The sequence below is a fragment of the Streptomyces sp. AC550_RSS872 genome, assembly GCF_019049285.1.
GTDB lineage: Bacteria > Actinomycetota > Actinomycetes > Streptomycetales > Streptomycetaceae > Streptomyces.
On record NZ_JAGMUL010000062.1, the window covers coordinates 178,551 to 277,979 of the forward strand.

Sequence of the window (99,429 nt, forward strand, 5' to 3'; positions counted from 1 at the left end):
CGCCAGCTCGGCGGTCGCCTTGTCGAGGTCCGCGTCACCGGTGAGGCGGTAGCCGACGAAGTCCCGCAGGACCTGGTCGATGCCGCCGCAGTGCAGGTCGATGTAGACGTCGGCGCCGTCGACCAGGTTCGCGAAGAGCCAGGCGGCCAGCCGCTCGGTGGGGCCGCCGGCCGGGTCGCCGGGGAAGACGCGGTTGAGGTTCACGCCGTCGACCGGGGAGATGTTGAGCCGACCCTGATACACGGCGGGAGGGTTGGCGACCGGACAGATGATCACCTGTCCGTGCACCTCACCGGGTTCCAGCCCGTCCGCCAGTCGTACGACGGCGTCGATGGGCGGGAACTCACCGCCGTGCACACCCGCGGTGATGACCACTCGGGGGCCGGGGCGGGAGCCGTTGACCAGGATCAGCGGAATGTCGACGGAGAGGGTGCCGAGGTCGGCCCGGACGCTGCCGCGCGCCTTGGTACCGGGCCGGGCCTCCAGAGAGCCGACGGAGAGGGTGGTGTCGCTCATGGTCACGCCTCCGTGCGGCCGACGGTGGAGATGAAGTCGATGGGCTGGGGCGAGGTGCCGTGCAGCGCCAGGTCGGCGGCGATGTCGCCGAAGGCGGGCGAGAGCTTGAATCCGTGACCGGAGAATCCCGCGAGCAGGATGACGTTCTCGGCGCCGGGCAGCGGACCGACCAGCGGGCGGGAACTTTCGGTGTAGCCCTCCATGTAGGCGGAGAGACGGGTCGGGTCCGGGTGCAGGTCGGGCATGTAACGGCCGATCAACTCGCTGAAGATCTCGAGCTCTTCCGGCTGCACAGTCCGCTCCAGCCGGTTCGGGTCGCCGACGACCCGGTGCAGCACGCGGTTCAGGCCGAGCTTGACCGAGATGCCGTCCGGGGAGGGCAGGCCGTAGCAGTGGGTGGGTGCCGTGCGGATGAACGCCGGGCGCTCCTCGCCGAACCAGGCGTCGGGGGCGGTGGGCACGTACCAGGCGCTGATGACGCGGCGGACTTCCACCTCCCACGGCAGGTCGGGCAGCAGGTCGTTGACCCAGGGGCCGGGCGTGACGACGGCGGTGTCGAAGCGCTCGCTGCCGGAGTCGGTGCGGATCTCGACGCCGCCCGCGACGGGGACGATCTCGCGGACCGTGCTGTAGCGGTGAATGACGGCGCCCAGCTGCTCGGCGCGGCGGGCGGCCGTCTGGATCGTCAGCTCTGGGCGGATGAACCCGGCACGGCGGTCGAGTACGGCCGCGTCGCCTTCCTCGATGCGGTACTGCGGGAAGCGCTTGGCCAGGGCTTCGACGTCCAGCACCTCGTGGTCGAGGTCGTGCTCCGCGATGGACTGGAGCACCGTGGCCATCTGCTGGTGGTCGGTCGGCCCCATGAGCAGGCATCCGGTCAGGCGGCGCAGCTCGCGGCCGGTCTCCTGCTGGAGCTGCTCCCAGAGGGCGTCGGCGTGCTTGAGCAGCGGGACGTACCGGGAGTCCTCGAAATGGGCGCTGCGGAAGATCCGGGACTCACCGCCCGCGGCACTGCGGTCGTGGCCGGGTGCGTAGCGGTCGTAGCCGACGACCTCGGCACCGCGGGCCGCCAGCCGCCAGGCGGCCTGGCTGCCCATCGTTCCCACGCCGACGACGGCGACGCGCTTCCTCGCAGCTGACACAGGACTTTCCTTTCGTATCGCCGAGGCGCATGCTGAGCCCTCGACGCGAGACTGTTCGATTCGGGGTGGTTGGGGCGTGAGCCGGGCTTTTTGAGGGGCCCGCGGCTCACAGCCGCACGCTCTCTGTGAGCTCCGGCTCTGGAACCCGGTACGGCGGGGTACTCGGCTGCGGTTTTCGAAGGGCCGGGACGGTCAGACAAGTTCCAGCAGCTTCTCGGTGAACTCGTCGGTCGTCGCCGTGCCGCCCAGGTCGCGGGTTCGCACATCCGACTTGGCCAGGACGGCGGTGATGGCGTTGTCGATGTCCCCGGCGGCCTCGGGGTGGCCGAGGTGGTCGAGCATCATGGCCGCGGACCAGATCGCGCCCAGGGGGTTGGCGATGCCCTGGCCCGCGATGTCAGGGGCGGAGCCGTGCACCGGCTCGAACATCGAGGGGAAGTCCCGCTCGGGGTTGAGGTTGGCCGCCGGGGCGATGCCGATGGATCCGGCGACCGCGGCCGCGAGGTCGCTGAGGATGTCGCCGAAGAGGTTGGAAGCGACGACCACGTCGAAGCGGGCGGGATCGAGGACGAACTTCGCGGCCAGCGCGTCGATGTGCTCCTGGTCCCAGGTGACGCCGGGGTGCTCGGCGGCCCGCTCTGCGATCAGCTCGTCCCAGAACGGCATGGTGTGGATGATGCCGTTGGACTTGGTGGCGGAGGTGAGCTTCCCCCGGCGGCGGGCGGCGAGGGAGAACGCGTAGTCGGCGATCCGGGTGACGCCGGCCCGGGTGAACACCGCTTCCTGGACGGCCAGTTCCTCCGGCGTGCCCTGGTTCAGCCGTCCGCCGATCTCGCTGTACTCGCCCTCGACGTTCTCCCGGACGACGACGAGATCGACCTCGCCCGCCGCGGCGCTGCGCAGCGGGCTGTCCACGCCCTCGAAGACCCGGATCGGCCGCAGGTTGACGTACTGGCGGAAGGTGCGGCGGATGGGGATCAGCAGCCCCCACAGCGAGACGTGGTCCGGCACGCCCGGGTAGCCGACGGCGCCCAGCAGGATCGCGTCCGCCTCGCGCAGCCGGTCCAGGCCGTCCTCGGGCATCATCGAGCCCTCGCGCACGTAGCGCTCGCAGGACCAGTCGTAGGAGGTGTAGGAAAAGCCGATTCCGTGGTGGCGGCCGACGGCGTCCAGGACTCGCCGGGCGGACGGCAGGACTTCGGTCCCGATGCCGTCACCGGGTATGAGGGCGATGCGGTGGCTCTGGTGCGTCATACGTCCGATTGCAGCAGCGGGCCGGGCAGCGCGTCCAAGACATGATCCCGATCTGCCTTATAAGGTTGACTTATAAGGCAGCCTTATCGCGCTTTCGTCGGCGCTCCGTCCAGGAAGGTCAGCGCCGCCGGGACAGCGGCCGCGGCGGCTGATCAGCGCGATACGCAGCTCGCCGTTCGCTTCCAGGTCGAGCACCAGGGCGTGCGCCCGCTCCACCGTCCGCCGCCCGGGTCGGTTACCGCTGCCGGCCCCACCCCCTCCAGCACCATCGGCTGATCAGCCAGTGCCCGGCCGTCTCTTCGCGAGCCACCGTCCTGCCCGGAGGGAACGGCCGTCGGACGGCGTCAGCGACACTTGACGCCCTGGGCGTCTGCACGGCGGACGATGAGCCGAGGAACTGTCTCTGACCTGGGCTTTGCCGTGGCCCGTTCAGGCCGACACCTTTCCGATGACTCATCACGTGGAGAGCGTCGCCGTCCTTGAACCTGCCGCAAAGGGCTTTTGACCTACGGTTTTGTGTGCGCAGCCGACGGGCATGGGCACGTTCTGCCATGCCTCCCACGGGATTGCGCTGCCCACACCGGGCCCGGGGGTGCGGCCGGTCGCGCGACTGGGCGTGAGCTTCGCGGTCAAGGCGGGCCTGTTGGACGTGGGTGTCGAGGCGCCGTCGGGTGCAGGGCCGGTCGGCTACGGAGGGGTTGCTCGTCCGAGTGCCACCGCGTGCCCCGGCCGAACCCGCAAGGGGAGTTCGGCCGGGTCATGAGCTGGAGGGCCTGGACGCGGACTGCCGGAGCGGAACCCGCGTGGACAAGGCTCCGGGTGTGTGACGCGCTCGATCGCGCCGTGCGGTCGATGAGCTTTCCCGGGCCCGGGCCGGACGGATCAGCGCAGTCCGGCGAAGAGATCGTTCTCGGGTACGGGCGCGCCGGTGGCGTCCTGGACCCGTACGAAGGTCTCCATGCCCATCAACTCGGCGAACCTTTCCTTGCCCATCTTGAGGAAGAAGATGTTCTCGCCCTGACTGGCGTGCGCGGCCAGCGCGTCGAACTTCTGACCGCTGAACGCGGTGGTGTCCACCCACGTGGTGATCTCGTCGTCGGGGAGGCCGATCTCGGCCATCGCGGCGGCCTCGGCAGGATCCGGCTCCGGCATGTCCTCACCGAACTCGCGCATGATCTCGCCGAACCGCTGCATCCCCGAGCGGGGCATCGTGGTCCAGTACACCTTCGGTGTCAGCGCGGTCATCTCCAGCGCCGCCATCGTGATGCGGTGGGCCTGGATGTGGTCGGGATGGCCGTAGAAGCCGTTCTCGTCGTAGGTGACGACCACATCAGGTCGGTAGTGCCGCATGAGTGCCGCGAGTCGGGCCGCGCCTTCTTCCACGGGGGTCTGCCAGAAGGATCCGGGGGCGTCGTTGCCCGGCCAGCCCATCATCCCGGAATCGGCATAGTCCAGCGTCTCCAGATCGCTGACCTTCAGGACGTCACAACTCGCCTCGAGTTCTTGACGGCGCATCAGGGCGACCGCCGCCGGATCGTGCCCGGGATCGCCCGGCTTGACACCCCCCGGTCCGTCACCGCAACCGCCGTCGGTACACGTCACGAGAACCGTGCGGATGCCTTCCGCCGCGTACCGCGCGAGGACCCCTCCGGTTCCGGTGGCCTCGTCGTCGGGGTGGGCGTGTACTGCCATGAGCGTCAAGGGCCGGTCAGTCATGAAACAGTCCTCCTACAGAAATACGTCTTGGTCCGAGTGCGCGGCGGGCGTACCGCGATCCTGGGGCCCGGATCCTGCTGGGGCGGACGACCTTTTGGTCTCCGCGTTCCCCGCCCGTGCAGTGCCGGTTCCCTCGCTCGATGCAACCGCGCCGACCGGCCCGACTGTTCCCGGCGCGCACGGCCGCCGCCCGCAGCAGCGATGCTCCGCCGCGTGCCGCCTCGTAGGCGCATGCCTGGACTTCGCACAAGGCGCGTTCCAGCCCGTGGACGGGCAGAGAGGGCAGAGAGGGCAGAGAGGGCAGAGCGGGCAGAGACGGGCGATCTCGCCCACCACGTCCCCCTGTTCGGCGAGGGCCAGGTCCAGCCCGCCGAACCGCCCGGGCACCGCCATACGGAACACGCCCGCCCGGTCCAGCAGCCTGAGCGTCTCCCGCGGAACCTGTCCTCGCTCCTCCGCCTCCGCGCCGTGCGCCCGGATCACCGGAGCCACCGCGGACACGGCCTCCAGCACGGTGGCCGGTCCCTGACGAATGGTCACGCATTCCTCCGGACGGGATGTGCCCGTCGCGGACACCGGTGTTCGCCCGGAAGCTGGCAAGTGGTACCCATTGAGCGGTCATCGCCGGGTAATTGGCCGGTCATTCGCCCGTCATTCTCAGGGAATGCGCTGGATGTACGGCGGGAATGCCGCGGTCAGGACGCCTCCGTCTGGTCCGCCATCCGGCGGTCGTACCCAGTCCGGGCGGCCGACGGGGCCGACGGGGCCCCACGGCGATCTCGCTCTGGTGCCCCTCGGTCTCGCGGCAGCCGATTCGGCGGACGCCGCACCGGACTTGCTGCGCAGCCCGGCTCCCAGGTGCGGCTCACCGTCGCCACCCTCCTCCTGGACTGCGCCGCCCGCCGCCCGCCGCCTGCCCGACGTCCCGCCCCGCGGCCCGCCCCCCCGGTCCCTGGGCCGCGCGGCCCGCGGCGCCGGACGGAACGTACCGGAACGCCCCGCGCCCTGACTGATCCGAAACGACTGCTGTTCCCGGCCGTTGAGCCGGAGCCGGAGCCGGAGCCGGAGCCGGAGCCGGAGCCGGAGCCGGAGCCGGAGCCGGAGCCAGAACCGGAGCCAGAACCGGAACCGGAACCGGAACCGAAACCGCACCGGCAGCCGTCTCCTGAGCGATCAAGCTTTGAGGGAGTGCACACAGTGCGGATCTACATCAGCGCGGACATGGAAGGCGTCACAGGTCTCGTCGACGCCGCCGACGTCCAGCCCGGCGGCCGGGACTACGAGCGTGGACGGTTGATGATGGCGGAGGACGTCAACGCAGCCGTCCGCGGTGCCGTCGCGGCCGGCGCCACGGACATCACCGTCAACGACGCTCACGGCCCCATGCGCAACATCCTCCCGGAGGCGCTGCATCCGGCAGCCCGCCTCATCCGCGGGAAGCCGAAGCACATGGGCATGCTCGAAGGCCTCGACCCCGGGCACGACGCCGTGCTCTGCGTCGGCTACCACTCCCGGGCCGGCGAACTCGGGGTGCTGAGTCACAGCTTCATGGGGCACGAGATCGAGGACATCTGGCTGGACGGCCGGCCCGTGGGCGAGATCGGCCTGGCCCACGCGACCGCGGCGGCCATCGGGGTCCCGGTGGCCGTCCTCACCGGTGACGACCGCGCCTGCGGGGAGATGGCGGACTGGGACGCCTCCGTCACCACCGTGGCCGTGAAGCACGCGAAGGACCGGTTCGCGGCGGAGCTGCGCCCGGCCGGCGAGGCGCGCACGGCGATCGAGGAGGCGGTCGCCGCCGCCCTCGCCGTACGGCGGACGCCTCCCGCGGCGCCTTCGGAGGTGTCCACCCTCACCGTCCGCTGGCAGTCGGCCTCAGTGGCCTCCACCCTGCTGGGAATCCCCGGGGTGACCGCGGCGGACCCACGGACCGTCCAGGCCCGAGGCGCCCTGCCCGGTCTCTACCGGCAGTTCGGCGTGTGGATGCGGGTGGCCGCCTCCCTGACCAACCAGCCACCGTACTGCTGACCGTTCCTGAATACCGAGCATGATCCGACACGGGATCGTGCCAGGGCCAACGGAACGGCCACAGGCGGTTGCGGCTGCCGCTGTGACCGGTGATGCTCTCCGTGTCGCACTGACTGAGGCGGACCGACCATCCGCCCGACGCCGGAAGCCGACACCCATCCACGCGCACACGCCGGGCCGGCGGCCACCGGAACCGCTCGTACAATCCTGACGACCACATCGGGGGAACAGCCGGCATGGAAACGATCATCGTTCAGCCGCCCGGTCCGTCGGCACCGGACGCCGACGGACCCGGCAGGCCCGCACTGCTGCACATGGGACCGGGCGACGTGGCCGAGTTCGGGCGCGGAACGCCCGGCGGCCGGGAGGTGCCCATCCTGCTGCCCGACCCCGGGATCTCCCGGCGGGCGGGGCGGCTGGAGGCGGCCGAGGACTACTGGCGGCTGTCCAACTTCAGCCGGGACACCGCGTACGTCGTCGAGAACCTGGAGGGGGCCGGCGAGTACATCACCGTCGCGCCCCGGCGGCTCGGCGCGCCGGTGCCCTTCGAGTTCTCCCGGGTCGTGCTGCCCGCGCTGAACGGCACCGCCGAGTTCAAGGTGTTCGCCCCGCAGCACGCCTACCTGGACGAGCGGTCGGTGCCCGGTGCCGGTGAGCAGACCGTGCACCCCTACGCGCTCGACGTGACCGCCAAGTACTTCCTGGTCCTGGTCGCGTTGTGCGAGCCGCGGCTGCGCGAGCTGGCGGACAGCGCGCTGCCGGGAGCCGGGGACATCGCGGAGCGGCTGCGCCCGCTGGACAGCTGCCGCGGGCTGACCCGGTCCGCAGTGAACTACCACATCGACTACCTGGCGTCGGCGAAACTGCGCCTGGACCTCGGCGACGAGTTCGGCGCCGACGGCACCGCCCGCACCGGCGCCAAACGCGCCCGACTGGCCTCCCTCGCCCTGCGCTTCGGCCTGGTGCGCGAGGAGCACCTCGCCCTGCTGCCGTCCCGCCGCCGGCCCGCCCCGCAGGAGGCCCCCGCGTGAACGTGCCCGGCGCCGAGGAGGGCGCCCTCGAAACACCGCGCCTGCCCGTCGGGTTCCGCATCGACGGCTGGGAAGTGGGCGCGGTCATCGGCTCGGGCGGCTGGGGCACCGTCTACGAGGCCCGCGCGGTCGCCGACGGCACGATGGCCGCGGTGAAGGTGCTGCCGACCGGCGCCCTGGGCCCCGGTCAGCGCGCCGCGCTCGGCGAACTCGTCGCCCGCGAGGTGCGGTTCAGCGCCGAGGCCGACCACCCGCACCTCGTACGGACCCGCGCCGTGTGTACCGTCCACGCACCCGGACTGCCCATGCTGGACGGCGCGATCGGGCTCGTCATGGACCGCGCCGAGGCCAGCCTGCGCCAGCTCCTGGACTCCGCCGTCACCGGCGGCCCGGTCCCGGACGCCGTACGGATCCTGCGCGGCGTCGCCGCCGGGCTCGCCCATATGCACGACGCCGGCTGGGTGCACGGCGACCTCAAACCCGCCAACGTGCTGCTGGGCGCGGACGGCGAGGTCTGGCTCGCCGACTTCGGCCTCGCCACCGAACTCGACGGCACCCACGCCCACCTGCCGCCGCTCGGCACGCTCGACCATCTGCCGCCCGAGTGGTGGTCCCAGCGCACCGGAGCGGACGGGGCGGTGGTGCGGCCGACCGCCGACGTCTGGGCCTTCGGCATCCTCGCCCACCAGGTACTCACCGGCGGCCTCCACCCCTTCCCCGGCGCCACCGCCCGAGCCCGCTCCCTCGCCGCCCAGGCCTACGCCCGCGGCACCGCGCCACTGCGCCTCGACGCCGGACTCGACGACCACTGGCGCCGGCTCGTCGCGGACTGTCTGGCCCCGGACCACGCGGCCCGCCTCCGCCACACCGCCGCCGGCCTCGCCGCCCGGGTCGAGGAACTCTCCGGTACCCCCCGCCGACGCCGGCTGTGGCCGCTCGCCGCGGTCGCGCTCGCCGGGGTCACGGCCGCCGCCGTCGCCGGGACGGCGCTGCTCGGGGGCGGCGACGCCGGTGACAGCACTGACGACGACGGCCGCGACGTACCCGCCGTGGTCACCGGTGCCCGCAGTCCGGCCGCCGCCGGGGAGCTCCCGGAGAACTCCGACGTACCCAAGGCCCTGCGCCCGGTCATCGTGGCCGCCGCCCGGCGCTGCACCGACACGGAGGTCACGCCCGCCCTGCTCGCCGCCATGATCAAGACGGAGAGCGGCTTCGACGCGAACGCCTCCCGCCCAGAGGCCGAGGAGTACGGCATCGCCATGTGGACGCCGTCGGTCTTCCGGGCCTGGGCGGTGGACGGCGACGGAGACGGCGACAAGGACTACATGTCGGCACCGGACGCGATCCACACGATGAGCCTGTACGTGTGCTGGCTCGACCAGCGTTTCAAGCAGGCCGGGCTGCCCGCCGCGGACCTTCCCGCGCTGATCGCGGCCGGCTACCGCACGAGCGACCGCACCGTCATCGTGGAACGCGGCGTTCCCGAACGCGTACGGCCGCACGTCGAGGAGGTGCTCCGCAACCTCGCCGCGTACGAGCGGTGAGGCAGCGGTCCCCCGCACCGCTGCCTCACCCGTTCAGCAGTCCTCGACGTCCGGCAGCCGGTTGTCGGGCGAACTGATGTAGATGTTGGAGATCCAGCCGCCGTACTGGGGCAGATAGGCCCACCAGTCGTTGGTGTAGGGCGGCACCGAGACCTCCTCCCCCCGCTTCTGGCAGCCCACCAACACCTCGGCCCCTGCCGGGAGTTGGGTGATCGGCGCGTTCGAGGTGGACGGGTCCCGGCGGACGTTCACATGGTCGTTCCAGGTGCCGTACCACCACCCCGCGGGCCGTGCCGCCCCCGGCACGTTCAGCGAACGGGTCAGCCGGCCGATGTCCGTGTACGCCTTCCCGTACGACGTCCCCACCGGGTGCAGGGTGAACACGGCCACGATGAACCGGTCCCCGGCACCCACCGTCCCCGTGCTGTGCAGCGCGGGCCGGGTCAGGTCGACGTCAGCGGCAGCGGCAGCGACCGGGGCCCGGGCCGGGGCCGTAGCCGGGGCCGTGGCCGTGGCTTTGCCACAGGTGCCCTCCTCGTACGACGATCCCGACCAGCCCTGCTTCACCGCCCATGGTTTCTCGAACGCCCCGGCGATGCCGAAGTGCTGGTCGAAGTGGTCCGAGGCGCAGCGCGTGGACTGGCGCAGGTTGCCCATCACGAAGTCGCGCACCGGGCCGGGCGCCGAGTCCAGGAGGTAGCGGTAGATCGTCACGGTGTCCCGGGCCGAGAGCGAGGTGTAGCCCCAGTAGCCCTCGTAGCCCGTGGGCGGCGGTGCCGTGTCCTTCAGACCGAGCCGCCCGGCCATGCGGGTGATGATCGCGGCCTTGCCGTTCTCCACCCAGTAGTGGTCGGCCGCGTCGTCGTAACTGCTGCGCAGCATCGGCTCCAGCAGGGCCCGGTCGGCGGCGGGCACCGTGTAGTCGGGGCCCCGGTTCCACAGGAAGTCCAGCGCCAGCAGCAGTTTGACGACGGAAGCCGACCGGAAACGGGTGCTCGTGTTGAGCTGCTCGGTGAAGGCGCCGGTCTGCCGGTCGAACACTGCGGCCCCGGCGGTGACGCCGCTCGGCACCTGGACGGCCGCCGGCGCGGCCTGCGGGGGCCGTGCCAGCGGGGCGTCGGCGGCGGCGGACCCCGCCACGCCGCCGACGAGCAGCAGCGTGGCTGCGGTCGCGAGAAGCCGGCGCCTCACAGGCAGTGCTCCCTGAGGTGGAGCGAGTTGACCCCGTACGAGTAGAGGATGTGGCTCGCGTGCGGGCTGTTGGCGGGCGTCACGTTCTGGGGGTGGATACGGACGGCGCCGCGGAGGAGTCTGCGCATGGTCGTACCTTTCGCGGAGAGCGGTGAGGAATGCCGGACGTGCGGAAGGGGAGCGGGCCGGGGCCTGTCACCAGTCCGAGCAACGGACCTCGCCGTCCACGGCCCGTGAGCCGCAGACCCGGAAGTTGTACTGCGGGTCGGTCGGTGCTGGTACGCCGGAACGGCGTGGTCAGGCTCTGCCCGTCGGACCGGACGGTGAAGAGGCCGCACTGGAGCCAGGCCGACACGGCGTTGTCGTGGTCCCAGCCGTCCGCCCGCCAGTCCATCCAGACGTTGTCGCCGGGCCGGGTCTGTCCGCTGATCTTGCCGAAGGCGATCTGCCGGCCGACGTACGCGCCCTTCTCGAGCGTGAAGTGGACGTCGCCGAGGTCGAAGTCCGCGGCTTGTCGGTGTCGCCCTCGGCGTTGTCGGGGTGATCACGGAAACCCCGTGCCCCGCCCTCACAGTCGGCGGCCGAGCCGCCGCGGGCTGGGCGGGCTGACGAGGACGACGCCGGTGGCGACCGCGCACAGAGCGGCGGCCGTGGCGGGTGAGGAGCGAAGCAGGCGCATGAAGCGGTCTCTTCCCGATGGTGGAGGGCGCCCCGTGCGTGGGGCTGGAAGACGACTCGAACACTAGGCAGGAGGCGGCGTCTGCGGTCCCTGACGAATGTCAGGGTGACCATCGCCGAAAGCGTGTCCAGAGCGACTGCTCACGGGGATGGCCGACGAAGGCGGTCTTGACTTCTCCGATAACATGATCGAACTAGTGATCGCCTGGAAAGCCCATACTCACCCATACTTAACAAATTGACTAAATAATTGAAAACCAAAGAAGCGCGGGTATTTTCGCGAACAAGCAGCAACACGGTCGCAGCGTGGCATCGACCGCAGGTCATCCTCTGGGCCGCGGTGGCTGTCGTGGCCCTCGGGTTCCTCGTCGCGCTGGAGGTCGCGGCGCGCCACTATGGCCTGCCGGGTCCGGTCACCACTCAGGTGCGAGAGGTGATATTCCCGCCGAAATCGGGATTCCTGCTGTACGCCAGCATGGCGTTGATGATGGTGGTGCTCACCTGGCGGCAGCGGATGGCCGCGTTGGGCACCGCGATCGGTATCGACCTCGTCATCCTGCTGGCGCGATGGACTCTCGACATCAAGGTCACCGACGGCCACCCCTTCGGCAACGGCGCGCTGTTGGTGATGCTGGGGTGCGCGGTGATCGCCGTCACGCGCCGCACCGGCCGCGAACGGACCCTGCTGCTGAAGGGAGTCGGTCTCGGCCTGCTGCTGGTGGCCGGTCGCAAGACGGGCGACGCCTGGCTGCTGATCACCTCGAAGACCCGCCCGGCGGTGCTGGACCAGTACCCGGCGATCGCCGATCACGCGCTGGGCAACCCGTCCTGGCTGGTCGGCCGGATCGTCAGGGCCACCGGCCCGGTCGGCGCCCACGTTCTCGACTACGTCTACGTCCAACTCGCGGTGGCCGCGGTCGTCGTCGCGCTCTACCAGCTGCGCCACGTGGCGGCCGAGCGCCGGTTCCCGGCCCACCACCTGGTGCGCACCTTTCTGGTGATAGGCCTCCTCGGGCCGGGCATCTACATGATCTTCCCGGTGGTCGGACCGGTCTTCGCCTACGGCGCCGACGGAGGGCAGTGGGCGGTGGCCAACCTCTGGCCGGAGACGGCGCCGCCGGTCGGCGTCCCGCACCCGATGCCGTTCGACGAGATCACCCCGCGCAACTGCATGCCCAGCCTGCACACGGCGTGGGCCACCACGATCTTCGTCCACTCCCGCAGGGGCCCGTTGACCCTGCGGTTCGCGGGCACGTTCTGGCTGGTTGCCACGCTCGGCGCGACGCTGGGATTCGGCTACCACTACGGCGTGGACCTCGTGGCCGGCGTGGTGTTCGCGCTCACGATCGAGGCGGCGCTGCGTTCCCAGGCACGTGGCTGGGAACGGTCGGGAGTCCTGCTGGTCGCCTACGGCACCACGGTCTTCGTGACGCTCCTCGTCTCGTATCGCTATCTGCCGCTGGAGATGGCGGAACGTCCTTGGGTGTTCGGGCCGCTTCTCATCCTGGCGATGGCCTCGGTGATCCTCGGTTTCGTACGGACCGTCAGGCTCTGGGAGCCGAAGACCCCCCTCGCACCGCACCCGGAGCCGCAACCCGAACTGGTGTGACGGCACGTCAGTTCCCGGCGACTCTGTGTGATTTGGACGCCTGCTTCTTCTGTGCTGGATCAGCGCTGTACGGACGCTAACCGCTGTTTCGAAACAGTGGCACCACCCGCCCCACCAGGGGAAACAGCAGAAGGGAAGCGTGCCATGGGCAGTGTCCTGCAACCGCAGCGCCGAGCCGTACTCACCGGAGGGCTCGTGGCGACAGCGGCCGTGATCACGGGCTGTTCGGCGAAGACGGACAGCGTCTCGGCGTCGAAGGCGTCGCCCGTGGCGGCGGCGTCTTCCTCGTCGCCCGCCGGCGCGCCCCCCGAGACGCCTTCCGCGGCCCTCGCGCGGCTGCTGGACGGCAACAAGCGCTGGGTGAACGGGACGCTCCAGCGCCCCAACCAGAGTCTCGACCGGCGTAAGGCCGTCGCCGCGGAGCAGGACCCGTACAGCGTCATCGTCTCCTGCATCGACTCCCGGGTGGACCCGGAGCTGTCCTTCGACACCGGGATCGGCGACCTGTTCGTGATACGCACCGGCGGTCAGGTGGTCGCCCCGGTGGTCACCGGCTCCGTCGAGTACGGCCCCCTGACCTCGGGCACCCCGCTGATCGTCGTGCTCGGGCACCAGCGCTGCGGTGCGGTCAAGGCGTCGTACAAGGCCCTGAAGGAGCGCAAGCCGCTGCCGGGCAACCTCCAGTCGATCGCCGAGGCCGTCCGCCCGGCGTACGACGCCGTCTCCAAGGCGAAGCACGCCGACCCGGTCGACGCCATGATCCGCGTGCATGCCCAGCAGACGGCAGCGGGCCTGCGCACCAACCCGGCCCTCGCCCCGCTCGTGAAGAAGGGCTCCTTGGCCGTGGTCAGCGCCTACTACTCCCTCGACACCGGCCGCGTGGAGGTCATCGACGGGGCACCCGCCGCCTGAACAGCGGCATCCCACAGGGGCGGAGGACGGTAGCGAACGAGAGCACGAGCCGCCCTGGCCGGGCTCTCGTCCGCCGCCCCGCTCCCGGTCAGCCGCGCCGCCCCCGAATCCTCCGGACCGCCGTCCGGACCGCCCCCGCGACCGCCCCGCCCACGACCACCCCCGCCCAAGCCGACGCCAGAGCCCGCGCCCGGCGCCCCGGAGGTGTCGGCCGGGCGCCCGGAGCGACCCCGTACGCGACTCCCGCCACCTCGGACACGGGCAGTGCCGACGCCAGCAGTTCGGCCAGATGGACACCCTCGTGGCCGCCGCTGTCGAACTCGTGGATCTGGGTGCGGCAGCTGAAGCCGTCCGCGAGGACGACCGTGTCGGCGGCTTCCTCCCGCAGGCGCGGCAGCAGGACGCGTTCCGCGCAGGCGCGGCTGACGTCCACGTGGCCTTGTTCGAAGCCGAAGTTGCCGGCCAGACCGCAGCAGCCGGAGTCCAGGCGCTCGGCGTCGACCCCGGCCCGGCGCAGCAGCTTCTCGTCGGCCTCCCAGCCCAGTACGGCGTGCTGGTGGCAGTGGACCTGGGCCACTGCGCGGGCGGTGCGGGCGGGGACCTGCGGGGGCTCGTATCCGGGGGTGTGCCCGGTGAGCAGCTCCGAGAGCGTCACCGTCTGGTCCGCCAGTCGCCGTACGTCCCGGTCGCCGGGGAACAGCTCGCCCGCGTCCGAGCGGAACACGGCCGTACAGCTCGGCTCCAGGCCGACCACCAGGCCACCGTCGCGCAGATGACCGGCCAGGTGGCGGACCGTGCGGGTCAGGACGCGTTCGGCGATACCCAGTTGACCGGTGGAGATCCACGTCAGCCCGCAGCACAGCGGCTCGGTGGGCATGGTCACCCGCCAGCCCGCGTGCTCCAGCAGCTCCACCGCGGCCTGCCCGACGTGCGGATGGAAGAAGCTGGTGAACGTGTCCGGCCAGAGCAGCACCGTGCCGCGCTCGCCGGAACCGGAGGGAGCCTGCGACGCACGGCGGGCGAACCAGCTATGCAGCGACTCCCGTGCGAACAGCGGCACTTCCCGGTCCGCCACCCCGGCCAGCGCGACCGCAGCCCGGGACAGCGGCGGAGTGTGGGTGAGGGTGTTGACCACCGGGCCGAGCCCGCTGCGCCCCACGGCGTGGGCGACGACCGGCAGCCAGCCCATCGACAGATCGGAGCGGGGCCGCATCCAGGGCCGCCCGGCGTAGTGGTGGGACAGGAACTCCGCCTTGTAGGTCGCCATGTCGACATCGGCCGGACAGTCGCTCTTGCACCCCTTGCAGGCCAGGCACAGATCGAGCGCGTCCTTGACCGCCCGCGAACGCCAGCCGTCGCGGATCGCGCTGTCACCGTGCCCGTCGAGCATCTCGAACAGCAGCCGCGCCCGGCCCCGGGTGGAGTGCTCCTCCTCCAAGGTGACCTGGTACGACGGGCACATCACCGTGCCGCCCTCGGTGTCGAGACGACGGCATTTGCCCACACCCACACACCGGTTGGCGGCCTCGGCGAAGGACCCGCCGTCGTGCGGGAAACGGAAGTGGAGGTCGCGGGGGTCGTAGGGGGCCCAGTCACCGCCGAGACGCAGGTTCTCGTCGAGCCGGTACGGCGCCACGACCTTCCCGGGGTTCATCCGGTCGGCCGGGTCGAAGATGCCCTTGAGCCGCCCGAACGCCTCCACCAGCTCCTCCCCGAACATCCTGGGCAGCAGCTCGCCCCGGCTCTGCCCGTCCCCGTGCTCCCCGGAGAAGGACCCGCCGAACTCGACCACCAGATCGGCCGCCCGCTCCATGAAGCGCCGGTAGACCGCCACCCCGTCCGCGCTGTACAGGTCGAAGGGGATCCGGGTGTGCACACACCCCTGCCCGAAGTGGCCGTACAGGCTGGGTCCGGTGTCGCTCTGGTACCCGAACTCCTCGAACAGGCCGCGCAGCCGCCGCAGATACTCGCCGAGCCGCTCCGGCGGCACCGCCGAGTCCTCCCAGCCCTCCCAGGTGTCCGGCCGGTGGGGGATGTGGGCGGTGGCGCCGAGACCCGCCTCGCGGACCTGCCAGAGCTGCTCCTCGTGGCCCGGGTCGTCCAGGAAGGCGACCTCCGCGTCGTGCTCGGACTCGTGCAGCGCGTCCAGCATCCGGTGTGCGTGCTCGTCGGCCTCCTCGACGGTGTCGCCGCCGAACTGCACCATCAAGAAGGCGTTCCCCTCGGGCATCTGCTCGATGGCCTGCTCATTGAGGTGCTTGAGGCGCTCGTCGTGGACCAGATGACGGTCGACGCCCTCCAGCGCCATCGGCTCGTACGGCAGGATCCCCGGTACGGCGTCCCCGGCGAGCGCGATATCGGGGAACCCCAGCACCACCAGCGTGCGTTCCTTGACCACCGGCACCAGCTTCAGCTCCGCCCGCAGGACGGTGACCAGCGTCGACTCACTGCCGACCAGCAGTCCGGCGATGTCGAAGCCGTGCTCGGGCAGGAGCGAGTCGAGGTTGTAGCCGGAGACCCGGCGGGGGATGCGCGGGAAGCGGCGGCGGATCTCGTCGGCGTGGGTGTCACGCAGGGCGCGCAGCCTCCGGTGGACGGACGCCCGCAGGTCGCCGTGCCGCTCGATCCCGGCGTACTCCTCGTCGCTGGTCGGCCCGCACCAGAAGCGGGTGCCGTCGTAGAGCAGCACCTCCAGGCGGGCGATGTTGTCGACGACCTTGCCGTTCGCCTGCGCGGTGGCGCCGCAGGAGTTGTTGCCGATCATGCCGCCGATCGTGCAGTTGGCGTGCGTGGCCGGCTCGGGGCCGAAGCGCAGCCCGGTCGGGGCGAGCCGGCGGTTGAGCTCGTCGAGGACGATCCCCGGCTGGACGACACACCTGCGGGCGTCGACGTCGACCGACTCCAGTTCCGTGCAGTACTTCGACCAGTCGATGACGACGGCCGTGTTGGTGCACTGCCCGGCCAGCGACGTCCCGCCGCCCCGCGACAGCACGGGCGCGTCGTGCTCCCGTGCGACGGCCACCGCCTCCGCGGCCGCCTCGGGGGTGTGCGGGACGACCACGCCGATCGGAGTCTGGCGGAAGTTCGAGGCATCGGTGGAGTACGCGGCCCGGCTCCCGGCGTCGAACCGGACCTCCCCGTCGACGCGCAGCCGCAGCGCGCTCTCCAGGGCGTCCGGGTCGGGCGGGGGCGCCGTTTCGTGCCGTACGACGGGAGCGGGCAGGTCCGAGATGCCCATCAACCCCTCCTCGGTGTCGGTGCGGGCCCCGCCCGGGTACCCGCAACCGCACCGACGACTACTCCGGTGTCGCCTCCGCGGCGAAGTCCGGCATCAGCGCGCACATCGCCTCGCGCTGGGCGGGGCCCATGAACCGCGCCAGCGCCGCCTTGACCGTCTCGGCGAGGACTGCGGAAGCCTCCTCGAGCAGCCCCCGCGCCTTCTCCGTGAGGGCGACCTCGACGCCCCGCTTGTCGCCGCAGACCGAGGTCCGGGTGACCAGGCCGGCGTGCTGGAGGCAGGCGATCTGGTAGGTGAGCCGGGTCTTGGGGCGGCCGAGGAGCTCCGCGATCCGGGTCATGCGCAGGGCCTGCCCGGGGTCCGCGGCGAGCAGGCACAGGACCAGGAACTCGTCGTGCGAGATGTCCAGCCGTTCCTTGACGACGGTGCGCAGCTCCTGCTCCACGGCCCCCGTCGCGGCCAGCATCAGCATCCAGGCGTGCAGCTCTGCGGGCAGGAGTCCGTCGCCGGAGGCGGAGGGGCATGCGGGGATGTCGGCCATGAACTCGAGTGTAGCTGTTGTTCAAATTTGGAGTATCGGCTAGCGTGCATGATGTCATCCAAATTTGGACCACCAAGGGTCGTCCTCCGCGTCCCGTTGATCAGGAGTGAGAGATCATGACCGTCGCCGTCGAAACCGGAACCTGGCAGCTCGACCCCGCCACCTCCACCGTCGCCCTCCGACACAAGACGTTCTGGGGCCTGATGACCGTCAAGGGCACCTTCGCCGCCGTCACCGGCGACGGCGAGGTCCGGCCCGACGGCTCCGCCGTGGGCACCATCACCCTGGACGTCGCCTCCCTGGACACCGGCAACGCCAAGCGCGACGAGCACCTGCGCGCCGCCGACTTCTTCGACGCCGCCCACCACCCCGAGATCACCTTCTCGGCCCGCAGCGCCGAACTGCGCGACGGTGACACCGTGCACGTCGTCGGTCAGCTCACCGTCCGCGGCATCAGCCGCCCCAAGACCTTCACCGCCCGCCTCGTCGGCGCGGACGCCGAGTCCCTCACCCTGGACGCCGGGTTCACCGTGGACCGCGAGCAGTTCGGCATGGGCTGGAACCAGCTCGGCATGATCCGCGGCCTGACCACGGTCGCCGGCACACTCCGCTTCACCCGGAGGGCCGCAGCCTGACATCGGCGCTCGACAACGTCTGCGGTACGGCCGTGAAGGCCCGCAGCCGGATCCGTACGCCCGGCCGGGGAAGGCCGAACCGCCCTGCGGGCGGCCGGAGTTCATAGCGCGCCGTGGCGTGGGCCGGCAGTGTGGCCGGTCCTCGTACGACCGTCCAGTACTGGTTCATGCCCTGGCCCGTGGTGAGCGTGAAGTGGGGCGCCAGGGCCGCGGCTTCCGTGTTGGTGACCTCAACCTCCAAACGGCTCACGCCAGTCGCCGTCGCCCACCGGGCCGACGTCACCCGCATGCCCAGCGGCGGGGTCCCGGTCGCCGCCCATGCCGCGCTCGCCAGGGCCGGGATGAGCAGCAGCGCGGTCGCCGCGATCCGCGCCGGACGCCGGGAGAGCACCCGCAGGCGCGGCTGCCAGGCGGACGCGAACTCCGAGGCCGGCGCGGTGACCGCCGCCGCCAGCCACAGCGGCGTCATCATCAGGTAGTAGCCGTCCTGCGACCGCGTCGCCAGAAAGAACGCGCACCACGGCAGCACGGTCGCCGCGGGCCCCAGCCGCCGTACGAACAGCACGAACACCGCGAGCAGCCCCGCCGCCAGCAGCATGCTCGCGTGGGAGTACCAGTCGAGCCGGTCGCTGCCGTCGGTGAAGTACAGCGAGACGCCGACCACGCCCTGCCCGTGGATCACCGCACCCTGCGTCAACGGCAGCACGATCCCCCGGATCCAGGTACCCGGCTCGCTCACGACGAAGTACGTGTTGACCAGCAGCCACACGCCCCCGGCCGCCTCGACGATCTTCGCCACCACCAGCGCCGCCGCCCGCGCACCCAGCTCCCCGCGCCGGACGGCGTACACCCCGGCCAGCAGGAACGGCGCCACGAACCACGGCAGTTGCTGCGCCGCACACGCCGCCCCCAGACAGGCCGCCCGCGCCAGCCCCCCGGTCCCGAGCCGCCCGCCCTGCCCGATCCGCGGCCACCGCACCACCACCGGCACCAGCAGGGCCAGCGCCACGATCGCCGGATAGCCGAGGCGGCCGTACGACGGCAGGAACCCGAAGCCGAGACACACCATGGTCGCCGCCGACCGCCACGGCGTGGGCAGCATCCGCCACAGCACGACGGCGCCGGCGATGAGCGCGGCCGTGCTCACCGCGGTGGCCGGCGTGCCGCCGTGCCCCAGCCACAGCAGCGGTGCCGTCAGCAGCGGCGCCAGGGGCGGATAGCCGTACGTGAAGTCGTAGCCGCCCGTCACCGTCGGGGTGAGCGCGACGCCGTGGCCGAAGAGCCAGGGCCACGGCTGCCCGTAGACGGGGTGCCCGGCGACCAGTTCACGGGCGGCCTGGGTGGTGAGGACCGCCTCGTCGCTGCCCGCGTGGTTCATCGCCCACGCGCAGAGCGTCAGCGTCACGGCGGTCACCAGGACGCACAGATCCACCCGCGCCAGCGACCTCGCCCGCCGCACGACCAGCGCCAGCACTCCGCACGCCAGGATCGAGGCGTAGCACACCGAGATGGCCGCGGCCACGACGAGACGGTGACCGGCCGCCTGTGTCCAGATCGCGCGCGTGCCGATGAAGAGGCTGATGCCGGCGAGGAGGGTCAGGACGCGGTGCCACTGGGCGGGGGGTTCCGGGGGCGTGGCGGGCACCCACCACAGCGTCCGTCGGCCGGGTGTCACCAGCTCCTGTTCTGCCACCTGCACAGCACCGGACGGTAATCAGGCCTGGTGAACGGGGCGCCGAGGGAGGTGAAGAGTCCGGTGTGAGCCAGGTGAGAGATCCCCGGGGACCGGCGGGGGCGTCCCGGGCGCGGTCAGTAGACGTCTCGGACGTACCGCTTCGCCGCCGCCAGCTGCTTCACGTACGCCGACGCCTCGGCCTCCGCCAGCCCGCCGTGGGCGACGGCGATGTCCCGCAGCGCCTGGTCCACGTCCTTGGCCATGCGCGAGGCGTCGCCGCAGACGTAGAAGTGGGCGCCGTCCTGAAGCCAGCGCCACAGCTCGGGGCCGTGTTCGCGCATCCGGTCCTGGACGTACACCTTGTTGCGCTGGTCCCGGGAGAACGCGGTGTCGAGACGGGCCAGGGCGCCCTCGTCGAGCAGCGCGGTCAGCTCGTCCTCGTAGTAGAAGTCGCTGGCCCGGTGCTGCTCGCCGAAGAACAGCCAGTTGGGAGCCTGGTGCCCGAGCACCCGCCGCTCCTCGAGGAACCCGACGAAGGGCGCGACCCCCGTACCCGGGCCGACCATCACCATCGGTGTCGAGGCGTCCGCGGGCGGGCGGAAGTGGGGGGAGCGCTGCACGAAGACCGGCACCTCGGTGTCCGGCCCGGAGTCGGCGAGGAAGGGCGAGCAGACCCCGCCGCGCGGCCGGCCGTGCAGGTTCTCGTACCGCACGACGGACACCGTCAGCGAGACACTGTGCGGGTCGACGAGAGGGCTCGACGATATGGAGTACAAGCGCGGCTGAAGCTTCCTGAGCACCCCGGCCCACTCCTCGGCGCCCGCCCGCACGGAGTGCTCGGCGATGACGTCCACGGCCTGCCGGCCCCAACTCCACTGCGCCAGACCGTCCTTGTTGTCGGGCCGTAGCAGCCTGCGCAACTCCCGGTCGTCGCGGACGCGTTCGGCGACGAAACGGAGCAGGTCGGGGGTGATCCGCGTGATGTCGAGGTGCCGGTGCAGAGCCTCGGCGAAGGAGATCTCGCCCACGCCGTCCAGGTCCAGGGCCGTCGATCCGTCGACGCCGGTCACCGCCAGCCATTCCGCCACCAGCGAGGGCGAGTTGACCGGCCGCACCCCGAGCGCGTCGCCCGCCTCGTACGTCAGCGAGGTCCCGCTCGTGTCGAAGGTGAAGCGCCGCACCTCCTTGCCCGCGCCGGGCCGGCTGAGCAGCCGGTTGCCGACGAGACGGGCGGTGGCGGGGGCGGGCCTGGCACCGGCTTCCGGTTTCCCGGCGGGCTTCGGGACGGCGGGTGTGTCCGTGGTGCCCAGTGCCGTCAGGACCTGGTCGAGCCACGCCCCGGCGGACGGCTCGAAGTCCGGTTCGCAGTCCGTACGGGGTGCCATGCGCACCGCGCCCAGTTCGCCCAACCGCGTGTCGAGCCGACGCCCGTGGCCGCAGAAGTCGTCGTAGGACGAGTCACCGAACGCGAGCACGGCGTACCGCACCCCGTCCAGCCGCGGCGCCTGCGCGTCGGACAGTGTGTCCCAGAAGCCCGACCCGTTGTCCGGGGCGTCACCGTCGCCGAACGTGCTGGTGATGAAGAGGAGGTCGGCCGCACGTGCGAGAGCGGGGACATCGGCCTCGTCCATGCCGACCAGGGTGGCCCGGTGCCCCGCCGCGCCCAGCCGCTCGACGGTGGCGGTGGCGAACTCCTCGGCGTTGCCGGTCTGCGAGGCCCACAGCACCACGACCTCACGGCCGTCACGGGTGACGGGCTCCGCCGCCGTCCGGGAGTACATCCCGGCGAGCACGCCGTTGACCCACAGTGCGTGCTCGGGGCTGAAGGGCGCGTCCGGCGGCAGGACGGGGATCCCGGGTGCGCCGGTCCCGATGCCGGCGAGGAAGCCGGTCAGATACAGGCGTTCCTGGGCGGTCAGGACGGGCGGCGGGGAGGGTTCCAGACCGAAGGGGTCAGCGGAGCCGGGGGTGACAGCCGTCGGCGTCAGCGCCTCCACCGGTCCCTGAGGCGCAGGAGCCGCCACCCTGGTCAAGGACACCGCGCACACCTTGAACTCCGGTTGGAAGGAGATCGGGTCCACCGCGTCGCTCGTCACCGCGTTGACGCTCAGGTACTCCCCGAACAGATCGTTCCAGTGGAACGGCGCGAAGGCGCCCCCCGGCCGCACCCGCTCGGTCACCACGGCCGGCAACACCGCCCGCCCCCGCCGCGAGGCGACCTCCACCCGGTCCCCGTCGGCGATCCCCAGCTCCCGCGCGTCCCGCGGATGCACCTCCACGAACGGTCCCGGGTTCAGCTTGTTGAGCTTGGCGACCCTTCCGGTCTTGGTCAGCGTGTGCCACTGGTGCTGCACCCGCCCGGTGTTCAGTACGAAGGGGTAGTCGTCGTCGGGCATCTCGGCGGCCGGCATGTGCGGCCGGGCATGGAAGGCGGCGCGCCCGCTCGCGGTCGGGAAGCGCAGCTCTCCGTCGGCGTCGACGTACCGGATCGGATTGCGCTCCGGCCCGTCCACCTCGGCGGCCGGCCACTGCACGGGCGTGTCCCGCAGCCGCTCGTACGTCACCCCGCGCAGATCCCAGCCGGTCACGGGGTTCCAGGCCCGCCGGATCTCCTCGAAGACGTCCTCGGCACGCTCGTACGAGAACCCCTTCTCGTACCCCATCGCGCACGCGACGGCCGCGATGATCCGCCAGTCCGCCATCGCCTCGCCGGGCGGGTCGGTCACTGCACGGGTCAGCGTCAGACTGCGCTCACTGTTGACGAAGACGCCCTCGCCCTCGGTCCACATCGCGCCGGGCAGCACGACATCGGCGTACGCGTTGGTCTCGGTCTCACCGAAGACGTCCTGCGTGACGACGAACTCCGCCGCCTCCAGGCCCTCGATGACGGTACGGCGGTTGGCGACCGAGGCCACGGGGTTGGTGCAGATGATCCAGCAGGCCTTGATCTCGCCGTCGGCCAGCTTCTGGAACATCTCGACGGTGCCCTTGCCCACCCCGTCGGCGCGCAGCGTGCCCGGCGGGAGCTCCCACAGCTCCTCGACGAAGTCACGCTCGGCCTCGACGAGCACGGACCGCTGCCCCGGCAGCCCGGGCCCCATATACCCCATTTCTCTTCCGCCCATGGCGTTCGGCTGCCCGGTGAGCGAGAAGGGCCCGGAGCCCGGCCGACAGATGGCACCCGTCGCCAGATGCAGGTTGACCAGGGCGTTCGTGTTCCAGGTGCCGTGCGTGGACTGGTTGAGCCCCATCGTCCAGCAGCTCATCCACTCACCCGCCTCGCCGATCAGCCGGGCGGCGGTGCGCAGGTCGTTCTCGTCGATCCCCGTGATCTCCGCGACGGCGGCCGGCGTGTAGTCGGCGAGGAAGGCGGGCATCGCCTCCCAGCCCTCGGTGTGGGCGGCGATGAAGTCGGGGTCGGTGTGGCCGTTCTCGACGAGCAGGTGCAGTAGGCCGTTGAGGAGGGCGAGGTCGGTGCCCGGCTTGATCTGGAGGAACAGGTCGGCCTTGGCGGCGGTGGCGGTGCGTCGCGGGTCGACCACGATGAGCTTCGCGCCCGCCTTGACCCGCTCCATCATCCGCAGGAAGAGGATGGGGTGGCAGTCGGCCATGTTCGAACCCGTGACGAGGAACACGTCCGCCTGGTCGAAGTCCTGGTACGACCCGGGCGGTCCGTCGGCGCCGAGCGACAGCTTGTATCCCGCCCCGGCACTGGCCATGCACAACCGCGAGTTCGACTCGATCTGGTTGGTGCGGATGAACCCCTTGGCCAGCTTGTTCGCCAGGTACTGGGCCTCCAGGCTCATCTGCCCGGACACATAGAGGGCGACCGCGTCCGGCCCGTGCTCGTCGATGATCGCGCGCAGCCGGCGGGCGGTCTCGGCGATGGCGTCGGCGGCGGGGGAGGGCACCGGCTCCTCGCCCCGGTCGTCCCTGACCAGCGCGGTGCTCAGCCGCCCGGGCGCGGCCAGCATCTCGGCCGTGGTCGCGCCCTTGGTGCACAGCCGGCCCGCGTTCGCCGGGTGCTCCTTGTCGCCGGAGGCCTTCAGGACCGTACGCCGCCCGTCGGGCCCCGTCCCGACGTCCAGCAGCACTCCACAGCCGACCCCGCAGTACGTGCAGACCGTCCGGACCTGAGTCGTGGAGGTGGTCTCGGTCACGTGCTGCCCTTCTCCGGCGGTCGGGGTGGTGCGTAGAGCGTACGAATTGCCCGTTACGTCGATGTCACATCGCTTGATCATGAGGAGTTACGTCGGCCACACAGCCGTCCGGAGCGCGATGTGAGGGAGTGTGTGGCAGTCGCGCACCGTGTCGCTGTTGGGCCGAACGGGTGACTTGGCGTAAGAATTGGCAGGTGCAGGCAATGAAGGCGAATCAGGGCGGGGGGAGCCGGTGAACAGCTACGACGTCACCGATGAACAGTGGGAGGGGCTCGCCCAGGTCGTGCCGTTGCGCGGCCGTGACGCCTGGCCGTCCGCGGTGGACCACCGAGTGCCCCCGGAAGCCGCGACGGAGCCGCGCCGCCGGTTCGTCGTCCTGCGGGTCAACGTGTTCGCGGACGCCCGCGATGTCGCCGAGACGCTGATGGCGGGGATCCCGGTGCTGCTGGATCTGACCGGGGCGGAGACCGAGGTGGCCAAGCGGGTGCTGGACTTCAGCACGGGCGTCGTCTTCGGGCTGGCGAGCGGGATGCACCGGGTGGACCGGAACGTGTTTCTGCTGACGCCGCCCGGGACCGAGGTGAGCGGGTTGATGGAGGGGGCGGCGGTACCGGGCACCTGACGGTGCCGGGCGGGCGCTTGGCCCGGCGGTGCTCGGCGGTCCCTCGATCGTAGGAAGGCCGCCGCGGGGGAACGGTTCGCCTGAGCGGCGGGGGCCTACGGTCCGGACATGGCCGTGTCGTCGTCTGAGTCGTATTCCGCCCGCCCCGCAGGCGAGGAGTGTCCCGGGCGGCCTCAGGTCACCGGGCTGCGGCTGTCCGCGTTCGCCGGGCATCGCGGGGTCGCGCTTCCGGTCGGGGCGCTCACGTTCTTCGCCGGTCCGAGCGGGTCCGGCAAGACGACCGCGTTGCAGGCGTACGAGGCGCTGGCCCGGCTCGGCGGGGGTGCCGGGGTGGGGGAGGTGTTCCCCGATCCGGTCGCGTGCGTTCCGGAGCGGGCGCGTCCCGACGCTCAGCGGCGACGCGGCTTCCGTATCGGGTGCACCGCCGACGGCCCCGAGGGGCCTGTGCGGCTCGATGTCGCCGTGCAGGCCGAGCCCCGACTGAGGATCGTGGGGGAGCGGCTGAGCGCGGGCGGGGTCGTCCTGCTGGAGACGGCCCTGCGTGATCCGGGCCGGCCCTGTGTACAGGCCGCCTGGCACACGGCCGGGCAGTCGCCGGTGACGCGGGCGCCGCTGCCCGATGATCGGCTCGGAACCGCCCTGTTGCCGCTGAGGGTGGCAGGCAAGACGGACGGACAGCGGCGGGTGCTCGCCGCCGCGGAGCAGATGGTCGTGGCGTTGCGGTCGGTCTTCGCCTGCGATCCTCGGCCCGAACGGATGCGGGCACCCGTGCCGATCGGCTCCGGACGGCTGCTCGGGGGCTGCGACAACCTTGCCGAGGTGCTGTGGCGGACCCGTGCCGAGTGCGGGCGGCGGCATGCGCGGCTGGTGGCAGCGGTGCGGGCGGGGTGTGCGGGGGCGGTGGCGGATGTGGTCGGTGAGGTGCTGCGGGACGGGACCGTGCGGGGGGTGCTGGACCGGGGGGACGGCGTTCGGACGGAACTCGGCCGGCTGGGGGAGGGGGAGTTGCGGTACCTCGCGCTGGCGTTGGTGCTGCTGACCGGGCCCGGCGTGCTGGAGGTCGACCCGGTGGGGGAGGTGCCTGCGGCCATGCAGACGCTGAGCGTGCTGGTGGACGGCTTCGATCGAGGGCTGGACCCGGGGCAGCGCGCGGAGTTGGTCGGGCTGGCGGCGCGGATGTGCGATCAGGGGCACATCCGGGTGGTCGGGACCGTGAGCGACGCGGCGGGGGTCGCGGGGGTCGCGGAGGGGGTCTCGGTCACGGTGGTACACCTGGAGCCGTGACCGAACCTCTTGATGTGGCCAAGCTTCAGCGCAGGCTGGCCGAGTTCGCTGCCGCGCGGGACTGGCAGCCGTACCACACGCCGAAGAACCTCGTCGCGGCGCTCAGTGTGGAGGCGTCCGAGCTGGTGGAGATCTTCCAGTGGATGACGCCGGAGGAGTCCGCGCGGGTCATGGACGACGCGGAGAGCGCGGCGCGGGTGACCGATGAGGTCGCGGACGTGCTGGCGTATCTGCTCCAGCTCTGCGAGGTGCTCGGGATCGATCCGTTGGCGGCGTTGGACGCGAAGATCGATCGGAACGAGCGGAGGTTTCCGGCGCCGTAGGGGGTCTGGCGGGGTGGGGAGGGGGGTGCTCCACTTTCACTCTCTGTGCTGGGCTGGTGAGGTTCAGCGGAAAAGTTGTCCGCAGATTTCCGTCTTCCTCTGGCTTTTCGTCTCAAGGGCATTCACTCTGGGTAGTGGACAAGGGAGTTCGGGTGGACGCGTGGGCAGCGCGTCGGAACAGACGGGGACTGCGGATGGACGCGGTGCGGCTGATCATGACGAGCAGGCGGGCGCTGGCGGGGAGCAAGGGCGTCCCGGAGATGATGACCGAGGTGTGGCAGGCGCAGGCACTGGCTCAGGCGATCGGCAGCCGGCTCGCGGTCTTCGGCCCACCTGAACTGCGGGGCGAGGCACTGGGGTTGACGGAGCTGGCCGGGCGGGGCTGTGGGGTCATTCGGACGCCGGATCTGGCGGAGGGGGACTTACGGGCCGCCCAGCTCACGGAGTTGGGAGACGCGCGGCAGGCGCTGATGCATCTGGGGAGCCTGTTGGGTGAGGTGGGGATCGCTCTGGTCGGGATGGCCAGTGGGGCGGACGACGAGACGACGTACTGGCAGTGCATGGAAGCCATCGACGCGGCGGACGAGTCCCGGGATCGGGTGCTGGAGATGCTGCGGAGACTTGCGGACCGGGATGAAGTGGTGCCGGAGGCGGGGTAGTGCCCTGACCGGGCAGGACTCAGGGCCTGCGGTCGTGGAAGGTGCGGCGCAGGTCGCTCACCCAGGCGTCGGGGTTCTCCCAGGGGATGAAGTGGCCGCCGTGGTCATGGGCGTTGACGCTGACGTGGTGGAACCAGGCGGCCTGCGGGCCGGTCTTGAAGGCCTGGACGCGCTCGTCGGCGGTGTGGATGCCGGGCGGGTTCTCGTAGGTGACGAAGGTGAGGCCGACCGGGGCCTGCACGACCGGGGTGCGGTCGTGGGCGGGGGTCCAGGGGTAGCGGTTGGCGTTGGCGTAGTAACGCATCGACGTGGCGATGGAGTTGTTCACCCAGTAGATCGTGGCGTGGGTGAGCAGGTCGTCCTTGGTGAAGACGGACTCGACGTCGCCGCCGTTGTCGCTCCAGGCGTTCCAGCGCTCCAGCAGCCAGGCCAGCAGCCCGGCGGGTGAGTCACTCAGTCCGTGGGCCAGGGTGGCGCCGTCGAGCATGTGCACGGCGAGATGGGACGCGAAGCGCTGGTCCTGTTCGATGATGCGGGCGCGGACGTCGGCGGGCTGGTCGTCGGTGAGGGGGCGGTTCCGGGCGAAGTCCCAGGCGCGGGGCCCGGTGAAGAAGTCGAGCGGCAGTCCGGAGCCGATGTGGATGCCGTAGAGCTCGTCGGCGTACTTGTGGCCGAGCTGGCTGGAGACGATCCCGCCGATGTCGCAGCCCCCGGCGGCGTACTTCTCGTATCCCAGGGTCTCGGTCATCAGGGTGTGCCAGAGGTCGGAGACCTTCCAGAAGTTGACGTCCGGAAAGCCGGTGAGCGGGCCGGGGAAGCCGAAGCCGGGCAGGGACGGCACGATGACGTCGAACGCGTCGGCGGGGTCACCGCCGAACGCGGCCGGGTCGGCGAGCGGGTCGATCACCTTCGACCAGTGCCAGAACGTCCACGGCCAGCCGTGGGTGAGGATCAAGGGGATCGGGCGGGGGCCACGGCCGGGCTTGCGCAGGAAGTGCACCGGCACACCGGCGACGCTCACCTGGTAGTGCTCGTAGGCGTTGATGTCGGCCTCGGCCTTGCGCCAGTCGTAGCCGCCCCGCCAGTGGGCGAGAAGCTCACGCAGATAACTGTCCGGGACGCCGTAGGACCAGTCCCCGTTCCCCTCGTCCAGCGGCGGGCGGGTCAGGGTGAGACGGGTGCGCAGGTCGTCGAGGACCTGGTCGGGCACATGGATCGGGGTGGGCTCCAGCGGGAAGGCGTGCGGGGTGGTCATGGCGTGCTTCCAACCCTCCATCAACGGCGGGCCCGGCATTTTCAGCCCGTCCGGCGTTTGAGGACGAGGCCGTAGGCCGACGGGGGTCCAGGGGGCGAAGCCCCCTGGCGGGGTTGAAGGGGCGGAGCCCCTTCAAGGGATGGGACGGGTAGGGGCGGCGGGGGCGAGAGACGCCCCGGCGGTCAGCCCGCGTCCCCGTCCTGTCGTGCGGCCCCCGTCGACTGGAGGTCCGCGTCCAGGGCAGACAGGTCCGCGTTCAGGGCCGCCATCAGCTCCTCCATCTGCTGTAGCAGTCCCTTGGGCTGGCCGGCACCGGTGGTGTGCTGTGGTGCGAGTTCCTCGGACATGACGGCCTCCTCGGGCCTCCGGCCCCCCCAATGGCAGCGGGCCGACACGGTGACGCCCCGGCGGTCGCAAGGACGGGGGCGGGCGCCGGGCGGTCCGGCTCCGTTCGAGCCAACGATCACCGTCGGGGCCGGTCACTGGCCCGGGCAGGGGCCGGCACGGGCGTTGACGGAATTCACCCGACCGGGGACGCGGGGGGCAGAGGGCCCCATGCGGTTGACGGCTGTCGAGGCGTGCAGGATGGAGGCATGGATCTTCGCATCTTCACCGAGCCCCAGCAGGGGGCCACCTACGACACCCTTCTCACCGTGGCGAAGGCCACGGAGGATCTTGGGTTTGATGCCTTCTTCCGGTCCGACCACTACGTGAAGATGGGTTCGGGCGACGGGCTTCCCGGACCCACCGACGCCTGGATCACGCTTGCCGGTCTCGCACGGGAGACCAAGCGGATTCGGCTCGGCACCCTGATGACCGCCGGCACGTTCCGGCTGCCCGGTGTGCTCGCCATCCAGGTCGCCCAGGTCGACCAGATGTCCGGCGGCCGTGTCGAACTCGGCCTGGGCGCGGGATGGTTCGAGGAGGAGCACAAGGCGTACGGCATCCCGTTCCCGAAGGAGAAGTTCGGGCGGCTGGAGGAGCAGCTCGCCATCGTCACGGGACTGTGGGCGACCGAGGTCGGGGCGACCTTCGACTTCAAGGGCGAGCACTACACGCTCAGCGACTCGCCCGCCCTGCCCAAGCCCGCGCAGGAAAAGATCCCGGTGCTCATCGGCGGCCACGGCGCCACCCGCACCCCGCGGCTGGCCGGCCAGTACGCCGACGAGTTCAATATGCCGTTCGCCTCGGTCGAGGACAGCGAGCGGCAGTTCGGGCGGGTACGCGCCGCCGCGGAGGCGGCCGGGCGCAAGGGCGACGACCTCGTCTACTCCAACGCCCTCGTGGTGTGCGTGGGCAAGGACGAGCAGGAGGTCGCCCGTCGCGCCGCCGCCATCGGGCGTGAGGTCGACGAACTGAGGCTCAACGGGCTGGCCGGCTCCCCGGACGAGGTCGTCGAGAAGATCGGCCGCTACCAGGAGATCGGCTCGCAGCGGATCTATCTCCAGGTCCTCGACCTGGATGACCTGGACCACCTGGAGTTGATCTCCTCCCAGGTGCAGTCGCAGCTGTCGTAGGCCTGATACGGCGGTGTGCGTGGTGCCGTCCGGCGGATCGGGCCGTTGGGGTGCGGTCCGCCGGACGCGGTCTCGTCACGGCTTGCGGGCGACGCCCACGTACAGCGGTATGTCGTCGGTCCCCGGCTGTTCGCCGAGCTCGGGGTGCCAGGCCGACCGCATAGAGGCGAGCGCCGCGACCGCCGCCTTCAAGGGCGCTCTCGGCACCGGCTCCATCGGTCTGGGTTCGGTGAAGGCGAACATCGGCCACCTGGTCGCGGCCGCGGGCGTGGCCGGGGTCATCAAGACCGTGCTGATGCTGGAGCACGCCACCATCGCCCCGGCCGCCGGAGCCGGCCGCCCTCACCCCGAACTCGCCCTGCACGACTCGCCGTTCCATGTCGTCACCGAGGCCGAACCCTGGCCCAAGCCCGAGCACGGCCCCCGCCGGGCCGGCGTCAGCTCGGTCGGCATCGGCGGCACCAACGTCCACGTCGTCCTGGAACAGGCCCCGCCCCGCCCCCGCGACACCCCACCCTCGGGCCCGCAGGTGCTGCTCCTGTCCGCCCGCACCGAGGACGCCCTCAAGGCCACCGCCGGCCGCCTGGCCACCGCCCTGCGCGCCCCGGGTGCCCCCACCCTCGCCGACACCGCCCACACCCTCCGCTTCGGCCGCACCCCCTCGCCGTCCGCGCCTACGTCCTGGCTGCCGACCGCGAGGAGGCCGCGACCCGCCTCACCGAACTCGCCGAGGGTCGTGCCGTGCCGGCCCCGGCCGGCGCGGACGACCTTCGGGCGATCGGGGAGGCGTGGCTGCGGGAGGTCACGCTGCCGTGGCCGGCCCGGCGCCGCCCGAAGTTCGCCTGCCGGGGCGTCATCTCCTTCGGAGTGGAGCCGCGCAAAGGCATTCCGGCGCCCCCGGGGCTGCCAGAGGCCGCACTGGTGCCGCGTGCCGAGCGACTGCGAGCGAGCGAAAAACCTGAGTGTCTTCGCGGTATTCGCTGTACGTTGATCGGGCGCGCCGGACAAGCGGCGCTCCCGTGGCCGACTGACCGTAGCGCAGCGCCGCTACCGCGTTGAGAAGGGGCCGGGAGCAGTGAGCACAAAGGCGCAGTCTTCCCGTGCCATGGCCGATCACTATTCTGTGGCGGATGTGCACTCGAGGTGCACCGGTCCCAGGGCCCGGCGAATATCCGCAGTTCAGAACCCATTCTGAGGTTTACCCACAGTGTTCCTGACCATCACCACCACCGGCACTCCGGAGCGCCCGGCCACCGATCTCGGCTTTCTGCTGCACAAGCATCCCGGGAAATCGCAGGCGTTCTCCACCTCCTACGGCACGGCGCACGTCCTCTACCCGGAGGCGGACGCCGAGCGCTGCACGGCGGCGCTGCTGCTGGAGGTGGACGCGGTGGCACTGGTCCGGCGGGGCAAGGGCAAGGGGCGGGGTGGCGCGCCCGACGCCGCACTCGCGCAGTACGTCAACGACCGGCCGTATGCCGCCTCCTCGCTGCTCGCGGTCGCGCTGAGCGGTGTGTTCTCCAGTGCGATGCGCGGCGTGTGCAACGCCCGGCCGGGCCTTCCGGCGCAGGCGCGGCCCCTGCGGATCGAGGTGCCCGCGGTTCCGGCCCGTGGCGGCCCCGAACTCGTACGACGGCTGTTCGAGCCGCTCGGCTGGGCGGTGACCGCCGAGCCCGTGCCGCTGGACGTGCGGTTCCCCGAGTGGGGTGACTCGCGATACGTACGGCTCGTCCTGGAGTCGCAGGCGCTGACCCTCGCCGAGGCCCTGCGGCATCTGTACGTCCTGCTGCCGGTTCTCGACGACGCCAAGCACTACTGGGTCTCCTCCGACGAGGTCGACAAGCTGCTGCGGGCCGGTGAGGGCTGGCTGCCGGACCACCCGGAGCAGAAGGTGATCACCAGCCGGTATCTGTCACGCCGCTGGTCGCTGACCCGGCAGGCGATGGAGCGGCTGGAACTGGTGCGGCTCGCCGAGGCCGACGACAGCGCGGTCGAGGACATCGACAACGCCGTCGAGGCGGAGGGAGAGACGGAGGAGAAGCCGACTCCGCTCGCCGTGCAGCGACGGGACGCGATCATCGCCGCGCTGAAGGCGTCCGGTGCCGCGCGCGTGCTCGATCTCGGGTGCGGGCAGGGGCAGTTGGTGCAGGCGCTGCTCAAGGACCCGGCGTTCACCGAGATCGTGGGCGTGGACGTGTCGATGCGGGCGCTGGCCATCGCCGAGCGACGGCTGAAGCTGGACCGGATGGGGGAGCGGCAGGCCTCGCGCGTGAAGCTCTTCCAGAGCTCCCTCTCCTACACCGACAAGCGGCTGGAGGGCTACGACGCCGCCGTGCTCAGCGAGGTCATCGAGCACCTCGACCTGCCACGGCTGCCCGCCCTGGAATACGCGGTGTTCGGCGCCGCCCGCCCGCGGACGGTCCTGGTCACCACCCCGAACGTCGAGTACAACGTCCGCTGGGAGTCCCTCCCGGCCGGGCACGTCCGGCACGGCGACCACCGCTTCGAATGGACCCGCGAGGAGTTCCGGGCGTGGGCGCGGGCGGTGGCCGAACGGCACGGGTACGGCGTGGAGTTCGTGCCCGTCGGGCTCGACGACCCGGAGGTGGGGCCGCCCACCCAGATGGCCGTCTTCAGCATGCGGAACGACGCGAACGACGTGAACGACGTGAAGGAGGCGAAGGTCGCATGAGCGAGAACACCACCCGGGCCACCGAGGGACGGGTCCTGCCCGTCACCGACCTGTCCCTCGTCGTGCTCGTCGGCGCCTCCGGCTCCGGCAAGTCCGCCTTCGCCCGCCGGCACTTCAAGCCCACCGAGGTCATCTCCTCCGACTTCTGCCGCGGCCTGGTCTGCGACGACGAGAACGACCAGAGCGCGACCCGGGACGCCTTCGACGTCCTGCACTACATCGCGGGCAAGCGCCTGGCCGCCGGCCGCCGTACCGTCGTCGACGCCACCAATGTGCAGCAGGACGCCCGCAAGCAGCTGATCCAGCTGGCGAAGCAGTACGACGTGCTGCCCATCGCCATCGTGCTGGACGTGCCGGAGCAGGTGTGCGCCGAGCGCAACGCGGGCCGCACCGACCGGGCCGACATGCCGCGCCGGGTCATCCAGCGGCACACCCGCGAACTGCGCCGGTCCCTGCGGCACCTGGAGCGCGAGGGCTTCCGCAAGGTGCACGTCCTGCGCGGTGTGGAGGACGTCGAGAGCGCCACCGTCGTCACCGAGAAGCGTTTCAACGACCTGACCCACCTCACCGGTCCGTTCGACATCGTCGGCGACATCCACGGCTGTGCCTCGGAACTGGAGTCGCTGCTCGGCAAGTTGGGCTACGTCGACGGCGTGCACCCCGACGGCCGTACCGCCGTCTTCGTCGGCGACCTCGTCGACCGCGGCCCGGACAGCCCGGGCGTGCTGCGCCGCGTCATGTCGATGGTGAAGTCGGGCAACGCGCTGTGCGTGCCGGGCAACCACGAGAACAAGTACGGGCGTTACCTCAAGGGCCGCAAGGTCCAGCACACGCACGGACTCGCCGAGACCATCGAGCAGATGGAGGGCCACAGCGAGGAGTTCCGGGCCGAGGTACGGCAGTTCATCGACGGGCTGGTCAGCCACTACGTCCTCGACGGCGGCCGGCTGGTGGTCTGCCACGCCGGCCTGCCGGAGAAGTACCACGGCCGTACGTCCGGCCGGGTCCGCTCGCACGCGCTGTACGGCGACACCACCGGGGAGACCGACGAGTTCGGGCTGCCGGTGCGCTACCCGTGGGCGGAGGACTACCGGGGCCGGGCGGCCGTGGTGTACGGCCACACTCCCGTCCCGGAGGCCACATGGCTGAACAACACCATCTGCCTGGACACCGGTGCTGTCTTCGGCGGCAAGCTCACCGCGCTGCGCTGGCCGGAGCGGGAGCTGGTCGACGTACCGGCCGAGCAGGTCTGGTACGAGCCGGCCAGGCCGCTGCGGACGGAGGCACCGGGAGGGCACGACGGTCGGCCGCTCGACCTGGGCGACGTGCAGGGCCGCAGGGTCGTGGAGACCCGGCACTCGGGCCGCGTGTCGGTCCGTGAGGAGAACGCGGCCGCGGCCCTGGAGGTCATGAGCCGCTTCGCCGTCGACCCGCGCCTGCTGCCGTACCTTCCGCCGACCATGGCGCCGACGGCCACGAGTCACATCGACGGCTACCTGGAGCACCCGGCGGAGGCCTTCGCGCAGTACGCGGCGGACGGCGTCGAGCGGGTCGTGTGCGAGGAGAAGCACATGGGCTCGCGGGCCGTGGCGCTGGTGTGCCGGGACGCGGAGGTCGCCCGCAAGCGGTTCGGGGTCGACGGCCCCACCGGGTCGCTGTACACCCGTACCGGGCGCCCCTTCTTCGACGACGAGTCGGTCACGGAGACGATCCTGGACCGCGTCCGGGCCGCTGTCACCGAGGCCGGCCTGTGGGCTGACCTCGAGACGGACTGGCTGCTGCTCGACGCCGAGCTGATGCCATGGTCGCTGAAGGCACAGGGCCTGCTGCGTTCGCAGTACGCGGCGGTCGGCGCCGCCTCGGGCGCGGTGTTCCCGGGTGCGCTGGCCGCCCTGGAGGGTGCCGCGGCGCGTGGCGTCGACGTGTCGGACCTGCTGGCCCGTCAGCGTGAACGGGCCGCCGACGCCGCCTCGTTCACCGAGGCGTACCGCCGGTACTGCTGGACCACGGACGGCCTGGACGGCGTACGCCTGGCACCGTTCCAGCTCCTCGCGGTCCAGGGCCGCAGCCTCGCCGCCCTCCCGCACGACGAGCAGCTCGCGCTTGTCGACCGGCTGGTGGAGCACGACGGCACAGGTCTCCTCCAGACCACCCGGCGTCTGTACGTCGACACCGGTGACCCGGAGTCGGTGCGGGCCGGCGTCGACTGGTGGCTGGAGATGACCGGCCGGGGCGGCGAGGGCATGGTCGTCAAGCCGCTCGGCGCGGTCGTGCGAAGCGGGGAGGGGCGGCTCGTCCAGCCCGGGATCAAATGCCGGGGCCGGGAGTACCTGCGGATCATCTACGGTCCGGAGTACACGCGGCCGGACAACCTGGCCCGGCTGCGGCAGCGGTTCCTCAACCACAAGCGGTCCCTCGCCATCCGCGAGTACGCGCTCGGTCTGGAGGCCCTGGACCGGCTGGCCGACGGCGAGCCGCTGTGGCGGGTGCACGAGGCGGTGTTCGGGGTGCTGGCGCTGGAGTCGGAGCCGGTCGACCCCCGGCTGTGACGGTCAGCGGCTGATCACGGCCCGCGCTGTTCACGTCAGCCGACCAGCCGCAGCCGCTCCCGGCACACGCCGACCCGCAGGGTCTGCCCCCAGGTCAGCTCCACCGCGTCCGTCTCCATCCCGTCCCCGAAGGCGACCAGCCGCTCGGACTCGACGGTGAGGTGGAGACGGTGCGCGGCGGCGAGTTCCCCGGCCACCAGTGACGTACCGGTGGCCGGGGAGGGCCAGGCCTCCCGTACGAACCACAGCAGGCGCTCCTCGGTCGGGGAGGGCAGCCGCAGCCGCCCTCCCCGCTCCTGCCACACCGACCGGATCCATCCGGTCGCCCCCGTCCCGGTGCCGATCAGCACCCCGGAGGAGGCCTGGGCCTCGACGACACCCCCGTCGTCCTCCAGGCCCAGGCGGTATCGGGCCGTCTGGTGGCCGACGGCGCCCAGGTAGATCTCGTTCAGGGCCACCAGCCGCTGGGTGTCGTCGGCGACGGCCTCCACCATGATGAGTTCGTCGCAGCGGACCCCTCCCGACTGCGTGGCGGCGAGCAGCGGGCCGGCGTCCTCGGGACGGTGGCGGACCAGGACGCCCGGGTTGCGGCCGGGGTCGGTGTCGATGCCGAGCACCGGCTGGCCGGCCAGGTACTTGGCCACGTTCGCGACCAGTCCGTCCTGGCCGGCCACGACGACCACGTCCTCCGGCGCGAACAGGAAGCGGTCCAGGTCGGCCCGCTCCACACGGGTCTGACGCCAGGTCAGCGGGATCGCCGCGGCCACCTCGGTCAGCGCCTGCCGGGTGCGGCGGTGGCGTTCGGCGACCTCCGCGATGTCGCGGCCCCGGGAGGAGAGGAAGAAGGCGGCCTGGCCGTGCGTGCCGTGCCGGGCCACCAACTCCTCGTACTCCGTGGTGCGATGGACGAGGACGACCCGCGGGGCGAGGCTCACGCCTGCTCCCGCGCACCGAGCCTGGCGAGCAGTCCGGTCAGCACGTCCGGCGACAGTGTCACGCTGTCGATCCGCGGCAGGTTCTCCGCCAGCCGCGTCCCGGTGAGGGCGTGCAGCGTCGCCACGTCCACCTCGGCGTGCACCCGCAGCCAGGCCGCCTGCGCCTGCGCCCGCGCCTCACCGACCTCACGCGCACCCTCGGCCTCCGCCCGGGCCAGCCGTACGGACCGCTTGGCCTCCGCCTCCGCGAGCCGCACCGTCCGTGCCGCCTCCGCCTCCGCCCGGACGGCGTCGGCCGCCGCGTGCTCCTCGGCCTCCCGGCGTGCGTTCGTGCCTCGCTGGTCGACCAACTGCTCCTCGCGGCGGGCGAGTTCGATCTGGCTGGCGAGTTCGTTCTCGGCGATGGCGCGCTCGCGCTCGACGGCCACCGCACGCCGTTCGTACGTCGCCCGGTCCGCCTCCTGCTGGATCTCCTCACGGGCCGGTGTGCGCAGTGCCCGCTCCACCTCCGGTTCCGGACGCAGCGCCACGACGCGTACCGCGACCACCTCGATGCCGGTCGCGGGGAGCCGGGGTTCGCCGGCCAGGCCCTGCGAGATCCGCTCCCGAACCGCCGTGACGCCGTCGACGAGGGCCGCCGACAGCGGCGTACGGGACAGGACGTCCAGCGCGTGCTGCTGGGCCGTCTCGGTCAGAAGCGTCCCCAGCTGTTCCAGCGGGGTGCCCCGCCACGCGCCCGTGTCCGGGTCGACGGAGAAGTCCAGGCGGGTCGAGGCCAGTGCGGGGTCGCTGATCCGGTAGGTGACCGTCGCCTGGACGGCCACGTCCTGGAAGTCGGACGTACGGGCGTGGAAGGTCATCGCCAACTCGCGGTCATCGACCGGCACTTCGGAGAGCGCGGCGGTCAGTGCCCGGTACCAGAAGCTGAGTCCGGGGCCGTCGTGCAGCAGTTTTCCGCCGCGGTGGTGGCGGATGTGCGCCGTGGGCGCGCCGCGCAGATGGCGCCAGCCGAGGCGCCGGGTGATGTCGGCCATGGGATCCCCTCCACGATTTCTCGTCATGTAGACGATAAGCGAGTGGCCGGGTTGTCGTCAAGAGGACGAGAACGAGAGAAGGGCAAGGTGGTCAAGCAGGGGGTGAAGTCGGCCCCCGATGGTCAGGATGGAGGCATGGGATTCCATGTCGACTCCGAGGCCGGGCGGCTGCGCCGCGTCATCCTTCACCGGCCCGATCTAGAGCTCAAAAGGCTCACCCCCAGCAACAAGGACGCCCTGCTCTTCGACGACGTGCTGTGGGTGCGCCGGGCGCGCGCCGAGCACGACGGGTTCGCCGACGTCCTGCGCGACCGCGGGGTCACCGTCCACCTCTTCGGCGACCTGCTCACCGAGGCCCTGGAGATCCCGGTGGCCCGCCGGCTCGTCCTGGACCGGGTCTTCGACGAGAAGGAGTACGGGGTGCTCGCCACGGACCACCTCCGTGCGGCCTTCGAAAGCCTGCCCTCGGCCGAGCTGGCCGAGGCTCTCGTCGGCGGCATGACCAAACGGGAGTTCCTGGAGGAGCACCCCGAGCCGACCTCCGTGCGCTTCCATGTGATGGAACTCGACGACTTCCTCCTCGCGCCCCTGCCCAACCACCTGTTCACCCGTGACACCTCCGCCTGGATCTACGACGGCGTCTCCGTCAACGCCATGCGCTGGCCGGCGCGGCAGCGTGAGACGGTCCACTTCGAGGCGATCTACCGACACCACCCCCTCTTCCGTGACGAAACGTTCCACTTCTGGTCCGAGGGGCAGGCCGACTACCCCTCCACCATCGAGGGCGGCGACGTCCTGGTGATCGGCAACGGCGCCGTCCTCATCGGGATGAGCGAGCGGACCACGCCCCAGGCCGTCGAGATGCTCGCCCACAAGCTGTTCGCCGCCGGGTCGGCGCAGACGATCGTGGCCCTCGACATGCCCAAGCGGCGCGCCCTGATGCACCTCGACACCGTGATGACGATGGTCGACGGCGACGTCTTCACCCAGTACGCCGGGCTCGGCATGCTCCGCTCGTACACCATCGAACCCGGCGCCGGCGACAAGGAGCTGAAGGTCACCGACCATCCGCCGGAGCACATGCACCGCGCCATCGCCGCCGCCCTGGGGCTCAGTGAGATCCGTGTCCTGACCGCGACCCAGGACGTTCACGCCGCCGAGCGGGAGCAGTGGGACGACGGCTGCAACGTGCTGGCCGTCGAGCCGGGTGTCGTCATCGCCTATGAGCGGAACTCCACCACCAACACGCATCTGCGCAAGCAGGGCATCGAGGTGATCGAGATCCCGGGGAGCGAGCTGGGGCGGGGCAGGGGCGGGCCGCGCTGTATGAGCTGCCCTGTCGAGCGGGAGGCCGTGTGAGGGGCTCGGGTCCGGGCGAAGGGGAAGGGGAAGGCGAAGGTCAGGCTGTATAGAAATGCTGATGGTCGTATAGACTTCCAACGTCCCTGTCCTCGTCCCACCCTGGAGCGCCCCCATGGCGACTGTCCCGAGCGCCCTCGCCGGCCGCCACTTCCTCAAGGAGCTCGACCTCACCGAGCAGGAGTTCCTCGGGCTGATCGAGCTGGCCGCCGAACTGAAGGCCGCCAAGAAGGCCGGGGCCGAGACGCAGTACCTGCGGGGCAGGAACATCGCGCTGATCTTCGAGAAGACCTCGACGCGCACGCGCTGCGCGTTCGAGGTCGCGGCCGCCGACCAGGGCGCCTCGACGACCTACCTCGACCCGTCCGGCTCGCAGATCGGCCACAAGGAGTCCGTGAAGGACACCGCGCGCGTGCTGGGCCGGATGTACGACGGGATCGAGTACCGCGGTGACAGCCAGGCGAAGGTGGAGGAGCTGGCCGCGTACGCGGGCGTGCCCGTCTACAACGGCCTGACCGACGACTGGCACCCCACGCAGATGCTCGCCGACGTGCTGACGATGACGGAGCACAGCGACAGGCCGCTCAAGGAGATCACTTTCGCCTACCTGGGCGACGCCCGCTTCAACATGGGCAACTCGTACCTGATCACCGGCGCGCTGCTCGGCATGGACGTGCGCATCGTCGCGCCCGAGGCGTACTGGCCCGGTGGCGAGGTCGTGGCACGGGCCCGCAAGCTGGCAGAGGCCAGCGGCGCCGTCATCACGCTCACCGAGGACGTCGCCGAGGGCGTCCGTGGCGCCGACTTCGTCGCCACCGACGTCTGGGTCTCCATGGGGGAGCCCAAGGAGGTCTGGGACGAGCGGATCGCCGCGCTCGGCTCCTACGCGGTGACCATGGACGTCCTGCGCGCCACCGGCAACCCGGACGTCAAGTTCCTGCACTGTCTGCCGGCCTTCCATGACCTCGGTACGAAGATCGGGCGTGAGATCTTCGAGAGTCATGGGCTGGAGTCGCTCGAGGTGACGGACGAGGTCTTCGAGTCCGAGTACTCGGTGGTCTTCGACGAGGCGGAGAACCGGATGCACACGATCAAGGCTGTGCTGGTGGCGACGCTGGCGTGAGCTTGGGACGGGGGAGCGCCGTAGGGGTGCGGTCGTCTGCCGGGTGCCGGTCGGATGTGGCTGGTCGCGCCCACGCGGAGCGTTGGCAACCGACGACAACGCCGCAGATGCGCGTGCCAGGCCCCGCGACGCCGGGGTGATCCAAACGGCAGGGCCTAGGTGGGCTTTCGCTGAGCCGGGACGACTGGTAGCCGGAACCACACTGCCTTGCCGGAGCTGGTGGGGCGGTGGCCGCAGGACGAGCTGAGGGCGCGGATCAGGAGCAGACCGCGGCCGTGTTCCTGCCAAGGGTCGGGATCCTTGACGCTCGGCTTGGTCAGATTGCCCGGCGGGGCCGGGTCCGGGTCGTGGACCTCGACCTGGCAGCCGGACGGCAGCAGCTCCACCACGAGCTCTATCGGGCCGTTCCCCGCGGTGTGCTCCACGGCGTTCGCGACCAGCTCCGCCGTGAGCAGCTCCGCGGTGTCGCTGTCGGCGGCATGCTCCAGCTCGGCCAGCGCCGTACGGACCAGAGCGCGTGCCACGGGCACGGCGGCGGCCGTGTGCGGAAGCGCGATACGCCAGGAGGCGGCGGCGGAGGGGCGATCTTGCAAGGCGGGTCCGTTCATGAGCAGGCTGTCCTGCTTTCAACCTTATGAATGGTACGGCGCCACCCCGCAGAGGCTTCCGAAGGGCGCCGTTCGGGACCTTCGGCCCCGACTGAAGGGCGGCTTACCCGGGTGAACGGCCGGCCTCGCGCGGCTGATCCCACCGTTACGCGGGTGTCGACGAGCCGTGACGGATGTGACGGGGTCAGGTCACACTCGAATGGGTTATCGCGTAAACGTGACGACAGTCAAAGTTGGGTGATAGCTTCGAAGGGTAGAGCTCAGTGATGCAGTGCCCGCCGTCCGCCCGAGGAGGCCGCACGTCATGAGTCCCTTCACCGGCTCCGCCGCCCGCACCTCCGACTGGGAGCATCTGCGGGTCGAGCACGCCGACGGGGTCGCCACCGTCACCCTCGCCCGCCCCGAGAAACTCAACGCGCTCACCTTCGGCGCCTACGCCGACCTGCGCGATCTGCTCGCCGAGCTGTCCCGGGAGCGGGCGGTACGGGCCCTGGTGCTGGCCGGCGAGGGCCGCGGCTTCTGCTCCGGCGGCGACGTCGACGAGATCATCGGCGCGACCCTGTCCATGGACACCGCCCAGCTCCTCGACTTCAACCGGATGACCGGGCAGGTGGTACGGGCCGTACGGGAGTGTCCGTTCCCGGTGGTCGCCGCGGTGCACGGGGTGGCCGCCGGGGCCGGGGCGGTACTGGCCCTCGCGGCCGACTTCCGCGTCGCCGACCCCACCGCCCGCTTCGCCTTCCTCTTCACCCGGGTCGGCCTGTCCGGCGGCGACATGGGCGCGGCCTATCTGCTGCCGAGGGTCGTCGGTCTGGGCCACGCGACCCGGCTGCTCATGCTGGGCGAACCGGTACGCGCCCCGGAGGCGGAGCGCATCGGCCTGATCAGCGAGCTGACGGAGGAGGGCGGGGTGGATGAGGCTGCGGCGGCCCTGGCCCGCCGCCTGGCCGACGGCCCGGCATTGGCGTATGCCCAGACGAAGGCGCTCCTCACGGCCGAGCTGGACATGCCGCTTGCAGCGGCGGTGGAGTTGGACGCGTCGACGCAGGCACTACTGATGAACGGCGAGGACTACAAGGAGTTCCACGCGGCGTTCACGCAGAAGCGCCCACCGAAGTGGCAGGGGAGGTAGGGATGCTCTCGGCCAGGGGAACTGCAACGCCCCCAGGGGCGCGGGGCTGTGTTGAATCTGCGGCTACCGCCGCGTGGGCGCGACCAGCCACATCGGACCCGCAGCCGCCGACGAAGACAAGCCACCCCCTACGAGTCGCGATCATCGGCGGGGGCCCCGGCGGCCTCTACGCCGCAGCCCTCCTCAAACGCCTCGCCCCCGACCGCGAGATCACCGTCTGGGAACGCAACGCTCCCGACGACACCTTCGGCTTCGGAGTGGTCCTCTCCGACGAAACCCTCGGCGGCATCGAACACGCCGACCCCGTCGTCTACGAGGCACTCCAGGCGCACTTCACCCGCTGGGACGACATCGACATCGTCCACCGAAACACCCGCCAGACCTCCGGAGGACACGGCTTCGCGGCCCTCGGCAGACAACGCCTCCTGGAAATCCTCCACACCCGCTGCCACGACCTCGGCGTGGACCTCCGCTTCCGCTCCGAGGCGCCGGCCCCGCATCACCTCTCAGAGGCATACGACCTGGTCATCGCCGCAGACGGTGTGCACAGCACCACCCGTGAGGCCTACGCCCATGTGTTCCGCCCATATGTGGCCGAACACCACTGCCGTTACATCTGGCTCGCGGCGGACTTCGCCTTCGAATCCTTCCGCTTCGAGATCGCCGAGACCGAGCACGGCGTGATGCAGCTGCACGGCTACCCCTACACCGCCGACGCCTCCACGGTGATCGTCGAGATGCGGGAAGAGGTCTGGCAGGCCGCCGGGTTCGCGGAACTCGACGAACCGGAGTCCGTCGAGCGCTGCGCCAAGATCTTCGCGGAGGCGCTCGGCGGACGGCCGCTCAAGTCCAACAAGTCGGCGTGGACCACCTTCCGCACGGTCGTCAACGAACGCTGGTCGCACGGCAACGTCGTCCTGCTCGGCGACGCCGCCCACACCGCCCACTTCTCCATCGGCTCCGGCACCAAACTGGCCGTCGAGGACGCCCTCGCGCTGGCCGCCTGCCTGGAGGAACAGCCCTCCCTGGAGAGGGCGTTGGCGGCATACGAGGAGGAGCGCAAGCCGGTCGTCGCCTCCACGCAGCGCGCCGCCCGCGCCAGCCTGGAATGGTTCGAGAACCTCGGCCTCTACCTCGACCAGCCGCCCCGCCAGTTCGCCTTCAACCTCCTCACCCGCAGCCGCCGCGTCACCCACGACAACCTGCGCCTGCGCGACGCCCACTTCACCGAGGCCGTGGAGCGGGACTTCGGCTGTCCGCCCGGTACGCCGCCGATGTTCACGCCGTTCCGGCTGCGCGGCCTGACCCTGCGCAACCGGGTCGTCGTGTCCGCGATGGACATGTACTCGGCGACGGACGGTGTCCCCGGCGACTTCCACCTCGTCCATCTCGGCGCCCGTGCCCTCGGCGGCGCCGGACTGGTGATGACCGAGATGGTGTGCGTCAGCCCGGAGGGACGGATCACCCCCGGCTGTACCGGCCTCTACACCGGCAAACAGGGGGAGGCCTGGCGGCGGATCGTCCGGTTCGTGCACGCGCAGGCACCCGGCGCCGCGATCGGCGTGCAGCTCGGCCACAGCGGGCGCAAGGGCTCGACCAAACTGATGTGGGAGGGCATCGACGAACCGCTGGAGGACGGCAACTGGCCGCTCGTCGCCCCGTCCCCGATCCCCTACAAGCCGTACAGCCAGACCCCGCGTGAGCTGACCCGCTCCCAACTCACCGATATCCGCGAGCAGTTCACAGCAGCCGCTTGGCGCGCCGCGCGCGCCGGGTTCGACCTCCTCGAACTCCACTGCGCGCACGGCTATCTGCTCTCCGGGTTCCTCTCCCCGCTGACCAACCGCCGCACCGACGCCTACGGCGGCTCACTCGAGAAACGCCTTCGCTTCCCGCTCGAAGTCTTCGACGCCGTACGGGCCGTGTGGCCGGAGGAACGGCCCATGACCGTCCGGATCTCCGCCACCGACTGGGCGGAGGGCGGTACGACCGCCGAGGACGCCGTCGAGATCGCCCGTGCCTTCGCCGCGCACGGCGCCGACGCCGTCGACGTGTCGACCGGACAGGTCGTGGCCGACGAGCAGCCGGAGTACGGGCGGTCGTACCAGACGCCGTACGCCGACCGGATCCGGCACGCCACCGGCCTCCCGGTGATCGCGGTCGGCGCCATCTCCTCCTGGGACGACGTCAACTCCCTGATCCTGGCGGGCCGTACGGACCTGTGCGCCCTCGCCCGCCCACACCTCTACGACCCGCACTGGACGCTGCACGCCGCGGCCGAGCAGGGCTACGACGGTCCGGGCGTCGTCTGGCCGGTCCCGTACCGGGCGGGCAGCCGCCGTCCGCAGACCGGGCGCACGGACGCCCCCAAGCCCCGGCTCACCCTGGGGAGGTGAAACCCGCCCTGCCCACCTGGGCCACAGTGCTCACCGGCCGGGCCCGAGTACCAGCCCATGCGGGCCGAGCGGTCCACGACGTTGTCGCCGTCGAGGACCTCCACGCGATGTCCCTCGGCCGCCGGCCGTTCACCGGGCAGGCGGACGATGGCCGTCCTGCCCGCGCTCGGCGGCCCGGTGAGCCGGACGGTGGCCGGCGTACGTGGCTCCCGCGTCCCGCAGGCGCTCGTGCAGACCCCGGAAGACGGCGGCCGAGCGGGCGCCCGGCCAGTCCTCGGGCAGCAGCCGGGCGGGCAGGCCGGGGTCGGTGTACGGGAGGTGGCGCCAGGAGTCCAGGGCGAGGAGGTAGTCGCGGTAGGCCTCCTCCGACGGGGTGTCCTGCCGCCGCTCCCAGTCGTGCAGCACGCGCGCGTGACGGTCGAGGAACGCCTCGTGCTCCTTGGCCATGGCGGCCAGGTCCCACCATCGGGCGACGGCCTCGACGGTCGGCGTGAAGCCGAGATGCTCACCGCGGAAGAAGTCGACGTACTCCTCCAGGCGCAGCCGCTGAAGGGTGTGCCGTGCCTCCTCGTAGAGCCGCGCCGGCGCGATCCACACGCCCGGAGCCGCCGTCCCGAAGCCGAGACCGGCCAACCGGGACCGAAGGACGTGCCGCTTCTGCCGCTCGCTCTCCGGCACCGAGAACACCGCGAGCACCCAGCCCTCGTCCTGCGGCGGCACGGTGGCGTAGATGCGCCGGTCGCCGTCGTCCAGCAACTGGCGGGCGTCCGGGGAGAGTTCGTACCCGGCCGCGCCCTGCGCCGTACGGGCCGGCAGCAGCAGCCCGCGCCGCTTCAGGCGGGACACCGACGACCGTACGGAAGGGGCGTCCACGCCGACCGCGGCCAGCAGTCTGATCAGCTCGGCGACCGGTACCGGGCCGGGCATGTAGCGGCCGTAGGCGCCGTAGAGCGTGACGATGAGAGACCGTGGTGCATGCTGGTCGGACACGTTGATCATCTTAGTTCGTACGGATCACTGCTGGTCACCTCGTGGGGGGCCGGCGTCGCGCAGCCGGAAGCGCTGGAGTTTGCCGGTCGCGGTGCGCGGCAGGGCGTCCAGGAAGACGATCTCGCGCGGGCACTTGTACGGTGCCAGCTCGGCCTTGACGAACGCCCGCAGCGCCTCCACGTCGCGCCGCGCACCCTCCCTGAGCACCGCGTATGCCACCACGACCTGCCCGCGTGCCTCGTCGGGCCGGCCCACCACCGCCGTCTCCAGGACGTCCGGGTGGCGTAGCAGGGCCTCCTCGACCTCGGGGCCGGCGATGTTGTATCCGGCCGAGATGATCATGTCGTCCGCGCGGGCGACATAGCGGAAGTAGCCGTCACTCTCCCGGACGTAGGTGTCACCGGTGATGTTCCAGCCGCCCTGCACGTACTCGCGCTGCCGCGGGTCGGCGAGATACCGGCAGCCGACCGGTCCGCGCACGGCGAGCAGCCCGGGCTCCCCGTCGGGCAGCTCCCGGCCCTCGTGGTCCACCACGCGCGCGTGCCAGCCCGGTACCGGCCGCCCCGTTTTCCCCGGCCGGATGTGCTCGTCGGCCGCGGAGATGAAGATGTGCAGCAGCTCGGTGGCGCCGATGCCGTTGATGATGCGCAGCCCGGTCCGCTCGTGCCAGGCCCGCCAGGTGGCGGCGGGCAGGTTCTCACCCGCGGAGACGCAGCGGCGCAGCGAGGAGATGTCGTGCGAGTCGAGGCCGTCGAGCATCGCGCGGTACGCCGTCGGAGCGGTGAACAGCACGGACACCCGGTGCTCGCCGATCGCGGGCAGCAACTGCCGGGGACCGGCCTGTTCGAGGAGCAGGGCGCTGGCGCTGGCCCGCATCGGAAAGACGACGAGGCCGCCGAGGCCGAAGGTGAAGCCGAGCGGGGGACTGCCGGTGAAGACATCGTCCGTATGTGGTTGGAGCACATGCTCCGAGAAGGTGTCGGCTATCGCGAGCACATCCCGGTGGAAGTGCATACAGCCCTTGGGCCGTCCGGTGGTCCCCGAGGTGAAGGCGATGAGGGCGACGTCGTCGGCCGCGGTGTCGGCGGCGGGGTACGGCCCGTCGGACACGGGGCGGCGCAGGAGGTCGTCGGGGGCGTCGCCGCCGTACGTGGTGAGGTGCAGGCCGGGTATCTCGGCCTTGGCGAGGTCGTCGACGGCCCGGATGTCGCACAGCGCGTGCCGCACCTGGGCGATCTCGCAGATGGTCCGCAGTTCCTGCGGCCGCTGCTGGGCCAGCACGGTGACGGCGACCGCGCCCGCCTTCAGCACCGCCAGCCAGCAGGCGGCCAGCCAGGGTGTGGTCGGGCCGCGCAGCAGCACCCGGTTGCCCGGGACGACGCCAAGGTGGGTGGTGAGCACATGTGCGAGCCGGTCGACGCGGGCGCGCAGTGTGCCGTACGTCCATGTGTCGCCGGACGGGGTGTGGAACGCGGGGCGCTCGTCGGGCGGGCCGTCGAGCAACTCGGCGGCGGCGTTGAGCCGATCGGGGTAGCGCAGCCCCGGCAGGTCGAAGTGGAGCTCGGGCCACTGGTCGGGCGGTGGCAGATGCTCGCGGGCGAAGGTGTCGACGTGGGCGGAGCGGTGCAGACCGGCCATGGCGGTTCGCCCCCTTGCCGTGTGGGCTGCCTTGTGGGCTCGTGCATCTGGGCATCGCGGTGGGCTCGCACTGGGAGCGTATCGTGTTGGTGACGACAGTCAATGGTGCGCGATATCGTCGAGGAGGCCCGCGAGGAGGTCCGTCGAGAGGGCCCGTCGCGGACGGCCCCGCAGGGAGGTCGGCAATGCCCGCATTCTCACTCGATCCACCGCAAACCGCATGGTGTGCCGAACTGCGCGCCCTGGCCGCCGAACGGCTGCGCCCGCTCGCGGAGAAGGGCGAGCCCGGGCACGTCAACCGTCCCCTCGTCGCCGAGCTCGGCCAACTGGGGCTGTCGCAACGGCTGTTCACCTCCGGCGCGGTAGACCTGTGCCTGATGCGGGAGTCCCTCGCGTACGCCTGCACGGAGGCCGAGACCGCGCTCGCCCTACAGGGCCTGGGCGCGTATCCCGTGCACGCGTACGGCACCCCCGCCCAGCGGGACCGCTGGCTGCCCGGCGTGGCCGAGGGGAGCACGGTGGCGGCCTTCGCGCTGAGCGAGCCGGGAGCCGGGTCGGACGCGGCGGCACTGGAACTCGCCGCCGAGCCCGACGGCCCCGCCCGCTGGCGGCTCACCGGCGAGAAGTGCTGGATCTCCAACGCCCCCGAGGCCGATTTCTACACCGTGTTCGCCCGCACCACCCCCGGCGCCGGCGCCCGGGGCGTCACCGCATTCCTGCTGCCCGCCGACCGCCCCGGCCTCACCGGAGCGGGCCTGGACATGCTGTCCCCGCACCCCATCGGCAGCCTCGACTTCGAGGCCGTCCCGGTCACCGCCGACGATGTGCTGGGCGAACCGGACCGCGGCTTCCGGGTGGCGATGGGCACCCTGAACCTCTTCCGGCCCAGCGTCGGCGCCTTCGCCGTCGGCATGGCCCAGGCCGCCCTGGACGCGACCCTCGCCCACACGGCCCGACGGGACGCGTTCGGCGGCAAGTTGAAGGACCTCCAGGCCGTCGCCCACCAGGTCGCCGAGATGGCCCTGCGCACGGAGGCGGCCCGTCTCATGGTGTACGCGGCGGCGACGGCGTACGACGAGGAGGCCCCGGACGTGCCCCGGCGCGCCGCGATGGCGAAGCTGCTCGCGACGGAGACCGCGCAGTACGTCGTCGACAGGGCGGTCCAGTTGCACGGTGCCCGTGCCCTGCACCGCGGCCATCTGCTCGAACACCTCTACCGCGAGGTGCGCGCACCGCGCGTCTACGAAGGCGCCAGCGAGGTGCAACGCGGCATCATCGCCAAGGAGTTGTACGCGGACATGGAGGCCGGCCAGTGAGTACCGAGCGCGTCAACCCGCCCGACCTGTCCCCGCCCACCGGCTTCTCCCACGCGGTCGTCGCGACCGGCTCACGCGTCGTTTTCCTGGCCGGACAGACCGCGCTCGACGCCGACGGCAAGGTGGTCGGGGAGACGCTGCCGGAACAGTTCGAGCGGGCGCTCACCAATCTGCTGGCATCGCTGGCGGCGGCCGGCGGGGCACCGGCCGACCTCGCGCGGGTCACCGTCTACGCCACGGACGTCGCCGCGTACCGCGCCCAGGTCGCCGAACTCGGCTGCGTCTGGCGGCAGTTGGCGGGCAGGGACTATCCGGCGATGGCGGTCGTCGAGGTCGTGAGGCTCTGGGACGAACGGGCGATGGTCGAGCTCGACGGCTTCGCGGTACTGCCGTAGATCGTGCTCACGCCGCCATGGCGAGGCGTTCGGCCGGCACCCGGTGCGGGGCGACGACGCGGCCGTCGGGCAGCAGCTCACCGCTGTCGTCGAAGAGGATCGCCCCGTCGCAGAGCAGGCTCCAGCCCTGCTCGGGGTGGGCGGCGACCACATGGGCGCTGTGGTGGTCGGAAGAAGGGCACGAAGGCTGGTGGGTACACATGGCGCACCTCCATATCGGGCGGACGATCCGTGTGGGCCATCCATATGGGTAGACCATCCTCTCCTCAGGAACTCATCGGAACGGCCCGCCGTGAACCGTGACAACACGCGGACAACTCTCGGACCGATCCACGAAGGTCGAGGCGGACTCGCCACCGAAGGGGTGACGATCACGCCCATAAGCACACCGGCCGGGTACGAGTGGAACGCCCCACTCCGTCCACCGGGAGGTCATCCCATGCCCCTGCGCCCCGCCCTCGCCACCGCCGCCGGCGCCGTCCTGCTCCTGCTGGCCGCCGCGCCCCCGGCCCTCGCCGGCTCCGACGTCACCGCCGAGCCCAAGGAGACCGTGACGGTCGACAAGACCGTCCGCATGGCCGCGGACGGCACCGTCACCGTCGCCGGCACCTACCGCTGTGCCGACAGCACGGGTCCCGTCTTCGTGAGCGCCTCCGTCGGCCAGAAGTCCTCCACCGCCCGCTACGCCATCGGCGGCACCCTCGCCGTGTGCGACGGCAAGAAGCACCGCTGGGAGAACAAGAGCAAGACCTCCTCGGCCACCCTCAAGCACGGCAAGGCGAACGTCGAGGCCACCATCGTGGAACTCCGCCCCGCGGACGACCTGGGCGGCCTGCCGCTGCCCCACTTCCACGCGACGTCGAAGACGGACATCACCCTGACGAAGGCCTGACGGCGGCCCCGTCGACCGGGCGCCCCCACCGCAGCAGGTAAACACCCCGCAGCACGTGGCACGTCGCGCCCCTCCCCGACCGGAGGGGCGCGACGCTGTACCGCGCGCTGTACCGCGCACTGTACCGCGCGGTCAGGGCGACACGGCTTCCGTGGATGCTGCGGGTGTCCAGGCCGTGGCGGGCCGGGCGGCGACTCCGCGTGCCGCAGCACGCCGTGCCTCCCTCATCCCACGAGGGGTCGGGGAGCTACTTGATGTAGACGAGACCGTCGGTGGTGATGGTGGGACGGCCGCTGGTGCCCACCACGACGATCTTGACGGTGTGCTTGGCGCTGCTGGACCAGGTCTTCGTCCAGATCGCCTGCCGGTAGAGGGTGGTGGAGGACTTCAGGTCGACCGTGCTGACCTTGACGCCGTCGACGTAGACGTACACCTGACCCGAGCTCGCGGCCCGCGAGACCACCCAGGACGCGGAGCGGCCGGTGAACGTCCAGGTGAGGCTCGCGCCCTTGGAGCCGCTGGAGTACGACTTTCCGCCCAGGTAGCTGGTGGAGGAACGGGTCGTCCAACTGCCGGACTTCACCGCCGAGGTCTCCTGAAGGATCACCGGGGTGTAGGCGGGGGAGGAGGTGCGGTAGTTGCCGGCGTAGTCGTAGGCACGCATCGACCAGGTGGTGGCGGTACCGGACTTGGCGGTCTTGGCGGAGCTGGTGGTGGTCGGGCCGTACGTGGCCGTGGTCGGGGCCAGCAGCTTCACGGAGCTCAGCGCGGCGTTGTCGGTCGCCTTCCAGCCGAGGGTGACCGGGACGGCGGCGGTGTTGACGGTGCCGGTGCGCAGGGAGAGCTTCGGTGTGGTGGTGAAGGTCGGTGCGGTCGTCTCCGCGACGACGTTCAGCGCGGCCGTGGTCACGGTCCTGCCGGACTGGTGCACCGCCCGCACGGCGACGGTGTGGCTGCCCAGGGCCAGGGTGGTGTTCGCGGAGGTGGCCGTACCGGAGATGGTGGCGACCGTCTTGCCGTCGACCAGCAGCTGGAAGCTCTTGATGAGCGAGGACGGTGTGGTGGCCGTCCACTTCACGCTGACGGCGCCCTTGGTGTAGTACGTCGAGCCGGACAGGCCCGCGCCGGAGAGCGAGGTGACCTTCAGGCCCTGCACCGGGCCGGCCGCCCAGGTGCGGACGGTCGGCAGCTGGGCGTAGAGGGAGTTGCCCGGGCACTGGGTGTTGTAGCCGTCGCGGTGGGCGGAGATGCGGTTGAACGTGTACGTGGCGCCCGCCGTGAAGCTGGTGCCGAAGTAGTTCTTCTGGCTCGCGCCCGCGGTGAGCTGCACGGTTCCGGCCGGGTCGGCGCCGTACTGGCCGAGCTTCCAGGCCGCCACGCGGGCGACGGAGGTCAGCGCGGCGTTGGAGGCGCTGGTGGAGGTGTGCTCGCCGAGCACCGCGATGCCGGCGGACTCCCGGTTCCAGCCGTAGGTGTGGGCGCCGAGCACCGGAAGGTCGACGCCGCCCTTGCGGCCCTCGAAGACGGTGCCGCACTTGTCGACGAGGAAGTTGTAGCCGATGTCGTTCCAGCCGTTGACCTGCGTGTGGTACGCGTAGATGCCGCGCACGATCGAGGCGGAGTCGGCGCAGGAGTAGTCGTTGGCACCGTCGGTGTGGTGCACGAAGACGGCCTTGACGCCGGCGTTGTACTCGGACGGGTCGGGGCTGAGCGACTCGTCCGCACCCCAGCCGGCCCGCGAGGTCACCGGCGGCTTGGGCACGGTGGACGGCGGCGCGGACGGCGTGGTGGCCGACGGGGTCGGCGAAGTCGAAGGGGACGCGGACGCCGAACCGGTGGGCGCCGACGTGGCCGTGGCCGTGGGGTCGGTGGGTGCCGGGGCCGTGGGGGTCTGGCTGCCCGTCGGCGTCGTACCGTCCGTCGGCGTCGTACCGTCCGTGGGAGCCGTGGAGTCGGTGGGTGTAGCCGCGGGGGCGCTCTCCGCGGCGACGAACGCCGCCGGCTCGGTGGCCTCGGCCTCGGCGTCGGTGACCACGCCCGGGTCGACCAGGTTGACCTGAAGCCCCTTGGGCAGCGCGCCCGCGGTGCCGTCCTCGTGGACGACCTGGACCTGGACGCCGTCGGAGGGACCGGCCCACAGCGGCTCGGACGCGCCGCGCATCCCGGCCTCCGGGTCCTCCGGCGGGTCGATGTTCACTTCGAGGTCCCGCCAGGCGCTCCACGCGCCGCTCTCCAGGTCGCGGGTGCGCACCTGCGCCGTGCCCTCGAGCCGCTTGACGGCTCCCGCCCAGGACACGCCGACCAGCGAGAACTGCTCGGTGTCCGTGCGCGGCAGCTCCCGCTTGCCGCCCGTCGCCCCCTTCAGGGCGAGGTCGTAGACCTTCACCGGCCGTTTGGCCCGGCCACCCGTGCCCGGATCGCCGGACGGGCTGGCGACCGCGTAGGTCACCACACCCGCGCCCCCCAGGACCACCGCACCGAGCGTCAGCCATGCCCGGCGCTTCAAGCTCAACGGTCTGTACGCATGCGACGTACGACGACTCACGACGAACCCACCCCAGTAGAAGGCCCAGAGCCGCTGGACGGCGCAAGGCCACGAAGAAGTCACCTGAGGCACACCCGACACACACAGGTGGCCCGCTCCACCCAGCGGGCCGTGGCTGGGAAACATCACTCGGTTCGAGATCTTGGTGACGTAGATCACGCCGCCGCCTACCCGGGCGGGACTCGGCTTCCGCCGGGCCCGACGAGGCATGGCCCCGGCCCTGGCCCGGCTGTCGGCGGGACCCGTTACGATCGCGCCCCGGCAATGCGACGATCTGGGGAAAGACCGTGCGGGATACGAGCACGGTGGAGCTGGCCTACGTGCCGACGACCGCGGACGTGACGGGGGCACTCCGCGAGCGGATGCGGGCCACACCGGCGGGGCGGGTGCAGGGCGGGGTCATTCTCGCCGGCGCGATCGTGGTGTCGGGTGCTCTCGTCGTGAACTTCACAGGGCCGAAGGGGCCGAGCCTCAGGTCGACGGTTCTCTGCGTCGCCGCGCTGGCCCTGTGCGTGGGTGTGTATGTGCTGGTGCCCGTCCTTCAGGGGCGGCAGGTGCAGCGGATGGTCGCCCTGCAAGGGGAGTTCCGGGCTGTTGTGGACGACACCGGGGTGCGGGTGACCTCGCGGGACAGCGAGACGACGTACCGATGGCCGATGATCACCCGGTACGCGGAGACAGGCGCCCTCTTCGTGCTGATGACACCCGACAAGCACAGCGTCGGCATCGTCGTCCTCCCCAAGCGCGGCACCGCCACACCGGCGGATGCCGAACGGTTGCGGGCCATCCTCGACCGGAACGCGACGCGGGTCTGAACCAAGGGCCGCCCCTGGAGCGCAGAGAGCACGGAGATGCCGCCGCACCCTCCCCGGCCTCGCAGTCGCGCGGCTCAGAAAGGGCGCGGCGGCATCGTCGACTCAGATGTCCCGGAAGATCTCGATCTGCGCCCCGATGGAGTTCAACCGCTCGGCGAGGTCCTCGTAACCCCGGTTGATGACATAGACGTTGCGCAGGACGGACGTGCCCTCCGCCGCCATCATCGCCAGCAGCACGACCACGGCGGGCCGCAGTGCGGGTGGGCACATCATCTCGGCGGCGCGCCAGCGGGTCGGGCCCTCGACCAGGACGCGGTGCGGGTCCAGCAGCTGGAGGCGGCCGCCGAGGCGGTTGAGGTCGGTCAGGTAGATCGCGCGGTTGTCGTAGACCCAGTCGTGGATCAGCGTCTTGCCGGACGCGACGGCCGCGATGGCCGCGAAGAACGGGACGTTGTCGATGTTCAGGCCCGGGAACGGCATCGGGTGGATCTTGTCGATCGGCGCCTCCAGCTTGGAGGGCCGGACGGTGAGGTCCACCAGCCGGGTACGGCCGTTGTCCGCGAAGTACTCGGGCGTGCGGTCGTGGTCGAGGCCCATCTCCTCCAGGACCGCCAGCTCGATCTCCAGGAACTCGATGGGTACGCGACACACCGTCAGCTCCGACTCCGTCACCACCGCGGCGGCCAGCAGGCTCATCGCCTCGACCGGGTCCTCGGAGGGGGAGTAGTCGACGTCCACGTCGATGTTCGCTACGCCGTGGACCGTGAGCGTCGTCGTGCCGATGCCCTCGACCCGGACACCGAGCGCCTCCAGGAAGAAGCAGAGGTCCTGGACCATGTAGTTGGAGGAGGCGTTGCGGATGACGGTGACGCCGTCGTGCCGCGCGGCGGCCAGCAGCGCGTTCTCGGTGACCGTGTCGCCGCGCTCGGTCAGGACGATCGGGCGGTCGGGGCGGACGGCACGGTCGACCACCGCGTGGTACTGGCCCTCCGTCGCCGCGACGTCCAGACCGAAGCGGCGCAGGGCGATCATGTGCGGCTCGATGGTCCGTGTGCCGAGGTCGCAGCCGCCGGCGTAGGGCAGCTTGAAGTGGTCCATGCGGTGCAGCAGCGGGCCGAGGAACATGATGATGGACCGCGTGCGTACGGCGGCCTCGGCGTCGATCGCCGCCATGTTCAGCTCGGCCGGCGGCACGATCTCCAGGTCGACACCGTCGTTGATCCAACGGGTGCGCACGCCGATGGAGTTGAGCACCTCCAGCAGGCGGTACACCTCCTCGATGCGGGCGACCCGGCGCAGCACTGTGCGCCCCTTGTTGAGCAGCGAGGCGCACAGCAGGGCCACGCAGGCGTTCTTGCTGGTCTTGACATCGATGGAACCGGACAGCCGACGTCCGCCGACAACCCGCAGATGCATCGGACCGGCGTAGCCGAGGGACACGATCTCGCTGTCCAGGGCTTCGCCGATTCGGGCGATCATCTCAAGGCTGATGTTCTGGTTGCCGCGCTCGATGCGGTTGACGGCGCTCTGGGAGGTGCCGAGCGCCTCGGCCAGCTGCGTCTGTGTCCAGCCACGGTGTTGCCGGGCGTCACGGATGAGCTTGCCGATGCGTACGAGGTAATCGTCTGCCATGGGACTGAGGTTATCTCAGATATGAGATGGAACATTCCCAGGGGGGCCGTTCGGGTGACGGGCTGTCAACGCCGCCTGGTGGTACGGGTACGACGCCACCCGAAAGGTCCGGGCAAATCCATCGATGTCGTACGACGTCCGGTACTGCTGTGCGTGCGCCGTGGCCCGTGCCTGCCACCGGTGGTGATGGACCAGGAGTGCCGGTTGATGTTCAGCCGCACTCCGGGCAGGATCCGAAAGCTCTTGCGGAATGTGAGGGGCACGGATGCCTCCCTCCGATGTCGGGGTACGTGTCTCCCGGTTACCCCGACTTGCCGAACTGATGGCAGCTCGTCACGGAGTGGCTGCGGAAACGGTGTCGGCGATCAGCCGGGCGACCTGCTGAGGGGAGAGCGGGGCGGTGTCGACGACCTCGGCCTCTCGGCTCAGCCAGGGCAGGGCGTCGCGGTAGGCGGCGCGATGGTCGAGTCGCCACTGCCGGGCGTTCGGGAACCGGGTGTTGGTCACGTCGTCCGTCTCGATCCGCCGGGTGAGCGTGTCCGGGTCGGAGTGGAGCACGAAGTGGTGGACCGGGATGCCCGCCTTCTCCAGGCCGGTGCGGATCTCCGTCCAGTACCGCTCGACGAGAACCGTCTGCGGCACGACGAGCGCCCCACCCAGGTAGCCGAGCAGTTGGGCGGCCGTCTCCACCACCAGGTGGCGCCACGGCGGCCAGTGCTGGAAGTCGCCCACCGAGGGGAGCTTCTGGACGTGCTGCAGCATGTAGCCGACGTATTCGGCGTCGAAGATCGTCGCGTCCGGCACGAGGTCGACCAACTCACCGGCGGTGGTGGTCTTGCCCGCGCCGAAGGTTCCGTTCAGCCAGATGATCATCCGGTGAGCCTAGTGGCGCGGGCTCGATTGAGGTGGGGGATGGCGGGGGATGACCTGAAAAGGCCGGCCCGACGCCCGTGGCGTCGAACCGGCCTTTTCGATGGTCCGTCCCGGCGGATCAGTCCGTGCCGGACTCCATCGCCGCGCGGTCCAGCAGCGCGTCCTCCTCGGAGACCTCGCCGCGGGAGGCGATGGCCTCGGCGCCGCCCTCGGGCAGCTCCGGCATGGTGCCGATCAGGCCGGTCGCGGCGGCCTGGGAGGCGCCGACGGTGGGGCTGCCGGTGCCGATCAGGCCGAGGCCGACGTACTGCTCCAGCTTGGCGCGCGAGTCGGCGATGTCGAGGTTGCGCATGGTGAGCTGGCCGATCCGGTCCACCGGGCCGAAGGCCGAGTCCTCGGTGCGCTCCATGGAGAGCTTGTCCGGGTGGTAGCTGAACGCCGGACCGGTGGTGTCGAGGATCGAGTAGTCCTCGCCGCGCCGCAGCCGCAGGGTGACCTCGCCGGTGATCGCGGCGCCGACCCAGCGCTGGAGCGACTCACGGATCATCAGGGCCTGCGGGTCCAGCCAGCGGCCCTCGTACATCAGGCGGCCGAGGCGCCGGCCCTCGTTGTGGTACTGGGCGAGGGTGTCCTCGTTGTGGATCGCGTTGACCAGCCGCTCGTACGCGGTGTGCAGCAGGGCCATGCCGGGCGCCTCGTAGATGCCGCGGCTCTTGGCCTCGATGATCCGGTTCTCGATCTGGTCCGACATGCCGAGGCCGTGTCGGCCGCCGATGGCGTTGGCCTCCATCACCAGGTCGACGGCGGTGGCGAACTCCTTGCCGTTGATGGTCACCGGGCGGCCCTGCTCGAAGCCGATCGTCACGTCCTCGGTGGCGATCTCGACCGACGGGTCCCAGAACCGGACGCCCATGATCGGCTCGACCGTCTCGATGCCGGTGTCCAGGTGCTCCAGGGTCTTGGCCTCGTGGGTGGCGCCCCAGATGTTGGCGTCGGTGGAGTACGCCTTCTCCGTCGCGTCCCGGTAGGGCAGGCCGTGGGCGACCAGCCACTCCGACATCTCCTTGCGGCCGCCGAGCTCGGTCACGAAGTTCGCGTCCAGCCAGGGCTTGTAGATCCGCAGGTGGGGGTTGGCGAGCAGGCCGTAGCGGTAGAACCGCTCGATGTCGTTGCCCTTGTAGGTCGAGCCGTCGCCCCAGATCTGGACGTCGTCCTCCAGCATCGCCCGCACCAGCAGCGTGCCGGTGACGGCACGGCCCAGCGGCGTGGTGTTGAAGTACGCCCGCCCGCCGGAGCGGATGTGGAACGCGCCGCACGTCAGCGCGGCCAGGCCCTCCTCGACCAGCGCCGCGCGGCAGTCGACCAGACGCGCGACCTCGGCGCCGTAGGTCTTGGCGCGGCCGGGCACCGAGGCGATGTCGGGCTCGTCGTACTGGCCGATGTCGGCGGTGTAGGTGCACGGGACGGCGCCCTTGTCGCGCATCCAGGCGACCGCGACCGAGGTGTCGAGACCGCCCGAGAAGGCGATGCCGACGCGCTCGCCGGTGGGCAGGGAGGTGAGGACCTTGGACATAGGAAGAGTATGCATGAAGGCGCATGGTCATGCAAAGGGCGCATGTCGAAGCCCCGGGACATGACCATCCCGGCCCCATGTACTAGAGTTATCTCGACATCGAGATATCTGCCGAGGCGTACCGCAGCCGCACGCGTCATCGAGTCCGGCGGTAAGGGTTACCTAACTTAGCCTGACCTTAGCGGATCGGCCAAGACATCGTGGCGGCAGGATGCGGTGGGAACGCGCACATCAATGAAGGAGACTGTCGTGTCGGCGAACAGCTTCGACGCCCGCAGCACGCTGAGCGTGGGCGACGAGTCGTACGAGATCTTCCGGCTGGACAAGGTCGAGGGCGCCGCGCGCCTCCCCTACAGCCTGAAGGTGCTGCTGGAGAACCTCCTCCGCACCGAGGACGGCGCGAACATCACCGCCGACCACATCCGCGCCCTCGGCGGCTGGGACTCCCAGGCCCAGCCGTCGCAGGAGATCCAGTTCACGCCGGCCCGCGTGATCATGCAGGACTTCACCGGCGTGCCCTGTGTCGTCGACCTCGCCACCATGCGTGAGGCCGTGAAGGCCCTCGGCGGCGACCCGGCGAAGGTCAACCCCCTCTCGCCGGCCGAGATGGTCATCGACCACTCCGTCATCGCCGACAAGTTCGGCACGTCGGACGCCTTCAAGCAGAACGTGGACCTGGAGTACGGCCGCAACAAGGAGCGCTACCAGTTCCTGCGCTGGGGCCAGACCGCCTTCGACGACTTCAAGGTCGTCCCGCCGGGCACCGGCATCGTCCACCAGGTGAACATCGAGCACCTGGCGCGCACGGTCATGGTGCGTAACGGCCAGGCCTACCCCGACACCCTCGTCGGCACCGACTCGCACACCACCATGGTCAACGGCCTCGGCGTCCTCGGCTGGGGCGTCGGCGGCATCGAGGCCGAGGCCGCGATGCTCGGCCAGCCGGTCTCGATGCTCATCCCGCGCGTCGTCGGCTTCAAGCTGACCGGCGAGCTCACCCCCGGCACCACCGCCACCGACCTCGTGCTGACCATCACCGAGATGCTCCGCAAGCACGGTGTCGTCGGCAAGTTCGTCGAGTTCTACGGCGAGGGCGTCGCCGCCACCTCCCTCGCGAACCGCGCCACCATCGGCAACATGTCGCCGGAGTTCGGCTCGACCGCCGCGATCTTCCCGATCGACGACGAGACCATCAAGTACCTGAAGCTCACCGGACGCTCCGAGCAGCAGCTCGCGCTCGTCGAGGCGTACGCCAAGGAGCAGGGCCTCTGGCTGGACCCGAAGGCCGAGCCGGACTTCTCCGAGAAGCTGGAGCTCGACCTGTCCACGGTCGTTCCCTCCATCGCCGGCCCGAAGCGCCCGCAGGACCGCATCGTCCTCGCCAATGCCGCCGAGCAGTTCAAGCAGGACGTCCGCAACTACGTGGACTCCGTGGACGAGGCGGGCCAGGAGTCCTTCCCGGCCTCCGACGCCCCGGCCGTCGCCCCGAACGGGGCCCCGTCCAACCCGGTCACCGTGACCGCCCCCGACGGCTCGACGTACGAGATCGACCACGGTGCGGTGACGGTCGCGGCCATCACCTCCTGCACCAACACCTCCAACCCGTACGTCATGGTCGCCGCCGCGCTCGTCGCGAAGAAGGCCGTGGAGAAGGGTCTGACGCGCAAGCCCTGGGTCAAGACCACCCTGGCGCCCGGCTCGAAGGTCGTCACCGACTACTTCGACAAGGCCGGTCTGACGCCGTACCTCGACAAGGTCGGCTTCAACCTCGTCGGCTACGGCTGCACCACCTGCATCGGCAACTCCGGCCCGCTGCCGGAGGAGGTGTCCAAGGCCGTCAACGACCACGACCTCGCGGTCACCTCGGTCCTCTCCGGCAACCGGAACTTCGAGGGCCGTATCAACCCCGACGTCAAGATGAACTACCTGGCCTCCCCGCCGCTGGTCGTCGCGTACGCCATCGCGGGCTCCATGAAGGTGGACATCACGCGTGACGCCCTGGGCGCCGACCAGGACGGCAACCCGGTCTTCCTGAAGGACATCTGGCCCTCCGAGGCCGAGGTCAACGACGTCGTCGCCAACGCCATCGGCGAGGACATGTTCTCCAAGTCGTACGAGGACGTGTTCGCCGGTGACGCCCAGTGGCAGGCGCTGTCGATCCCGACCGGCGACACCTTCGAGTGGGACGCCGAGTCGACCTACGTCCGCAAGCCCCCGTACTTCGAGGGCATGACGATGGAGACCACCCCGGTCTCCGACATCACGGGCGCCCGGGTCCTGGCCAAGCTGGGCGACTCGGTCACCACCGACCACATCTCGCCCGCCGGCGCCATCAAGGCCGACACCCCGGCCGGCAAGTACCTCACGGAGCACGGCGTCGAGCGCCGCGACTTCAACAGCTACGGCTCCCGCCGCGGCAACCACGAGGTCATGATCCGCGGTACGTTCGCCAACATCCGCCTGCGCAACCAGATCGCGCCGGGCACCGAGGGCGGCTACACCCGTGACTTCACGCAGGAGGGCGGCCCGGTCTCCTTCATCTACGACGCCTCGCAGAACTACCAGGCCGCCGGCACCCCGCTGGTCATCCTGGGCGGCAAGGAGTACGGCTCCGGCTCGTCCCGCGACTGGGCGGCCAAGGGCACGGCCCTCCTCGGCGTCAAGGCCGTCATCACCGAGTCGTACGAGCGCATCCACCGCTCGAACCTCATCGGCATGGGCGTCCTGCCGCTCCAGTTCCCGGCCGGCCAGTCGGCCGACTCGCTCGGCCTGACCGGCGAGGAGACCTTCTCCATCAGCGGCGTGACCGAGCTGAACAACGGCACCACCCCGAGCACGGTCAAGGTCACCACCGACACGGGCGTCGAGTTCGACGCGGTCGTCCGCATCGACACCCCCGGTGAGGCCGACTACTACCGCAACGGCGGCATCATGCAGTACGTGCTGCGCAGCCTGATCCGCAAGTAAGCGGTACGGCACGGCGGTTGAGGGCCGCATCCCCGGCGAGGGGGGTGCGGCCCTCCGCTGTGCCCGCCCTCGCACGTCGGAGATCGCTCACATGACCGGAACGCGGATCTCCTGCCCATGAACTCGCCGTGAAACCACGGAACTTGAGCCAACCGCAGCGCAACCCGGTTCCCCGAGGACTAACTTGGGAAAGCATTTGTTGGGCCAACTGGCTTGCGGAAACCGTGTCATCGCTCGGGTGCCGTGCGCGGTTCCCAGCTCTGACGTAGGGGTATTCGCCTGCGGTGGTGCACAACCGTCCACTAACATGGACGGGCACCGTCCAGGCGCATCGGGGGAGCAGGGGGGCTGAGGTGGTGCATAAGGGGAAACCCTTGTGGCGCAAGAGCAGCCTGTGCGGCAACGAGAACGAATGCGTGGAGGTCGCCGTGGGGGAGGGCACAGTGCTCACGCGTGACTCCAAGAAGCCGCAGCGCGCGCCTCTGTGTTTCACCAGCCCTGCCTGGACGGAGTTCCTCCATGCGTTGACGCAGGGGGAGCTGGACGGCCCATGACGTTCGTGACAAGCCATCGGCGGTAGGTAGGGGGCCTCTATGGGTGCCGAGGCATCTGCAGTGCAGCACTCGGGGAAGGGCGAGGGAAAACGGTCCGTGATCCTGAGCGGAGCCCTCACCTTCTCGCTCGGCGCGGGTGCGCTGGCGACGGTGAGCGCCGCTCTCGCGTCCCTGCTCGTAGACAGCGTTCTCGCCAAGCGGATTCTGTGGGTCGTCGTGGCCGTGGCCGTCGCCGTCGGAGCGGGGTTGTGGCGAGCCGGACACACCGCTATGACGTCCCCACCTGATTCTGATCGCCTTCCGCAGGATTCGAGGACGAGTTCTCCGCGGTAGTGCCTCCGGGCTGGCGGCGCGCCGACAGCCGCTTCCTCCACCACCGCGACACCAGGCCGGTGATGCCGGATGCTCCCAGCAGCGTGGCGGCGATCGTGCCGATCCGCGACCAGGGGAACTTCAGGTCACCGGCCGCCTGGACTATGAGGAGTGTCGCCGCGGCCAGCACCACCAGCGCCACCAGGCCCAGCACTCCGAGACGGGTCACGAGCCTGAGCTTCATGGCACCGCGGGCGTTCTCTATCTCTATGAGGTGCTTCGTCTGCGCGGGGTCCTGTATGGCCTGCGCCTTGACGTCGTCGTCGTTGAGTCCGGATGCCCCGAGTACGCTCTGCAGGCCCTGCCATATCGACCTGAAGACCACGTTGGTCCTCCCCCTGGTTCCACGACCAGAAAAGGCGCCGCAGATCTAGCGGGCCGCGAGGTCTTGCTTGATGCGACCGATGAGGTCGAGTGACTCGGTGCCACCGAGCGCCAGATCCATCAGCGTCTGGAAGCACTCCTGGTAACGGGCCAGCAGCTCCAGGTCCTCGCCGCCGGTCATACTGCCCGCGGCGTGCTCCAGATACAGCAGGTCGTCGTCGTCGGAGAAGCCCAGCAGGACGAAGCTGCCGAGTGTGCTGTAGTGGGCCCCGGCCTCGAAGGGCAGTACGCGCACGGTGACCCCGTCCCGCGCACCGAAGTCGAGCAGCTGCTGCAACTGCTCGTCCAGCACCGCCTTTCCGCCGATCTGCCGCCGAACCGCCGCCTCGTCCAGGACGAACGTCGCGTCGAGGCCGGCGGCACCCTCGAACATCCTGCGCTGCCGCTCCATCCTCAAGGCCACGACCCGGCCGGTTCGTTTGGGGGCCAGGCCACGAGGGGCGAGCAGCGCCTCGGCGTATCCGCGGGTCTGTAGATGTCCGGGGATAACGATGGGGTGATACGTCTGAAGGGACGTCGCCGCGCTCTCGTAGCCCAAGTACTGGGCGAACTGGGGCGTCATCACGTCGTGATACCGGGACCACCAGCTGGGCCCCTTGCTGCCCCGGGCCGCCTCCTCCAGTTGGTTCACCATGTCCCGGTCAGTGACCTCGTACAGGGCCAGCAGTGCCCGCAGGTCGCTCACGGACACGCTGACGGTACCGGTCTCGACCCGGATGAGCTTGGACTGCGACCACTCCACCCGCTCGGCTGCCTCACGCTGGGTCAGACCCGTGCGCTCACGCGCCTGCCGCAAGGCGAGACGTAGTTTGCGCCGGTTGAGGCTGGGGTCCACGGGGGGTGTCATCGCCGCTCCTTCGTCTGTGCGCGCCTACCCTGGTTTCGGTCGGCCATGCACAGAAAGCTCCTAGCATTTTGCATGGTTCATTATGCATAGAGCTAACGGGCTGGAGCTGATACCCGCTTGCGGCAGACAAGGGACCGGCGGTACGCGGCAGGGCTACCGAGGCGGTGTGAGCTGCACCGCTGCCGCGACTCCCATGCATCACTGGAACGTCTGAGCCGGCGTCTGTGCTCCCGGGGAGACGTTCTCCGGTGCCGAATCGTGGAAGCAAGGGGGGCTCAACGGGCGCACGAAACGACCGCCCGGCGCGGCGCGTCGCGCCCGGCGCACGTGCCGAGGAGCCGTGACGGTGCCGTCCTCGTGCGTCAGGCGTTTACAACCACGCCTCTCGGCGCTACCTTCCGCAACAGACGGGATGGGAGCGCTCCCATGAGCGGTGGACCGGAACCCGCCGCCCGGACCGCTCCCATCCCGGCGTCCGCACGCGCACCGATACACGCATCCGCACGGCCCGTACCTCAAGGAAGGGATCAGCCTGTCATGATCCTGACAAATGTCAGGGCGCCGGGCGCCTCAGGCGCTCCGCGCCGATTAGGCCACCCCACCCGCGCCAAAGCCCTCTTCCTCGTCCTGGTCTCCCTGCTCGCCACGATCCCGGCGCTCGCGCTCGTGATGTCGGCCGGCAGCGAGGCGGAGGCCCACGGCACCCCCATGAAGCCCGGCAGCCGCACCTTCCTGTGCTGGCAGGACGGCCTCACCGACACCGGTGAGATCAAGCCCGTCAATCCGGCGTGCAGGACGGCCCAACAGGTCAGCGGCACCACCCCGTTCTACAACTGGTTCTCCGTGCTGCGCTCCGACGGCGCCGGCCGCACCCGCGGCTTCGTGCCCGACGGCGAGCTGTGCAGCGGCGGCAACACCAACTTCACCGGCTTCAACACACCCAGCAACGACTGGCCGCTCACCCACCTCACCTCGGGCGCGACCGTCGACTTCTCCTACAACGCCTGGGCCGCGCACCCGGGTTGGTTCCACGTCTACATCACCAAGGACGGCTTCGACCCCAGGCAGACCCTCACCTGGGACGACATGGAGGAGCGGCCCTTCCTCTCGGTCGACCACCCGCCGCTCAACGGCTCCCCGGGCACGGTCGAGGCCAACTACTCCTGGTCCGGGCAGCTTCCGGCGAACAAGTCGGGCCGCCACATCATCTACATGGTCTGGCAGCGCTCGGACAGCGCGGAGACCTTCTACTCCTGCTCCGACATCGTCTTCGACGGCGGCAACGGCGAGGTCACCGGTATCAAGGAGCCAGGCAGCCCGACCGACCCGGTGCCCGGCGAGTGCTCCGCCACCCGCCGCACGACCGGTACTTGGTCCGGCGGCTACCAGTCCGAGGTGACCGTCACCAACTCCGGCGACGTTCCGATGCTCGGCTGGATGGTCGACTGGACGCTTCCCACGGGGCAGAAGGTCGAGAGCCTGTGGAGCGGCAACGCCACCTATACCGGTCAGGGCGTGATGGTCCACAACGCCGACTGGAACGGCTCCCTCGATCCGGGAGAGAGCGCGACCTTCGGTTACGTCGTCTCCGGCTCCGGTGGCGACAGTGCGACGACCCTGCCCTGCCGGGTGGGCTGAACCGCGGCTCGGGGCGGACCCGGTGGACGAGCGAGCCGCTGTCCACCGGGTCCGCGAGCCGGACGGGCCAGAGGGGGGAAGTGGGGCCGTCCGGATGGTGCGTGGCTGGTGCGAGACCAAGCTGCGACAACGTTGTCGAATGGTCTGTACATGACTCTACCGCCTCAACGGGCAACGACGTCAAGCGGGTTGCCCGTCCAGCCGTCCTCTCGGCGTGCCCGGCTCCAACACCTCGGCCAACCAGCTCAGTTGGCGCCGCACATGCACCGCGTCGCCGCCCTCGTGGCCGTTGAACCGATAGGCGTGGATCTCCTTGCGCGGCTCGGTGTCCGACAGTTCCGCATAGTGGTTGAAGGCGCCGTACGCCCCGCTCGGCGGGCACACCGTGTCGCGCAGGCCGACCCCGAAGTGGGCCGGGGCGTGGGCGCGCCGGGCGAAGGAGATCCCCTCCATGTAGGAGAGCGTGTCGTAGGCGGCCCGCTCGGCGTCCCGGTGCACCGAGAGGTACGCGGTGATCTCGCCGTACGGCGACGCGTCGGTGAGGTCGAGTGCGCGGCGGATGCCGCACAGGAACGGGGCGGTGACCAGGAGCGCGGCGAGGTCGGGGACGAGGCCCGCGACGGCCAGGGCGAGTCCGCCGCCCTGGCTGTTGCCGACGGCCGCGATCCGTGAGCCGTCCACGCCGGGCAGTACGCGTACTGCCGCGACCGCCCGTACCGCGTCCGTGATCAGGCGGCGGTAGTGGTAGTCCTGAGGCGCGAGCAGGCCGCGCACGGCCGGGGCCGGGCCGCCCGGCGCCGTGGCGTGCGGGTCGGGGGTGGCGCCGCCGTTACCGTACTGGTCGCCCTGGCCCCTGTTGTCCATCAGCAGATGCGCGTACCCGGCGTTCACCCAGGTGAGCCGCTCGTGCGGGAGGCCGCGGCCCCGGCCGTAGCCGGCGTACTCGACGACGGCCGGCAGTGGTTCGCGCACCCCGGCCGGTCTGCTGAACCAGGCCCGCACCGGGTCGCCGGCGAACCCCCGGAAGGTCACGTCCCAGGTCTCCGTGAGCCGCAGGCCCGTCTCCACCGGTTCGCACGACGCCAACACCTCGTGCCGGTCCGCCTCCTTGAGGGTGTCGTGCCAGAACTCGTCGAAGTCGGCCGGCTCCTGGAGGTCGGGTCGGTAGCGCTCCAGGTCCGTCAACGGCAGGTCGAACGCGGGCAACATGGCCTCCGATTGTTGCGCTTCTTCATCAGAATGTTTCGTAACCTCTGGCTCGTCCCAGTCTCTGCCTCCTCAACTGGCCTTCCCCGTCAGCCCCATTGACAGCCATTACACCCGCCCCTAACCTCGCCGCAAAGTTGCCGGTACGACTCCGAAACTTTCGGTGCCACCGGGAGGCCACCTGCATGAGCACCTCCACCACCTCGGCTCCACCGCCCGGCACCAAGGGGGCGCCGCCGACCAAGGCCCCACCCCGCCGGGGGCGGCGCGCGACGCGCGTCGGCTGGCGCCGGGCGCTGCGCCGGGACTGGCAGCTGTACTCGCTGGCCGTGCTGCCGCTGCTGTTCTTCCTGGTCTTCCGCTATCTGCCGATGCTCGGCAACGTGATCGCCTTCCGGCGCTTCGAACCGGGCGGCTCGATCTTCGGCGAGCAGTGGGTGGGCCTGCGCTATGTCGAGATGTTCCTGAGCGACCCCACCTTCTGGCAGGTGTTCCGCAACACCCTGTGGCTCGGCGGACTCACGCTCGTCTTCTGCTTCCCGATCCCGATCGTGCTCGCCCTGCTGCTCAACGAGGTGCGCAGACGTTCGCTGAAACGGTTCGTGCAGTCGGTGTCGTACCTGCCGCACTTCCTGTCGATCGTGATCGTCGCGGGCATCACCTTCCAGATGCTCGCCACGGACGGCCCGATCAACCACGTCCTGGGCTGGTTCGGGCACGACCCGATCCGGTTCATCCAGGAACCCGAGTGGTTCCGCACCATCTATGTCGGCTCCGAGATCTGGCAGACCGCCGGCTGGGGCACGATCCTCTACCTCGCCGCGCTCACCACCATCGACGAGGACCTGTACGAGGCCGCCCGCATCGACGGCGCCAACCGCTGGCAGCAGATCTGGCACGTCACCCTGCCCGGCATCCGCCCCACCATGATCACGCTGCTGATCCTCAACATCGGCACATTCCTGGCCGTCGGCTTCGAGAAGGTCCTGCTGCTGTACAACCCGTTGACCTATCCGAAGGCCGACGTGATCTCGACCTACCTCTACCGCGCGGGCGTCGAGTCCAACAGCTTCAGCTACGCCGCCGCCATCGGCCTGTTCGAGGCGATCATCGGCCTGGTGCTGATCACGTCCGCCAACCAGTTCTCGCGCCGCACAGTGGGGACCAGCCTGTGGTGAAGCCGAGCCGCTCCTACCGCGTCTTCCAGGGCGTCAACGGCATCGTTCTCACCCTGGTCGTGATCGTCACCCTCTACCCGTTCGCCAACATCATCGCCCGCTCGTTCAGCGCGGAGCGGCAGATCCGGGCCGGGGAGGTGACGCTGTGGCCCAAGGGGTTCAACCTCACCACGTACAAGATCGTGTTCCAGGACTCCATGTTCTGGCGGAACTACGGCAACACCGTGCTGTACACGGTGGTCGCCACGGCCGTCGCCATGGTCCTGACCACCTGTTACGCCTACGTCCTGTCGAAGAAGCACCTCAAGGGGCGCGGCGTGCTGGTCGGGGTCGCCGTCTTCACCATGTTCTTCACCGGCGGCCTGATCCCCAACTACGTCCTGGTCACCAGCCTCGGCCTGAAGAACAGCGTCTGGGCCATCGCGCTCCCCAACGCGATCAGCGTGTTCAACCTCCTGGTGATGAAGGCCTTCTTCGAGAGCCTGCCGACCGAACTGGAGGAGGCCGCGCAGATCGACGGGCTCAGTACGTACGGCATCCTGCTGAGGATCGTCCTGCCCCTGTCCAAGGCGGTCGTCGCGACGATGGTGCTGTTCTACTCGGTGTCCTTCTGGAACTCCTGGTTCAGCGCCTTCCTCTACATGGACAAGTCCGAGCTGATGCCGGTCACCGTCTATCTGCGCAACCTCATCTCCGGCGCCACCACGGGCGGCAACGCGGGCGCCGCCGACGCACAGCTCAGCCAGGTCGGGGCGAACATCCAGGCGGTCACGATCGTGCTGACCTCGCTGCCCATCCTCTGTGTCTATCCGTTCGTCCAGCGCTACTTCGTCTCGGGCGTGACGCTCGGCGCGGTCAAGGGCTGACGGTCAAGGGCTAACAAGGGAGTAACCGTGTCATCCGCGAACAACGCAGGACAGCTGTCACGGCGTCAGATCCTCGCCGCCGCCGGTTTCATCGGTCTCGCCACGCTCACCGGCTGCGGCAGCGGCGACGACGGCGGGGACTCCAAGGACCTGTCGAAGAAGAGAGACGGAGCGATGAAGGACTACCGCGCCGGTCAGCAGTTCAAGGCGACCGAGCCGCTGTCGTTCTCCGTCCTGCACAACAACAACCCGGTCTACCCGATGAAGGACAGTTGGCTGTTCTGGAAGGAGCTCACCCGGCGCACCGGGGTCACCTTCGAGCCCGTCGCCGTCCCTCTGGTCGACTACGAGAAGAAGCGCAGCGTCCTGATCGGCTCGGGCGACGCCCCGTTCCTGATCCCCAAGACCTACCACCCCTCCGAGGTCGCGTTCGTGTCGTCGGGCGCGATCCTCCCGGTCAGCGACTACGTGCACCTCATGCCCAACTTCCGGGACAAGGTCAAGCGCTGGAAGCTGGAGCCGGAACTCGACTCCATCCGGCAGTCCGACGGCAAGTTCTATCTGCTGCCCGGTCTGCACGAGAAGGTCAGATCCGGCTACTCGCTGGCCCTGCGCACGGACGTCCTCGACCGGCTCGGGCTGAGCCGGCCCAGCACCTGGGACGAGGTGTACGAGGTCTTCAAGGCGATCAAGGAGGAGTACCCGGACCGCTACCCGTTCTCCGACCGCTGGAGCAAGAACACGCCCTACCCGGCCGCCGCCCTCTTCAGCTACCTCGGCCAGGCGTACGGCGTCCGGGCGGGATGGACGTACGACAACATCAGCTGGGACGCGAACGCGCAGAAGTTCGTCTTCACCGCAGCGACGGACGCCTTCCGGCAGATGACCGAGTACGTGCGCAAGCTGGTCGCCGAGAAGCTGGTGGACCCGGAGAGCTTCACCCAGACCGATGACGAGGCCACGCAGAAGCTGCTGGGCGAGAAGTCCTTCGCGATCAGCGCCAACCCGCAGGAACTGGTGCAGAACTACCGCTTCAACCTCGAGAAGCAGGTCAAGGGCGCGAAGATCGAGATGATCCCGGTGCCGCTCGGGCCAGCCGGTCCCGTGGTGATGGGCGGCGCCCGGCTGGAGAACGGCGTCATGATCTCCAGCAAGGCGCTCAAGGGTGACAGCTTCGTCGCGATGATGCAGTTCGTGGACTGGCTGTGGTACTCGGACGAGGGCCAGCGGTTCGCGCGGTGGGGCGTCGAGGGTGTCACCTACACCCGCTCCGGCAGCAGGTACAAGTCCAAGCCGGGCATCAGCCTCATGGGTTCCGACCCGGACGCCCCGAAGGACATGCAGAAGGACTACGGCTTCTACAACGGCGTCTTCGCCTACGGCGGCAGCTGGGAAATCGTCTCCTCCATGTTCAGCCCCGACGAGAAGAAGTTCCAGGACGCCATGTCCCAGCGCGAACAGACACCCATCGCCCCGGCTCACCCGCTCCAGTCCTTCGAGCAGGAACAGGCCTCCCTGTGGGAGACACCGCTCAGGGACCACGTCACCCAGAACACCCTCAAGTTCGTCCTCGGCAAGCGCCCGATGTCCGAATGGGACGCGTACCTCGCCGAGCTGAAGGCGAAGAACATGCAGCGGTTCGTCGACCTGCACAACACGGCGTACGAACGCTTCAGGAAGGAGAACGGGTGAGCAGCGGCGCCCCCGCGGCCGGCTTCGGCACCGGAGCCCTCTCCCGCGCCGCCGCCCTGATCCACACCCTGGTCACCGTCGAGGCCCTGCTGCTCCTCGCCGCCGCACCCGGACTCGCCGGCCTGCTCCTCCTCGGCCCGGACCCGGCCAACCTGCCCCTGGCCGCCGTATGCCTGCTGCCGCTCGGCCCGGCCCTGTCCGCCGCCCTGTACGCCCTGCACCACCGCAGCCGCGACCTCACCGAACTGCACCCGGCCCGCACCTACGCACGCGGCTGGCGCCTCAACGCCCTCCCCGCCCTGAAACTCTGGGCACCCCTCCTCACCTGGGTGACGGTCATCGCCTTCACCCTCACCCACTTCTCCGCCACCGGCCTGCCCGGCTGGTGGGCGGTCCTGCTCGGCGTGATCGGCGCCGGCTCCCTGCTGTGGGGGGCGCACGCGCTGGTCCTCACCTCCCTGTTCACCTTCCGCACCCGCGACACCGCCCGTCTGGCCGCCTACTTCCTGGTCCGGCAGGCCCGCACCACCCTCGCCGCCGCTTCCCTGCTCGTCCTGGTGGCCGCGTCGACCGCCCTCCTGACCGAGGCCCTGCCCGCCCTGCTGGCCGCCCCGCTGCTGCTCTCCCTGCTGCACAGCAGCCGCCCGGTGATCGCCGAGACCCAGGAGGACTTCACGGCATGACAGCGCCGCGCACCCCGAAGATCCCGTACGGCGGCGACTACGACCACGCCCCCGAGCCGGCCCACCTGACCGCCCACACCACCGCCACCGACCTGCTGACCGGCAAGCGGGTCGAGGAGAGCGAGCCACTGACCCTCGACCCGCTGGGCGTGGTGATCCTCCGCCTTCAGCCGATGGTGACGACACGTGCCCAGGACGGCGGAGTGCCAGGGGCGTAGTCCGGGTCCCGCTCGTTCACGGCGCGGGCGGGACGAGGGAAGAGGCCGACGACGGTACGGCAGGACGGCTGCGCGGATGGCCATGGCGTCTGGCCGTCCGTCAGGGCGACGATCACGTCCGGGCGTGGCCGGGAGCGCAAGGCCCGGGCGAAACCCGAGCGCAGATCCGTTCCTCCGCCGCCGACCAGTTCGATGTCCTCGGCGCGGCAGATCGGGACGGCGATCCCCGCCGCCGCGTCGCAGGAGATCACCGAGACCAGGTCGCGCCGCCCGCCCACCGCCCGTGCGATCGCCGCCACCTCCAGCAGCGCCCCGCCCAGCTCGGCGTCGCTCACGGACCCGGAGGTGTCGATCACCACGCAGACCCGGGGCGGGGTACGGCGCAGGCTCGGCAGCAGCACCCCGGGGACAGCGGCCGAGCGCCGGGACGGACGCCGGTAGCTGTGGTTCTCGCCTGCCCCCGGCGCACCCGCCGCGGAGCGTACCGCCGCACCCAGCAACTGCCGCCAGGGCTGCGGCGGATGGAAGGCCTCGTCCGCCCAACGGCGCCATCCCTCCGGAGCGTCGCCCGGCCGTCCCTTGATCCCCTCGGAAACCCGGAAGCGCACCGCGTCCCGCTGCTGCCTGGTCAGCCCGTGGGCGCCCTCGGGTCCCAGCTCCCACGGCCGTTCCTGCCCGTCGGCACCGCTGCCGCAGTCCAGCCAGGCCAGGTCGGCGGCCAGTCCGGACAGCGACGCCGTCCGCAGGTACTCCTCCATCAGCAGCCCGTTGGGCAGCCGCAGCAGCGACGGGAGCACCGCCCCGGTGGGCCTGGGCAGGCCCTCGCCGTAGATGTCGTCGTTGATCTCGAAGTCGGCGGCGATGTTCCGTCGCAGTCTCCCCCAGCCTTCGGCCGGGGGGACCCCCATCTCGCTCCGCTCGCCCCGCCCGTACTCCTCGTTCTCCCGCGCATAGCGCTCGCCCCGCGCGTGGTGGTCCCGAAGCAGATGGGAGACCTCGTGCACCCAGACGCCCGCCAGCTCCTCCACCGGAGTGCGCGCCACGAAGCCGGGGGAGACGTAGCAGCGCCAGTGTGCGTCGACCGCCATCGTCGGTACCGACCGGTCCTCCACCACGTGCAGTGCGAAGAGGGCGGCGGCGAGGTAGGGGCGGACCTTGACGGCGTGCAGCCGGGCGGCCAACAACTTCTCCATGTCCAGCGGGAGTCCGGGCGGGTTGTCCGGCCCACCGGGACCGACCGGCGCCGCCGGGACGGTCGCCCGCACCGGGCGGGGCGGAGGAGGCGGGGGCATGGGCCGCGGCAGTGGGCGCTGCGCGGCCTTCGTGGTCGGGGTGCCTGCTGGTTTCCCGGCCCTCGTCGTCGGCGTACGTCCCGGGCTCCCGGCCCCCGTCATCGGCGTACCCCCTGGGCTCACAGCCCCCGTCATCGGCGCACCCCCCGGACCAGCCCGGCCTCCACCCGTTCCACCGAGCGGTCCGCGCGGTCGGCGAGACCGACGACCGCGGCCAGCCGTTCCACAGCCTCCGGCACCTCCCAGTCGTCGCGCCGCACCGCGGCGAGTGCCTTGGCCGGGGCGACCAGCAGGTCCGGGGCACCGGTCTCCAGGGCACGGACCAGTACCGCCCAGGCAGCCTCCCAGCGTTCCCGTTCCGGCCGTGCTCCGACGGCGGCCACCACCGCCTCCAGCGCGGCCTGCCGGAGATCACCCCGCTCGGGCAGCTCGGCGGAGGCCGGATCGGTCAGGAGCGACTCCGGGTCCGGCAGGTCCATCCGGTCGAGGTGGGCGAGGAGTTCCAGCCCCGGCCCGTCCCCCACCGCCCCCCGCACCAGCAGCGCCAGCACCTCCCGGGAAACGGCGGCCGCCGTGCCGAAGGCCAGCAGGGTGAGCGCGGCCTCCCAGCTCCGCGGCGAGGGCCAGGCCGCACCGCGTCGCGTCTCGGTGCTCGGCAACCGGTGGATCAGCGTCGGCCGCGCTGTGAGGAAGCCGCAGACGGCGCGCCGGGCGAAGGCCACCGCCTCCGCAAGCCGCTCCGGCTCCAGGCGGGGCAGCTCGGCCCTGGGCCAGACCCCGCCCAGCCCGCGCACCACCACATCCCGGTCGTGCACCCAGTACAGGTGCACGAACCGGTTGGCCAGGGGCGGGCTCAGTTCCCACCCGTCCGCCGCCGAGGCACGCGGATTGGCGGCGGCCACGATCCTCACTCCTGGCGGCAGTTGAAGGGCACCGACCCTCCGCTCCAGCACGACCCGGAGCAGCGCGGCCTGGACGGCCGGGGTGGCGGTGGAGAGTTCGTCCAGGAAGAGCAGTCCCCGCCCGGCTCGCACGAGCTCCACGGCCCACTGCGGCGGTGCCATCGGCACTCCCTGCACAGCGGGGTCGTCGCCCACGACGGGCAGCCCGGAGAAGTCGGTCGGCTCGTGGACGCTGGCGATCACGGTCGTCAACGGCAGGTCGAGGGAGGCGGCGAGCTGCGTCAGGGCCGCGGTCTTGCCGATGCCCGGCTCGCCCCAGAGCAGCACGGGCAGGTCGGCCGCGACGGCCAACGTGAGCGCTTCGAGTTGGTCATCGGGGCGCGGTTCCGTCGTGGTTGTGCGAAGGAGCGTCAAGAGGTCGTCTGCGAGGGTGAGTTGGGCGTCGGCAGGCAGAAGGGTGCTGGAAGTCATGGGCATCACCTGGGTGGGTTGAGAGAACGGGACAGCCGCGAGAGCTGAGGGTGAAGGGGGGACGAGATCGTCCGGTCAGGACCGGTTTCAGGAGGCCAGACCGGTACGGGGCCGGGACCGGCTGTTGCGCTTGTGGCGCAGTACGGGGGGCGTACGTCGATCGAGCCGGGGACGGTGATCCGCCGCCGTCCTCCCCGGGTCCGCCACCCCACCGGCAGCGGGGTGCACGGTGACCAGCCCCGAGCGGAAGAGCCCGTGATCGACGCGGCGGGCCGCGGCCGACTCCAGTGCCTCCCGGAGCGGCCCGTCGCGCAGGACCGCACCGGGACCGAGCAGCCCTTCGACCACGGCCAGTGCCCCGGCGACGTCACCGTGGCCGAGCCGCTCCCGGACCGCCGGCAGCGCCTGAGGGCTGCGGTGCACCGTGTCGATCGCCCGCAGACAGGGCAGGGCCGGCCCGCCGAGCGCCACCAGCAGCTCCTCCCGGCGCAGTTCGGCCGGATCGTGATCGATCGCCGTCAGTACCCCGTCCCGCGGCGCGATCCGATGGACCTCGCCCCGGCACTCCACCCGGTGCGGATCCTCCGGCTCGGCGGCGGGACCGGCCGACGCTGCCGAGCCGTACGCGGCCAGGGCGGCGGAGACGAGCGGGTGCAGCCGGTCGACCCCGACCAGTCCGGCCCGCAACAGCTCCAGATCCGGAAGGACTCGGGCCGCCACCTCCGGCAGCACCGGAAGTGCGGCGACCTCCTGCGGCGGCAGTACCTCACGCAGCGGCCGGCAGGCCGGGGCATGGCTGTCGTCGGGGGCGACGAGTTCGAGCACGGCATGGCTGCGCGCGCCGAGCCGCACGGTGAAGGCCCCCCGAGCGCGACCCTCGGCCCGCAACAGCCGCTCGGCCTCGGCGGCCCAGGTCGCCGTTGCCCACGAAGAGTCGGGTGCCCCGCCCGCGTCGCATCGACGAGCCAGCTCGCCGCTCCGCCCGGAGTCCCAGAGATGCCGGTGCAGATCGAGCCGGAAACGCCGGTCGGGATGCGGGTGCGGATGGTGCCCTGGGGCGCCGCTTCCGGACTCCTCCCACAGGGCCAGGGACATCCGCTGCCCGGCGTCCGCCCAGGCCGGCGGGGTACGCACCACCAGATGCAGCGGTGCGGCACCGGATTCCCGGTAACGGGCGAGAGAGACGGTGAGGCCGGGCCGGAGCCACCCGTCGGGGGCGATCCGGGGCATGTGCCAGCGGAGCAGATCCGGCGCCAGCCGACGCAGATCCGCACGGAGGCGGGTGACGAGTTCGGTGCCGTGGCGGTTGCGCACGGCGCGCAGATCGAGATCGACGTCGACGCGGGCGGCAGCACAGGCCCCGGCCCAGTCACCGGCCGCACGCCGCGCGCTGGCAGTCTCGATCATGGACAGTGGCACGGCGTACTCGCGCACGCGCTGCCACATCGACAGGCGGGTCGGAATCCCGTTCGCGAAGTGATGTGCCATCAGCACTCACCTTGCGCGGACGATTCCCCCAATCCACATGAGGAGGAGTTCTTCATCGTGGGCATCATAAGCAGCGCGATCACGATCTGTCAGTAGAGGGTTCGCCCCCGCTCGTCCGGAACCCCGGACTTCCGGAAGAAGTAACTGTTGATCTGGTCGCGCCACTCGCGGGCGCTGCGGAGCTGTTCGTCGAACAGTTCCGCCACCCGTGCATGGCGCGCCGGGTCGACGAGCCCGGCCAGCGAGGCCCACACATCCCGGGCCTCCTCCACCTCTGCCACGCCTTCGAAGTGCGTGTCGTATATGTGCTGGATCACCGTCTTCCCGCTGCGAAGCATGTGCCCGTAGGACACGTGGTGGAAGAACAGCAGCAGCTCGTCCGGACAGCTCTCCGGCGACTCGTACACCACGGCCCACGGCTTGGCGTACTGCCCCGCGTACCCGGTGCCGGTCGCCACGCTGCGGTCGACGCCGATGCCGTCCCGGTCGGCGAAGTGGTAGGTGCCCCAGGGGCTGTACTCGTAGCCGTCCACGCTCGGCCCGTAGTGATGACCGGGCTGCACCATCCAGCCCACCCCGAGCGGGGCCGTGTACTTCTCGTACGTCCGCCACGAACCGTCGAGCACCGCGTGCAGCTCCGCCGCCGGGCCGTCCCCGAAGGTGAGCCCGATCCACTCGTCGAGGATCCGGCCCGGATCGGCGTCCGGCTGCCAGGCCAGCCGACCGAAGGTGTACAGGTTCGCCTGGGCCAGCGGATGCCCGGTCCAGAACGGATCGTCGCCGACGTTGGACACGGCGACGAGCCCGCCGCGCGCCAACTCGCCCACGGAAGCACCCCCTTCGGGCCGGAACCGCAGCACCTCGCTCCACATCGGCCCCAGCCAGCACACATGCCGCTGCTGCCCGGTGTACTCCTGCGTGGCCTGCATCTCCACCGCCAGCCGGGTTCGCGGCATCGCGCCGATCAGCGGGGACACCGGCTCACGCACCTGGAAGTCCATCGGCCCGTGCTTCACCTGGAGCACGGCGTTGGCGGCGAACCGACCGTCCAGCGGCACGAAATGGTCGTACGCGGCACGCGCCCGGTCCGTCGTCCGGTCCCGCCAGTCCTGGCGGTGGTTGTAGACGAACGCCCGCCAGTGCACCGTGCCGCCGTGCGGTGCGAGCGCGGCGGCCAGCATGTTCGCTCCGTCCGCGTGACTGCGGCCGTACGCGAACGGTCCCGGCTGCCCCTCGGAGTCGGCCTTGACGACGTACCCGCCGAAGTCGGGGATGGCTTCGTACACACGCGAGGTCGTATGCGCCCACCAGTCGCGCACGCCCTCGTCCAGCGGATCGGCCGTGGGCAGCCCGCCGAGCAGCACGGGCGCGGCGAAGGTGACCGACAGATGTGTGCGGACGCCATAGGGGCGCAGCGCGCCCGCGATCTCGGCGACCTCCCCGATCCGGTCGGTGAGGAGATGCGCTTCGGTCTCATGCACGTTGACGTTGTTCGCGGCCAGGGCGTTGATCCCGCACGCCGCCAGCAGCCGTCCGTACGCCCGCACTCGTCCGAGCAGTTCGCCGCGCGCCCGGCCGTCCGCCCAGAACAGCGACCCGCCGGCGTATCCGCGTTCCACCTGACCCATGACCGGGTGCACGGCCACGTTGTCCCAGTGGTCCAGCATCCGCAGGTCCAGCGCCGGTGTGTGACGTTCCCGCTGCCGCTGCCCGTGGAACGCGGACTCCCCGAGCCGTACGACATGGAACAGGCCGTACAGCAGCCCCCGTTGGCCGCTCGCGGTGACCGTCGTACAGTCGTCGTCCCGCTCGTAGGCGAATGCCTCCGAGGAGTCCTCGCCGGTCAGGTTCAGGACGAGGTCGAAGGGCCCGGGGGCCGCGCCGCGCTCGACGCGGCCCCCGAACCGCTCACAGGCCCCCGCCACTTCGCCGTGCACGGTGTCCACCAGCGGACCCGAGCCACGGATCAGCGTCCGCCGGGTGCCGATCGGCCGGAACGCCCGCTCCGGCAGCCAGGCCGGATCGACACCCTGATCGACACCCCACACGAGGCCCCAACTCCCTTGCTCAGGCGAGCAGTTCGACTTCCGACACCACCGCCTCGCCGTCGAGCACCAGGCGGTACTTCCCGTACGTACCCGGTGACCCCACGGAGAACGCCCGTGTCTGCCGGTCCCATGCGAAGGACTGCCCGGAGCGCTCGTCGAGCGTCCGCCAGGTGGTGCCGTCCTTCGACGCCTGAAGCTTCCAGCCGGTCGGCGCCTTCGTCCGGTCCGAGGGCGAGGTCAGCGTGTACTGCACGGCCTTGGCGCCGTCCCCGGACACCGGCAGCTCCACCGACGTGACGCTCGCCTGGGTCCCCGAGGTGTCGTCGAACAGCGCCCCGTCGCCCTTCAGCAGGTCCGCACGGGGCGTCGGCACCTCGTCGTCCTCGGTGATCGACACCGGCGCCGCGTGCTTCCCGGTGCCCCAGGACGAGGGCCTCGACCCCATGTCGAACTCCAGGACCCCGCCCTTCGCGATCAGCGAGTGGGGGAGCGAAGTCGACCTCCACGGAACCCCGTTGACCTTCAGACCCTGGACGTACACATTGCGGGCGCTGTTCTTCGGCGCCTTCACCACCAGCTCGCGGCCCTTCTCCAGCTGGAGGGTCGCCTTGGTGAACAGGGGCGAGCCAATGGCGTACTCGCCGCTGCCCATCACCAGCGGATAGAAGCCCAGCGCGGAGAACAGGAACCAGGCCGACTGCTCGCCGTTGTCCTCGTCGCCGTGGTAGCCCTGCCCGATCTCGCTGCCGACGTACAGCCGCGACAGCACCTCACGGACGTTCTTCTGCGCCTTCCATGGCTGCCCGGCGGCGTTGTACATGTAGTTCGCGTGGTGGGCGACCTGGTTGGAGTGGCCGTACATGCCCATCCGGACGTCCCGCGCCTCCGTCATCTCGTGGATGACACCGCCGTAGGAGCCGACGAAGTCGGGCGAGGCCGTCTCCGGGGTGGCGAAGTACTCGTCGAGCTTGTCGGCGAGACCGCTCCGGCCGCCGTAGAGGTTGGCCAGGCCCCGGCTGTCCTGGGGCGCGGTGAAGGCGTACCCCCAGCCGTTGGTCTCCGTGTAGTCGTAGCCCCACACGCGCGGATCGTACTTCGAGGACTCGACGCGCCAGTCGCCCTTCGCGTCCCGGCCCTGGAAGAAGCCGGCCTTGGAGTCGAAGAGGTTGACGTAGTCCTGGGCACGGTTGAGGAAGTACGCGGACTCCTCCTTGTACCGCTTGTCACCCGTCTTCTGGTACAGCGCCTGACCCATCTTCGCGATGCCGTAGTCGTTGAGGTAGCCCTCCAGCGCCCACGACAGGCCCTCGTGCGTCTCGGTGCCGGTGTAGCCGAGGAACGGCGAGGTCTCCATGCCCTTGCGGCCCACGCCGGACGACGGGGGCACCACGGTCGCGTTCTTCACGGCCGCGTCGTATGCCGACTTCGCGTCGAAGTCGACGCCCTTGACGTACGCGTCCGCGAAGGCGACGTCGGAGGACGTGCCGGTCATCAGGTCGGCGTAGCCGGGGGAGGACCAGCGGGAGGTCCAGCCGCCGTCCTTGTACTGCTGCACGAAGCCGTCGACCATCTCGCCCGCCTGACTCGGGGTCAGGAGCGAGTACGCCGGCCAGGTGGTCCGGTAGGTGTCCCAGAAGCCGTTGTTGACGTACACCTTGCCGTCCACGATCTTCGCGCCAGTGTGCGTGGGCGTGTCCGGACCCGGCATCGGCGAGAACGGGGACGCGTACCGGTACGTCCCGTCGACCTTCTCGAAGCCCGAGTTCGGGTACAGGTACAGCCGGTACAGGCTGGAGTACAGCGTCGTCAGCTGGTCCGGCGTCGCGCCCTCCACCTCGACCTTGCCGAGCAGCTCGTCCCACTGGCGCTGGGCGCGTGACTTCACCGTCTCGAAGGAGGCGCCGTCGACCTCCTGACGCAGGTTGTCCTTCGCCTGGTCGACGCTGATGAGCGAGGTGGCGAGACGGAGCGTGACGGTCCGGTCGTCACCGGCGTCGAAGCGCAGGTGCCCCGTCACCCCGCTGGAGGAACCCTCGGTCACCGGCTTGTCGAACACGCCGTACACGAACAGCCGGGTCGCGCCCGTCGACAGCCCGGACTTCACGTCCGAGTAACCGGTGACGACACCGTTCTCCTCGTCGAGCGTGAGCCCGGCCTGGTCCGTCACGTTGTCGAAGATCACGCTCGCGTCGTCACCCGGGTAGGTGAAGCGCAGCACCGCCGCGTGATCGGCCGGCGCCATCTCCGCCTTCAGCCCGTTCTCGAACCGCACCCCGTAGTGGTACGGCCGCGCGGTCTCGTTCTCGTGCCGGAAGGCGAGCTCGCGCGCCTCACGCCCGGTGTCCGGGACGGCGGACGCCGCCGACGGCATCACCTGGAAGGTCTGCCGGTCACCCATCCAGGGGCTGGGCTCATGGCTGGCGCTGAACGCCTGGACCGTCGGCAGGTTGTCGTCGTTGTTGGCGCGGGCGTAGTCGTACAGCCAGCTCAGCGAGCCCGCGTTCGTCACCGGCGTCCAGAAGTTGAAGCCGTGCGGTACGGCCGTCGCCGGGAAGTTGTTGCCGCGCGAGAACCCGCCGCTGGAGAGCGTGCCGCGGGTGGTGAGCGCGTAGTCGGACGGGTGCGCCTTGGTCTTCTCGGGCGCCACGGACTTCAGCGCGATGTCGTCCAGCCAGCCCCGGAACTTCGCCGGGCCCTTGGGGGAGTCGTACGCCACGAGGATCCGGTCGACGGTCTTGCCGGCCGCGGCCGACCCGATCCGTGCGGCGACGTTGTTCCACTGGTTGACGTAGAGGACCTTCGCCGCGCCCTGGGCGCGCGGCGACAGCGGGAAGCCGTGCTGGTCGGTGGCGCCGAGGTCGCTCAGGTAGGTGCCGTCGGTGAAGGCGAGGTCGACGGAGACGTTCGTGGCGTCGTAGTCGCGGTCGCCGTCCGCCATCGACGGGAAGATCCGGTAGGACAGCCGGGTGTCGCGGCCGACGGCCACGTTGACGTCGTAGACCTTGTTGTACGAGTACGCCCGCCCGTCCGCCGTGTGCCGGCCGGCGTAGCGCAAGGCCCGCTTGCCGGTGAATCCGGCACCCGCCTTGGCGGTCGGGGAGCCGCTCGGGCCGCGGTCGACCAGGGAGAGCATGTCCTGCGGGACCGGGCCGTCGCTGCCGCCCGTGGAGAACTGGACGTCGGCGAGCTGGAGGATGCCGTCGGCGCCGTTGTTCCCGGTGACCTCCAGCCGGAAGTGCTGGTACTCGGCCGGCTCCGCGAGGTCGTACGTCGTTGTCCGGAACCGTTCGGCGAACGTCTCACCCGAGCGGGTGTCGAGGGTCTTCCAGTCCTTGCCGTCCGTGGAGCCCTTCAGGGTCCAGTCGCGCGGGTCACGTTCGGCGTAGTCGTTGGCCGAGGTTAGTGCGTATTTCGCTGTCCTCACCGGTTTGTCCAGGTCGAACTCGACCCATCCGGTGGGCTCGAAGACCAGCCATTTGCTGCTCGGCTCGCCGTCCGTGAGGTTCTCCTTCACCTCTCCGCCGCCGGTGTTCTCGCCGCTCGCCCGTACGTCCGTGACATGGTCGGTCACATTGCCCGGAATGCCGCTGCTGTAGCCGCCGTCGACGCCCGAGGCGCGCTTGGTGCCGTCCGGTGCGGTGTCGACGGTGTTGAGCCAGTCGGGTGCCGGATCGTCCGCCTCGAAGGAGGACGTGAAACTCCGGTCGGCCGCCGCGGGGGCTGCTGGCAGGGCTACCGCCGCGCCCTGCGAGCCCACGGTCAAAGCGAAGGCGGTCGCCGACACGACCGCCGGTCCACCCCATCTGTGCCGAGCTCTCTGCTGCATAAGCGGGTACCCTCCCTGCGCACGGGACAACGTTGTCAACATCGCTGCGCAAGGAACAGTTGTGGCTCAAGTGCTCTGTCGTGTCAAGGGTGTTGAGTGTGCCATTCGAGGGCAATGACAGGGATTTTTCCGCCAAGGAACACACAGGCCGCTCATATTTCCGGCAGGTCTCAACTCGGAAAAGACCACCGGCCAACCTTGCATTCGATCTTGCTCCGTTGGCGGGAAGTGGACTATACCTGTCGGCGATTCACACGATTCGCACTTCCCGCACCACCCAGCCTGCACGACCAGCTCGACCCGACCGCGGTGCCGGGGAGGATCCGGTTCACCGCCTGAGTCCTGGAGAAGGCGAGGACTTGAGCATGGGATCCACTTCCGCCGAGAATCCTGAGAACAACGGCTCCGCAGGTGTGGGGCGCCGCGATCTGATCAAGCGGTCCGCCGCGCTAGGTCTGATCTCCGTTCCGACCATGGCCTTCCTGTCGGCGTGTGCCACCGGTGGCGGCGGCAGCGACGAGGAGAGCAAGGCGCCCGGTGGCGCGAAGTCCGCGACCAACCCGCTCGGGGTCAAGGAGGGCACCGCGCTGGAGGCGTTCATCTTCAAGGGCGGACTGGGCGACCAGTACGCCAAGGACGCCGAGGCCGACTACAAGGCCAAGTACAAGGCCGAGGTCAAGCACACCGGCACCCAGCAGGTCGGCCCGAAGCTCACCCCGCGCTTCGCCGGCGGCAACCCGCCGGACGTCATCGACAACTCCGGCGCCGACCACCTGGACATGAACAAGCTGTCCACGCAGGGCCAGCTCCAGGACCTCAGCGCGCTGCTGGACGCGCCCTCGCTGGACGACGCGAGCAAGAAGATCTCGGACGTCATCCACCCGAGCACCATCGAGAAGGGCAAGCACGGCGACACCTTCGACGTGCTCTACTACGCCTTCACCATCTACGGCACCTGGTACTCGCAGAAGGCCCTCGACGACAACGGCTGGGAATACCCGGGGACGCTCGACGACATGGTCAAGCTCTGCGGCGAGATCAAGAAGAAGGGCATCGCGCCCTGGACGTACGCCGGAAAGTATCCGTACTACGTCCACTTCAACCTGTTCGGCCAGATCGCCAAGATCGGCGGCATGGACGGCTGGATCGCCATCGACAACCTGGAGCCGAACGCCTGGACCAGCAACGACGCGGTCAAGCAGGTCGTCGAGCACTACGAGGAGCTGGCCGCCAAGAAGTACTTCCTCCAGGGCAGCCAGGGTCTGACGCACATTCAGTCGCAGACCGCCTGGAACAAGGGCAAGGCCGTCTTCATCCCCAACGGCTCCTGGGTGGAGAACGAGGCCGCCCCGACCACGCCCGAGGACTTCCAGATGTCCGTCGGCGCCCTCTTCGACGGCTCCAGCGGCGACAAGCTGCCGCACGGCACCCTGCGCGCCGAGCCCAGCGAGCCGTACATCGTGTCCGCCAAGGGCAAGAACCCGGCCGGTGGCATGGAGCTGCTGCGCATCATGCTCTCCAAGAAGCACGCGCAGAACTTCGCCACCAAGGTCAAGTCGCTCACCTGTGTGGTCGATGCCACCGAGGGCATGACTCTCTCGCCGGGCCTGGCGTCGGCGAGCAAGGCGTTCAAGGACGCGGGGGACAACATCATCAGCCTCCAGCTCCAGGAGTGGTACCCCTCGCTCACCGACGACAAGATCGGCGGTCTCACCGGGCAGCTGCTCACCGGTGAGATGAGCGCGGCCGACTGGATCAAGAAGACGCAGCGATACGCCGACGCCGTGGCGAAGGACGACTCGGTGAAGAAGTTCAAGCGCGAGAGCTAAGAGTCCGGTCCGGCACAACGGCACTCAAGGGGAAGGGCCGGGAAGCAGCATGCAACACGGCAAATACCGATTCATCGTGGGCTTCCTGGCCCTGCCCGTCATCGTCTACGCGGTCTTCGTGATCTCGCCGTTCGTCCAGGCGTTCCAGATCTCGATGACCGACTGGTCGGGGCTCGTCGGCACGGCCAAGTTCGTCGGATTCGAGAACTTTGAAAAGCTGTGGCACAACGAGGACTTCTGGAACGCGTTGTGGCACAACGTCTGGATGCTGATCGCGGTGCCGATCGTGACGCTGGGACTCGGCCTGTTCTTCGCCTTCATGCTGAATGTCGGCGGAAAGCGACGCAGGGACGAAGTCATCACCGGTGTCGCGGGTTCGAAGTTCTACCGTTTCGTCTTCTTCTTCCCGCAGGTCATCTCCATCACCATCATCGCCGTCATCTGGTTCAACATCTACAACCCGGACCCGCAGGACGGCATGCTCAACTCCCTGCTGGGCTCGGTCGGCCTGGACGGCTGGCAGAACGCCTGGCTGGGCGAGAAGAGCCTCGCCCTGCTGTGCATCATGGCGGTGATGATCTGGTCCCACGTCGGCTTCTACGTCGTGCTCTTCTCGGCGGCGATGGCGTCCATCCCGCGGGACATCTACGAGGCGGCGCTCCTCGACGGCGCCGGCCGCTTCCACACCTTCTTCCGGATCACCCTGCCGCTGCTGTGGGACACCGTGCAGACCGGCTGGGTGTACATGGGCATCATCGCCCTGGACGGCTTCGCCCTGGTGCAGATCATGTCGGTCAACATGGGCGGCCCCGACGGCGCCACGGACGTCATGCCGCTGCGGCTGTATCTGACGGCGTTCCGCGACAGCCAGTTCGGCTACGCGTCCGCGATGGGCGTCGCGATGCTCATCGTCACCATGACGTTCGCAGTGCTCACCCTGCGCTTCGCGCGGCGTGAGCGGATCGAGTTCTAGGGGTTACGGGCGACATGACGACGGACACTACGAACACCGGCACGGTCACCAAGACGGACGGGGCGGACCGTCCGAGCCTCAGCAAGAAGCTCGGCGCGACGGACGGCCGCAGCTCCGAGGGCGGCGTCCTGCACGTCTTCTCGCACGGCATGCTCGTCCTGTGGGCGCTGATGGTGGGCGTGCCGCTGCTGTGGGTGCTGTGGAGCTCCTTCAAGACGAGCAACGGCATCCTCTCCGACCCGTGGGGACTGCCGACCTCGCTGCACTTCGAGAACTGGGCCAACGCCTGGAACAAGGCGAACATGGGCCAGTACTTCCTCAACACCGCGATCGTGGTGGGCGGTTCGGTGGTCGGCACCATGGTGCTGGGCTCGATGGCCGCCTATGTGCTGGCCCGCTTCACCTTCCCGGGCAACCGGTTCATCTACTTCATGTTCGTGGCCGGCATGTCCTTCCCGGTCTTCATGCTGGTCATCCCGCTCTTCTTCGTACTGCGGGACTTCCCGGGCAGCTCGCTGCTGGCGACGTACCAGGGGCTGATCCTGGTCTACATCGCCTATTCGCTGCCGTTCACGGTCTTCTTCATGACCGCCTTCTTCCGCACGCTGCCCACCTCGGTCGCGGAGGCGGCACTGATCGACGGCGCATCGCACACGCGAACGTTCTTCCAGGTGATGCTGCCGATGGCCAAGCCTGGCCTGATCAGCATCGGCATCTTCAACTTCCTGGGGCAGTGGAACCAGTATCTGCTGCCGATGGTCCTCAACCAGAACGAGGACAAGTACGTGCTCACCCAGGGCCTGGCGATGATCGCCCTCCAGCAGGGCTACGAGAACGACTGGGGCGCCCTGATGGCCGGCATGATGATCGCGATGCTGCCGGTGCTGATCGTCTACTTCATCTTCCAACGGCAGGTGCAGGCGGGACTGACGGCCGGTGCGCTGAAGTAAACGCTCTCTGTTCGCTCCATCGTAAGCACCACATCACCCCACGTCACAGTGAGCCGCCCCACACCCGGGGCGGCTCACGCGCGCGTGTGCACACTCCCGGATCCGGTTCAACCTCTTGACGGGAGGCAACCCGAACGGCTCAGCTTAGAGTTCACTAGTTGGACACGTAACGGGGCCTCATCGAAGCGGTCCCGCGCGCAGGAGGTCGTCGTGGAGACTCCGGGGTCGCAGTCGTCGCTGCACCGAGCCAACCTGGAGCGGGTGGTCCGGGCCGTCCGGCTGGCCGGATCGCTCACCCAGGCGGAGATCGCCAGGACCACGGGACTGTCCGCGGCGACGGTCTCCAACATCGTCCGGGAGCTCAAGGACGGCGGAACGGTCGAGGTCACGCCCACATCGGCGGGTGGCCGCCGGGCCCGCAGCGTCTCGCTGAGCGGGGACGCCGGCATCGTCATAGGGGTCGACTTCGGCCATACGCATCTGCGCGTCGCGGTCGGGAACCTCGCCCACCAGGTGCTGGCCGAGGAGTCCGAACCGCTGGACGTGGACGCCTCCTCGACGCAGGGCTTCGACCGGGCCGAACAGCTGGTCAACCGGCTGATCGAGGCGACCGGCGTGGACCGCTCGAAGATCGCCGGGGTCGGTCTCGGCGTACCCGGGCCGATCGACGTCGAGTCGGGCACCCTCGGCTCGTCCGCCATCCTGCCCGGCTGGATCGGCACCAAGCCCGCCGAGGAGCTGCGCGGTCGGCTGGGCGTGCCCGTCCACGTGGACAACGACGCCAACCTGGGTGCCCTGGGGGAGATGGTGTGGGGCAGCGGGAGGGGCGTGCGCGACCTGGCGTACATCAAGGTCGCCAGTGGTGTCGGCGCCGGTCTGGTGATCAGCGGCAAGATCTACCGGGGGCCGGGCGGCACGGCGGGAGAAATCGGGCATATTACTCTTGATGAGTCCGGCCCGGTCTGCCGCTGCGGAAACCGGGGCTGCCTGGAGACCTTCGCGGCCGCGCGCTATGTGCTGCCGCTCCTCCAGTCCAGTCACGGCACGGATCTGACCATGGAAGGTGTCGTACGGCTGGCCAGGGACGGAGACCCGGGCTGTCGTCGGGTGATCGCCGACGTCGGCCGCCACATCGGCAGTGGAGTCGCGAATCTCTGCAATCTCCTGAACCCGAGCCGCGTGGTCCTCGGCGGTGATCTCGCCGAGGCCGGTGAGCTGGTCCTCGGGCCGATCCGGGAGTCCGTCGGCCGCTACGCGATCCCCAGCGCAGCGCGCCAACTGTCCGTTCTCCCCGGGGCACTTGGCGGTCGTGCGGAGGTGCTCGGAGCCCTCGCCCTCGCGCTCAGCGAGATGGGTGATTCGACCCTTTTGGACAGCACGCTGCATGCGGCCGTGCCTGCCTTCACTTAGAGAACGGATGGCACCGTTGCCAACCCGTTAAGGATTTACTTCTTGACGTCGCACGTGTGGCCGAGTTGACTTCCAGCCACCTCGGCCGCAGCGTTGCGGCCCTGTCAGGGAGGCACAACCCAAAATGAACGCAACGATGCGTAGAGTCGTGATCGGCGCCACCGCCGTCTCCATGGCACTGTCGATTGCCGCGTGCGGCAAGGCGGGCGACGACAAGGACGACTCCGGCAGCACCTCGGACAGCAAGTCCATCGGCCTGCTGCTCCCCGACAACGTCACGGCGCGCTACGAGAAGTTCGACCGGCCGTACTTCGAGGACAAGGTCAAGGAGCTCTGCTCCGACTGTGACGTCCAGTACGCGAACGCCGCTGCCGACCCGGCCAAGCAGGCCCAGCAGATGAGCAGCATGGTGACCAAGGGCGTGAAGGTCATCGTGATCTCCGCCCAGGACTCCGCCGCCATCAAGTCCTCCATCCAGTCCGCGGTGGACAAGGGCGTCAAGGTCATCGCGTACGACCGCCTCGCCCAGGGCCCGGTCTCGGCCTACGTCTCCTTCGACAACGTCAAGGTCGGCGAGCTCCAGGGCCAGGCCCTGCTCGACGCCCTCGGCGACAAGGCGACCCCCAAGTCCAAGGTCGTCATGATCAACGGTGACGACGCCGACCCGAACGCCGGCCAGTTCAAGGAAGGCGCCCACAAGGCCCTCGACGGCAAGGTCGACATCGCCTACGAGCAGTCCGGCCTGTGGAAGGACACCGTCGCCGCCCAGAAGATGTCCGCGGCGATCACGCAGCTGGGTGCCAAGAACATCGCGGGCGTCTACGCCGCCAACGACGGCATGGCCGGTGGCATCGCCAACACCCTCAAGGGCGCGAAGATCAGCGGCATCCCGCTGACCGGTCAGGACGCCGAACTGGCCGGCATCCAGCGGATCGTCGCCGGCGCCCAGTCCTCCACGGTCTACAAGGCCTACAAGCCCGAGGCCGACACCGCCGCCGAGCTCGCCGTCAACCTGCTTCAGGGCAAGGACATCAAGTCCCTGGCCGACACCACGGTGACCAGCGGATCCGGCGACAAGGTGCAGGCCAAGCTGCTGACCCCGGTGTCCGTCACCAAGGAGAACATCAAGGACACCGTCGTCAAGGACGGTCTGTACACGGTCGCCGACATCTGCACGGCCGAGTTCGCCAAGGCCTGCAAGGCCGCCGGTCTGGAGTAGCCGCGCCATCGCACGCGACCCGGTCCGAGTCCCCGGTGAGGGGCTCGGACCCGGACCCGCGAGCGGTGCCATGAAACCCCCTCCGACGCCCGCCCCACCTTTCAGACCCCGCTGCGGGGCGGGCGTCGGACGGAACTTGTTCGCTTTGTAATCCACGTGCGTGGCGCGGCCTCCCGCCGCGACCCGCACGTCGCTCCGCGCACACCCCAAGCGCGGCATCCCCGCCGGTCAGGCGGCGAAGGAGATGGTTCACGTGTCCGCTACGCCCGTGTTGGCGTTGCGCGGAGTCTCCAAGCGATTCGGTGCGGTGCAGGCACTCACCGATGTCGATCTGGAGGTCCACGCCGGAGAAGTGGTCGCCCTGGTGGGCGACAACGGCGCAGGTAAGTCGACCCTGGTCAAGACGATCGCGGGTGTCCACCCCATCGACGAGGGCGCCATCGAGTGGCAGGGCGACTCGGTGAAGATCAACAAGCCGCACGACGCCCAGGGCCTCGGCATCGCGACGGTCTACCAGGACCTCGCGCTCTGCGACAACCTCGACGTGGTGGGCAACCTCTACCTCGGCCGCGAACTGCTGCACCGGGGCGTCATCGACGAGGTGACGATGGAGAAGAACGCCCGCGAGCTGCTGTCCACGCTCTCCATCCGGATCCCGAGCGTGCGTATCCCGATCGCGAGCCTCTCCGGTGGTCAGCGCCAGGTCGTCGCCATCGCCCGTGCCCTGATCGGCGACCCCAAGCTCGTCATCCTGGACGAGCCGACCGCCGCCCTCGGCGTCGAGCAGACCGCTCAGGTCCTCGACCTGGTCGAGCGGCTGCGCGAACGCGACCTCGCCGTCATCCTCATCAGCCACAACATGGCCGACGTCAAGGCGGTCGCCGACACCGTCGCCGTGCTGCGCCTGGGCAAGAACAACGGCTCCTTCCCCGTGAAGAACACCAGCCACGAAGAGATCATCGCCGCCATCACGGGCGCCACGGACAACGCCGTGACCCGTCGCGCGGAGCGGCGCACCACGGAGGCGGCACAGTGAGCGACACGTCGAAAACCGTGAAGAGCGATTCCGCCGAGGCCGCGACGGCCGGCGCGGGCGCGGCAGAGGGCCAGACCACCGTCGCTCCCGCCGACGACCCGACGGCCGCGCCGGTCACCGTCGTCGACCCGCGTCTGCTGGTCCGCGAAGAGGGCTTCAAGGGCTACCTCACGGAGTTCAAGCGCAAGGTGAAGGGCGGCGAGCTGGGCTCGCTGCCGGTGGTCATCGGCCTGATCGTCATCTGGACGATCTTCCAGCTGCAGAACGACCGCTTCCTGAGCGCGGACAACCTCTCGAACATCAGTTACTTCCTGTCGGCCACCGGCATGCTCGCCATCGGCCTGGTCTTCGTCCTGCTGCTCGGCGAGATCGATCTGTCGGTGGGCTCGGTCAGCGGTCTGGCTTCCACCCTGTTCGCCGTGTTCGTGGTGAACCAGGGGGTGAACGCCTGGTTGTCGCTGGTCCTCGCGGTCATCACCGGCATCGCCATCGGCGCGCTGCACGGCTGGTTCTTCGCCAGGATCGGCGTACCGGCGTTCGTCGTCACCCTGGCCGGCTTCCTCGGCTGGAACGGTCTGATGCTGTGGCTGCTGGGCGACAGCGGCACGATCAACATCCCGTCCGAAACGGGTCCGGTCCATCTGTTCGGCCAGAGCTCCTTCTTCATGGACCAGGCCATCATCGGCGCGTACCTGCTCGCCGGCCTCGCCGTCGTGCTCACCCTCGTCGGCAACTTCAACGAGCAGCGCCGCCGCAAGGCCGCGGGGGTGCCGTTCCGGCCGACCAGTGAGATCCTGCTGCGCGTGGGCGCGCTCGGCCTGGCGTCCTTCGTCGCCGCAGCCGTGCTCAACGACTCGGCCGGTGTCTCCAACGCGCTGGTGATCTTCCTTGCGGCGTTGGTGATCGTGGACTTCGTGCTGCGTCGTACGACCTACGGCCGCCAGGTCTTCGCGGTCGGCGGCGGCATCGAGGCCGCTCGCCGTGCCGGTATCAACGTGCCGATGATCCGGATCAGCGTGTTCGCCATCTCCGGCGGCTTCGCGGCGGTCGGCGGTATGTTCTTCGCCGGTCAGACCGCGAGCGCGACGCTCTCCGCGGGTGGCGGCAACACCCTGATGCTCGCCATCGCGGCGGCCGTCATCGGTGGTACCAGCCTCTTCGGCGGGCGTGGGTCCGTGTGGTCGGCGCTGCTGGGCATGCTGGTGATCCAGTCCATCCAGACGGGTCTTGACCTGCTGAACATGAACACGTCGATCCAGTACATGATCACGGGTGCGGTGCTTCTGGGGGCGGTCGTCATCGACTCCGTCTCCCGCAGGAGCCAGAAGGCTGCGGGGCGCGCGTAGCGCTCCGCTCGGAACGCCGTCGCGCCGTAGGGGCGCGGGTGAGATTGCGGGTGCCGGTCCGTCGGGGCTGGTCGCGCAGTTCCCCGCGCCCCTTGCGGCGTTGTAGTACAGCGTGTTGCTGGGTAGAGCCGATTGCGTGACGCACGACGCCCTGGGCCGGGAACCTTCCGCCTGAGCGGAACATTAGACTCGACAAGCCCGGCAACAGCTCGAAAAGCTCTACTGCAAGGAGGCACGGGTGCCGCTGCTGACCCGCATCACGGGACCGCGCGATCTGGACCGGCTCAGCCCTGAGCAGCTGGACCAGCTGGCAGAGGAGATCCGCACCTTCCTCGTCGAGGCGGTTTCCAAGACCGGCGGCCACCTCGGCCCCAACCTCGGTGTGGTGGAGCTGACCATCGCCCTGCACCGGGTCTTCGACTCGCCGAGGGACAAGGTGCTCTGGGACACCGGTCACCAGTCCTACGTGCACAAGCTGCTCACCGGCCGCCAGGACTTCAGCAGGCTGAAGAAGAAGGGTGGCCTGTCCGGCTACCCCTCGCAGGCCGAGTCCGAGCACGACGTCATCGAGAACAGCCACGCCTCGACCGTCCTCGGCTGGGCCGACGGGCTCGCGAAAGCCAACCAGCTGCGCAAGCGCGACGACCATGTCGTGGCCGTCATCGGTGACGGCGCGCTGACCGGCGGTATGGCCTGGGAGGCGCTGAACAACATCGCCGAGGCCAAGGACCGCCCCCTCGTCATCGTCGTCAACGACAACGAGCGGTCGTACGCGCCGACGATCGGCGGTCTCGCCAACCACCTGGCGACGCTGCGCACCACCGACGGCTACGAGCGCTTCCTCACCCGCACCAAGGAGATCCTCGACCGCACCCCGGTCGTCGGCAAGCCGCTCTACGAGACCCTGCACGGCGCCAAGAAGGGCCTCAAGGACTTCATCGCGCCGCAGGGCATGTTCGAGGACCTCGGCCTGAAGTACGTCGGGCCGATCGACGGCCACGACATCGAGGCCCTGGAGTCGGCGCTCGCGCGCGCCAAGCGGTTCGGCGGCCCGGTCATCGTGCACTGCCTCACCGAGAAGGGCCGCGGCTACCAGCCCGCCCTCCAGGACGAGGCCGACCGCTTCCACGGCATCGGCCCCATCCACCCCGACACGGGTCTGCCGATCAAGGCCTCGGGCGCCGACTGGACCTCCGTCTTCGGCGACGAGATGGTCAAGCTCGGCAAGGAGCGCGAGGACATCGTGGCGATCACCGCGGCGATGCTCCAGCCGGTCGGCCTGAAGAAGTTCGCGGACACCTTCCCGGACCGGATCTACGACGTCGGCATCGCCGAGCAGCACGGCGCGGTGTCCGCGGCCGGCCTGGCCACGGGCGGCGTGCACCCCGTGTTCGCCGTCTACGCCACCTTCCTCAACCGCGCCTTCGACCAGGTCCTCATGGACGTGGCACTGCACAAGTGCGGCGTCACCTTCGTGCTCGACCGGGCCGGCGTCACCGGTACCGACGGCGCCTCCCACAACGGCATGTGGGACATGTCGATCCTCCAGGTCGTCCCCGGCCTCAGGCTCGCCGCCCCGCGCGACGCCGACCAGGTCCGGGCCCAGCTGCGCGAAGCCGTCCAGGTGAAGGACGCGCCGACCGTCGTCCGCTTCTCCAAGGGCGCCGTCGGCCCCGCCGTCCCCGCCGTGGGCCGGGTGGGCGGCATGGACGTCCTGCGCGAGCCGGGGACGGACACGCCCGACGTGCTGCTCGTCTCCGTCGGCGCCCTCGCCCCCATGTGCCTGGAGATCGCCGACCTGCTCGACAAGCAGGGCATCACCACCACCGTCGTCGACCCGCGCTGGGTCAAGCCCGTCGACGAGGCCATGGCCCCGCTCGCCGAGCGGCACCGCGTGGTCGTCACCGTCGAGGACAACTCACGGGTCGGCGGCGTCGGCTCGGCGGTCGCCCAAGCCCTGCGCGACGCGGGCGTCGACCTCCCGCTGCGTGACTTCGGCATCCCGCCGCGCTTCCTCGACCACGCCTCCCGCGCCGAGGTGATGGCGGAGATCGGCCTCACCGCCCCGGACATCGCCCGCCAGGTCACCGGTCTTGTCTCCAAGCTGGACGGCCGGTTCGACCGTACGGCGGCCGAGGTCGACTCGGTGGAGCCCGCGCGCGACTGACGTCCACTCACAGGGCCGCAAGGGCCGGTTTCACCGCCGTGAAGGGTGGTGAAACCGGCCCATCTGTGTGAATACACCCGCGTCGGGGCATGCGTACCACGCCCCCTCTCGATCATGTCGAGGACGACAAGCGTGGGAGGTTTGACCGTGAGCAGCACACTCTTCCGGACGAAGAGAGTCGAGCAGTCCATCCTCGATACCGAGGAGCCAGAGCACGCGCTCAAGAAGTCCTTGTCCGCGCTGGATCTGACCGTCTTCGGCGTCGGCGTCATCATCGGCACCGGTATTTTCGTGCTCACCGGCACCGTCGCGAAGAACAACGCCGGGCCCGCGGTGGCCCTGGCGTTCGTCGCGGCCGGTGTCGCCTGCGCGCTGGCCGCCCTCTGTTATGCGGAGTTCGCCTCCACGGTCCCGGTCGCCGGGTCCGCGTACACCTTCTCGTACGCCTCCCTCGGCGAACTGCCCGCCTGGATCATCGGCTGGGACCTGGTCCTGGAGTTCGCGCTCGGGACGGCGGTGGTGGCCGTCGGCTGGTCGGGTTACATCCAGTCGCTGATGGACAACGCGGGCTGGGAGATGCCGGCGGCCCTGGGGAGCCGGGAGGGCGCCGACACCTTCGGCTTCGACATCCTCGCCGCCGTCCTCGTCCTCGTCCTCACCTGCATCCTCGTGGTCGGCATGAAGCTGTCCGCGCGGATCACGTCCCTGGTCGTGGCCATCAAGGTGACCGTCGTCCTGGTCGTGATCATCGCGGGCGCGTTCCTGATCGACGGCGACAACTACGACCCCTTCATCCCGAAGCAGAAGGCCGTGGAGGCCGGGGAGAGTCTCCAGGCACCACTGATCCAGCTGATGTTCGGCTGGGCACCCTCCAACTTCGGCGTGATGGGCATCTTCACCGCCGCCTCGGTCGTGTTCTTCGCCTTCATCGGCTTCGACGTCGTGGCCACCGCCGCCGAGGAGACCAAGAACCCGCAGCGCGACATGCCGCGCGGCATCATCGGCTCCCTCATCATCTGCACCACCCTGTACGTCGCCGTGTCCATCGTCGTCACCGGCATGCAGCACTACAGCCAGCTGTCCGTGGACGCCCCGCTCGCCGACGCCTTCAAGGCCACCGGGCACCCCTGGTTCGCGGGCTTCATCAGCTTCGGCGCCGCGGTCGGCCTCACGACGGTCTGCATGATCCTGCTCCTCGGCCAGACCCGCGTGTTCTTCGCGATGAGCCGCGACGGACTGCTGCCCCGCTTCTTCTCCCACGTCCACCCGAAGTTCAAGACCCCGCACCGCCCGACCATCCTGCTCGGCGTGATCATCGCGGTCCTCGCCGGCTTCACCCCGCTGACCGAACTCGCCGCCCTGGTGAACATCGGCACCCTGTTCGCCTTCGTGGTCGTGGCCATCGGCGTGATCATCCTCCGCAAGACCCGCCCCGACCTGCACCGGGCCTTCCGCACCCCCTGGGTGCCGGTCATTCCGATCCTGTCGGTGTGCGCCTCGCTGTGGCTGATGATCAACCTGCCCGCCGAGACATGGGTCCGCTTCGCCATCTGGATGGCCGCCGGCTTCTTCGTCTACTTCCTCTACGGCCGCTCCCACAGCCGCCTCGGACGGCACGAGGAGACGACCGTCGCCGAGGTGGAGAAGGGGGAGCCCGGGAACACCGCGTGACCGACCCCGACGCTCAGGGGCCGCGTACGGCAGCCGGCTACGGCCGAACCGTACGCGGCCCCGCCACGTCCGCCCCCAACTCCGTGACCCTGCGCCGCAGTTCCCGATCCGCGGTCACCACCAGACAGGCCCGCCCGGCTGCCCGCTCCACCAACTCGACCATGTGGTCGTCCCCGCTCCCGGCAGCGGACTCCACCCGAACGCCCGGCACGGACTCCACACCCCGAGCGGCCCCCTCCACCACGAGCACGATCTCCACGGGTCCCGCACGCCCGGGCACCCCGTCCGCCGCCAGCCGGTCCCGCAGCCGCTCCGCGGCCCCGCGTCGATCCCGCCACCAGCCGTCCGGCACCGACCCGACGACATTCGCGGCGTCGACGATCACGAGCAGGGGAGCGTCCTCATTCATGGGGGCAAGGGTCGCACGGCGGGCAGGGCCTACTTCCCCTCCCCCTTCTCCTTCCCGTCCCCCTTCAACTCCTCGAAGCTCGCGAAGTACGCCGCCGCCATGTCCTCGGCCCCGTGTCCCTGCGCGTCCGCCCGTTCGAACCGCTCCGCGCTCGCCGCGGCCACGTCCAGGCGGGCGCCGTACCGCTCACCCGCCTCCACGATCAGTCGCGCGTCCTTCGCCGCCGTGCGCACCGCGAAGGCGGCCGGGGACAGCCCGTCGTTCAGCACCAGCCCGGTCTTGGCGCGCAGATACCCCATGTCGAGCGGGCCGCCGTCGATCACCTCGAAGAACCGCTGCGGATCCACGTCCAGTGCCTTGGACAGTGCCAGCACCTCACCGGCCGCGTTGGTCACCGCCAGCACCCAGCTGTTGGCGACCAGCTTCAGGCGTGTCGCGGTGCCGGCCCCGCCGTCCTCCCCGGTCCACACCGTACGGGCGCCCACGGCGTCGAAGACCGGCGTCACCGTCGGCCGGCCCTCGACCGGCCCCGCCGCCAGCACGGTGAGCTGACCGGCCTCGGCGGGCTGGCGGGTGCCGAGCATCGGGGCGTCGTAGAAGACGAGTCCGTGCTCGCGGGCGAAGGCGGCCAGGCCGGCGATGCCCTCGATGCCGGCGGTCGTCGACTGCACCCACGCGGCACCCGAGCGCAGGGCGGGCGCCGCCTCGCGCATGACGTCCAGGGTCGCGGGACCGTCGTGCAGCATGGTCAGGACGACGTCGGCGCCCCGGACCGCCTCGGCGGCGGTGCCGGCGACGAAGGCACCGTCGGCGGCCAGGGGCTCGGCCTTGGCGCGGGTGCGGTTCCAGACGCGGACGGTGTGCCCCGCCCTCGCGAGGTTGCGGGCCATCGCGGCGCCCATGATGCCGGTGCCCAGGACGCTCACGGTGAGCTTGTCGGTCATGACGTCGACTTCCTGTTCTCGTACGGACGTTGCTACCAGTGAGGTGATCAAGATCATGGTCACACGCATGAGGCCGTCTCCACATGCCCTGAAGCCGGGGACCTGAAGCCCGGCATGATTCTGCGCACCGTGGACGGCAGCACGGTCAGGGTCGAGAGCACGCTTCTGCGGTTCCTTGATGACGGCGAGTTCGATGCCCTGCTCCAGAAGCAGGGTGGTAGCCAGGGGGAAGCTCCCGCCGAACCACGGGTTCCCGCCGGACCCGATCTGACGCGGTCCGGTGTGTGCGGCGCAAGGCCGCCATGGCGCCGTGCGCCCAGAAGCCGGGGGCGGCAGCCGACCGCAGGTCCTCCCCGCATATGGTGATCCGGTGAACGGCGACTGGCTCATCCGCGGCCGCGACGGCCGCCTCAGCGTCTACCTGCCGACCGACGAGGCCGTCCTGTGCCGGGCGGAACTCGGATCCGGCGGCCCCTGGGAACCCCCGCGCAAGGTCGGCGGCGACCAGAAGCTGCGCCCCGGCCCCGCGGTCGGCCAGGGCGCCGACGCCTACGCCCATCTGGCCGCCTGGCGACCCACCAAGGCCGGCGAGGCGGGCCTCGTCCACTCCACGCACTTCCGCCCGCGGCTGGCCGCCCTGGACTGGATGGTCATAGGCCACCCGGACAAGGCCGGAGACCGCACCGGCACGCCCGCCGTCACGGTGGACGCGCAGGGGCGGGCCCACGTCTTCGTCCGGAACAAGGGCGGCGGCGTGAGCATGCGCGGCCAGAAGGAGGTCGGTGGCTGGGGCCCCTGGCGTGACCTCAAGGGCCGTGACGTACAGGACGACTTGGCCGCCGTGACCGGCGAGTCCGGGCTCGTGGAGCTGTACGCGGCCGTCCCGGAAGCCCTGCTGCACTGGCGGCAGGAGAAGCCGGGTGCCGTCCCGGTCCTGGAGGAGGCGATGGAGACCCCGGTCCGCCCGGGCACCCTGCACGCCCTGGCCACCTCCGCGGAACACACCACCCTCTTCTTCGCCGACGACTCCGGCGACCTGCGTGCCTGGCGCCCCGGCACCAAGCCGGTGACCCTGCTGGCCTCCGCGGGTCCCGGCCCGGTCTCCGCGATCCGCTGCGAACTCGACGGCCACGACTGCACGTTGCTCGCCCAGCGCTCCACGAGCGGCCGCGTGGCCTTCGCCGCGTATCCGACGGAGCAGGAGCCGGCGGGCGCGTGGTGGACCGAGTCGGGACCGCAGCTGCCGCTGGACGCGGTGGTGGCACTGGCGCTGGACGAGGAGGGCCGCGTGGTGGCGGCCACGCTGTCGCCGTCCACGGGGCAGCTGCTCATCACCCGGCGCAAGGACGAACCGGGACTGGCGCTGGAGGCGTGGCGCGAAGTGTAGGCGGCACAAAGGGTTCCGCGGTACGCGAGTGGTTCTGTGAAGCGCCCGCAGCAAACGCCGATGCCCGGCACATCCGCCGATGTGCCGGGCATCCTCATGCCGTACGACGCCTTACACGGGGACGCTGGCCACGCCCGGCGCCAGGAACTTCTTGCCGTTCACGCGCTCGGAGACACCCTCGCGGTCCAGGTACGGCGTGATGCCGCCCAGGTGGAAGGGCCAGCCGGCGCCCGTGATCAGGCAGAGGTCGATGTCCTGGGCCTCGGCGACGACGCCCTCGTCGAGCATGAGCCCGATCTCCTGGGCGACGGCGTCGAGGACGCGGTCACGGACCTGCTCCTCGGTCAGGACGGAGTCGCCCTGCTTCAGCAGCGCGGCGACCTCCGGGTCCAGCTCCGGCTTCCCGCTGTCGTAGACGTAGAAGCCGCGCTTGCCCGCCTTGACGACAGCCGCGAGGTTCGGGGAGACCGTGAAGCGGTCCGGGAAGGCCCGGTTGAGGGTCTCCGAGACGTGCAGCCCGATCGCGGGACCGACCAGCTCCAGCAGGACGAGAGGTGACATCGGCAGGCCCAGGGGCTCCACCGCCTTCTCCGCCACCTCGACCGGCGTGCCCTCGTCGATGACGTTCTGGATCTCGCCCATGAAGCGGGTGAGGATGCGGTTCACGACGAACGCCGGGGCGTCCTTCGTCAGGACCGCGGTCTTCTTCAGCTTCTTGGCGACGGCGAAGGCCGTGGCCAGCGAGGCGTCGTCCGTCTTCTCGCCGCGGACGATCTCCAGCAGCGGCAGCACCGCGACCGGGTTGAAGAAGTGGAAGCCCACGACCCGCTCGGGGTGCTTCAGCTTCGACGCCATCTCGGAGACCGACAGCGAGGAGGTGTTCGTCGCGAAGATGGCGTGCGCCGGGGCGACCGCCTCGACCTCCGCGAACACCTGCTGCTTGACGCCGATCTCCTCGAACACGGCTTCGATGACGAAGTCCGCGTCGGAGAAGCCCTCCGCCTTGTCCAGCACACCGGTGACCAGCGCCTTGAGGCGGTTGGCCTTGTCCTGGTTGATACGGCCCTTGCCGAGCAGCTTCTCGATCTCGGCGTGGACGTAGCCCACACCCTTGTCGACGCGCTCCTGGTCGATGTCGGTCAGTACGACCGGCACCTCCAGGCGGCGCAGGAAGAGCAGCGCCAGCTGCGAGGCCATCAGGCCTGCGCCGACCACACCGACCTTGGTGACCGGACGCGCCAGGTTCTTGTCCGGCGCACCGGCCGGGCGCTTGCCGCGCTTCTGCACCAGGTTGAAGGCGTAGATGCCGGACCGCAGTTCGCCACCCATGATCAGGTCGGCGAGCGCCTTGTCCTCGGCGTCGTAACCCTGCTGGAGGTCGCCGTTCTTGGCGGCGGCGATGATGTCGAGGGCGCGGTAGGCGGCCGGAGCGGCCCCGTGCACCTTGCTGTCCGCGATGAAACGGCCCTTGGCGACGGCCTGGTCCCAGCCCTCACCGCGGTCGATCACCGGACGGTCGACCTCGACGTCGCCCTTCAGCACCTGGGCGGTCCAGATCAGCGACTGCTCCAGGAAGTCGGCGCCCTCGAAGATGGCGTCGGCGATACCGAGGTCGAAGACCTGCTGGCCCTTGAGCTGCTTGTTCTGGTTGAGGCTGTTCTCGATGATCACCGAGACGGCCTTGTCGGCACCGATCAGGTTCGGCAGGATCGTGCAGCCGCCCCAGCCCGGTACCAGACCGAGGAAGACCTCGGGGAGCGAGAAGGCCGGGAGCGCCTTCGAGACGGTCCGGTACTTGCAGTGCAGACCGACCTCGACGCCACCGCCCATCGCGGCACCGTTGTAGTACGCGAAGGTCGGGACCGCGAGGCCCGCGAGGCGCTTGAAGACCTCGTGGCCGCCCTTGCCGATGGCCAGCGCGTCCTTGTGCTCCTTCAGCAGCTCGACGCCCTTGAGGTCGGCGCCGACCGCGAAGATGAACGGCTTGCCGGTGATGCCGACGCCGACGATGTCACCGGCGGCGGCCTCGGCCTCGACCTGGTCGATGGCGGTGTCGAGGTTCGCCAGCGACTGCGGGCCGAAGGTGGTCGGCTTGGTGTGGTCGAAGCCGTTGTCCAGCGTGATGAGCGCGAAGCGCCCGGCGCCGTACGGCAGGTCCAGGTGACGTACGTGCGCGGACGTCACGACCTCGTCCGGGAACAGCTCGGCCGCGCCCTTCAGGAGTTCAGCGGTGGTGCTCACTTGTTGCCTCCGTCGAAGTGCGGGTTCTCCCAGATGACCGTCGCGCCCATGCCGAAGCCGACGCACATGGTGGTCAGGCCGTAGCGGACGTGTCGCTGCTCCTCGAACTGACGGGCCAGCTGCGTCATCAGCCGGACGCCGGAGGAGGCCAGCGGGTGGCCGAAGGCGATGGCGCCGCCGTACTGGTTGACGCGCTCGTCGTCGTCCGCGATGCCGTAGTGGTCCAGGAAGGCCAGGACCTGGACGGCGAAGGCCTCGTTGATCTCGAAGAGGTTGATGTCCTCGATCGACAGGCCCGCCTTGGCGAGGGCCTTCTCCGTGGCCGGGATCGGGCCGTAGCCCATGACCTCGGGCTCGACGCCCGCGAAGGCGTAGGAGACGAGGCGCATCTTCACCGGGAGGTTGTTCTCCCGGGCGAACTCCTCGGAGGCGATGATCGAGGCGGTGGCGCCGTCGTTCAGACCGGCCGCGTTACCGGCGGTGACCCGGCCGTGGACGCGGAACGGCGTCTTCAGACCGGAGAGGTTCTCCAGCGTGGTGCCCGGGCGCATCGGCTCGTCGGCGGTGACCAGGCCCCAGCCCGTCTCGCCGGCCTCCGGGTTGGTACGGCGCACCGAGACCGGCACCAGGTCGGCCTGGATCTTGCCGTTGGCGTACGCCTTGGCGGCCTTCTCCTGCGAGCGCACCGCGTACTCGTCGGCGCGCTGCTTGGTGATGTGCGGGTAGCGGTCGTGCAGGTTCTCGGCGGTCATGCCCATGAACAGCGCCGACTCGTCGACCAGCTTCTCGCTCACGAACCGCGGGTTCGGGTCCACGCCCTCGCCCATCGGGTGGCGGCCCATGTGCTCGACACCACCGGCGATGACGGCGTCGTAGGCACCGAAGGCGATGGAGCCCGCGACCGTGGTGACGGCGGTCAGGGCGCCGGCGCACATACGGTCGATGGAGTAGCCGGGCACCGACTGGGGGAGACCGGCGAGGATGCCGGCCGTGCGGCCGATGGTGAGGCCCTGGTCACCGATCTGCGTGGTCGCGGCGATGGCGACCTCGTCGATCTGCTTCGGGTCCAGACCCGGGTTGCGGCGCAGCAGCTCCCGGATCGCCTTCACGACGAGGTCGTCGGCGCGGGTCTCGTGGTAGATGCCCTTCGGGCCCGCCTTGCCGAACGGGGTGCGGACGCCGTCGACGAAGACGACGTCCCTGACGGTACGAGGCACGATGGCTCTCCTCCAGATGCGGGATGGCACTGCTGCACTGCGTAAGCGCTGAGCGCGCGCTCAGGCCCATGCTACTTACGAGTAACGTAGCTGCACAGTCCTGGGGCCCGGAGCGGCGAACGTCACATCGAAACGGGCGGTGCTGCGGTGCCGGCAAGGGGCGCGGGGAACTGCGCGACCAGCCGCGGCGTACGCGGGCGGCGCCTGCCGGCCGAACTCGGCCATCGCGACAGTGGTGATCGTCAAGGGCATCACCACCTACAACGACTTCTACATCCCGTTCCTCTACATGGGGGTGGGGGGCTCGGAAGATCTTGGCGTGATCTCGACGTCCCTGTTCCGCTTCAAGGGCCCCTTGGGAGCGCGAGGAACTGCGCGAGCAACCACCTACGACCTTTTGGCCGCCGTACGAGAGAACTTCCTACGGCGGCTAGGCGGACAAAGCAGCAACCAGAACCGGCGTAACCTGCTCAACCTGCCAGGCCCGCGCCCCGTAACCGGCCAATGCATCCGCGACGGAGTCCGCGTCGACAACCTTCGGCGGCTCCCAACAGACCCGCCGCACGGTATCCGGAGCGATGAGATTCTCCTGAGGCATGGTGAGCTGCTCGGCCAGCGCCGATACCGCAGCCCGAGCCGCAGAGAGCCGAGCCGCAGCAGCGGGATCCTTGTCGGCCCAGGCACGGGGCGGCGGCGGCCCGGTGACAGGCTGCCCCGGCGCCGGCAACTGCGCCTCGCTCAGAGCCTTCGCACGATCCACCGCGGCCTGCCACTGCTCCAGCTGCCGGCGACCCATCCGATGCCCGAACCCGTTGAGCGCGGCCAGGGCATGCACGTTCGCCGGCATGGCGAGCGAGGCCTCCACGATGGCCGCGTCGGACAGCACCTTGCCCGGCGACACATCCCGCTTCTGCGCGATCCGGTCCCGCGTCTGCCACAGTTCCCGCACCACGCCGAGCTGGCGACGCCGCCGTACCTTGTGCATCCCCGACGTACGCCGCCAAGGGTCCTTGCGCGGCTCAGCGGGCGGCGCGGCCGCGATCGCGTCGAACTCCTGCTGCGCCCACTCCAGCTTCCCCTGCCGGTCCAGCTCCTTCTCCAGGGCGTCACGCAGGTCGACGAGCAGCTCGACGTCCAGCGCGGCATACCGCAGCCAGGGCTCGGGCAGCGGGCGGGTCGACCAGTCGACGGCCGAGTGGCCCTTCTCCAGGACGAACCCGAGCACGCTCTCGACCATCGCGCCGAGGCCGACCCGAGGGAATCCGGCGAGCCGCCCGGCCAGCTCGGTGTCGAACAGCCGGCTCGGCTGCATGCCTATCTCCCGCAGACAGGGAAGATCCTGGGTGGCCGCGTGCAGCACCCACTCCACGCCGGAGAGCGCCTCGCCCAGGCCGGACAGATCGGGGCAGGCGACGGGATCGATCAGCGCGGACCCCGCGCCCTCACGGCGCAGCTGCACCAGATATGCGCGTTGGCCGTATCGGTAGCCGGACGCGCGTTCGGCGTCCACGGCGACGGGGCCGGAGCCGGCGGTGAAGTCGGCGATCACCTTGGCGAGCGCGGCCTCGTCGGCGATCACGGGCGGAATGCCCTCGCGGGGCTCCAGCAAAGGGATCGGCGCCTCCGTAACAGAAGATCCGCCGTCGTCCGGAGGGGCGCCTCCGGTGGTTCGCAGTGAACTGTCTGCTGCGGTGTCTTGGGCGTCGGTCACCTGTCAAGGGTATCCGCAAGGCTGAGCGCCTGACCTGCGCCTTCTGGACACGTTCACGCTGACCTGCGAAAACACCTCCGGCCGTGTCCCGCGGCCCACCGATGCTTATCGGCCACGTGCGACCTTGACGCGCCCTGCGGCTCCCAAACGACAGGCCCTAGTTGTTCTGTCCCGGGAGGTTGTGGACGGGTGAGGCAGGTCTCGGCTGAGGGATCTTGAAACAGGCGAGGGCCTTCCGGTTCGGTGTGGATTGCGACGTC

At 70.2% G+C, this 99,429-nt stretch carries 77 protein-coding genes and 1 pseudogene; 41 read left to right on the forward strand and 37 right to left on the reverse strand.

What is annotated here, in order from left to right:
- The 5 genes from KUM44_RS45675 to KUM44_RS25735 all read right to left on the reverse strand — a co-directional run.
- Window positions 1-516: succinylglutamate desuccinylase/aspartoacylase family protein (locus tag KUM44_RS45675; RefSeq protein ID WP_254390081.1), on the reverse strand; the 516-nt coding region annotated here is incomplete at its 3' end.
- A gap of 2 nt (window positions 517-518) precedes the next feature.
- The gene (gene solA / locus KUM44_RS25720; RefSeq protein WP_217211507.1) at window positions 519-1,658 is read right to left on the reverse strand and encodes an N-methyl-L-tryptophan oxidase; all 1,140 of its coding nucleotides are present in this window, start codon (window positions 1,656-1,658) and stop codon (window positions 519-521) included.
- A 192-nt stretch (window positions 1,659-1,850) separates the two neighbouring features.
- Entirely contained in the window at window positions 1,851-2,912 is a 1,062-nt protein-coding gene (locus KUM44_RS25725; RefSeq protein WP_217211509.1) for a tartrate dehydrogenase, read from the reverse strand.
- Between the two features lie 882 nt (window positions 2,913-3,794).
- Window positions 3,795-4,628: a PIG-L family deacetylase gene (locus tag KUM44_RS25730; protein ID WP_217211511.1), complete on the reverse strand. Its 834-nt coding sequence runs from the start codon at window positions 4,626-4,628 to the stop codon at window positions 3,795-3,797.
- 12 nt (window positions 4,629-4,640) lie between these two features.
- A complete protein-coding gene (locus KUM44_RS25735) occupies window positions 4,641-5,204 on the reverse strand; it encodes an acyl-CoA dehydrogenase family protein (RefSeq protein ID WP_308402718.1) in 564 nt (187 codons plus the stop codon).
- 621 nt (window positions 5,205-5,825) lie between these two features.
- On the opposite strand from KUM44_RS25735, the gene KUM44_RS25740 reads away from it, so the two are divergent.
- The 3 genes from KUM44_RS25740 (at window position 5,826) to KUM44_RS25750 (ending at window position 9,231) form a co-directional block, all read left to right on the forward strand.
- A complete protein-coding gene (locus tag KUM44_RS25740) occupies window positions 5,826-6,656 on the forward strand; it encodes a M55 family metallopeptidase (RefSeq protein WP_217211512.1) in 831 nt (276 codons plus the stop codon).
- A 236-nt stretch (window positions 6,657-6,892) separates the two neighbouring features.
- Window positions 6,893-7,687 carry a serine/threonine protein kinase gene (locus tag KUM44_RS25745; RefSeq protein WP_217211513.1) on the forward strand — a complete coding sequence of 265 codons (795 nt, stop codon included), beginning with the start codon at window positions 6,893-6,895 and terminating at the stop codon, window positions 7,685-7,687.
- Complete coding sequence (locus tag KUM44_RS25750) at window positions 7,684-9,231, forward strand: serine/threonine-protein kinase (RefSeq protein WP_217211514.1); 1,548 nt, start codon at window positions 7,684-7,686, stop codon at window positions 9,229-9,231. Before KUM44_RS25745 ends, KUM44_RS25750 begins: the two co-directional genes overlap by 4 nt.
- 33 nt (window positions 9,232-9,264) lie before the next feature.
- On the opposite strand, the gene KUM44_RS25755 is transcribed toward KUM44_RS25750, so the two are convergent.
- Both KUM44_RS25755 and KUM44_RS46865 read right to left on the reverse strand, forming a co-directional pair.
- A complete protein-coding gene (locus KUM44_RS25755) occupies window positions 9,265-10,422 on the reverse strand; it encodes a hypothetical protein (protein WP_217211515.1) in 1,158 nt (385 codons plus the stop codon).
- On the reverse strand, window positions 10,419-10,550 hold the full coding sequence (locus KUM44_RS46865; protein ID WP_302186044.1) for a hypothetical protein: 132 nt from the start codon (window positions 10,548-10,550) through the stop codon (window positions 10,419-10,421). Before KUM44_RS46865 ends, KUM44_RS25755 begins: the two co-directional genes overlap by 4 nt.
- A gap of 875 nt (window positions 10,551-11,425) precedes the next feature.
- On the opposite strand from KUM44_RS46865, the gene KUM44_RS25765 reads away from it, so the two are divergent.
- Both KUM44_RS25765 and KUM44_RS25770 read left to right on the forward strand, forming a co-directional pair.
- Window positions 11,426-12,709: a phosphatase PAP2 family protein gene (locus KUM44_RS25765; protein ID WP_217211612.1), complete on the forward strand. Its 1,284-nt coding sequence runs from the start codon at window positions 11,426-11,428 to the stop codon at window positions 12,707-12,709.
- A gap of 144 nt (window positions 12,710-12,853) precedes the next feature.
- The gene (locus tag KUM44_RS25770; RefSeq protein ID WP_217211516.1) at window positions 12,854-13,621 is read left to right on the forward strand and encodes a carbonic anhydrase; all 768 of its coding nucleotides are present in this window, start codon (window positions 12,854-12,856) and stop codon (window positions 13,619-13,621) included.
- Window positions 13,622-13,709: 88 nt separating this feature from the next.
- Here the strand turns inward: KUM44_RS25770 and KUM44_RS25775 are convergent, their stop codons facing one another.
- A complete protein-coding gene (locus KUM44_RS25775; protein WP_217211517.1) occupies window positions 13,710-16,859 on the reverse strand; it encodes an FAD-binding and (Fe-S)-binding domain-containing protein in 3,150 nt (1,049 codons plus the stop codon).
- Window positions 16,860-16,917: 58 nt separating this feature from the next.
- Window positions 16,918-17,400, reverse strand: coding sequence for a MarR family winged helix-turn-helix transcriptional regulator (locus KUM44_RS25780; RefSeq protein ID WP_217211519.1), 483 nt, complete (start codon window positions 17,398-17,400; stop codon window positions 16,918-16,920).
- Between the two features lie 116 nt (window positions 17,401-17,516).
- Here KUM44_RS25780 and KUM44_RS25785 point away from each other — a divergent pair, with 116 nt between their 5' ends.
- Window positions 17,517-18,035: a YceI family protein gene (locus tag KUM44_RS25785; protein ID WP_217211521.1), complete on the forward strand. Its 519-nt coding sequence runs from the start codon at window positions 17,517-17,519 to the stop codon at window positions 18,033-18,035.
- Here KUM44_RS25785 and KUM44_RS25790 read toward each other — a convergent pair.
- Both KUM44_RS25790 and KUM44_RS25795 read right to left on the reverse strand, forming a co-directional pair.
- Window positions 18,013-19,710 (reverse strand): hypothetical protein, encoded by a 1,698-nt coding sequence (locus KUM44_RS25790; protein WP_374202076.1) that lies wholly within the window; start codon window positions 19,708-19,710, stop codon window positions 18,013-18,015. The two genes, KUM44_RS25785 and KUM44_RS25790, sit on opposite strands and share 23 nt — an antisense overlap.
- A gap of 134 nt (window positions 19,711-19,844) precedes the next feature.
- Window positions 19,845-23,870, reverse strand: coding sequence for a bifunctional nitrate reductase/sulfite reductase flavoprotein subunit alpha (locus KUM44_RS25795; RefSeq protein ID WP_217211522.1), 4,026 nt, complete (start codon window positions 23,868-23,870; stop codon window positions 19,845-19,847).
- Window positions 23,871-24,102: 232 nt separating this feature from the next.
- On the opposite strand from KUM44_RS25795, the gene KUM44_RS25800 reads away from it, so the two are divergent.
- From KUM44_RS25800 to KUM44_RS25815, 4 genes are all read left to right on the forward strand, one after another.
- Window positions 24,103-24,492 (forward strand): cell division protein SepF, encoded by a 390-nt coding sequence (locus KUM44_RS25800; protein ID WP_217211524.1) that lies wholly within the window; start codon window positions 24,103-24,105, stop codon window positions 24,490-24,492.
- A gap of 108 nt (window positions 24,493-24,600) precedes the next feature.
- Entirely contained in the window at window positions 24,601-25,776 is a 1,176-nt protein-coding gene (locus KUM44_RS25805; RefSeq protein ID WP_217211525.1) for an AAA family ATPase, read from the forward strand.
- Entirely contained in the window at window positions 25,773-26,099 is a 327-nt protein-coding gene (locus tag KUM44_RS25810) for a nucleotide pyrophosphohydrolase (RefSeq protein WP_217211526.1), read from the forward strand. The genes KUM44_RS25805 and KUM44_RS25810 overlap by 4 nt, the downstream gene beginning before the upstream one ends.
- A gap of 194 nt (window positions 26,100-26,293) precedes the next feature.
- Window positions 26,294-26,758, forward strand: coding sequence for a DUF6099 family protein (locus tag KUM44_RS25815; protein WP_217211527.1), 465 nt, complete (start codon window positions 26,294-26,296; stop codon window positions 26,756-26,758).
- Between the two features lie 19 nt (window positions 26,759-26,777).
- On the opposite strand, the gene KUM44_RS25820 is transcribed toward KUM44_RS25815, so the two are convergent.
- Together KUM44_RS25820 and KUM44_RS25825 are read right to left on the reverse strand one after the other, a co-directional pair.
- Complete coding sequence (locus KUM44_RS25820) at window positions 26,778-28,013, reverse strand: epoxide hydrolase family protein (protein ID WP_217211528.1); 1,236 nt, start codon at window positions 28,011-28,013, stop codon at window positions 26,778-26,780.
- A 182-nt stretch (window positions 28,014-28,195) separates the two neighbouring features.
- Window positions 28,196-28,360, reverse strand: a complete 165-nt coding sequence (locus KUM44_RS25825; protein WP_217211529.1) for a hypothetical protein — start codon at window positions 28,358-28,360, stop codon at window positions 28,196-28,198.
- 246 nt (window positions 28,361-28,606) lie between these two features.
- Between KUM44_RS25825 and KUM44_RS25830 the strand changes: the two genes are divergently transcribed.
- The 4 genes from KUM44_RS25830 (at window position 28,607) to KUM44_RS25845 (ending at window position 34,771) form a co-directional block, all read left to right on the forward strand.
- Window positions 28,607-29,530 carry an LLM class F420-dependent oxidoreductase gene (locus tag KUM44_RS25830; RefSeq protein ID WP_217211530.1) on the forward strand — a complete coding sequence of 308 codons (924 nt, stop codon included), beginning with the start codon at window positions 28,607-28,609 and terminating at the stop codon, window positions 29,528-29,530.
- An 82-nt stretch (window positions 29,531-29,612) separates the two neighbouring features.
- Entirely contained in the window at window positions 29,613-30,521 is a 909-nt protein-coding gene (locus tag KUM44_RS25835) for a ketoacyl-synthetase C-terminal extension domain-containing protein (protein ID WP_217211531.1), read from the forward strand.
- 216 nt (window positions 30,522-30,737) lie between these two features.
- Entirely contained in the window at window positions 30,738-32,222 is a 1,485-nt protein-coding gene (locus tag KUM44_RS25840) for a 3' terminal RNA ribose 2'-O-methyltransferase Hen1 (protein WP_217211532.1), read from the forward strand.
- Window positions 32,219-34,771: a polynucleotide kinase-phosphatase gene (locus KUM44_RS25845; protein WP_217211533.1), complete on the forward strand. Its 2,553-nt coding sequence runs from the start codon at window positions 32,219-32,221 to the stop codon at window positions 34,769-34,771. Before KUM44_RS25840 ends, KUM44_RS25845 begins: the two co-directional genes overlap by 4 nt.
- Window positions 34,772-34,806: 35 nt before the next feature.
- Here the strand turns inward: KUM44_RS25845 and KUM44_RS25850 are convergent, their stop codons facing one another.
- Window positions 34,807-35,706 (reverse strand): NAD(+)/NADH kinase, encoded by a 900-nt coding sequence (locus KUM44_RS25850; RefSeq protein WP_217211534.1) that lies wholly within the window; start codon window positions 35,704-35,706, stop codon window positions 34,807-34,809.
- Complete coding sequence (locus KUM44_RS25855) at window positions 35,703-36,740, reverse strand: SPFH domain-containing protein (RefSeq protein ID WP_217211535.1); 1,038 nt, start codon at window positions 36,738-36,740, stop codon at window positions 35,703-35,705. Before KUM44_RS25855 ends, KUM44_RS25850 begins: the two co-directional genes overlap by 4 nt.
- A gap of 135 nt (window positions 36,741-36,875) precedes the next feature.
- Between KUM44_RS25855 and KUM44_RS25860 the strand changes: the two genes are divergently transcribed.
- Together KUM44_RS25860 and argF are read left to right on the forward strand one after the other, a co-directional pair.
- Entirely contained in the window at window positions 36,876-38,099 is a 1,224-nt protein-coding gene (locus tag KUM44_RS25860; protein ID WP_217211537.1) for an arginine deiminase, read from the forward strand.
- A 115-nt stretch (window positions 38,100-38,214) separates the two neighbouring features.
- Complete coding sequence (gene argF / locus KUM44_RS25865; RefSeq protein WP_217211539.1) at window positions 38,215-39,222, forward strand: ornithine carbamoyltransferase; 1,008 nt, start codon at window positions 38,215-38,217, stop codon at window positions 39,220-39,222.
- Window positions 39,223-39,377: 155 nt separating this feature from the next.
- Here the strand turns inward: argF and KUM44_RS25870 are convergent, their stop codons facing one another.
- Complete coding sequence (locus tag KUM44_RS25870; RefSeq protein WP_217211541.1) at window positions 39,378-39,830, reverse strand: ATP-binding protein; 453 nt, start codon at window positions 39,828-39,830, stop codon at window positions 39,378-39,380.
- Between the two features lie 304 nt (window positions 39,831-40,134).
- Between KUM44_RS25870 and KUM44_RS25875 the strand changes: the two genes are divergently transcribed.
- Both KUM44_RS25875 and KUM44_RS25880 read left to right on the forward strand, forming a co-directional pair.
- Window positions 40,135-40,962: an enoyl-CoA hydratase family protein gene (locus tag KUM44_RS25875; RefSeq protein WP_217211543.1), complete on the forward strand. Its 828-nt coding sequence runs from the start codon at window positions 40,135-40,137 to the stop codon at window positions 40,960-40,962.
- Window positions 40,963-40,964: 2 nt separating this feature from the next.
- The gene (locus KUM44_RS25880; protein ID WP_217211545.1) at window positions 40,965-43,358 is read left to right on the forward strand and encodes a bifunctional salicylyl-CoA 5-hydroxylase/oxidoreductase; all 2,394 of its coding nucleotides are present in this window, start codon (window positions 40,965-40,967) and stop codon (window positions 43,356-43,358) included.
- A 129-nt stretch (window positions 43,359-43,487) separates the two neighbouring features.
- On the opposite strand, the gene KUM44_RS25885 is transcribed toward KUM44_RS25880, so the two are convergent.
- Entirely contained in the window at window positions 43,488-44,357 is an 870-nt protein-coding gene (locus KUM44_RS25885; RefSeq protein WP_217211548.1) for a PaaX family transcriptional regulator C-terminal domain-containing protein, read from the reverse strand.
- A 15-nt stretch (window positions 44,358-44,372) separates the two neighbouring features.
- Window positions 44,373-45,986 (reverse strand): AMP-binding protein, encoded by a 1,614-nt coding sequence (locus KUM44_RS25890; RefSeq protein ID WP_302186046.1) that lies wholly within the window; start codon window positions 45,984-45,986, stop codon window positions 44,373-44,375.
- 185 nt (window positions 45,987-46,171) lie between these two features.
- On the opposite strand from KUM44_RS25890, the gene KUM44_RS25895 reads away from it, so the two are divergent.
- Both KUM44_RS25895 and KUM44_RS25900 read left to right on the forward strand, forming a co-directional pair.
- A complete protein-coding gene (locus tag KUM44_RS25895) occupies window positions 46,172-47,302 on the forward strand; it encodes an acyl-CoA dehydrogenase family protein (RefSeq protein WP_217211550.1) in 1,131 nt (376 codons plus the stop codon).
- On the forward strand, window positions 47,299-47,697 hold the full coding sequence (locus tag KUM44_RS25900; protein ID WP_217211552.1) for a RidA family protein: 399 nt from the start codon (window positions 47,299-47,301) through the stop codon (window positions 47,695-47,697). The genes KUM44_RS25895 and KUM44_RS25900 overlap by 4 nt, the downstream gene beginning before the upstream one ends.
- Before the next feature lie 7 nt (window positions 47,698-47,704).
- Here the strand turns inward: KUM44_RS25900 and KUM44_RS25905 are convergent, their stop codons facing one another.
- On the reverse strand, window positions 47,705-47,899 hold the full coding sequence (locus KUM44_RS25905; protein WP_217211553.1) for a DUF5999 family protein: 195 nt from the start codon (window positions 47,897-47,899) through the stop codon (window positions 47,705-47,707).
- 237 nt (window positions 47,900-48,136) lie between these two features.
- Here KUM44_RS25905 and KUM44_RS25910 point away from each other — a divergent pair, with 237 nt between their 5' ends.
- Complete coding sequence (locus KUM44_RS25910; protein WP_217211555.1) at window positions 48,137-48,589, forward strand: DUF6299 family protein; 453 nt, start codon at window positions 48,137-48,139, stop codon at window positions 48,587-48,589.
- Between the two features lie 247 nt (window positions 48,590-48,836).
- Here the strand turns inward: KUM44_RS25910 and KUM44_RS25915 are convergent, their stop codons facing one another.
- Window positions 48,837-51,095: a peptidoglycan recognition protein gene (locus tag KUM44_RS25915; protein WP_217211558.1), complete on the reverse strand. Its 2,259-nt coding sequence runs from the start codon at window positions 51,093-51,095 to the stop codon at window positions 48,837-48,839.
- A 326-nt stretch (window positions 51,096-51,421) separates the two neighbouring features.
- On the opposite strand from KUM44_RS25915, the gene KUM44_RS47265 reads away from it, so the two are divergent.
- On the forward strand, window positions 51,422-51,949 hold the full coding sequence (locus KUM44_RS47265) for a YcxB family protein (protein ID WP_217211560.1): 528 nt from the start codon (window positions 51,422-51,424) through the stop codon (window positions 51,947-51,949).
- A gap of 102 nt (window positions 51,950-52,051) precedes the next feature.
- On the opposite strand, the gene KUM44_RS25925 is transcribed toward KUM44_RS47265, so the two are convergent.
- From KUM44_RS25925 to argG, 4 genes are all read right to left on the reverse strand, one after another.
- On the reverse strand, window positions 52,052-53,581 hold the full coding sequence (locus tag KUM44_RS25925; RefSeq protein ID WP_217211561.1) for a UDP-N-acetylglucosamine 1-carboxyvinyltransferase: 1,530 nt from the start codon (window positions 53,579-53,581) through the stop codon (window positions 52,052-52,054).
- Window positions 53,582-53,646: 65 nt separating this feature from the next.
- Window positions 53,647-53,844, reverse strand: coding sequence for a DUF4236 domain-containing protein (locus tag KUM44_RS25930; RefSeq protein WP_217211563.1), 198 nt, complete (start codon window positions 53,842-53,844; stop codon window positions 53,647-53,649).
- A gap of 70 nt (window positions 53,845-53,914) precedes the next feature.
- Window positions 53,915-54,454 (reverse strand): AAA family ATPase, encoded by a 540-nt coding sequence (locus KUM44_RS25935; RefSeq protein ID WP_217211564.1) that lies wholly within the window; start codon window positions 54,452-54,454, stop codon window positions 53,915-53,917.
- 118 nt (window positions 54,455-54,572) lie between these two features.
- Window positions 54,573-56,027 (reverse strand): argininosuccinate synthase, encoded by a 1,455-nt coding sequence (gene argG / locus KUM44_RS25940; protein WP_217211565.1) that lies wholly within the window; start codon window positions 56,025-56,027, stop codon window positions 54,573-54,575.
- A gap of 249 nt (window positions 56,028-56,276) precedes the next feature.
- Here argG and acnA point away from each other — a divergent pair, with 249 nt between their 5' ends.
- Window positions 56,277-58,994 carry an aconitate hydratase AcnA gene (acnA, locus tag KUM44_RS25945; protein ID WP_374202074.1) on the forward strand — a complete coding sequence of 906 codons (2,718 nt, stop codon included), beginning with the start codon at window positions 56,277-56,279 and terminating at the stop codon, window positions 58,992-58,994.
- Window positions 58,995-59,350: 356 nt separating this feature from the next.
- Window positions 59,351-59,548, forward strand: coding sequence for a DUF397 domain-containing protein (locus KUM44_RS25950; RefSeq protein ID WP_308402722.1), 198 nt, complete (start codon window positions 59,351-59,353; stop codon window positions 59,546-59,548).
- Window positions 59,549-59,816: 268 nt separating this feature from the next.
- Here the strand turns inward: KUM44_RS25950 and KUM44_RS25955 are convergent, their stop codons facing one another.
- Both KUM44_RS25955 and KUM44_RS25960 read right to left on the reverse strand, forming a co-directional pair.
- Window positions 59,817-60,245, reverse strand: a complete 429-nt coding sequence (locus tag KUM44_RS25955) for a hypothetical protein (protein WP_217211567.1) — start codon at window positions 60,243-60,245, stop codon at window positions 59,817-59,819.
- Window positions 60,246-60,290: 45 nt separating this feature from the next.
- A complete protein-coding gene (locus tag KUM44_RS25960; protein ID WP_217211569.1) occupies window positions 60,291-61,151 on the reverse strand; it encodes a helix-turn-helix transcriptional regulator in 861 nt (286 codons plus the stop codon).
- A gap of 537 nt (window positions 61,152-61,688) precedes the next feature.
- Here KUM44_RS25960 and KUM44_RS25965 point away from each other — a divergent pair.
- On the forward strand, window positions 61,689-62,789 hold the full coding sequence (locus KUM44_RS25965; protein ID WP_254390085.1) for a lytic polysaccharide monooxygenase: 1,101 nt from the start codon (window positions 61,689-61,691) through the stop codon (window positions 62,787-62,789).
- A 180-nt stretch (window positions 62,790-62,969) separates the two neighbouring features.
- Here the strand turns inward: KUM44_RS25965 and KUM44_RS25970 are convergent, their stop codons facing one another.
- Window positions 62,970-63,995 (reverse strand): acetylxylan esterase, encoded by a 1,026-nt coding sequence (locus KUM44_RS25970; RefSeq protein ID WP_217211619.1) that lies wholly within the window; start codon window positions 63,993-63,995, stop codon window positions 62,970-62,972.
- A gap of 185 nt (window positions 63,996-64,180) precedes the next feature.
- Between KUM44_RS25970 and KUM44_RS25975 the strand changes: the two genes are divergently transcribed.
- From KUM44_RS25975 to KUM44_RS25995, 5 genes are read left to right on the forward strand one after another with little or no spacing between them, the layout of a single operon-like run.
- Window positions 64,181-65,173 (forward strand): sugar ABC transporter permease, encoded by a 993-nt coding sequence (locus KUM44_RS25975; RefSeq protein ID WP_217211571.1) that lies wholly within the window; start codon window positions 64,181-64,183, stop codon window positions 65,171-65,173.
- Window positions 65,167-66,039, forward strand: a complete 873-nt coding sequence (locus KUM44_RS25980; protein ID WP_217211572.1) for a carbohydrate ABC transporter permease — start codon at window positions 65,167-65,169, stop codon at window positions 66,037-66,039. The genes KUM44_RS25975 and KUM44_RS25980 overlap by 7 nt, the downstream gene beginning before the upstream one ends.
- Before the next feature lie 27 nt (window positions 66,040-66,066).
- The gene (locus KUM44_RS25985; protein ID WP_308402719.1) at window positions 66,067-67,731 is read left to right on the forward strand and encodes an extracellular solute-binding protein; all 1,665 of its coding nucleotides are present in this window, start codon (window positions 66,067-66,069) and stop codon (window positions 67,729-67,731) included.
- Window positions 67,728-68,414, forward strand: a complete 687-nt coding sequence (locus tag KUM44_RS25990; protein ID WP_217211574.1) for a hypothetical protein — start codon at window positions 67,728-67,730, stop codon at window positions 68,412-68,414. Before KUM44_RS25985 ends, KUM44_RS25990 begins: the two co-directional genes overlap by 4 nt.
- Window positions 68,411-68,632 (forward strand): Beta-galactosidase C-terminal domain, encoded by a 222-nt coding sequence (locus KUM44_RS25995; protein WP_254390086.1) that lies wholly within the window; start codon window positions 68,411-68,413, stop codon window positions 68,630-68,632. Before KUM44_RS25990 ends, KUM44_RS25995 begins: the two co-directional genes overlap by 4 nt.
- Here KUM44_RS25995 and KUM44_RS26000 read toward each other — a convergent pair.
- The 5 genes from KUM44_RS26000 to KUM44_RS26020 form a co-directional block, all read right to left on the reverse strand.
- On the reverse strand, window positions 68,581-69,825 hold the full coding sequence (locus KUM44_RS26000) for a VWA-like domain-containing protein (protein ID WP_217211621.1): 1,245 nt from the start codon (window positions 69,823-69,825) through the stop codon (window positions 68,581-68,583). The two genes, KUM44_RS25995 and KUM44_RS26000, sit on opposite strands and share 52 nt — an antisense overlap.
- Window positions 69,826-70,055: 230 nt before the next feature.
- On the reverse strand, window positions 70,056-71,297 hold the full coding sequence (locus KUM44_RS26005; RefSeq protein WP_217211577.1) for an AAA family ATPase: 1,242 nt from the start codon (window positions 71,295-71,297) through the stop codon (window positions 70,056-70,058).
- Between the two features lie 87 nt (window positions 71,298-71,384).
- Window positions 71,385-72,785 (reverse strand): hypothetical protein, encoded by a 1,401-nt coding sequence (locus tag KUM44_RS26010; protein ID WP_217211578.1) that lies wholly within the window; start codon window positions 72,783-72,785, stop codon window positions 71,385-71,387.
- A gap of 89 nt (window positions 72,786-72,874) precedes the next feature.
- On the reverse strand, window positions 72,875-74,833 hold the full coding sequence (locus KUM44_RS26015) for an alpha-glucuronidase (RefSeq protein ID WP_217211580.1): 1,959 nt from the start codon (window positions 74,831-74,833) through the stop codon (window positions 72,875-72,877).
- A gap of 19 nt (window positions 74,834-74,852) precedes the next feature.
- Window positions 74,853-78,659 (reverse strand): GH92 family glycosyl hydrolase, encoded by a 3,807-nt coding sequence (locus KUM44_RS26020; RefSeq protein ID WP_217211582.1) that lies wholly within the window; start codon window positions 78,657-78,659, stop codon window positions 74,853-74,855.
- A 365-nt stretch (window positions 78,660-79,024) separates the two neighbouring features.
- On the opposite strand from KUM44_RS26020, the gene ngcE reads away from it, so the two are divergent.
- From ngcE to KUM44_RS26065, 9 genes are all read left to right on the forward strand, one after another.
- Window positions 79,025-80,488: an N-acetylglucosamine/diacetylchitobiose ABC transporter substrate-binding protein gene (gene ngcE / locus KUM44_RS26025; protein WP_217211585.1), complete on the forward strand. Its 1,464-nt coding sequence runs from the start codon at window positions 79,025-79,027 to the stop codon at window positions 80,486-80,488.
- A 49-nt stretch (window positions 80,489-80,537) separates the two neighbouring features.
- On the forward strand, window positions 80,538-81,461 hold the full coding sequence (locus KUM44_RS26030; RefSeq protein ID WP_217211587.1) for a carbohydrate ABC transporter permease: 924 nt from the start codon (window positions 80,538-80,540) through the stop codon (window positions 81,459-81,461).
- A 14-nt stretch (window positions 81,462-81,475) separates the two neighbouring features.
- Window positions 81,476-82,411 (forward strand): carbohydrate ABC transporter permease, encoded by a 936-nt coding sequence (locus KUM44_RS26035; RefSeq protein WP_217211588.1) that lies wholly within the window; start codon window positions 81,476-81,478, stop codon window positions 82,409-82,411.
- 210 nt (window positions 82,412-82,621) lie between these two features.
- Window positions 82,622-83,821: an ROK family transcriptional regulator gene (locus KUM44_RS26040; RefSeq protein WP_217211589.1), complete on the forward strand. Its 1,200-nt coding sequence runs from the start codon at window positions 82,622-82,624 to the stop codon at window positions 83,819-83,821.
- A 136-nt stretch (window positions 83,822-83,957) separates the two neighbouring features.
- Complete coding sequence (locus KUM44_RS26045) at window positions 83,958-85,040, forward strand: sugar ABC transporter substrate-binding protein (protein ID WP_217211590.1); 1,083 nt, start codon at window positions 83,958-83,960, stop codon at window positions 85,038-85,040.
- A 244-nt stretch (window positions 85,041-85,284) separates the two neighbouring features.
- Window positions 85,285-86,076 (forward strand): ATP-binding cassette domain-containing protein, encoded by a 792-nt coding sequence (locus tag KUM44_RS26050; protein WP_030049499.1) that lies wholly within the window; start codon window positions 85,285-85,287, stop codon window positions 86,074-86,076.
- A complete protein-coding gene (locus tag KUM44_RS26055; RefSeq protein ID WP_217211591.1) occupies window positions 86,073-87,422 on the forward strand; it encodes a sugar ABC transporter permease in 1,350 nt (449 codons plus the stop codon). The genes KUM44_RS26050 and KUM44_RS26055 overlap by 4 nt, the downstream gene beginning before the upstream one ends.
- Before the next feature lie 238 nt (window positions 87,423-87,660).
- The gene (dxs, locus tag KUM44_RS26060; protein ID WP_217211593.1) at window positions 87,661-89,589 is read left to right on the forward strand and encodes a 1-deoxy-D-xylulose-5-phosphate synthase; all 1,929 of its coding nucleotides are present in this window, start codon (window positions 87,661-87,663) and stop codon (window positions 89,587-89,589) included.
- 147 nt (window positions 89,590-89,736) lie between these two features.
- Window positions 89,737-91,260 (forward strand): amino acid permease, encoded by a 1,524-nt coding sequence (locus KUM44_RS26065; RefSeq protein ID WP_217211595.1) that lies wholly within the window; start codon window positions 89,737-89,739, stop codon window positions 91,258-91,260.
- Window positions 91,261-91,297: 37 nt separating this feature from the next.
- Here KUM44_RS26065 and KUM44_RS26070 read toward each other — a convergent pair whose 3' ends face one another.
- Window positions 91,298-91,669 (reverse strand): NTP pyrophosphohydrolase, encoded by a 372-nt coding sequence (locus tag KUM44_RS26070; protein ID WP_217211597.1) that lies wholly within the window; start codon window positions 91,667-91,669, stop codon window positions 91,298-91,300.
- 29 nt (window positions 91,670-91,698) lie between these two features.
- Window positions 91,699-92,613, reverse strand: coding sequence for an NAD(P)-dependent oxidoreductase (locus KUM44_RS26075; RefSeq protein WP_217211598.1), 915 nt, complete (start codon window positions 92,611-92,613; stop codon window positions 91,699-91,701).
- A 370-nt stretch (window positions 92,614-92,983) separates the two neighbouring features.
- On the opposite strand from KUM44_RS26075, the gene KUM44_RS26080 reads away from it, so the two are divergent.
- Window positions 92,984-94,000 carry a hypothetical protein gene (locus KUM44_RS26080; RefSeq protein ID WP_217211599.1) on the forward strand — a complete coding sequence of 339 codons (1,017 nt, stop codon included), beginning with the start codon at window positions 92,984-92,986 and terminating at the stop codon, window positions 93,998-94,000.
- Window positions 94,001-94,111: 111 nt separating this feature from the next.
- On the opposite strand, the gene KUM44_RS26085 is transcribed toward KUM44_RS26080, so the two are convergent.
- Both KUM44_RS26085 and KUM44_RS26090 read right to left on the reverse strand, forming a co-directional pair.
- The gene (locus tag KUM44_RS26085) at window positions 94,112-96,241 is read right to left on the reverse strand and encodes a 3-hydroxyacyl-CoA dehydrogenase NAD-binding domain-containing protein (protein ID WP_217211600.1); all 2,130 of its coding nucleotides are present in this window, start codon (window positions 96,239-96,241) and stop codon (window positions 94,112-94,114) included.
- On the reverse strand, window positions 96,238-97,458 hold the full coding sequence (locus KUM44_RS26090; RefSeq protein WP_217211601.1) for an acetyl-CoA C-acyltransferase: 1,221 nt from the start codon (window positions 97,456-97,458) through the stop codon (window positions 96,238-96,240). Before KUM44_RS26090 ends, KUM44_RS26085 begins: the two co-directional genes overlap by 4 nt.
- 220 nt (window positions 97,459-97,678) lie before the next feature.
- Between KUM44_RS26090 and KUM44_RS45685 the strand changes: the two are divergent.
- Window positions 97,679-97,822 (forward strand): annotated as a pseudogene (locus KUM44_RS45685) (carbohydrate ABC transporter permease); the annotation flags it as partial.
- 66 nt (window positions 97,823-97,888) lie between these two features.
- Here the strand turns inward: KUM44_RS45685 and KUM44_RS26095 are convergent.
- The gene (locus tag KUM44_RS26095) at window positions 97,889-99,169 is read right to left on the reverse strand and encodes a ribonuclease D (RefSeq protein ID WP_217211602.1); all 1,281 of its coding nucleotides are present in this window, start codon (window positions 99,167-99,169) and stop codon (window positions 97,889-97,891) included.
- Between the last annotated feature and the right edge of the window lie 260 nt (window positions 99,170-99,429).

Excerpts from the sequence above, each read along its gene's own strand:
- KUM44_RS25725 (WP_217211509.1), bottom strand. The coding sequence starts at position 2,912 with ATGACGCACCAGAGCCACCGCATCGCCCTCATACCCGGTGACGGCATC.
- KUM44_RS25730 (WP_217211511.1), bottom strand. The coding sequence starts at position 4,628 with ATGACTGACCGGCCCTTGACGCTCATGGCAGTACACGCCCACCCCGAC.
- KUM44_RS25745 (WP_217211513.1), top strand. The coding sequence starts at position 6,893 with ATGGAAACGATCATCGTTCAGCCGCCCGGTCCGTCGGCACCGGACGCC.
- KUM44_RS46865 (WP_302186044.1), bottom strand. The coding sequence starts at position 10,550 with ATGCGCAGACTCCTCCGCGGCGCCGTCCGTATCCACCCCCAGAACGTG.
- KUM44_RS25770 (WP_217211516.1), top strand. The coding sequence starts at position 12,854 with ATGGGCAGTGTCCTGCAACCGCAGCGCCGAGCCGTACTCACCGGAGGG.
- KUM44_RS25775 (WP_217211517.1), bottom strand. The coding sequence starts at position 16,859 with ATGGGCATCTCGGACCTGCCCGCTCCCGTCGTACGGCACGAAACGGCG.
- KUM44_RS25780 (WP_217211519.1), bottom strand. The coding sequence starts at position 17,400 with ATGGCCGACATCCCCGCATGCCCCTCCGCCTCCGGCGACGGACTCCTG.
- KUM44_RS25785 (WP_217211521.1), top strand. The coding sequence starts at position 17,517 with ATGACCGTCGCCGTCGAAACCGGAACCTGGCAGCTCGACCCCGCCACC.
- KUM44_RS25805 (WP_217211525.1), top strand. The coding sequence starts at position 24,601 with ATGGCCGTGTCGTCGTCTGAGTCGTATTCCGCCCGCCCCGCAGGCGAG.
- KUM44_RS25815 (WP_217211527.1), top strand. The coding sequence starts at position 26,294 with ATGGACGCGGTGCGGCTGATCATGACGAGCAGGCGGGCGCTGGCGGGG.
- KUM44_RS25820 (WP_217211528.1), bottom strand. The coding sequence starts at position 28,013 with ATGACCACCCCGCACGCCTTCCCGCTGGAGCCCACCCCGATCCATGTG.
- KUM44_RS25825 (WP_217211529.1), bottom strand. The coding sequence starts at position 28,360 with ATGTCCGAGGAACTCGCACCACAGCACACCACCGGTGCCGGCCAGCCC.
- KUM44_RS25830 (WP_217211530.1), top strand. The coding sequence starts at position 28,607 with ATGGATCTTCGCATCTTCACCGAGCCCCAGCAGGGGGCCACCTACGAC.
- KUM44_RS25845 (WP_217211533.1), top strand. The coding sequence starts at position 32,219 with ATGAGCGAGAACACCACCCGGGCCACCGAGGGACGGGTCCTGCCCGTC.
- KUM44_RS25855 (WP_217211535.1), bottom strand. The coding sequence starts at position 36,740 with ATGGCCGACATCACCCGGCGCCTCGGCTGGCGCCATCTGCGCGGCGCG.
- KUM44_RS25860 (WP_217211537.1), top strand. The coding sequence starts at position 36,876 with ATGGGATTCCATGTCGACTCCGAGGCCGGGCGGCTGCGCCGCGTCATC.
- argF (WP_217211539.1), top strand. The coding sequence starts at position 38,215 with ATGGCGACTGTCCCGAGCGCCCTCGCCGGCCGCCACTTCCTCAAGGAG.
- KUM44_RS25870 (WP_217211541.1), bottom strand. The coding sequence starts at position 39,830 with ATGAACGGACCCGCCTTGCAAGATCGCCCCTCCGCCGCCGCCTCCTGG.
- KUM44_RS25875 (WP_217211543.1), top strand. The coding sequence starts at position 40,135 with ATGAGTCCCTTCACCGGCTCCGCCGCCCGCACCTCCGACTGGGAGCAT.
- KUM44_RS25880 (WP_217211545.1), top strand. The coding sequence starts at position 40,965 with ATGCTCTCGGCCAGGGGAACTGCAACGCCCCCAGGGGCGCGGGGCTGT.
- KUM44_RS25885 (WP_217211548.1), bottom strand. The coding sequence starts at position 44,357 with ATGATCAACGTGTCCGACCAGCATGCACCACGGTCTCTCATCGTCACG.
- KUM44_RS25890 (WP_302186046.1), bottom strand. The coding sequence starts at position 45,986 with ATGGCCGGTCTGCACCGCTCCGCCCACGTCGACACCTTCGCCCGCGAG.
- KUM44_RS25895 (WP_217211550.1), top strand. The coding sequence starts at position 46,172 with ATGCCCGCATTCTCACTCGATCCACCGCAAACCGCATGGTGTGCCGAA.
- KUM44_RS25905 (WP_217211553.1), bottom strand. The coding sequence starts at position 47,899 with ATGTGTACCCACCAGCCTTCGTGCCCTTCTTCCGACCACCACAGCGCC.
- KUM44_RS25910 (WP_217211555.1), top strand. The coding sequence starts at position 48,137 with ATGCCCCTGCGCCCCGCCCTCGCCACCGCCGCCGGCGCCGTCCTGCTC.
- KUM44_RS25925 (WP_217211561.1), bottom strand. The coding sequence starts at position 53,581 with ATGGCAGACGATTACCTCGTACGCATCGGCAAGCTCATCCGTGACGCC.
- KUM44_RS25935 (WP_217211564.1), bottom strand. The coding sequence starts at position 54,454 with ATGATCATCTGGCTGAACGGAACCTTCGGCGCGGGCAAGACCACCACC.
- argG (WP_217211565.1), bottom strand. The coding sequence starts at position 56,027 with ATGTCCAAGGTCCTCACCTCCCTGCCCACCGGCGAGCGCGTCGGCATC.
- KUM44_RS25960 (WP_217211569.1), bottom strand. The coding sequence starts at position 61,151 with ATGACACCCCCCGTGGACCCCAGCCTCAACCGGCGCAAACTACGTCTC.
- KUM44_RS25965 (WP_254390085.1), top strand. The coding sequence starts at position 61,689 with ATGATCCTGACAAATGTCAGGGCGCCGGGCGCCTCAGGCGCTCCGCGC.
- KUM44_RS25975 (WP_217211571.1), top strand. The coding sequence starts at position 64,181 with ATGAGCACCTCCACCACCTCGGCTCCACCGCCCGGCACCAAGGGGGCG.
- KUM44_RS25995 (WP_254390086.1), top strand. The coding sequence starts at position 68,411 with ATGACAGCGCCGCGCACCCCGAAGATCCCGTACGGCGGCGACTACGAC.
- KUM44_RS26000 (WP_217211621.1), bottom strand. The coding sequence starts at position 69,825 with ATGGAGAAGTTGTTGGCCGCCCGGCTGCACGCCGTCAAGGTCCGCCCC.
- KUM44_RS26005 (WP_217211577.1), bottom strand. The coding sequence starts at position 71,297 with ATGACTTCCAGCACCCTTCTGCCTGCCGACGCCCAACTCACCCTCGCA.
- KUM44_RS26010 (WP_217211578.1), bottom strand. The coding sequence starts at position 72,785 with ATGGCACATCACTTCGCGAACGGGATTCCGACCCGCCTGTCGATGTGG.
- KUM44_RS26020 (WP_217211582.1), bottom strand. The coding sequence starts at position 78,659 with ATGCAGCAGAGAGCTCGGCACAGATGGGGTGGACCGGCGGTCGTGTCG.
- ngcE (WP_217211585.1), top strand. The coding sequence starts at position 79,025 with ATGGGATCCACTTCCGCCGAGAATCCTGAGAACAACGGCTCCGCAGGT.
- KUM44_RS26030 (WP_217211587.1), top strand. The coding sequence starts at position 80,538 with ATGCAACACGGCAAATACCGATTCATCGTGGGCTTCCTGGCCCTGCCC.
- KUM44_RS26035 (WP_217211588.1), top strand. The coding sequence starts at position 81,476 with ATGACGACGGACACTACGAACACCGGCACGGTCACCAAGACGGACGGG.
- KUM44_RS26045 (WP_217211590.1), top strand. The coding sequence starts at position 83,958 with ATGCGTAGAGTCGTGATCGGCGCCACCGCCGTCTCCATGGCACTGTCG.
- KUM44_RS26050 (WP_030049499.1), top strand. The coding sequence starts at position 85,285 with ATGGTTCACGTGTCCGCTACGCCCGTGTTGGCGTTGCGCGGAGTCTCC.
- KUM44_RS26070 (WP_217211597.1), bottom strand. The coding sequence starts at position 91,669 with ATGAATGAGGACGCTCCCCTGCTCGTGATCGTCGACGCCGCGAATGTC.
- KUM44_RS26075 (WP_217211598.1), bottom strand. The coding sequence starts at position 92,613 with ATGACCGACAAGCTCACCGTGAGCGTCCTGGGCACCGGCATCATGGGC.